The organism is Saccharopolyspora sp. 6V (genome assembly GCF_020176785.1).
GTDB classification, from domain to species: Bacteria; Actinomycetota; Actinomycetes; order Mycobacteriales; family Pseudonocardiaceae; genus Saccharopolyspora_C; species Saccharopolyspora_C gregorii.
Map to the genome: position 1 here is coordinate 1 of NZ_JAIUKB010000040.1, position 115343 is coordinate 115343.

Genomic DNA, 115343 nt, shown 5'->3' on the forward strand with positions numbered 1-115343 from the left:
GATGACGCCCTCGCGCCCCACGTCGCGCAGCCCGGCGTCGCGGGTGCGGGCCGCGTACTCGGCCCGCCGGGGCAGGGCCGCGTCCCGCGCGGGCCGCCGCCCGGGGTCCTCGGCGCGGGGGCGGGGCGCGCCGAAGAATACATGAACGCTTGCTCAGGTGTTCAGTCGTTCAGGTTTTCGGTCGTGCGGATACACTGCGCGCATGGGTCACGGTGTCGAAGACGCGGTCACGCCCGCGGCGAAGCTGGACGCCACCGCGGCGGCCTCCGTCGCCGAGACCCTCCAGGCGCTCGCCACCCCGTCCCGGCTGCTGATTCTCAGCGAACTGCGCCAAGGTGCCCGGCCCGTCGGGGAGCTCGCCGAAGCCGTCGGCATGGAGGCCTCCGCCGTCTCGCACCAGCTGCGGCTGCTGCGCTCGCTCGGGCTCGTCACCGGCAACCGCAGCGGGCGCAGCGTCGTCTACAGCCTCTACGACGACCACGTGGCGCAGCTGCTCGACGAGGCCGTCTACCACATCGAGCACCTGCGCCTGGGGCTGTCGGGCTGACCGCGCTCACCCGGCCATCTCGGGTTTGAGCACCACCTTCGTCCAGCCGTCCTCGCGGTTGTCGAAGCGCTCGTAGGCGTCCGCGGCGCGCTGCAGCGGCAGGTCGTGCGAGACGATGAACGACGGCGCCGCCCGGCCGTGGTGGATCAGGTCCCGCAGCCGCCGGTTGTAGGCCTTCACCGGCGCCTGCCCGGTGCCGATCCGCTGGCCCTGGAACCAGAACGAGCCCATCTCGAACGCCAGCTTCCCGTCCTGCTCCAGCCGGTCCGGCGAGCCGGGGTCCGACGGCAGGAAGATGCCGACCGCGCCGATCCCGCCGGTGAACCGCACCGAGTTCACCAGGCTGTTCATCGTCATCTCCGGGTGCTCGGCGCCCTGCGGGTCGTGCGCCTGGTAGCCGACGCACTCGCAGCCGCGGTCCGCGCCGCGCCCGTCGGTGAGGTCCAGCACCTGCCGGGCCGGATCACCGTCGGAGTCGTCCACCGCGATCGCGCCCATCTGCTCGGCGAGCCGCAGCCGGTCCCGGTGGCGGTCCACCACGAAGACCTGCGACGCGCCCTGCAGCAGCGCGGAGTACCCGGCCATCAGCCCGACCGGCCCGGCGCCGTAGACCACGCAGGACTCCCCGGGGCGCAACCCCGCGAGGCGGGTGGCGTGCCAGCCGGTGGGGAAGATGTCGGCCAGCATCACGTAGTCGTCCTCCTTGTCCGCGGCGTCCTCCGGCAGCCGCAGGCAGTTGAAGTCGCCGAACGGCACGCGCAGGTACTCGGCCTGCCCGCCGTGGTACGGGCCCATCCCGGCGAAGCCGAACGCCGCTCCCGCCATGTCCGGGTCGGGGTGCGCCGTCAGGCAGTACGAGGTCATGCCGTCCTCGCAGTTGCGGCAGAAGCCGCAGCCGATGTTGAACGGCAGGCACACCCGGTCGCCGACCTGGATGCGTTCGACGCCGCCGCCGATCTCCGCCACCACGCCGAGGTTCTCGTGGCCGAGCACCCGCCCTGGCTCCAGGTCGGTGCGCCCTTCGTACATGTGCAGGTCCGAGCCGCAGATGTTCGTGGTGGTGATCCGCACCAGCACGTCGGTGGGGCGTTCGATCCGCGCGTCCGGGACGTCCTTGACGGTCACCTGGCGCGGTCCTTCGTACACGAGCCCTCGCATGGCGTCCTCCTGCCGGGAGTTCTCGTTGCGGTGCAACGGGTTGTGCGGTCACCGGTCGTGACCTCTCTCCCGGTTAACCGCCGCCCGGCCGACGTGAAACTTCGCCGCGCGCCGCGAGGTCGATACGCTCGGCGCATGGCGGACTACGTGCAGGTCGTGACCACGACGGATTCCGAGCTTGCCGCGGCGGAACTGGCCCGCGGCGTCGTCGAGGCGCGGTTGGGCGCCTGCGTGCAGGTGGTGCCGATCCGCAGCTTCTACCGCTGGGACGGGGCGGTGCAGGACGATCCGGAGTGGCAGCTGCAGATCAAGACGCCGGCGGCGCGGCTGGACGCGCTGGTCGCGCACCTCCAGGAGCACCACGGCTACGAGGTGCCCGAGGTGATCGCGACGCCGATCGTCGGCGGCAACCCCGGCTACCTGTCCTGGTTGGACGCGGAGACCGCGGGCTGAGCCCGCGGGTGGACGGCCCCGCGGGTGGGCCGTCCCTCGCGTGATCAGTCCTCGCGGACCGCGATGGCGGCCGCGGGGCACAGCGCGGCCGCCTGGCGCGCGGCGTCCTGGTGCTCCGGGGCGGGGGAGGCGTCGAGCAGCACCACGACGCCGTCCTCGTCGCGCTGGTCGAACACGGCCTCGGCGGCCAGCACGCACTGGCCCGCGCCGATGCACCTGTCCTCGTCGATCTCGATCTTCACGGCGTCCTCCTCGGTGGTGGGGGTTCCGGCGCCCGCTGGGCAGTCAGCCGACTGAAGGCTACGCTAGCATTTAAGTCAGACGCCTTTCTTAAAGAGGATGCGATGCGAGCCGACGACACCACCTGCCCCGTCACCGGGCACGCCACCGACCCCCTGCCCTTCCCCTTCCCGCTGCCGACCGCCCTCGAACCCCCGCCGGAATGGCGCCGGTTGCAGCAGGAGTGCCCGGTGGCCCGGGTGCGCACCGTGATCGGGGAGGACGCGCTGCTGCTGACCCGCTACGAGGACGTGCGCGCGATCCTCGCCGACCCGCGGTTCACCCGCAGGCCCCTCGACGACGCCGAGGACAGCTCCTTCCCGAACACCATCGCCCAGGGCGAGGGGCACCTGCGGTGGCGGCGGCTGCTGAGCCGCTCCTTCACCGTCAAGCGGATGCGCGCCCTGCAACCGCGGATCGCCGGCATCGCCCACGAGCTGATCGACGAGATGCTCCGGCAGGGAGCCCCCGCCGACCTGCGCACCGCGCTCGGCTTCCCGCTGCCGGTGTACGTGATCTGCGAACTGCTCGGCGTGCCCGCCGCCGACCGCGCCAAGTTCGCCCACTGGTCCGACCACATGCTCAACCTCACCCGGTACACCGAGGACGAGGTCCGCGCCTCCGGCCAGGAGCTGTGGAACTACTTGGCCGAGCACGTCCGCGCCAAGCGCGCCGAACCCGGCGACGACCTGCTCTCCGAGCTCACCGCGATCAGCGACGCCGACGACGGCAGGCTCACCGAGACCGAGCTCATCGCCACCGGCCAAGCCCTGCTCATCGCCGGGCACGAGACCACCGCCAACATGATCGGCAAGATGGCCGCGATGCTGCTGTCCCGCCGGGAGCGCTGGGAGAGCCTGCTCGCCGACCCCGCGCTCGTCGACCCGGCCGTCGAAGAGGTGCTGCGCTTCGACGCGAACCTCGGCAGCACCGGCATGCACCGGCACATCACCGAACCCGTCGAGATCGGCGGCACCACCATCGAAGCGGGCAGCACCGTGCTCGCCCTCATGCAGGCGGCCAACCGGGACGAGGACGCGTTCACCGACGCCGCCGAGATGGACCTCGCCCGCACCCCGAACCCGCACCTGACCTTCGGCGCCGGACCGCACTCCTGCCTCGGGCAGTCGCTGGCCCGCGTCGAACTGCGCACCGTGCTCGGCGCGCTGCTGGAACGCGTGCCCGGCTTGGAACTGGCCGTCCCCGCCGACGACCTGCGCCGCCGGGAAGGGCTCCTGGTCGGCGGGCTCGAAGAAGTCCCGGTGCGGTGGTGAGAAGATGACCGCCGTGGACGCTCGACCCGCGCGGAACCGGACCGGCGCGCGCCCCGGTGCCCGCCGGGAACGCGCCGACGCCACCCGGGCACTGCTGCTGCGCACCGCGGAACGGCTGTTCGCCGAACGCGGGCTCTCCGAGGTGTCCAACCGGCAGATCGTCGACGCCGCCGGGCAGGCCAACAACTCCGCGCTGGCCTACCACGTCGGCACCCGCGACGACCTGCTGCGCGCCATCAGCGCCTCGCACAGCGAGCCCATCGTGCGGCACACCGGCGAGATGCTCGCCGCGGCGCGCGGATCCCGCGACCCGCGCGAGCACGTCGCCTGCATGGTGCTGCCGTACGTCCGGCACCTGGCGAGCCTCGGCAATCCCAGCTGGTGCGCCCGGTACACCGCGCAGGTCGCCACCGACCCGGTCGTGCGCAGCGGGCCGATGCACGCGCCCGAGATGGAACCGCTGCTGGCCGAGGCGAACGCGGCGCTCGCCGAGCACGCCCCCGAACTCCCGCCGGAGGTCGCCGCGATCCGCCGCGACACCGCCCGGCTCGCGGTCCTGCACACCTGCGCCGAGCAGGAGCGCGCGGCCGCGGCCACCGGCATCCCCGCCGACTGGGAACTGGTCGGCACCGCCCTCACCGACGGCCTCACCGGACTGCTGCTGGCGCCCACCGGCCCCGCGCCCCGCTGACCGCCGTCCGCTGACACCTCCCGCCACCACGGGCGCCGCGCGCTGCCCGGGAACAGGACTCCCCGTGAACGACCAGAACACCGACGCCCCGGCCCGCCCCGGGCTGCGCCGCCCGCTGCCCCCGGAACTCGTCCAGCGCGGCGACCTCCCGTTCGACCCGCCCGCCGGGCTCGCCCGGCTGCGCGCCGACGGGCCGGTCGCGCCGATCACCCTGCTCAACGGCGCCCGCGCGTGGATGGTCACCGGCTACCGCGAGGCCCGCGAAGCGCTCGGCGACACCCGGTTCAGCTCCGACCGGTTCCGCCACCGCGACGCGCTGCAGCTCACCCCGGAGGAGGTCGCCGCGGGCGGCTGCCCGCACGCCGCCGCGCAAGCCCCGGCCAAGCACGGGCTGTTCATCTTCATGGACCCGCCCGAGCACACCCGGCTGCGCCGGATGCTCATCGGCCAGTTCACCGTCCGCCGGATGCGCGCGCTGGAAGCACGGGTCACCGAACTGGCCGTGGACCTCGTCGAGGGGATGAGGGCGCGCGGGAACAGCGCCGACCTCGTCGCCGACTTCGCGCTGCCGCTGCCCTCGCTGGTCATCTGCGAGCTGCTCGGCGTCGACTACGCCGACCGCGACCGGTTCCAGCGGGACGCGGCGATCTCGTTGAACATCCAGGCGCCCGAGCAGGAGCGGACCGCGGCCTCGGGGCGGCTGCGCGAGTTCATGCGCGGCCTCGTCGCGGGCAAGCGCACCGCCCCCGGCGACGACCTGCTGTCCGGGCTGGTGCACGGCGACGCCGATCCGGCGCTGACCGACGACGAACTCGTCGACATCGCCACCACGCTGCTCACGGCGGGGCACGAGACGACCGCGAACATGCTCGCCCTCGGCACCTTCGCCCTGCTGGAGCACCCGGAGCAGCTCGCCGCGCTGCGCGCCGACCCGGCGCTGATCGACGGTGCCGTGGAGGAGCTGCTGCGCTACCTGTCGGTGCTGCACCTGGGCATCAGCCGGGTCGCCACCGAAGACCTGGAGCTCGGCGGCGTCCGCATCCGCGCGGGCGAGACGATCCTGGTGTCGGTGCCGGAGGCGAACCGGGACGCCGAGCAGTGGGACGACCCCGGCGAGCTCGACGTCACCCGCGGGCGCGGCGCGCACCTGTCGTTCGGGCACGGCGTCCACCAGTGCCTCGGTCAGCAGCTGGCGCGGGTGGAGATGCGCATCGGCTACGCCGAACTGCTCGACCGCCTGCCCGGGCTGCGCCTCGACGTCCCCGCCGCGGAGGTGCCGCTGCGCACCGACATGGTCATCTACGGGGTGCACCGGCTGCCGATCAGCTGGGACTGATGTGCGGCCCGCCCGGGACGGGCCACGCACCCGGGGGGGTTCCGCCCCGGGGGCGGGCCGCGGCGGCGGCGTCCGCGGCGGCCTCGTCGGCGGTGGCGAGGTCGGCGCCCGCGGCCTCGAGGTCGATGCGCACCAGCGCCGCGGCACCGCGCGCGGCCCCGGCGGCCAGCGCGGCGGCGGCGAGCGCGTTGCCGAGGTGCGCCGGTGCCGCCTCCGCCGCCACCTCGCCCGCCAGCGCCGCGACCTCGGCGGCGAGTTCGGCGAGCCGGGCAGGTGGACCGGCCGCGCCCGCCAGCGCCTCGGTGAGCGCCGTCGCCCGTCCCGGGTCGTCCGCCGACCGGCGCTGCGCCGCCAGCACGTCCTGGTAGGCGTCCGAATCGGCCCGCGCCAGTTCCACGGCCCGCTGCCGCAGCGCCTCGGCCCGCGAGGCCCGCGACGCGTCCCGCCGCAGCCGCGCGCACATCGCCAGCAGCCCGGCCGCCGCCGCCGTGGTCACCGCGCCGACCACCCCGCCGGTGGCGGACGGCGTCGGCGCGGCCACCTCGTCCAGGAACTCCCGCACGCTCGCGTCGAGATCGGTCAACTCAACCCCACGACCCGGCCGTGCTCGTCGATGTCGATCCGCTCCGCCGCCGGGTGCGAGCCCAGGCCGGGCATCGTGCGCACGTCCCCGCAGATCGGGTACACGAACCCGGCGCCCACCGAGGCCCGCACCTCCCGCACCGGCAACGTCCAGCCCGTCGGGGCGCCCAGCAGCTTCGGGTCCGAGCTCAGCGACAGGTGCGTCTTCGCGATGCACACCGGCAGCGAACCGAACCCGCTCGCCTCGTAGTCCCGCAGCGACCGCTCCGCCGCGGGCGCGTACGACACGCCGTCGGCGCCGTACACCCGCCGCGCCACCGTCTCGATCTTCGTGCGGAGGTCGGCGGAATCCGGGTACAGCAGCCGGAACCGGTTCGGTTCCGCGGCCGCCTCGACCACGGCCTCCGCCAGGTCCTTCGCGCCCTTGCCGCCGTCGAGGAAGTGGCTGCTCACCGCGACCCGCGCGCCCGCCGCCTCCGCCACCTCGCGGATCGCGGCGTGCTCCGACGGGTGGTCGGTGGGGAACGCGTTCACCGCCACCACCGGCGACACCCCGTGCAGCCGGATGTTCTCGATCTGCTTGCGCAGGTTGTCCGCGCCGGCGCGCACGTCGTCCGGGTTCTCCGCCAGCAGCTCCGGCGGCAGCGGCCTGCCCGCCACGATCTTGTGGTTGCCGGAGTGCGCCTTCAGCGCCCGCACCGTCGCCACCAGCACCGCGGCGTCCGGGCGCAGCCCCGAGCTGCGGCACTTGATGTTGAAGAACCGCTCGGCGCCCATGTCCGCGCCGAACCCGGCCTCGGTCACCACGTAGTCCGCGCAGCGCGCCGCGATCCGGTCGGCCACCACCGAGGAGTTGCCGTGCGCGATGTTGCCGAAGGGGCCCGCGTGCACGAACACCGGCGTGTTCTCGGTGGTCTGCATCAGGTTCGGCTTGATCGCCTCCCGCATCAGCACGGTCATCGCCCCCGCCGCGCGCAGCTGCTCCGCGCTGACCGGGGTGCCGTCGCCGGTGTACCCGACGACGATGCGGCCGAGCCTGCGCCGCATGTCGTGCAGCGAGTCCGACAGCGCCAGCACCGCCATCACCTCGCTGGCCGCGGTGATGTCGAAACCGGTCTGCCGCGGCGTGCCGTCGGAGGTGCCGCCGAGTCCGGTCACGATGGAGCGCAGGTCCCGGTCGTTGACGTCGAGCACCCGCCGCCAGGTGATCCGGTTCGGGTCCAGGCCCAGCTCGTTGCCCTGGTGCAGGTGGTTGTCCACCATCGCCGACAGCAGGTCGTGCGCCGCGGTCACCGCGTGCACGTCCCCGGTCAGGTGCAGGTTCAGCGCCTCCATCGGCACCACCTGGCTGTAGCCGCCGCCCGCGGCACCGCCCTTGATGCCGAAGGTCGGGCCCATCGAAGGCTGCCGGATCGCGACCGCAGAGCGGTGCCCCAGCTGCTTCAGGCCCTGGCCGAGGCCGACGGTCGTGGTGGTCTTGCCCTCGCCGAGCGGGGTCGGCGTCACCGCGGACACCAGCACGTACTTGGCGCGCGGCCGGTCGGCGAACTCCTCGACGGCGTCCAGGGACACCTTCGCCACCTGCCTGCCGTACGGCTCCAGCAGGTGCGGGCCGATGCCGAGCTGCGCGGCCACCTCCTCGATCGGGCGCAACGCGGTGGCCCGGGAGATGTCCAGGTCGGACGGGATGCTCATGCGGGGACCTCCTGGAGCCGGGCCACGGCGTCGTCGCGCCACCGAGCGGTCCGGCCGATCTCGTCGAACGTGAACAGGTGCCACCCGGCGATGCCCGGGGCGGGCTCGTCCAGGTGCGCCGACAGGCCGTCGACCAGCGCGTCCGGGGTGTACGGCACGAGCAGCCGGGTCACCACGCCGTGCTGCTTGCGCAGGAACCGCAGCGATTCGCCGAGCCCGATCTTCATCGACACCCGCAGCAGCTTCGTCACGTCCACCGCCCCGGGCAGCCCCACGTGCACCGGCAGCAGCACGCCGCGGTCGCGCAGCTCACCGAGCCAGCGGGCGATCCGCTGCGGGTCGTAGCAGATCTGCGAGACCGCGTAGTCGGCGTGCGGCGCCTTCGCCGCCAAAGCCCCGATCGTGACCGCGTCGGTGAGGAACGCGTGCCGTTCCGGGTAGGCGGTGATGCCGACCCGGCCGGGCCGCCGCCCCAGGTCCTCGATCGCCCGCAGCAGCGCGAGCGCGTCCGGGAATTCCCCGGCGGGCTCGGGGGAATCGCCGCCGACGACGAAGATCTCGTCGCTGCCCAGCGCCGCCGCCCGGTCGAGCAGCGCGGCGAGGCGGGCCCGGTCCGGGATGGACCGGGCCGCCAGGTGCGGCACCGCGTGCAGCCCCGCCGCCGCCAACCGCTCGGCCGTGTCCAGCGTCGCCTCGGGCCCCTTGGCGGGGGAGGCGGTGACGGTGACGGTGCTGCCCGCGGGCAGCACCCGCGCCCGCTCGGCGGCTCCGCGCACCGGCAGCACTTCGAACCTGCTGCGGAGCAACGTCTCCCGCAGCCGCTGCGTGCTGGTGTCCATCAGCTCGACCTCCGCCCGGTCACGCCGTCGCCGTGCGCTCGAAGTGCTTCGGAATCTCCTTGTTCGGGTCGTGGAACGGCTTCTCCACCACCAGCGCCTCCTGCGGGCCGTGCTGGGTGTGCACCACCAGTTCCGTGCCCGGCTCCTGGTAGGCGACCGGCACCATCGCGAACCCGATGTTGGCGTCCAGCCGCGGCGAGCGGCAGGCGGAGGTGACCTCGCCGATGCGCAGCCCGTGCGGGTCGTGCACGTCGAACGGTTCGATCATGCTGCCGTCGTTGAACGAACCGACCCCCGGCCCGCCGATGCGCACCCCGACGAGCTTGCGCGCCACCCCTTCGTCCTTGATGCGGGTCAACGCGTCCTTGCCGATGAAGTCGGCCTCCTGCGCCAGGTCCACCATCCACGTCTTCTCGAAGCCGTAGCCCGCCTCGAACGGGTTCGTCTCGTAGGTGATGTCGCAGCCCCAGGACAGGATTCCGGCCTCGATGCGGCGGATGTGGCACGGTCCGATCACCTGCATGCCGTGCGGGCGACCGGCCTCCCAGATCGTCTCCCACAGCTTCACGCCGTCCCGGGTGGCGTCGTGCAGGTAGATCTCGTAGCCGAGCTCCGCGGTGTAGCCGGTGCGGGAGACCACCACCCGCATCCCGTTCAGCTCGCGGTCCACCGCGTAGTAGTAGGGAACGTCCAAGATGGACTCGCCGAACAGGTCCACCATCACGTCCCGCGACTTCGGCCCCTGCACCTGCACCGGGCCCACGTCCGGTTCGCGGATCCGCACGTCCATGCCGAGGTTCTGCGCCAGGCCCTTCGCCCACAGCAGCACGTCGCTGTCGGCCAGGGACAGCCAGAAGTGGTTCTCGCCCAGCCGCAGCAGCACCGGATCGTTGATGATGCCGCCGTCCGCGGCGGTGACGAACACGTACTTGCACTGGCCGACCTTGCACTTGGTCAGGTCGCGCGGCACCAGCATGTTGGTGAACTCGAAGGCGTCCGGTCCGGTGATCTCCACCTGCCGCTCCACGCCGACGTCCCACAGCGTCACGCCCTCCAGCAGCGCCCAGTACTCGGCGATCGGGTCGCCGTAGTGGCGCGGGTGGTAGGTGTGGTTGTAGACGCTGTAGAGGCTCACCCCGTGCTGCCGGGAGGCGTGGAAGAACGGCGACTTGCGCAGCCTGGAGTACTGCAGGATTCCCGGGTTCGGATTCACGGTCATGAGCGGCGCTCCTTCTCGGTGGGTGGTGTCGAACGGCCCGGGTGGTGGCCCGGGTTGCGTCGTGCGGGTGGTGCTCAGGCGCGCATCCGCGCCATCTCGGGGTCGAAGACCGGATCGGCGACGACCTCGGCCGGATGTCGGCGGTCGAAGTACGCCACCCGCAGCCGGGTGCCCGCCTCGGCCAGCTCGGCGGGCAGCCACGCGTAGGCGAGGCTCATGCCGGTGCTGTGGCCGTAGCCCGCGCTGGTGGTGAAACCGACCGCGTCGCGCCCGGTCTCGGTGAACACCGGTTCGGCGCCCATCAGCACCTCGCCGTCGGTGACGTGCAGGCAGCACAACCGCCGCCGCACCGGCCGGTCGCGGCGCCGCAGCAGGGCGTCACGGCCGATGAACTCGCCCTTGCCGGGTTTGACGGCGAACCCGAGGCCGGCCTCGTCGGGGTCGTGCTCGCTCCACACGTCCGCGCCCCAGGCGCGGTAGCCCTTCTCCAGCCGCATCCCGTTGAACGCGGCCCGGCCCGCGGGGAAGATGCCGTGCTCGGCGCCCTGCGCGAGCAGCAGGTCCCACAGTCGCCTGCCGAACTCGGCGGAGGCATAGAGCTCCCACCCGAGTTCGCCCACGTAGGACAGCCGCAGCGCGGTCACCGGGACCTCGCCGACGAACAGCCGCTTCGCCCGGAAGAACCGGAAGGCCTCCGCGGAGACATCCACGTCGGCCAGCGGCGCCAGCACGTCCCGCGCCCGCGGGCCCCACAGGCCCAGGCAGCAGGTCCCGCCGGTGATGTCGCGGACGGAGGTGGTGTCGTCGGCGTGCGCGCGCAGCCACGCCACGTCCCGCGGCCCGTTGCAGCCGACCTGGAACTCGGTCTCGGACAGCCGGGCCACCGTGATGTCGCCGCGCACCCCGCCGTCGTGCTGGAGCAGCAGCGTGTAGGTCACGTAACCGGGGGCGCGGTCCAGCTGCCCGGTGGTGAGGCGTTGCAGCAGCGCGAGCGCGCCGCGCCCGCTCACCTCGGCCCGTGCCAGCGAGGTCATGTCGAACAGCGCGACCCGCTCGCGGGCGGCCTGGTGCTCGGCGGCGGCGATCGGCGACCGGTAGCGCCCCGCCCACTCGCCCGGGAGCACGATCTCCCGCCCCGCCACGAGGAATTCGTTGGACTCGTACCAGTGCGGGCGCTCCCAGCCGTTGGCCTCCAGGAACACCGCGCCGAGCCGCTCCTGCCGCTCGTGGAACGGGCCGGTGCGCAGCGGGCGGGGCCGCGCGGGCGGCTGCTGCGGGTGCACCACGTCGTAGACCTCGCGGAAGCTCTGCGCGCTGCGCTCGGCGACGTAGGCGGGGCTGTGCGCGAAGTCCTCGAAGCGGCGCAGGTCGGCGGCGCGCAGGTCGATGCCGGGCGCGCCGTCGCTCATCCACTCCGCCATCGCCCGGCCCACCCCGGCGGAGTGCGTGATCCACACGGCTTCGGCGACCCAGAACCCGGCGACCTCCCGCGACGGCCCCAGCACCGGCATCCCGTCGGCGGTGAACAGGAACAGCCCGTTCATGCCCTCGGCGAGTTCGGTGCGGCGCAGCACCGGCAGCAGCTCGCAGGCGTCGTCCCAGGACCGCTTGAAGTCCTGCGGGGTGAACGGGTGCACCGAGGACATGCCCGCCCAGCCACCGCCCCCGGACGGTGCCTCGGTGCCGTCGCCGGTGGTGGGCGCGATGTCCTCGGCGCGCACCGGGATCACCCGGTGCCGGTAGGTGCCGATGCCGTAGCGGTCGTGGACCTGCCGGAAGTACATCGAGGCGTCCTGGTGCCGCAGCATCGGCTGCGCCACCTCGGGTCCGGTCGCGGCACCGAGCCCGGCGACCGGGCCGGTCACGGCGTACTGGTGCGCCAGCGGCCGCACCGGGATGGACACCCCGGCCAGCGCGCCGACCTTCGGGCCCCAGATCCCCGCGCAGCACAGCACCGATTCGACCTCGAACTCGCCGCGGTCGGTGCGGACCGAGCGGACCCGGCCGCCGGTCACGTCGAAACCGGTCACCTCGGTGCGGCCCTGGAACCGCACGCCGAGGCGTTCGGCGGCGCGGGCCATCGCGGCCGCGGCCCGGACGGGTTTGGCGACGCCGTCGCCGGGGACGTGCAGCCCGCCGCGGATCCGGGACGCGTCCGCCTGCGGGATGCGGTCGGCGACCTCGCGCGGGCCGACGAGTTCGGCGGGCACGCCCCACGCGGCGGCCAGCCCGCGCTTGCGCTGGAGGTCGTTCCAGCGCTCCGCGGTGGTGGCGACCTCGATGCCGCCGACCTGGTGGAAGCAGGGTTCGCCGTCGAACTCCGCGGCGCCGAACCGCTCGACGGTGTACGCGGCCAGCCGGGTCAGCAGTTCGGAGGCGTTGGTCTGGAACACCAGCCCGGGGGCGTGCGAGGAGGAACCACCGGTCGCGAACAGCGGCCCCTGGTCCACGACGAGCACGTCGGTGATCCCGGTGCGCGCGAGGTGGTACGCCGCGGAGCAGCCGACGATGCCCGCTCCGACGATGAGCACTCGTGCCCTGCCGTCCATGTGCCGCCCCCTGGCTCATGACGCTGGTTCCGGGGCCCGAGGCGGACCGGTGGCCGGCTCGGTCCCGCTCGCGGCCGGTCGGGGTCGTCCCGGAACGATCCGGGGCGGTTGTTGCGCTGTTCACAACCGGCTGCGATTTACGCAACACTGCGCCCGGACGGCGGGGCGCGTCAAGCACACGGCAGGGCGAATTCCCTTGGTGTGATCGGGTTTTCCCGCGCGCCGCCGCGACGCGCCGAGGTTCGCCGCCGGCGTGCCGGAGCGGCGCGCGGCCGGTGTGCGCGGTCCGCGCGCGGCCGGCATTCCGAGGTGCCCCGGGTGGGGGTCCGCCGCGGCCGTCCGGTCCCGTAGCGTGGCCGCCGGCGGACGATCCGAACGGCCCCGGCCGGGTTGTTGCGCAATCAGCAACACCGTGTATCGTTCGAGACGGCAATTCTCCGGCAACGAATACGGGTTGAACCGTGGTCAACGCAGGACGATCCAGCAACGGTGAACGTTCCGGCGCCCTGGTGCAGTCGGTGGACCGGGCGGTGAGCGTGCTGGAACTGCTGGCCCGCCACGGCGAAGCGGGCATCACCGAGATCGCCGGCGAACTCGGCGTGCACAAGTCCACCGCCTCCCGGCTGGTCAGCGTCCTCGTCTCCCGCGGCCTCGTCGAACAGCTCGGGGAACGCGGCAAGTACGTCATCGGCTTCGGCATCGTCCGGCTCGCCGGCGCCGCCACCGACCGGATGGACCTGTCCCGGCTCGGCCGCCCCTTCTGCGAATCGCTGGCCGAAGAGCTCGGCGAGACCGTGAACATCGCCGTCCGCGACGACGAAGTGGCCATCAACATCAGCCAGGCCCGCGGCACCGCCTCCGTCACCGCGCACAACTGGGTCGGCCAGCGCACTCCGCTGCACGCCACCTCCAGCGGGAAGGTGCTGCTGGCGCACGCCCCCGCCGACGACCAGGACGCGCTGCTCGACGGCGAACTCGCCCAGTACACGCCGCGGACCGTCACCGACCCCGGTGAACTGCGCGGCGGCTTCGAACTGATCGTGCGCGACGGCTACGCCACCAGCTACGAGGAACTGGAGCTCGGGCTCAACGCCGCCGCCGTCGCCGTGCACCGGCACGACGGCGAGGTCGTCGCCGCGCTCAGCGCCTCCGGGCCGTCCTACCGGTTCTCCCGCAAGCGGATGCGCGAGGTGATCGGCGCGATGACGGTCGCCGCGAAGGAGCTCTCCGGCCAGCTCGGCTTCCTGGAGGAATGACCGGGACGCCTCGGCGAGGGCGTCATTCCCGCTGCAGCATCACGTCCTCCAGGTCCAGTTCGTGCAGCACCCGGCGCAGGACCACGTCGTCGATGCGGCCCTCGTCGCGGAACCGGACGAACACCTCGCGCTCCGCGGCGAGCATCTCGGCGCGCAACCGGCGGTACGCGGCGCCGGGGCTCTCCCCGACCTCCTCGGCGGAACGGCCCAGCCGTTCCCACGCCCGGTTGCTGCGCCGCTCCGCGGACCGCCGCAGGTGCTCGGCGACCTCGTCCGGCGGCGGATCGTCCGCCGAGAGCTCGTCCAGCCGCCGCCGCGCCGCCAGCGCCGCGTTGTGCGCCGCCTCCGCCTCGGCCAGCGCATCGGTGTAGCGCTCCCCGCCGCGAACGCCGAGCGCGCGGATCACCCACGGCAACGTCAGCCCGTGCAGCAGCAGCGTCCCCAACGTCACGAAGAACGCCAGGAATAGCACCTGCGGCCGCTGCGGGAACGGGGCGCCCGTCGAGGTGAACTGCGGGATCGCCGCCGCGGCGGCCAACGACACCACGCCGCGCATCCCCGCCCAGGACACCACCGCGCCGTAGCGCCACGGCGGCGCCGGACCGCGGCGCAGCAGCAGCTCCGGCAGCTGCAAGGTCGCGAACACCCACGCCGCCCGCACCAGCACCACCGTCGCCGTCAGCGCGGTCCCGACCAGCACCAGCGGCACCAGCTGCCCGGCCACGCCCTCGGTGACCGAGCGCAGCTGCAGGCCGATCAGCGCGAACACCAGCGCCTCCAGCAGGGTGTCCGCGGACAGCCACACCGCCCGGTCCTGCAACCGCACCGAGGCGCTGCCCGTCGGCGACCGCTGTCCCAGGTACAGCCCGGCGACGACCACGGCCAGCACCCCGGACGCGTTGATGCCCTCCGCCAGCAGGTACGCCGCGAACGGAACCAGCAGGCCCAGCGCGCTCTCCAGCACCCCGTCGGCCAGCGCCCGCCGCGCCCGGTGCACCGCCCAGCCCACCAGCCACCCGACGACGAGCCCGCCGATCGTCGCCAGCAGGAACACGCCCACCCCGGCGAGCAGCGTGTACCCGGTGCCCAGCACGGTGGCCACCGCGACCCGGTACGCGGTGAGCGCGGTGGCGTCGTTGACCAGGCTCTCGCCGCTGAGCACCGTCATCACCCGGCGCGGCAGCCCCAGCCTGCGGCCGATGGAGGTGGCCGCCACCGCGTCCGGCGGGGCCACCACGGCGCCCAGCACCAACGCCGCGCCCAGCGGCATCGCGGGCACCAGCCACCACGCCACCAGCCCGATCGCCAGCGTGGTGACCAGCACCGCGCCCAGCGCCAGCGAGCCGATCGGGCGGGCGTTCGCGCGCAGCCCGATCGTCGACGAGGTCAGCGCCGCCGAGTACAGCAGCGGCGGCAGCACCAGCACCAGGATCAGCTCGGGGTCGATCGCGTAGTCCGGTACGCCCGGCACGAACGAGAGCGCCAGCCCGGCCAGCACCAGGACCAGCGGCTCGGACAGCTCCCACCGCCGGGCGAGCGCGGTGATCACCAGCGCCACCGCGAGCAGCATCATCAGGTCCGGGAACTGGTGCATGGGGCTGCGTCTCCGTCCTGGCGGGCCTCGCGGTCGACGGAAGTGTAGGGATGATCGACGGGTGCTGCGCCTCGTCGCGTTCCCGGCACTGCCGGGTCCGGGGCGCTGGCGGGGCCGGGGCGCGACCGGGCATGGTGGGGTCGTCGGACGCGGAACCCGGGAGGCGGCGATGGCCGGTTGCGAGCACCTGGAAACGGCGGCGGACCGGCGGCCCGAGCCCGGTTCCCGCTCCGGCTGCGAGGACTGCGCGCGGCTGGGACTGCACGAATGGGCGCACCTGCGGATGTGCACCGAGTGCGGGCACGTCGGCTGCTGCGACTCCAGCCCGCGGCAGCACGCCACCGAGCACCACCGCGGCACCGGCCACCCGGTGATCCGCTCGTTCGAGCCGGGCGAAGCCTGGGCGTGGTGCTACGTGGACGAACGCCTCGGCTGAGCGGGCACCTGCCCGTCCTCGGCGTTGCCGAACCGGTGCCGGATGGCCGCCGCGAACTCGGCCTGCCCGGCCGCGTCGAACAAGGTGGCCAGCCGCCCCGCGAGCCGGTCCCGGTCGGCGTCCTCGTCGTCCGAGCTGAGTTCGTCGAGCAGCCCGCGCACGTGGTCGATGGCGGTGTGCTCGGCGTCCGCGGGCAGCTCGGCCCCCGCGGACAGCTGCCCGTAGGAGAAGAAGCGCCCCGAGTCGAGCGTGCCGCCGAACGACAGCGAATCCCCGGGGAACGGCAGCCCGTTCGGGAACGGCGCCTGCCGCGACGACGGCACCAGGTGCCGGAACCGCTCGTCGATCTCGGTGCCGTTGGCGGCGGCGGACAGCTGCGCGAGGGTGCCGATGAGCTCGGCGGCGCGCTCCACGTCGTTCTCGTTGCGCGCCAGCCACCACACCACGGCGCTGCCGGTGTCCTGCAGCACCTCGTCGGCCAGGTAGGCGCGCTTGCTGCGCTCGTGGTCGCGCTCCCGGTGCCAGAGCTGCTCGTCCTTGCGGACCTCCGCGAGCCGGTGCAGCCGGTCCACGTCCTGCTCCGGCAGCACGAGCGTCACGTCCGCGGCCCACACCTCCACGTGCCCGTGCGGGTCGCGCTGTACCGCGCCGAGCGCGCCCGCCAGCTTGTGCGCCACCACCTCGGCGCCGCCGGGGTGCTCGGTCGCGGCGATCTCCCTGGCGCGGGTGAGCAGCACGTCTACCGCCAGGCCGGCCGGGTTCTCGTGCGCGACCCCGACCGCGTCGGCGGGGCGCCGCCACCATGCGGTCGCGCCGAACACGAACCGGTAGTCGGGTTCGGAACTGGGCAGCGGCACGTCCCGCAGCAGCCGCTGCCGCGGCGGTTCCGGTTCGGGTTCGGCGGGGACCGCGGGCCGCTGCTGCTGCACGACCAGCGCCTCCCGCAGCTGCTCCTGCTGGTGCAGCCGCACCAGCCGCCGGGCGTAGGCCGCGACGCCCGCCAGCAGCGCCGCGCTGCCGAGCAGCCACGCCCACCACGGCCACCGCAGCGCGAGCACCACCACCGCGGGCACCAGGACGGCGCCGCAGGCGAGCGCGGCCAGCAAGATCTTGTTGTCGCGGCTCATCGCTCCGGCCATTCCGCATCGATCGCTAACGGGCGCCGACAACTGTATGGCGCGCGATCTTCGCGGCGGTACCCGGCGACCGGGGGAAGCGCGCCGCCCGGTGTAACCGGATCGGTCAGCGGGTAGCCGCAGAGCGTGACGACGGGCTCCGGGGGGTGGGCGATGAAGCACGCGACGAAACCCGCGCCGCATCCGGTGCACACGGTCCACCGGATCGGTGCCGTGCTGCTGGGACTGGTGCTGTGGGCGTTCGGAGTGCTGGGGCTGCTGCGCGGCCTGGACTTCTTCACGACCAGCGGGCAGCCGGTGCTGGGGCTGTCCAGCAACGGGCTGCTGGCGGTGATCTCGCTGGTGGCGGGCGCGGTGCTGATCGGCTGCGCGGCGTGGGGCGGCAGGCAGGCCTCGACGGTGACCACGTTCATCGGGGTGCTGTTCCTGCTGTCCGGGCTCGTGCACCTGGCGGTCCTCAACTCGCCGTGGAACCTGCTGGCGTTCCGGCTGCCGAACGTGTTCTTCAGCCTCGTCGCCGGGCTGGTCCTGCTGTGCACCGGGCTCTACGGCCGCCTGTCCGGCGGGCTGCCGCCGGACAACCCGTACCGGCGGGAGCATCCGATGCGCACCCGCCGCCCCGACCCGGAGGAGCAGCTGGCCGACGCCCGCGGCGGCGACCCGGACGAGGACGAGCAGCGCTACCGGGAGGCGGAGATCGCGATGGGCGAAGGCCACCCCACACCGGAGCAGACCCAGATCGTGCTGCGCGACCAGGCGCGACGCCGCGCCGTCGAACGCGCCCGCGCCCGCCGCCGCACCGAGGGCGGCCGCGCGTGATCCTGCCGTGGCTGTGGCGCTGGCCGCCGGGACTGCTGCTGGCGGCGGTGCGCGAGCTGACCAGCGACGTGCCGGTGCACCTGGTGGACCGGGTCGAAGCGGTGCGCCCACCGCCCGCTCCCGCCGACCGCACCGGCCTGCAGCTGCCGGAGGACGGCGTCGGCCCGCTGTTCCACCGCCGCTACTCCGCGGAGATCCAGCTGCACCTGTGCACCGCCGCCGACGTGATGGCGCTGTTCGTCGCCGCGCCCGACCGGATGGTGCCCGGCGAGGTGGCCCGCTTCGAACCCGAGGGCGACCACGCGGACCTGCGCCCCGGGGACGACCTGGTGGTCCGGATGCCCGGCCCGTGGGACGGCCCGGTGCGGGTGCTGGACGTGACGCCGACGTCGTTCCGGCTCGCCACCCGGCCCGGCCACCTGGAGGCGGGGCAGATCGAGTTCCGCGCGGGCGACCGCGGAATGCGGATGCTGTTCGAGATCGAGTCCTGGGCGCGCAGCAGCAGCCGCGCCGCCGACCTGCTCTACGACCGGCTGCGGTTGTCGCGGCGGTTGCAGGCGTACCTGTGGGTGCGGTGTTGCGCGCGGGTGTGCGCGGTCGCGGGCGGGCGGCTGGTGGACGGCGTGGAGATCTACACCGGGCGCGACGAATCGGTGGTGGGGGAGCGGGTGTGACCGGACTGCGCTGCGACGACGACCCGCGGTTGCTCCGGGAGCTGGCGCGGTTCCGGGACCTGCCGGTGAACTTCGACGTGGCCGCGGTGGACCCGCTGGACCCCGGTCCGGAGTGGACGGTGGACGACCAGCGGCGGGAGCTGCCCGCGGAACCACCGGGACCGCCGCTGGTCGGTGGCCCGTGGGAACGGGCCTGCGCGCTGGTGCGGGACTACAAGTTCGCCGACCCGACGCTGGTCTCGCGCGCGTGCCGCTCCACCCGGGAGCTGGAGCCCGGCGCCGATCTGCTGCTCGAAACCTCCTTCCACGGCTTGGTGTTCCGGCTGCCGTGCCGGGTCGGCGGCATCACCGACACCGCCCGGGACGGGGTGCGGGTGTGGGGCTGGAACTACCGCACGCTGCGCGGGCACCTGGAGCAGGGGCAGATGGACTTCCTGGTGCGCAAGGACATCGCCACCGGCACCGTCGAGTTCCAGGTGCGCGCGTTCTCCCGGCACGCCCACATCCCGAACCCGGTGGTGCGCCTCGGGTTCGCCGTGTTCGGCCGCAGCACCCAGCTGCGGTTCATCCGCGGCGCTGGTCACCGGATGGTCGAGCTGACCGAGCCAGTAGCGCGGCGAGCCGATCGCAATCCGCGACCGTGACCGTCACCGCCGGATGCCGCAGCAGCCCCAGCGGCTCGATGCCCGGCACGGGTTCGACGAAGCGCACGCACAACCCGCGTTCCCCGTTCGTCGCGCAGGTCAGGCCGCCGTCGGCCAGCGATACCCGCGCCGGGCCCGCCGTCCGCCACGTCCAGAACGGGCCGGTGACCGCGGTCCCCGCCACGTTGGCCCGCTCGGTGCGCACGCACCACGGCCCGAACCGCACGGTGAGCTCGCGGTCGCCGACCCGGACCCACGTCGTCACCGGGGTGATGCCGAACGGCAGCGCCGGGATCCGGTGCGCCCGGTCGAACCGGAACGGGAAGCACTCCACGGTCTGCGACTCCACACCCGCCGGATACCCCGCCCCGCCCGCCTCCACTCCAGGTCAGCGCGGCGTCAGGGCTTGCGGGCGACGGCGGCGGCGAGGCAGCGGGCCACCGGCGGCAGCGGCGTGCGGCGCGGGCCGTCCGGCCACCAGTCGTCGGCCACCACGAGACCGGGGGCCAGCGGTTCCAGCCCGGCCAGCATCGCGCCGATCTCCGCGCGGGTGCGGAAGAACCCGGTGCCGAGCCCGGCGCGCAGCATCTCCTCCACCAGCCGCGCCGGCTCCCCGTCCGCGTCCTCCGGGTCGAGGAAGTGGCTGAACGCCACGAAGGATCCGGCGGGCAGCGCCTCGACGTACTCGCCCACCAGGTCGGCGGCCGACCTGCCGCCCCGTTCCTCGTCGTAGTGGTGCAGCGTGCCGACGTGCAGCAGCGCCAGCGGCCGGGTGAGGTCCAGCTCGTCCCGGACGATGCGGGACCCGAGCACCTCGGCCGGCCGGTGGATGTCCGCGTCGAGGAAGTGGCTGCCTTCCTGGTCGGCCAGCAGCGCCCTGCTGTGCGCGGCGACCGTCGGATCGTTGTCCACGTAGACCACTTGCGCTTCCGGGGCGATGCGCTGGGCGACCTGGTGGGTGTTCTCCGCGGTCGGCAACCCGGATCCGCAGTCGAGGTACTGGTCGATGCCCGCTTCCCGGGCGAGGAAGCGGACGGCGCGCACCAGGAACCGGCGGTTCGCGACGGCGAGGCTGCTCGCCTCGGGCACCGCGTCGTTGATCCGGCGGGTCAGTTCGCGGTCGACCTCGAAGTGGTCCTTGCCGCCGATCGCGCAGTCGTAGACGCGCGCCGCGCTCGGCCTGCTGGTGTCGATGGTGCCCGAGGGTTCGACCGGAACAGGCATGGTCTCCTCGCAGCGGCGTCGACTCGATGATCAACGCCACTGTAGTGGCAACCACCCCTGCCGGAAGTATTCCGGCGAACGGACCTGCCCGGAGCTCCGTTCAGCGCAGCGGGCTGCTCCGGCGGAGCGAGCGCACGAAGCGGGACCACTGCGCGGAGCTGGTGGCGAGGTGCCCGCCCGCCCGGTCCTTGGTGTCGCGCACCGCGGCCCCGCCCCCGGGCAGTCGCCCGACCTCCACGCAGTTCGTCTCCTGGCTGCTGTGCGAGGACTTCCGCCAGCCGCGCGGTGCCGAGCTCACGCCGGGACCTGCTCGCGGGCGGCGATCTCGGCGATGAGCTTGCGGGAGTCCTCCCGGCTCAGCGCGATCCGCTCCAGCTCGTCGCGGGCGGCGCGGAACGCGCCCACCGAATCGTCGTCCTGCAGGAACGCCGAGGAGCGGTGGTGTTCGAGGTGCACCACCGGGTCCGCTTTGGCGAATTCGAGCAGCACGAACGGTCCGGCGTGCGCGGGCGTCCAGCCCGCCGCCGACGGGATGATGCGGAGTTCGACGTTGTCCCGCTCGGAGATCTCGTCCAGGAAGCGCAGCTGGTCGTGCAGCCCGCCGGTGCGCCCGATGGGCTGGTGCAGCACCGATTCGAGGATCAGCGCGGTGTACTTCGCGGGCGAGCGCTTGCGGGTGATGGTGTCGCGGCGGCCCTGGCGCATCGCGACCCGCTTGTTGGCCTCCTGCTCGGGGACGCCGGTGGCCATGATCGCCCGGGTGTACTCGGCGGACTGGAGCAGGCCGGGCATGAGCAGCGGTGCCACGTCGGTGATCTTCGTGGCGGTGCGTTCGAATTCGAGCAGGGTGGCGAGCTGGTCGACGCCGCCCGCGGCCCCGGGGGTCTGCGAGGGCGCCGGTTCGGCGGCGGCTTCGCGGGCGAGCTTGAGCATCCGGGACCGCGCGGTGCTGCTGACGCCGAGCACCACGCACACGGCTGAGATGGATTCGGCGGACGGCACCCGGTCGCCGTGCTCCCAGCGGACCAGGACGGAGTGCGAGACGTCCAGGATCGAGGCGAGCCCGCGCAAGGTGTGCCCGCTCTTGCGGCGGGCGTCGCGCAGTTCCGCGCCGAGCACGTAGGCCCGCGGTCGTGGTGGAGTTGCGGTCATGTCGCTGAATGCTAATCCATTGTCCGCGACAACGGCGATCATCCGAATGAGTCATTGCTGCCAGGTCTCGGTACCTGGCATTCTGCTTTTCCTCCTGATCGGGAACGGGCCGAATTCGCCGCCGGCCCGGCGGGTCCGGTTCCCGCCGGTTCCGCGAGTCCCGTCGCAGCAGTTCGGAGCGCCTGCGCGTGCTGCGGGGAATGCCGTCCTGAAAGGACTTCCGGCGCTCTCCGGCCGTGCCGTGGCCGCGGTCCGGCGAGATGCGGGTGCGGCCGATCCGCGGAATCCGATGCGTCCGCTCCGTCGCGGCGGCCGACCGGGGTGGTGCAAGTATTCCCACTGAATTCCGCACTGTTGCGGAATTCAGCGGGAACGTTGCATTGCCTTCCGCCTCATTTCCGGTGCCGCGAACTCACCCGCGCGGTCGTGGAATGCGCGGGGGCAGCCGGCTGCCGAGGTCGGCGAACACCTCGGTGTTGAGGTGGTAGGCGAGCCGCACCTCGGCGATGATCCGCCGCTGCTCGCGCTCGTCCCAGCCCGCGGTGTCCAGCAGCAGCCGGTAGGCGTTGCGCACCCCGGCGCTGCTGGGCACGTCGTCGAAGGTGAGGAACGCGAACCCCTTCCCGTCCGGCGGGTCCAGGCTGCGCCGCATCGCCGAGCGGATCAGCTTGCCGCCGGAGAGGTCGGCCAGGCACCGCGTGTAGTGGTGCGCCACGAACCCGCCCGGCCAGTCGAAGCACACCTCCCGCAGCCGCGCGCAGTACCGCTCGGTGGCCGCGCTGGGCGCGATGACCTCCCGCCAGTCCGGCCCGAGGTAGTAGTGCAGGTCGGTCTCCAGGTGCGGCAGCCTGCGCAGCCGTTCGCTGACGAACGGCCCCGCGACCACGTCGCTGCGCATGGCGTCGGCGGCCTGCTCCAGCACGGAGTAGGCGAAGTAGTGCTGGCCGAGCATCACGGCGTAGGCGTCGGCTTCGAGCTCCCCGGCGAGCAGGGTCCGCAGGAACGGCAGGGACTGGACGTGGTCGTGGTCGGCGCGGGTGCTGGACCGGAGTCTGGCGGCGAAGTCACTGCGTACCGGTTGCTGTGCGGGCGAGGACACTCGAACCTCCGGGCAGTTAGGTAAGGCTTACTTAATCTCAGGGATCGTGGCACGCCGCGGGCCCCGATGCCAAGAGGCGGTCGCCACTCCGCCCGGAGCGGTGTCAGCTGCGGCCCTCGCGCCAATAGCCCATGAACGCCACGCAGCTGCGCGGCACCTGGTGGTCCTGCACCAGCACCCGGCGCAGCCGCTTGATCACCGCCGCCTCCCCGGCCAGCCAGCCGTAGACCTCGCCGCCTGCGGTGTCCGGTTCGGGCACCTCCCAGAGCGTCGTCGTGTCCACGTCCACGTCGTCCAGGCCGGCCTCGGAACCGCCGCGCGAGCCGAGTTCGCCGAGCGCGCCGGTCACCGATTCCTCCAGCAGCGACCCGATCGGCGCGGTCCCCTCCGGCCGCTGCCGGATCAGCCAGCGGACCTCGACGCCGCTCGGCGCGCGCCAGGTCTGGACGTCCTCGGCCGTCGGTACCTCCGCGCACACCACGCCGCGCGAGTCCGCGGGCAGCGCTTCGACGATCGCGGCCATCGCGGGGACCGCCGTCTCGTCCCCGGCCAGCACCAGCTGCCGCGCCGTCTCCGGCGGGGACCACTCGCAGCCCCACATCCGGCCGCTGCCCGGCCGGTCCGGGCCGAGCAGCAGCGCCTCGTCGCCGGGGGCGGCCGCCGCGGCCCAGGCGGAGGCGGGGCCGCTGTGGCCGGAGTCGACGCCGTGCAGCACGAAATCGATGTCCAGCTCGAACGGGTCCTCCCGGTAGGCGCGCACGGTGTAGGTGCGCAGCGTCGGGCGGATCTCGTCGGGCAGCGCCTGCCAGCGCGGGTACCAGCCGTCGCCGCCGGGCATGTCGCTCAGCGGCCTGCCGGGCTGGGGGAGGATGAGCTTCACCCGCTGGTCGTCGCCGCCGATGCCGAAGCGGTGCAGGTCCTCGCCGGTGAAGGTGATCCGCACGAAGCTGGGGCCGAGCCGTTGGGCGCGCGCCACCCGGGTCCGGAACATCACGTACTGGGGGCGGCGCACTTCGGTCCGCTCGGCCATCTCGCACCTCTTCTGCCCATCGACTCGACTGATCCGTAGGCTAGCCTAACCTCATACTGAGGGGAGATTCGCTGATGGTGAGCAGGACGCGCGCAGCCGGGTTGCTCGTGGCGGTGGCCGCGCTGGCGGGGTGCTCGGCGCCCGCGCCGCAGGACGCGGCGGGCGGCTGGAGCTTCGTCGACGACCGCGGAGTGCAGGTGCGGCGCGACGAGGCGCCGGAACGGATCATCGCGCAGGTCTCGGCCGCGGGCGCGTTGCACGACTTCGGGGTGCCGGTGGTCGGCACCTTCGGCCCGCTGGTCCGCGACGACGGCAGCACCGAACCGGAAGCGGGCAGCGTCGACCCGGCGGCGGTCACCGACGTCACCGGCCCCGGGTACGGGGAGCTGAACCTGGAATCCGCGGCCGGGCTGCGCCCCGACCTGCTGGTCAGCGGCAAGTACGCCGAGTTCGACGGGCTCTGGCACCTGACCGCCGAGCAAGAGGAGAAGGTGCGGGCGTTCGTGCCCACCGTCGGCGTCGAGCAGTCCGGGCGCTCGCTGCCGGAGACCATCGGCGCCTACAAGGAGCTCGCCCGCGCGCTCGGGTCCGACGTGGACTCGGAGCGGATCCGGGCGGACCAGGCGCGGTTCGACGCCGCCGCCGACCGGCTGCGCGGTATCGGCGCCCGGATGCGCGCGGAGGGGCGCAGCATCCTGGTGGTCGGCGGTACGAAGCAGGAGTTCTTCGTCGTGGTGCCGGGCCGCAACCCGGACCTGGACTACTACGTGCGGGAACTGGGCCTGCCGATCCGGACCCCGGCGCACCCGGACACCGCGGGCGGCGGCTACTTCGAGCGGCTCGCCTGGGAGAACGCCGGTGCCTACACCGGGGACGTGCTGATGTGGGACACCCGCGAGGCCTCGCTGCCGCCGGAGCAGCTCAAGCGCAACCCGGTGTTCGCGGCGCAGGAATCCGCGCGGGCGAACCGGTTCGTCGAGTGGGACGCGGTCGCCCCGTTCAGCTACGCGAGCTACGCGGACATCATGACCCGGCTCGCCGACCACCTCGAAGAGCAGTCGCCCGCCGCGAACTGACGCCCGGCCGCGGTCGACGAGACCGGCTACCGCCGGGACATCAAAGCGCAGGCCAACCTCCAGGAAGGCCGCCATGCGCTGGCCCGGCGGATCTTCCACGGTCAGCGCGGCGAACTGCGGCAGCGCTCCTACGAAGGCATGAAAGATCAGCTCGGCGCCCTCGGCCTTGTGCTCTACGCGATCGTGCTGTTCAACACCCGATACCTCGACGCCGCCATCACCGAACTCCGTGTCGGCGGCTACGAAGTCCGCGACGAGGACGCCGCCCGGCTCGCGGAATAGCCCCGCTCAGTCGAGGTAGTTGCTCAGCTTGATCAGGTTTTTGTCGGGGTCGCGCAGATGGAGGCTGTAGATCGGGCCGAGTGCACCGGTACGGCCGACCGGGCCCGCCTCGATGTCCATCCCCGCCTGCTCTCTGAGCTCGTCGATCAGGAGCAGCACCGGGGTGTCCACGACGAAGCACAGCTCGGCGGTACCCGGAGCGGGGTGGACGGCCGAAAACACCTCGGTATCCTCTCCGGCCACGCGTAGGTCGATCTTGCTGTGGCCGAAGGTCAGCGCCGTGCGACCGTTGTCGGAGGTAGCCACCTCCATGCCCAGCACCCGGGTGTAGAAATCGATCGTGGCGTCCTGGTCGGCGACGGTCAGCACCAGGTGGTCGAGTCGGTCGATGCGCATGAGGCGCGGCCACGTGTCGGCTGCGGTCACCTGGTGGAGCGGTGCAGCGTCGGGGCGAGTATGAGGTGCCGGCTCGGTGTCCTGGTATCCCTGTTCGTGGATGACATCGTGGGTTTTCCATCGGTTGAAGGCATCTCGAGCGCTTGCTACCAGGGCACCGAAGCTGGGGTACGGCGAAGGATAGGAGCCGTCGCCAGTCGCCCACTCGTACGCGGTCCATTCCCCGTTCGGCCCGATCGTGGTCGGGTCCAGCAGCCAGTAGACAGCGCAGTCGGACCAGTCTGACACCATCAAGCACGGCTTGACCTGCTCCACGAGACCCTCGAGCCCCGCCTCGGTCCAGGCGGTCAGCAGTTCGGGATCTTTCTCAGCGAACCAACCGATCTCGTCGATCCGGAACAGCTCGCTCAACTCGGGGTCGATGTCGCGCCAGCCGTTGCTGGCGAGCAGGAAGTTGCGGTAGCTCGGCGGCAGCCGCACATCCAGGCGTTTCTCGGCGCCACGGAGGGCCTCCTCACTGGCCGGTTCGTAGCCCAGCCACCGATTCTCCCGCTGGACGTCGTCGAGGCGTGCCGCCTCCTCATCCGTGGCCATCCGCAGATAGTCATCGCTATAGCCGCGGAGGAACTGCTGCCACTCGGGCAACGTCACCGGCACACTCTGGCTCATGTTCCTCATCATGACAGTGCTGCGGCGGCATCCCGCCTACGTCACCCACCACGCGCTGCTGGCGGACAGCGGTGTCCGGTTCCTCCCGCCGGAGGAGGTGCTGCACCGCGATCCCGACGGCGTCGTCACCTTCGACCTGACCGCCCTCCGCGCCGCCCTGCCGAGCTGATCTGCCGAGCTGATCTGCCGACCAATGGCCCGTTCGACCACGAAGAACGGGCGGGTGGGCCATTCACCTGGGGCCGGGTTCAGTCGCGGCGGGCGACGAGGACGACACCGGGGCCGGTGTGCTCGTCGGCGGGCAGGCGGAGTTCGGCGGTGGGGTGCAGGCCCGCCTGCTCGACGAGCGCGGTGAGCTGCTCGGGCCGCCACTGGTACGTCGTCCAGCGGACCGGGACGCCGTAGTAGGCCTCGGTGCGCTGCACGTCGTCGTCGCCGACGTGCGTCGCGATGATCAGCTGACCGCCCGGGACGAGCGCGCTCGCGAACGACGACAGCACGCCCGGCAGCACCTCGCGCGGCAGGTTGAACAGCGACCACCAGCCGAGCAGCCCGCCGAAGGACGACTCCGGCAAGCCGAGTTCGGTGGCCGATCCGACGCGGAACGAGCACCCCGGATGCAGCCGCCGCGCGTGCTCGACCATCCGGGGCGACAGGTCCACGCCCGACACGTCGAGCCCGCGTTCGGCCAGGTAGCCGGTGACCGTGCCCGGCCCGCAACCGACGTCGAGCACGGGGCCGAGCTCGGCGACCTGATCGGCGAACACGTCCATCGCGGCGCGCAGCCACGGGTGGGCGCGGACGTCGCCGATGCCCGTCGTGGTCACCATGTCCACGTAGTTGTCGGCCACGCGGTCGTAGGACTCCCGGACGACGTCGAGATCAGCGGGAACAGGAACACCCATCCCGGCACCCTATGCCGCGGCGACGGCCCGGCGGGGCGGAACCCGCGGGCCGCCCGCCGAGTCCCCGGCGGGCGGCCCGATCCGTCAGTCCCAGGTGAGGGAGGAGCCGGACTGGTATTCGGTGACGCGGGTCTCGAAGAAGTTCTTCTCCTTCTTCAGGTCCATCGCCTCCGACATCCACGGGAACGGGTTCTCGACCTCGGCGAACACCGGGGTGAGGCCCAGCTGCGCGCAGCGGCGGTTGGTGATGAAGTGCATGTACTGCTCGCACAGCTCGGCGTTGATGCCGAGGATGCCGCGGGGCATGGTGTCCCGGCCGTAGGCGACCTCCAGGCGGCACGCGTCGGCGAGCATGCCGCGCACCTCCTCCTGGAACTCGGCGCTCCACAGGTGCGGGTTCTCCAGCTTGATCTGGTTGATGCAGTCGATGCCGAAGTTCAGGTGGATCGACTCGTCGCGCAGGATGTACTGGTACTGCTCGGCGATGCCGACCATCTTGTTCCGCCTGCCCAGCGACAGGATCTGGGCGAAACCGGTGTAGAACCACATGCCCTCGAAGATCACGTAGAAGGCGATGAGGTCGCGCAGGAACGCCTGGTCGCGCTCCGGTCCGCCGGTGGCGAACTCGGGGTTCTCCAGGTTCTGGGTGTGCCGCAGCGCCCACTCGTCCTTCTCCGAGATGGACGGGATCTCGCGGTAGGCGTTGAACAGCTCGCCCTCGTCGAGGCCCAGGCTCTCGCAGATGTACTGGAAGGTGTGCGTGTGCACGGCCTCCTCGAACGCCTGGCGCAGCAGGTACTGGCGGCACTCGGGGTTGGTGATGTGCCGGTACACGGCGAGCACGATGTTGTTGGCCACCAACGACTCCGCCGTGGCGAAGAACCCGAGGTTGCGCTTGAGCATCAGCCGCTCGTCCTCGGTGAGCCCGTCGCGGGAGCGCCACAGGGCGATGTCGGCGTGCATGGACACCTCGGTGGGCATCCAGTGGTTGTTGCAGCCGGCGAGGTACTTCTCCCACGCCCAGCCGTACTTCAGCGGCAGCAGCTGGTTCACGTCCGCCTGCGCGTTGATCATCGCCTTGTCGTCGACGTTGATCCGGCCCGCGCCGCGGTCGATCTCGCCGAGCCCGGTGGCGTCGGGGGTGTGCACGGAAGTCATGAGTCCTCCAGGGGGAACGGGGCGGTCACTGGCAGGCTTCGCAGTCCGGGTCGTCGATCGCGCACGCCTGCGGCTGCGGCGACGGGGCCGGGGCCGGTGCGGCGGCGGGGGAGACCGCGTTGAGCTTGCCGTCGGTGCCGCGCAGCGTGGACTTCTCCACGTGCGTCGCACTGCTGGACCGCAGGTAGTAGGTGGTCTTGAGGCCCTTGCGCCACGCCAGCCGGTACAGCTCGTCGAGCTTGCGGCCGCTCGGCGCCGCCATGTACAGGTTCAGCGACTGCGCCTGGTCGATCCACTTCTGGCGGCGGGACGCGGCCTCCACCAGCCAGCGCGGCTCGATCTCGAACGCGGTGGCGTACAACGACTTCAGCTCCGCGGGCACCCGGTCGATCGGGGCCAGGTCGCCGTCGAAGTACTTCAGGTCCTGCACCATCGCCTCGTCCCACACCCCGGCGGCCTTGAGGTCCCGCACCAGGTCGGCGTTGAGCACGGTGAAGTCGCCCGACATGTTCGACTTCACGTACAGGTTCCGGTACAGCGGCTCGATGGACTGGCCGACGCCGCAGATGTTCGAGATCGTCGCCGTCGGGGCGATGGCCAGCACGTTCGAGTTGCGCATGCCGTTCGCGCGCACCCGCTCCCGCAGCCCGTCCCAGTCCAGTGTGGACGAACGATCCAGGTCGACGCCGGTCTCGCGGGCCTGCGCCAGCAGCTCCAGCGAGTCGATCGGCAGCACGCCCCGGCTCCACAGCGAACCCTCGAACGACTCGTAGCGCCCGCGCTCGGCGGCCAGCTCGGAGGACGCGGCGATCGCGTGGAAGCTGATGTGCTCCATGCTCAGGTCCGCGAACTCCACCGCCGCCTGCGAGGACATCGGGATGCGCTGCGCGAACAGCGCGTCCGAGAAGCCCATCAGGCCCAGGCCCACCGGGCGGTGCCGCAGGTTCGAGGCCCGCGCCTCCGGGATCGTGTAGAAGTTCACGTCGATGACGTTGTCCAGCATCCGCACCGCCGTGCGGGTGGTGCGCCGCAGCCGCTCCACGTCCAGGCCCTCGGCCGTGACGTGCCGCGCCAGGTTGATCGAACCGAGGTTGCAGACCGCGACCTCGTCCTTGCTCGTGTTCAGCGTGATCTCGGTGCACAGGTTCGAGGAGTGCACCACGCCCGCGTGCTGCTGCGGCGACCGCAGGTTGCACGGGTCCTTGAAGGTGATCCACGGATGCCCGGTCTCGAACAGCATCGTCAGCATCCGGCGCCACAGGTCCACCGCGCGGACCTGGCGGAACACCTTCAGCTCACCGCGCTCGGCGGCCGCCTCGTACTCCCGGTAGCGCTGCGCGAACGCGGTGCCGTACAGGTCGTGCAGGTCCGGCACCTCGTCCGGGGAGAACAGGGTCCACGGCTCGTCGGCCTCCACCCGGCGCAGGAACTCGTCCGGCACCCAGTTCGCCGTGTTCATGTCGTGCGTGCGCCGCCGGTCGTCCCCGGTGTTCTTGCGCAGGTCGAGGAATTCCTCGACGTCCACGTGCCAGGTCTCCAGGTACGCGCACACCGCGCCCTTGCGCTTGCCGCCCTGGTTCACCGCGACCGCCGTGTCGTTGGCGATCTTCAGGAACGGCACCACGCCCTGCGAGGAACCGTTGGTCCCCTTGATGTGCGCGCCCGTGCCCCGCACCGGGGTCCAGTCGTTGCCGAGCCCGCCCGCGTACTTCGACAGCAGCGCGTTGTTGCTGATGCCGTGGAAGATCCCGTGCAGGTCGTCGTCCACAGTGGTCAGGAAGCAGGACGACAGCTGCGGGCGGGTGGTGCCCGCGTTGAACAGCGTCGGCGTCGAGCACATGAAGTCGAACGAGGAGATCAGGTCGTAGAACTCGATCGCCCGCGCCTCCCGGTCGTCCTCGCGCAGCGCCACGCCCATCGCGACCCGCATGAAGAACGCCTGCGGCAGCTCGAACCGCACCCCGTCCTCGTGCAGCAGGTACCGGTCGTAGAGCGTCTGCAGGCCGAGGAAGCCGAACGCGATGTCCCGGTCCGCGTCCAGCGCCGCGCCCAGCCGCTCCAGGTCGAAGCGGGCCAGCTCCGGGTCCAGCTGCTCCAGCTCGATGCCGCGGCGCACGTAGTCGGCGAAGTAACCGGCGTAGCGGTCCCGCATCTGCACCTGGTCGGCCTCGGCCGGCTCGCCCGCGACGAAGCTCAGCGCCTCCCGACGCAGCTTGTCCAGCAGCAGCCGCGAGGTCACCAGCGAGTAGTTCGGCTCCGCCTCCACGAAGGTGCGCGCCGCCATCGTCAGCGACTCGGCCAGCTCCGCGGAGCTGATGCCGTCGTAGACGTTGCGCCGCACCTCGCGCAGCACCTGGTCGGCGTGCACGTCGTCGAGGTCCGAGCAGGCCTGCTCGACGACGGTCGACACCCGCTCCCAGTCCAGCGGCACCCGGGTGCCGTCCGGCGCGGTCATCTCCAGGCGGGGAGCGGCGTCCTCGACGGGAGCCACCTCGGCCTCGCGGGCCTGCGCGTGCTCCTCCCGGTAGAGCACGTAGGCGCGGGCGACACCGTGGTGCCCGCCGCGCATCAGCGCCAGCTCCACCATGTCCTGGATCTGCTCGATGTGCACCAGGCCTTCGGTACCCGCGTGGCGCAGCACGCCCTGCGCCGCCTGCTCCGTCAACTCCGCGACGATCTGGTGCAACCGCGACGACGATGCGGCCGAATCCCCCTCGGCCGCCAGGAACGCCTTGGTCAACGCCACGGAGATCTTCGTTTCGTCCCAACCGGAAACGGTCCCGTCGCGCCGCAGCACCCGCACTCCTGCCGGTACCACCGCGGTCGCTGCTGACGGCCGGGTCGTGGACTCGGTCACTGGCTCTCTCCTCGCAAGCTCGGACACCTGCCCGGAACTCCTCGGAACGCGCCAGGACCCGCGGCGCGCACGGCACCGCTCGTCCCACGACCCTCCCGCGAGGTCCCGGACGGCGCGCACCCCTCGTGCGCGCACCGATGGCAGGTCTTCGGACTCACGGGCGACCGGTGCTCGGCACCGGGCCTACTGGCCGTCGCTTCCCGGACGCCGAGCGTCCAGTGCTGCACCACCGGGAGGTGGTGACGGCGGTCGTTCCCGTTCACCGCTGCGGGGCAGTCCCGGATTCGCACCGGGTTCCCTGTTGTCACGCCGGGCGGACCGGCGAACCATCAGCGGGCGCCACACTACATCTTGGGTTCGGCGGTGATCCGGACCCCATCATCATCGGCGTGGCGGTGCCGGTGCGGAGGCGCTCGGTAGCCGTCCGCGCACTCCTCGGCCGCATCCTGCCCGGCCGCGGGCGGCTCCGCACGACCGCGAGGTGTGACGCGGAATCGGTGGTGGTCGGCAGCGGGTCCGGGCAGACTGCCTCCCGAGATCACCACCTGGGAGGAAGACCGAACCATGCGTGCCCACCGCGTGCGACGCGGACTCGCCGTCGCCGCCACCGCACTGGCCACCGCGGCCACGGCCACCGGGGCCACCGCCGGCGCCGCGCCGCAGGACCCGCCCGCGACCACCGACGTCCGGCTGATCACCTTCAACGACCTGCACGGCAACCTCGAACCGCCCACCGGGTCCTCCGGGCAGATCGAGCTCGACGACGGCCGGACCGTCGACGCCGGCGGCGCCGCCTACCTCGCCACCCACCTGCAGCGGCTGCGCGACGAGGTGCCGAACTCGCTGGTCTTCTCGACCGGCGACAGCGTCGGCGCCTCGCCGGTGAACTCCGCGCTGTTCCACGACGAACCCACCGTCGACTTCCTCAACTCGCAGGACGTGCGCGGCCACGTCGTCGGCAACCACGAGTTCGACGAGGGCTACCAGGAACTCCAACGGCTGCAGACCGGCGGCTGCCACCCGCAGGACGGTTGCGAGTTCCGGGATTCCTTCGCCGGCGCGGACTTCCCGTACCTCGGCGCCAACGTCACCTTCGAGGACGGCGGTGCCCCCGCGCTGCTGCCGTTCACCGTGCAGGTCTCCGGCGGGGTGCCGATCGGCGTGATCGGCGCGACCCTGCAGGACCTGCCCGACGTGGTCAGCCCCGAAGCGGTGCGCGGACTCCGGTTCGGCGACGAGGTCGAAGCCATCGACCGCACCTCCGACGCGCTGGAGCGCTTCGGCGTCAAGGCGCAGGTCGTGCTGCTGCACCAGGGCGACGAAGCCGACGGCGGCGGCCCGAACTCCTGCCAGGTCACCCCCGGCGGCCCCGCGAGCCGCATCGCGGAACAGGTCTCCCCGCAGGTCGACGCCGTGTTCAGCGCGCACAGCCACCAGCAGTACACCTGCACCGCCACCGACCCGGCGGGCGACCCGCGTCCCCTCGTGCAAGGCGCCTCCTACGGCAGGCTGCTGTCGGTGCTGGACCTGCGCGTCGACCGCGACACCCGCGAAGTGGTGCGGGAGAGCAGCACCGCGCGCAACGAGGTCGTCACCCGCGACGTCGAACCCGACGCCGAGACGGCCGCGCTCGTCGAGGAAGCCCGCGCGAAGGCGGCGCCGATCGCGAACCGCGCCGTCGGCACCGCCACCGGCGACCTGCTGAAGACCCCGGCGCCGTCCGGGGAATCCGGCCTCGGCAGCGTCATCGCCGACGCGCAGCTCGCCGCCACCCGCGACACGGGGGCGCAGCTCGCGCTGACCAACCCCGGCGGGGTGCGCGCCGACCTGCCGCACGCCTCTTCCCCGGCGGGCGAAGGCGACGGCGTCATCACCTACGGCGAAGCGTTCGCGGTGCAGCCCTTCGGCAACACCATGCAGACCATGACCCTCACCGGCGCGCAGCTGCGGGACGTGCTGGAGCAGCAGTGGAGCCCGGAGGGCGAGAACGTGCTGCAGGTGTCGGCGGACCTGCACTACGAGTACTCGCGGTCCGCGCCCATCGGGTCGAAGGTCTCCGGGCTCACCCTCGACGGCGCACCGGTGGACCCGGCCGCGCCGTACCGGGTGGCGGTGAACAACTTCCTCGCCGGCGGCGGGGACGGGTTCAGCGGCTTCACCGAGGGCACCGACGTCGCGGGCGGGCCGGTGGACCTGGACGCGCTGCTGGGCTACCTGGCGGAGCACCCCGACGTGGTGCCGCCGGCGCCGGACCGCATCACCGCGAAGGACTGAGCCGGGGTCCCGGCGGCGCACCCCGTGCCGCCGGGATCTCCTTTCGCACGGCCACTTCCTCCCGCCGCGCCCGGCCGCGCCGACGGAGGTCCGCCGCACCGTCAGCGGGGGACCGGCCGGGGTGCGATGACACCGTCGATGCCGAGCGCCAGCTCCTCCGCGCAGTCGCGCCAGGCGTGGCGCGAGCCCACCAGCTCCGCGCAGCGGCGGCGCAGCCCGGCGAGCCTGCCGCGCAGCCGGGCGCTGCGCACCCCGCCGGCCAGCAGCACCGCCCGGCGCCCGTGCCGCACCGCCGACGCGTGGTCGCCGAGCGCGAACTTCGCCTCCGCCAGGCTCGCCAGCTCGAACACCGCGGACCGCACCTCCCCGGGCGCGCGGGCGGCCACCGCGCGGGACAGGTGCAGCGCCGCGGATTCGTGCTCGCCCACCACCAGCTGCACCGAGCCGGTCAAGCCCAGCACGTCCGCTTCCCCGAACCAGCGGAACATCGGGTAGTCGGCCTCGATCTCGGCGGTGGCGTGCAGCGCGCGCCCCTGGTCGAGCATCCGCCGCACCGAGCCGCGGCGTTCGCCGCGCGCCGCGGCCCACGCCGAGTTCAGCTGCAGCACCGAGCTCACCAGCGGCGAGGCCTCGGCCCGGATCGACCCCAGCTGGAACAGCTTCAGCGCCGAGTTCGGATCGCCGAAGTCCAGTTCGGCGCGCCCCGCCGCGTACAGCGTCCGCGCGATCGCCAGCGGATCCGCCCCGTCCCGGCCGAAGTCCAGCGCCCGCCCGTAGTGCGCGTTCCCGCTGGCGAGCAGCCCGTTCTCCACCGCCGTCCAGCCCGCGGTGGCGTGCAGCTTGCACAGCGCGCCCAGCAGGTCGCTGCGCACCGCCTCGCTCATCGAGGCCTCCAGCATCCGCTCGGCGCGCCGGGCGGCGGCCGCGACGGTGCCGTACTGGCCGACCCCGCCGTAGCGCTGGTCTATCTGCCGCAGCGAACCCATCAACACGTCGAGCGCCGCGACGTCGGAGCTGCCGACCCGGCCCGGCGGGGTCGGCGGCAGCTCGGCGAACCGGCGCAGCTCGGCGGCGAACAGGTCGGCGGAGCCGGACACGTCGACCTCCGCGCCCAGCACCAGCGAACCGGCGTAGGACAGGAAGCGGCGGCGCTTCGCCTTCTCGTCCTCCTCGACGGGCGGATCGGTGCCCTCCGCGGCCGGGTCCGGTTCCCCGGCCATGCCCATCCAGCCGCGCGGTATCCCGAGCCCGGTGGCTATCCGGGCCAGCAACTCGTAGCTGCGCACGGCGCGGCCGTTGAGCACGTCGCTGACCTCGCTCTGGGCCTGCCCGGTGAGCTGGGCGATGCGGCTCTGCGAGACGCCGTGCTCGCGCAGCACCCGGTAGACCGTGCCGATGTCGCGCACCGCCAGGGCGTCGCGGACTTCCGCGCTCCGCCAGACCGCCGGCGGAATGTCCTCTGTTGACACCAGGCCACCGTATACTGAAAGTGATCAATTGAGTGCGGAGAGTGAAAAGATCACCGGATCGGAGCGCCGGTGGACGGCAACCGGCGGTCGTTCCGCCGAATGCCACTCGAAGCAACACGAAACAACATCCCGCCATTGTGCCGCGCTGATCGTCGCCGGTAGCCTCGCCGGGCGGGGACTTCACGGGGGCGGGAAGCGAGACGCGGATGTACGCCGAGGAACGGCACTGGGCGATCTTGGAGCTGGCGCGGAAGGAAGGCCGGGTCGACGTGGCGGCGCTCGCATCGCGCTTCGACATGACCACGGAGACCGTGCGCCGCGACCTGACCGTGCTGGAGCGCCGCGGCGTGCTGCGCAGGGTGCACGGCGGCGCGATCCCCGTGGAGCGGCTGGGATTCGAGCCGAACGTGCCCGCCAGGGACTCGGTGATGACCGCCGAGAAGAACCGCATCGCGAAAGCGGCGCTGGAACTGGTGCCGGACGAGGGCGCGATCCTGCTCGACGCCGGCACCACGGTCGCGCGGATGGCGAACATCCTCCCCGTCGACCGGGAACTGACCGTGGTCACGCACTCGCCGACGACGGCGCTCACCCTCTCCGGCCGCGGCAACATCACCCTGATGCTGGTCGGCGGCAGGCTGCGCGGCCGCACGCTGGCGGCGGTGGACGGCTGGGCGCTGCACGCGCTCGGCGACATCTACGTGGACGTCGCGTTCATGGCGACCAACGGGCTGTCCCTGGAACGCGGCCTCACGACACCGGATTCGGCCGAGTCGATGGTGAAGCGGGCGGCGATCTCGGCGGCGCGGCGCACCATCGTGCTCGCCGACCACACCAAGATCGGCAACGACCACTTCGCGCGGTTCGGCGACCTCGCCGACGTGGACACGCTGATCACCGATGACGGCATCGACGAGCAGGTGGCGGAGGAGATCCGGCGCGCCCCCCCGCAGCATTCGGCATTCCGTACGCCGGGGGGCGGACCGGGAGGAACCCCGCATGGTGGCTGACCAAGGCGTGCAGAGCGGCCCGCCGGGGCGGCTGGTCGGACGTGAGCCCGAGCTCGCGCGGATCGCCGACGCTGCCCGGGCCGCGCGGGGCGGTTCGGGCCGGGCCGTCCTGCTGCGCGGGCCGGCGGGCATCGGCAAGACCGAGGTGCTGTGCAGCGCCCTGGCCGAACTCGACGGCCGCGCCACCCGCACCCTGTTCGCGCACTGCCCGGAGACCGGCACCGGTGCCTACGCGGCCGTGCGCGCGCTGCTGGCGCCGGTGCACGACCCGGAGCCGACCGGCAGCGCCCGCCTCGCACTGCCCGCCCTCTCCCCGGAGCGCACCGGGGACGGCGCCGCGACCGGCACCTACGCCGTGCTGCACGGGCTGCACTGGCTGGTCGCGGACCTCACCGGCGACGGGCCGCTGGTGCTGGCCGTCGACGACGTGCAGTGGTGCGACGAGAACTCCCTGCGGTTCCTGGCCTTCCTGCTGCGCCGCGCCGAGGAACTGCCGCTGCTGGTGCTGCTGGCCCAGCGCACCGGGGGGACCGCGCCGGGCGAGGCGCTGGGGGAGATCGCGGCGATGCCGTGGTGCGACACCGTGGACCTGCCCGCGCTGGGCGAGGGGTCGGTAGCCGAACTCCTCGACGCCGAGCTGCCCGCGCCGCCCGGCCCGGAGTTGGCCGCTCGTTGCGCCCAGGTCACCGGCGGCAACCCGTTCCTGCTCGGCAGGGTGCTGCGCCGGTTGCGGGAGGCGCCCGCGGAGGACGCCGCGGAACGGCTGGACGAGCTGCACCGCACCGTCGTGCTGCGCTCGCTGCTGGACCGGTTGTCGGAGTGCGGCGTGGCGGTGGCCCGCGCGGTCGCGACCCTGCCCGGCGAGCGGCTGGAGCTGATCGCGGCGCTGGCCGGGATCCACCAGCGGATGGCCGTCGTCGCGTTGCGCGAACTGCGGGATCGGGACCTGGTGGGGACCGGCGGCGGCATCGGGTTCGTGCACGACTTCGTCCGGCAGGCGGTGCTGGACCGCACCCCGCCCGCCGAGCTGGAACGGCTCCGGGAACGGGCCGCGATGCTGCTCAACGACGCGGGCCGACCGGCGGAGGAGGTCGCGGTGCTGCTGCTGCAGCTGCCGGGCGCGCCGCAGCCCTGGATGGCGGGGGTGCTGCGCGACGCGGCCACCCGGGCCGAGCAGCGCGGCGCGCCCGGCACGGCGGCCCGCTGCCTGGAACGGGTGCTGGTGGTGCAGGGCACCGACGTGGCGGTGCTGGCGCAGGCCGCGCGGGTGGCGGACCCGGTGACGGGGTTGCGCTACCTGGAGCGGGCGCTGGAGCTCGTCGACGATCCGCGGGCGCGGCTCCCGATCGCGGTGCAGTACGCGGTGGCGTCGCTGTCGGCGCAGAACTCGACGCGCGCCTTCGAGGTGGTCTCGGCCGCGCTGGACGAGCTGGACGCCGCGCTGGGGCCGGACCTCGGGGACGCGGACCGGACGTTGCGCACGCTGGCCGAATCGGTGCTGCTGGCCTCCGGCATGGACGAGAAGTCGACGCTGCCGCGGGTGGGGGCCCGGTTCCGCGACGTGGCGCCGCCCGCGGGCGACACCGCGGAGGAGCGCCAGCTGCTGGGGATGCTGGCTTCGCTGGGCGCGCTGCTGAACCGGCCCGCCGCGGAGGTCGCCGCGCAGGCCCGGTCGGTGCTGCGGATCAACGACGTGGAGGGCGACGGCTTCGCGCTGCTGGGGGCGTCGCTGCCGCTGTACCTGGCCGACGACAACGAGTCGGCGCTGGCGGCGCTGGACCTGCTGGTCGGGCACGCCCAGCGCTCGGGGCAGGCGTGGACGTACTGCCTGGCCACCAGCACCCGCGCGCTGGTGCACCACTGGACGGGCAACCTGGTGGAGGCGCTGGCGGACGCGCAGAGCTGCTACGACGTGCTGGAGCAGGAGTCCTGGAACGGCTCGATGACGATGCCGCAGATCGCGCTGGCGACCTCGCTGACCAGCCAGGGCGAGCCGGAGCGGGCGACGGCGGTGCTGGCGGAGATCTCCCGCGCCCGCTTCGAGGACTTCGCCTTGGAGTACCACCAGTTCCTGATGGCCCGGGCCCGCGCGCTGGAGGCCGCGGGAGATCCGGACGGCGCGCTGGAGCAGCTGTTCCGCTGCGCGCAGAGCCTGCGGGAGGCGGGCATCGACAACCCGGTGTTCGCGCCGTGGTGGTTCGACGCGGCCTGCCTGCTCGGCGACCTGGGCCGGGCGGAGGAGGGGGCGCGCGCCGCCGAGCACGGCGCGGTGCTGGCGCGGAAGTGGGGAACGCGGCGGGCGCGGGGCATGGCGCTGGCGGCGCGCGGCGCGGCGGCGGCGCGCCGCGCGGCGGTGCCGGTGCTGTCGGAGGCGGTGCGGGTGCTGTCGGCTTCGCCGGCGAAGCGGGAGCAGGCGAAGGCGGAGCACCTGCTGGGGCGGGCCCTGCTGCGCGCGGGCGAGCCGGAGGGCGCGCGCGAGCACCTGCGGTCGGCGCTGGACCTGTCGGTGCTGCACCGCGATCACCGGCAGGTGTCGGCGTCCTCGGCGGCACTGCTGGAGGCGGGCGGCCGGTTGCGGCACGGGACGGACTCGCCAGTGCACACCTTGAGCGGCAGCGAGCGGCGGGTGGCGGTCCGGGCGGCGGCGGGGGCGACGAACCGGGAGATCGCGGAGTCGTTGTTCCTCACGGTCCGGACGGTGGAGCTGCACCTGACCAGCGCCTACCGGAAGCTCGGCGTGCGGGGGCGCGCGGAGCTCCCGGCGGCGCTGGCGGTGGATCCGGAAGCCCCGGTTCCGTGAGTTCCCGTCCCGCTCCGCGGGGGGCGCGGGCAGGGCTCTTTCCCTGAATCGATCGTTCCCGACACGATCGGCCCGATCATGTCGTCTCGTGTGGAATTGTTTTGCTTTGTTTGCGAGAGAATGAGGTTGCTCACACCTTTGGGTGATACGCTCAGTGTCGTTCCGGCCCTAGCTTCATCTTTTCGAGTTAAGGGAGGTTGGTATGAGCGATCTCCTTCCTGTTGCGGTGAACGCGGCACTGCGCCGCAGACCTGCGCGGATTCGGAAAGGGGCTTCGACGCTAGTGATGATGACGGTGCGTGATGGCGAACGGGTCGACCGGCACCTGCGCTTTGGTCCGAATACTTTTCATGTTCGCCGGATTCCCATCCCGGACCCGGTGAACGGTGCGCTCGCACCATTCGGAGCGTGCTGATGGTCGCGGTCCACGACGCCCCCGGCCGAAGTTCCGCGGCGCCGCGACAGCACGAGCTGGTCGGGCGCGACGACGAGTTGCGGGTGGTCGGCGGACTCGTCGCCGACCTCGCCCGCGGCCGCTCCGGTCTGCTCACCATCAACGGCGCCCCCGGTTCCGGCCGCAGCGCCCTGCTGGAAGCGATGCTCGCCGACGCGCGCGCCGCCGGGCTCAACACGGCCGCCGCGCAGAGCTCACCGCTGGAGACCGACGTCCCCTACAGCACCGCCGCCCAGCAGATCGCCCTGCTCTGCCCGCCCGAGCAGCTCACCCGGATCAGCTCCGCGTGGGCCGAGGGCGCCGCCACCAACGCACCGATCCCGTTCCTGCGCAAGCAGATCCTGGACGTGGCGGCGCGGCGGCCGCTGCTGCTCGCCGTGGACGACCACCAGTGGATCGACCCCTGGTCGCTGGCCTGGTGCCACGCCATGCTGCGGCACCTGGACCGGGCGCCGGTCCTCATGGTGCGGACGGTGCGCGACACCGCCCCCGAGACCGACGGCGGCGCCCGCTGGGACGAGACGGTGCCGGTGCCGCCGCGACGAGTCCGGCTCGGCCCGCTCACCGTCCCGGACGTCGCCGAACTGCTGTCCCGGTACGGCCCCGCCGACCGGGACTTCGCCGCCGCCACCACGACCGAGACCGAGGGCAACCCGGCGGTGCTGCGGCTCGTGCTGGAGGAGTTCCACCGCGCGGGACTCGGCTTCGAATCCCGCCACGTCCCCCGGCTGCGGGTGCACGCCGCCGAAGCCGTCGCGCACCTGGTGGGCCGCACGCTGCGCGGACTGCCCGCCGACCACGTGGAGCTGCTGCGCGCGATCACCTTCTGCGGTGGGGAGTTCGACTTCGAGCTGGCCTGCGCGCTCGCCGGCCTGCACGGCCACGCCGCGGCCCGGGCCCGCACCTCGCTGCGGCACCTCGGGCTCATCTGCGAGTCCACCGAGGACGGCGTGCCGCGCGCGTCCAGCCCCGCCGTGGCGACCGGTGTGCTGGCCGAGATGGAACCGGCCGAGCGGGAGGAGCTGCACGGCCGCGCCGCCGAGATCGGCCACCGCGCCGCCGTCGAACCCTGCGCGCTGGCCGACATGCTGCTCAACGCACCGCAGATGCGCCGCCGCTGGGCGGTGGAGACGCTCGTCGAAGCCGCCGAGCGGCACCGCCAGGAGGGCAGGCACGAGCGCGCCACCGAACTGCTGCGCCGCGCCCTGCGCGAACCCGTGCCCGGCGACTGCAGGCAGCGGCTGCTGACCCGGCTCGCCGCGATCGAAGTGGCGCACGCCCCCGCCGCCAGCGACGGGCGGTTGCGCCAGGTGCTCACCGACGCGGTCGGCGCCGGCGACACGGCGCTGCTCGTCCAGGCCGCGGACCTGCTCGTCGCCCGCGGGGACTCGGAGACCGCGCGCCGCGAGCTCGCGACCGTCTGCGCCCGGGTGCGCAGTCCCGCGCTGGACGCGCTCGGCCTGCTGGCCGACGAACTGTGCGCGCCCGCCCCGGAACCGCTCGCCGTCCGGCTGCCGCCGGTGCCGGAGGAAGCCGCCGACCCGGCGCAGGCGGGTCTGCTGGCGTGGCGCTGCGCCCGGCTCGGCCGCCGCCCCGACCTGGTGCGCACCCTCGCGCGGGAGGCGCTCGCCGACCGCGGCCCCGAACTGCCGCTGGCCACCCGGATCGCGGCCTGCCACGCGCTGGCCTGCCGGGACGACGCGGCCGAGGCCGCGGCCGGGCTCACCGCTGTGATCTTCGACGCGGGCCGCCGCGGGGCGCGTGCCGCCGCCGCGTACGCGCTGGTGCAGCGGGCCGTGCTCGCCGCCAAGGACGACCGCTGCCCGGCGGCGGGCGCCGACCTGGCCGCGGCCGTGCGGCAGCTGCCGTTGCACTGCTGGCACCCGGCGCTGCTGCCGCACTACCTGGCCGCGCGGATCGGTGCGCTGCTGCGGCTGGAGGACGTAGCCGGCGCCGAGCGGGTGGCCGCCGCGGAGCTGCCGCTGGGTGCGGAGCGCGGCATGGGCTTCGCCTACCTGCTGCACGCCCGCGGCGAATTGCGCCTCGCGACGGGAGATCCGGCGACCGCGCTCGGCTACTTCCAGGAGTGCGGCCGGATGCTGCGCGCCAAGGAGTGGCTGAACCCGGCGGTGCTGTCCTGGCGGATGCCCGCCGCGATCGCGCAGGGCCGCCTCGGCGCGGCCCGCGCGGCGACCCGGCTCATCGGGGAGGAACTGGAGCTGGCCGAGCGCTGGGGCATGCCGGGGCTGCTGGAACCGGTGCACCGCAAGGCGTTGTCCGCCCTGGCGCTGGCCGGTTCGGGCCCGGCCGGCCCGGGAACCGCGGGTATCCCGCGGATGGGGGCGGCGCTGCGCGCCGCGCTGTCGGTGCCCGAGCGCCGGGCCGCGAGCCTCGCCGCGCGGGGTCTGTCCAACAAGGACATCGCGCAGGAACTGGGCGTGACGGTGCGGACCGTCGAGCTCCGGCTGACCAAGTCCTACCGCAAGCTCGGCATCGAAGGCCGCGCGCAGCTCCCCCCAGACCTGGCCGAGTGAGGCACGCCGGATGCTGGTCGAACGCGAGTGGGAGCTCGCCGTGCTGGAGTCCGCCGTCCGCCAGGTGGGCCGCGGGACCGGTTCGCTCGTGCTCATCAGCGGGATGCCCGGCAGCGGCCGCAGCGCGCTGCTGAGCAGGTTGCGCGAGCTCGCCACCGCGAGCGGGGCCCGGGTGCTCGGCGCGGGCGGCGCGGCCAGCGAGCGCTCGTTCCGGTTCGGGCTCGTGCGGCGGCTGCTGCACGACGTCACCGCCCCGGCCCAGGGACGGTCGCTCGCCGAGGCGCTGCCACCCGCCGACGAGGCGCGCGTCGAGGACCCGGGCGCGGTTCCGGTCGGCGTGCTGCACGCGCTGCACGCCCTGCTGGTCGGGGCGAGCGCGCGGTGCCCGCTGGTGCTGGCCGTGGACGACCTCCGGTGGGCCGACGAGGCCTCGTTGCGCTGCCTGGCCTACCTCGTCGGCCGGTTGCGGGGGATGCGGGTGCTGGTCGCGGTGGTGCTGGACCCGGATTCGGGCCGGGATCGGGGCGCGCTGGTCCGCGAGATCACCGCAGCCGCCGCGCACCGGGTGCGGCCCGGCCGGTTGTCGGTGGCCGCGACCGCGGAACTCGTCCGCGACCGGTTGTGCGCCGAGCCGGGCCCGGACGCCGACCCGGACGGGTTCGCCGCGGTGTGCCACGAGCTGACCGGCGGGCACCCGGGCGACCTGGTGAGCCTGCTGGACCAGGCCGCCGAGCAGGGGCTGCGCCCGGTGCCCGCGTCGCTGCCGATGCTGCGCGCGCTCGCCGAGGGTGATCGCAGGCGGCGGCTGGTGCGGGCCCTGTCCGGCGAGGAGTTCGCCGCCGACGTCGCCCGCGCCGTCGTCGTCCTCGGCGAGCACGCGGACCCCACGCTGGTGCAGCGGCTGTCCGGGCTGACGCCGAGCCGCTACGAGCGGGCGCTGCGGTCGCTGGAACCGTGGTTCCGGGTCCACCCGGGCCGGATCGAGGTGGCGGTGCCCGGTCAACGCGGCGAGCTGGCCGTGGAGCTGCTGGTGGACGACGTGATCGCCGCGGTCGAGGAATCCACCGCCGAGCACGACAGCACCCGGCTGCACCTGCGGGCGGCGGCCCTGCTGCACGGCCACGGCTATCCCCCGGAACCGGTGGGCGACCAGTTGCTGCTGGTGAACTCGACGCTGTCCAGCTGGGGCGTGCAGCGGTTGCGGGAAGCGGCCCACGCCGTGCTGCCGCGGTCCCCGGAGCTCGCGGCCCGCTACCTGCGGCGCGCCCTGCTGGACCTGGAATCCGGCGGGATGGGCCGGGTGCGGTTGCTCGCCGAGCTCGGCTCGGTGGAGCTGGCGTTCGACCTGCCCGCCGCGGTGCGCCACATCGGCCAGTCGGTGCCGCAGCTGCGCGAGGCGCGCGACCGCGCCCGCGTGCTGGGGCGGTTGCCGCTGACCGTGACCGGCGCGGACCCGCGGGTGGCCGAGCTGATCCGCGAGGTGGCGGCCGAGCACGGTCCCGCCGACCAGCTGGAGGGCACGGACCGGGAGCTGGCGCTGCGGCTGGAGGCGCGGACCCGCTACCTGGCGCTGGAGGACCCGGCGGCGCACGCGGCGGTCCCGGGGCGGATGGCCGAGCTCGACGCCCGCCAGTGCGCGCCCGGCCCCGCCGAGCGGGAACTGCGCGTGGTGCTGCTGGCCTCGATGGCGCTGACCGGCACGCCGCGGGCGGCGGAGGTCGCGTCGATGGCGCGGGAGCTGCTGGCCCAGGAACCGGCGAACGTCACCTCGGAGACGCACTCGGTGCTGCGCTACCTGCCGCCGATCCTGCTGGCGGCCGGCGCCCCGGAAGGCCTGGACTCGTGGCTGGCGCTGGCGGCCGACCACGCGCGCAGGCAGGGCGCCACCGCGGCGGAGGCGCTGGTCGCCGCGCAGCACAGCCTCGTGCACCTGGACTCCGGTCAGCTCGTGCAGGCCCGGCGCAGCGCGACGGCCGCCCTGGACCTGGTCGAGCCGGACACGCCGGAGTCGATGGCCGCGCCGGTGTTCGCGATGGGTGCGGTGGCCCGCAGGCTGCGGGACCGGGAACTGGCCGAGCGGGTGCTGCTGCTGCCGCATTCGCCGGACGACCTGCAGGTGGTGGCGCTGCGGCGGTTGGTGCAGAGCAACCTCGCGATGCAGGACGGCGATCCGGTGACGGCGCTGACGCACCTGCTGGACTGCGGCAGGCGCCTGGAGCAGGCCGGCTGGTTCGGCCCGGCGGCCTGCTCGTGGCGGCCCACCGCGGCGCTGCTGCGGCATCGGCTCGGCGACGTCCGGGCGGCGGTGGAGCTCGCGGAGGAGGAGTACCAGCGCGCCCGCGACTGGGGCGCCCCGACGCCGCTGGGCCGGGCGCTGCGGGTGCGCGCGGTGGTCACCGGGGGCGGTCGCCGGGTGGAGCTGCTGCGGGAAGCGGTGCAGGTGCTGCGGCCCGCGGCGGACCGGCTGGAGCTGGCGGGCGCGCTGGCCGCGCTCGGCGAGGCGCTGCGGGACCGGGCTCCGGCGGAGGCCGAGCTGGTGCTGGCCGAGAGCGCCCAGGTCGCGGCCCGCAGCGGCGCACCGCCGCACGCGACCGGCGCCCCGGGGCCCGGAGGCGGGCGCGGGAACGGCCCGTCGGAACCGGCCGCGGTGTTGACCCGGGCGGAAGAAGCGGTCGCGGAATCGGCGGCGCTGGGCCGCACCAACCAGGAGATCGCCGACGAGCTCCGGGTGAGCAGGCGAGCGGTCGAGAAGCACCTCACCGCGGCCTACCGAAAATTGGGGATCGACGGCAGGGCGGATCTCGCGAATTCACTTCTTCCGCGCGGGGCGGGCGGCTGAACGCGATTCGGCGCTGCGCCGCGTTCGCGCAGGGTGATCACGACGGTCACGCTTGGTCGCGGACCGCTACCTGCGGCAGGGCGGAATGTGGTGGGGGATTCACGTGATGTTGGTTCGTGCCCGTCCCTGTGGTGGCGGGTGGGGGCCTGAGCCGTACCCGAACCCACCCCCGCGATGTGGTTCGGTGCGGTCGTCCTGTCGTGAAATCCCTGGTGGATCGGCACCGAACCGAATCGGGCCGAACCGAACCGAACCAGCGGGCGGCTTGACCGCAGGCTTAAGGACGGCGCTGGCCCGCTGTTGACTTGGTTGGTTTTGAATCCATAGCCTTGTGGTGTCGTTGAATTCCGGTAATGCCTCCAACCGATGCCGGATCTGCGTTTCTCGCGAGCCAGAGAGGAATGGTCGAATTCTGATGACATCCAGCGGCACGATGCGAGCGCGACCCACGCCTGCCGGGGCGTCCGAAGAATCCGGTGAAGATTATCGGGACATTTACAGATCGTTGTTCGAGCAGTCCGGGATGTGCATGGCGAACCTCGATTCGAGCATGCGCGTGCTGGAGGCGAACAAGTACTTCTTCAAGCAGTTCGGGCGCGGTGCCGCCGACGTGCGGGGGCGCAGCTTCTACGACTTCCTGCACCCCAGCGTGCGCGGGAAGTTCCAATACCAGTTCGCCCGCCTCACCGAGGGCCGCAACCCGCGGTTCGTGGAGCACGCGGTCGCCGTCGGCGCGAAGGAAGCGCTGTTCGGCGGGGAGCTGACCGGCATCGCGGTGCCCGGCCGCTCCGGCCGCGTGGAGGGCGTCATGGTCGTGCTGCAGCCGGACGAGGGGCAGCGGGCCGCGATGGTCGGCGGCAAGGAGAAGCTGCTCAGCGAGGTCGACGCCCGGATCCTGGAGGGCGTCGCGGCCGGGGAGTCCACCGTGCAGCTGGCCGCGAAGCTCTACCTCAGCCGGGGCGGCGTCGAGTACCACGTGACGACGCTGCTGCGGAAGCTCAAGGTCACCAACCGCCCGGCGCTGGTCTCGAAGGGCTACTCGATGGGAATCCTCGGCGTCGGCCAGTGGCCGCCGCGGGTGCTGCCCGAGTACGTGAAGTGAGCGGCGGCCCTCCGCCGGGGTGCCGGCCCGGTGGTGGTCCGAGCTCGTTCCCGTCGATCGGCCCGCATAGCGGAGATCTTCCGGGAAAACCTTGAACTCACCGTGCGATGGTTGCCACCGGGGCGACCCCCGTGCAAGATCGATTTTTCTCCGGTGCCGGGCTCCGCGCGGAGCCGCCGACCCGGCGACCGCCTGGACCAGGGGAGGGCTGTGCGCGTGATCGTCACCGTCACGGCGAACCCCAGCCTCGACCGCACCGTGCAGGTGCGCAAACTGGTGCGCGGCGGCCTGAACCGCGCCTCCTCGATCCGCGTCGACCCGGGCGGCAAGGGCATCAACGTGGCCCGCGCTCTCGCCCAGCACGGCGTCGACGTCCGCGCGGTCGTGGCGGCGGGCGGCATCGAGGGCCAGCAGCTCGTGGCGTTGCTGGCCGGCTTGAGCATCGACGTGCTGCGGGTGCCCGCGGTGGGCCCGGTCCGCATCAACATGAGCGTCGTCGAACCCGACGCGACCGTCACCAAGTTCAACGAGCCAGGGGCGCTGCTGGACGCGGGCGACGCCCGTGCCCTGTGCGAGGCGGTGCTGCGCAGCGCGGACGGCGCGAACTGGGTGGTGATCGCGGGCAGCCTGCCGCCGGGGGTGAGCAGCGCCTACTACGCGGGGCTGATCCGGATGATCGGCTCGCTGGGCGTCCCGGTGGTGGTGGACACGAGCGGGCCCGCGCTGCACGAGGCCGTGCAGGCCCGGCCGGCGTTGGTGAAGCCCAATCTCCGGGAACTGGAGGAGACGGTAGGTCACTCGATTACAACGATCGGTGGCGTCGTCGATGCCGCCGACGAGATCCTCGAACTCGGGGCGGACACCGTGCTGGCCAGCCTCGGGGCTGATGGAGCCCTGCTGCGCGGGCACGATGGCTGCGGTTACGCCGAGGCGCCGGTGACCGCGCAGAACGCTGTCGGCGCGGGGGACGCTTTACTCGCCGGATATCTTTCCGAAGGCTGCGGAGGTCTGCCCGCCCTGGTCACCGCGGTGGCCTGGGGCGCGGCAGCGGCCTCGCTGCCGGGTAGCGCCATGCCACAACCGCACGACCTGCGCCCGGACCTGGTGCGCGTCGAGTCCCGGGTGCCCTGGGACCGGCGGCTGCACCGGGACCCCTGACGCGGGGAGGCGGTCGGCGAGGCAGAGGGACAACGGCGTCGGCGAGGTACGGAGTGACAACCATGTCAGGGACGGCCACGGAGGAATCGAGTTCTCGAGCACAGGCGCAGCGCGCCCGCGTCGTGGTGCAGCGGTTCGGCGGGCAGCTGGCCGGCATGGTCATGCCCAACATCGGCGCGTTCATCGCCTGGGGCCTGATCAGCGCGCTGTTCATCCCGGAGGGCTGGTGGCCCAACGCCCAGCTGGCGCAGCTGAAAGAACCGATGATCACGCTGCTGCTGCCGGTGCTGATCGGGTACACCGGCGGCAGGCAGGTGCACGGGCAGCGCGGCGCGGTCGTCGGCGCGGTCGCCACCATCGGCATCGCGATCGGGGCCGAGATCCCGATGTTCCTGGGCGCGATGATCGTCGGCCCGCTCGCGGGCTGGGTGCTGAGATGGTTCGACCGCTCGGTGGGCAAACGGGTGCCTCCGGCGTTCAAGATGCTGGTGGACAACTTCGCGGCCGGGATCATCGGCGGGCTCTTCGCCATCGCCGGGCTGCTGGCGATCGGTCCCGCCATCGAGAGCGTGACCATCGCGCTCGGCCACGGCGTGCAGGCGCTGCTGGACCTGCACCTGCTGCCGCTGGTGGCGATCATCGTGGAACCGGCGAAGGTGCTGTTCCTCAACAACGCCGTCAACCACGGCGTGCTCGGGCCGCTGGGCGTGTCCGAGTCGCTGGACCACGGCAAGGCCATCGAGTTCCTGGTCGAGCCGAACCCGGGACCGGGCTTCGGGGTGCTGCTGGCGATCACCGTGTTCGGGCCGCCCGCGATGCGCGCGACCGCGCCCGGCGCGCTGGTCATCCAGTTCCTCGGCGGCATCCACGAGATCTACTTCCCGTACGTGCTGGCCGCGCCGCGGCTGCTGCTGGCGACGATCTCCGGCAGCGCGGCGGGGCTGTTCGTCTTCAGCATCACCGGTGCGGGCCTGGTCGCCACGCCGTCGCCGGGCAGCGTGGTCGCGCTGCTGGCGGTGACCCCGAAGGGCGGCTACGTCGGCGTGATCGCCGGGATCGCCGCGTCGGCGGTGGTGGCGTTCGTGGTCGCCTCGCTGGTGCTGAAGCTGTGGCGACGACCCGACGAGGTCGAGACCGGTGGAGCGGTCCGATGAGCCGCGGGTCGGCGGCCTCCCGCTGGTGGCGCGCGATCGGCTTCGCCCAGCGCCGGGTGCTCGGATCGCACGACGAACTGCGGGAGGAACCGGTGCCGCCGAGCGAGGTCGAGAGCGCGCGGCAGGCAGGAGAGGAGCGCTCGATGGGCACGATCAACGGGTCGGCGGTGCGCAAGGTCGTCATCGCCTGCGACGCGGGCATGGGCAGCAGCGCCATGGTCGCCGCCCAGCTGGCGGGCAGGCTCAAGCCGTACGACGTGAAGGTCTCGCACGCCTCGGTCACCGAGATCCCGCCGGACGCGGATCTGGTGCTGTGCCAGGAAACGCTGCTGGAGCGGGCGCGGCGGGAGGACACCGGTTCGGCGGTGATCCTCGGGTTCCGCAGCTTCCTCGGCGACCCGGTGTTCGACGAGGTCGAGCAGGCCGTCCGGGAAGGTGAACCCCTTGGTGGTTGAGGCGGGCCCGCCCCGGCCGCTGGCGGTGCGGCTCGCCCCCCCCGCCGCGGGATTCGCGGACGCCATCGACCAGTGCGGCCGCCTGCTGGTGGAGACCGGCGCGGTCGAGGAACCCTACGTCGCCGCGATGCACGAGCGGGAGCGGTCGCTGACGACCCACCTCGGCGAGGGCGTCGCGATCCCGCACGGCACCACCGAATCGCGCCGCGTCGTGCGGCGCAGCGCCCTGGTGGTGGTGCAGTTCCCCGGCGGGGTGCGGTGGAGCGACGGCGGCGAGGTGAGCCTGTGCGTGGCGATCGCCGCGGGAGCCCGGCGCGCCGACGGTTCGCCGGACGCGGCGGGCGCGCAGCACTTGGGCGTGCTGTCGGCCCTGGCCACGGTCCTGATGGATCCGGTGCGGGCGCGTGAGCTGCGCGAAGCACCGGACGAGGCGACGGTCGACCGGCTGTTGCGGTCCGTTGAGGAGGACAGGTGAAGGTCGCACGTTTCTACGCCCCGGGTGACATCCGCATCGAGCAGGCCCCGGAACCGGAACCCGGCCCGGGCGAACTGAAGCTGCGGGTCCGCAACTGCTCCACCTGCGGAACCGATCTGAAGATCATGCGGCACGGGCACCACCACATCGACCCGCCACGGGTCATCGGCCACGAGATCGCCGGGGAGGTGGTCGGCATCGGCGACGGCGCCAGTGGTTTCGCCGAGGGCGACCGGGTGCAGGTGATCGCGGCGATTCCCTGCGGCGAGTGCGGCTACTGCGAGCGCGGCAGGCAGACGGTGTGCCCGAACCAGCGCTCGATGGGCTACCACTTCGACGGCGGTTTCGCCGAATTCCTCACCGTCCCCGAGCAGGTGCTGCGGGTGGACGGGGTGAACCTGCTGCCCGGCGGGGTCGACTTCGCGGCCGCGTCGGTCGCCGAACCGCTCGCCTGCGTCCTCAACGGCCAGGAGCTCGCCCGGGTCGGCCCGGGGGACGTGGTCGTGGTCGTCGGCTCCGGCCCGATCGGCTGCCTGCACACCCGGCTGGCGCGGGCCCGCGGCGCGGCCGCGGTGTACCTGGTGGAGCTCAACGCCGCCCGGCTGGAGCAGGCGGCCGAGCTGGTGGGCCCGGATGCCGCGATCCTCGCCTCCGCCACCGATCCGGTCGCGGAGGTGCTGCGCCGCACCGGCGGTGTCGGCGCCGACGTGGTGATCACCGCGGCCGCTTCCGGCGAAGCGCAGGAGCAGGCGCTGCGGATGGCCGCGCGCGGCGGCCGGATCAGTTTTTTCGGCGGTTTGCCCAAGGATTCGCCGATCATCGACTGCGATTCGAACGCGGTGCACTACCGTGAGTTGACCATCGTCGGTGCCAACGGCTCCACCCCGGAGCACAACCGGCGGGCGCTGCGGCTGATCGCCTCCGGTGACGTCCCGGTGCACGACCTGATCACCCACCGGTTGCCGCTGGACGGGGTGCTGGAAGCGATCCGCACGGTCAGCACGGGCGACGCGATCAAGGTGACCATCGAGCAGTGACGGTGCCGGAACCCGCCTCGCGACGTGCGGCGGGCCCCGGGGCGCAACGGAGGAGTGCCGCGTGGTGCTGCGGGAACGGGAGAACGAGACCGAGCTGCTGAGCGCCGCGCTGGACCGGGCGAGCGAGGGCGGCGGTGCCCTGCTGGCGTTCTCCGGACCCTTCGGCATCGGCCGCTCCGCGGTGCTGGCGGGGGCGGGGGGCCCCCCCCCCGCCCGCGGGCGCCGGGGGGGGGGGGGGGGGGGGGGCCCCCCCCGCCCCCGGCCCCCCCGCCGGCGGGGGGGGGGCGGGGGCGGGGGGGGGGGGGGGGGGGTGGGGGGGGGGGGGCGGCGCGGGGGGGGCCCCCCCCCCCGGGCCCCCCCGGGGGGGGGGGGGGGGGGGGGGGGGGGGCGCCCCCCGCCCGGGACCGGGGCGCCCGGGTGCTGCGGGCGCTGGCGACCACCGCGGAGCGCGACATCCCGTTCGGCGTGCTGAGCCAGTTCTCCTGCTGCGCCACCGATTCCGAGACCGGGCCGGACTTCGGCACGATGCGCGGCGGGCTGCTCGCCTCGCCCGACCCGGTGCTGCTGGTGGTGGACGACCTGCAGCGCGCGGACGTGGAATCGCTGCGCTGGCTGGACCGGTTGTGCGCCGCCGTCGCGGATTCCGCGGTGCTGGTGGTCGTCGCGCACCGGGACGGGGAGCAGGCCGCCGATCCGGAGACATTCCAGCGGTTGCTGGGCCGCGCCGCGCGGCGCGGTGAACTCCGGCCGCTGAGCCCCGGCGGGGTGGCCGCCGTGGTGCGGGACGTGTTCGGCGTGCCCGGCGACGAGCGGTTCACCGCCGCCTGCCACCGGGCGTCGCACGGCAGGCCGTTCCTGCTCAACGCGATCGCGCACGGCCTGCGCGACAGCGGCAGGCGCCCGCAGGAGTCCGATGTGGACGCCGTGTGGTCGTTGCGGCCCTCCGTGGTGGCCGAGCGGGCCGGCGCGGTGCTGCGCCCGCAGCCGGAACCGGTGCTGGCCGCCGCCCGAGCGGTGGCGCTGCTCGACTGTGCCGAGCCGGACCAGCTCGCCGACCTGGCCGGGCTGGCCCCCGCCGAGTGCGCCGCGGCGCTCGCCGCCCTCGCCGCGCTCGGCGTCCTCGTCGAACCGGCGCGGCCCCGCTTCGCGCACCCGGTGATCCGCGAGGTCGTGGAGAACACCCTGGAACCACCGGAACTCGCCGAGTGGCACCGCAGAGCGGCGCGGCTGCTGCAGCGGGCCGACCGGCCCGCCGAAGCGGTCGCCGAACACCTGCTGGCCTCGGACGCGACCCAGGGCGAGTGGACCACCGGGGTGCTGCACGCCGCGGGCCGGCGGGCCCTGGACCGCGGCGACGTGGCCACCGCCATCCGCTGCCTGCGCCGCGCGCTGCTGGCCTGCCCCACCGCGGGCACCGAGCGGTCCGTGCTGCTCGCCGACCTCGCCGAGGCGGAGCGCTCCGGGGCACCGGTCGCCTCGATGCGGCACCTGTCGCAGGCGCTGCCCAAGTTCGACTCGGACCGGCGGCGAGCCGAGGCGCTCGCCGACGTGCCGCCGATGCTGCTGGCGGTGGCACCGCTGTCGCTGCTCGCCGAACTGGAGGACTTCCGCGCGCGGGAGGAGCTGGATCCGGCCGTGCTGCGGGCCATCGACACCCGCATCCGCCTCGCCCGGCTCGGCGATCCCGCCTGGTGCGCCGACACCCGCGAGCTGTTCGACTCCCTCGTCCCCGGCGAGCACGTCGACCCGGAGCGGATCTCGGTGCTGCTGTACTCGGCGACGCTCACCGGCGGCGACGCCGAATCGGTGCTGCCGTGGGCGAAGCGGGCCGTCGCCGGGGAGCACGGGCCGGGCGCCGCGTTCGGCGCGGTGGCGCTGGCGGCGCGGACCCTCGCGGCCTGCGACGAGGTGCGGGCCGCGGAGCAGTGGCTGGCGGAGGTGACCGCGGCGCTCGGCGCGCGCGGCGACCGCGCCGCGGAACGCCTCATCGTCGACGCCGAACGGGCGTTCACCGTGGTCCGCTCCTGCCGCTACCCGGAGGCGGTGGCGCTGGCGGAGAGCGCGCTGCGCCGTTGCGACCCGGGGCTGATCCCGGTGGTGGAGCGGTGCTTCGAGGTGCTGTCCGTCGCCGTGCTCGACTCGGCCGACACCGGTTCCGCGGCGCGGGCGCTGGGGCGCCACCACGAGTGGGACCACGCGGTGCAGCCGTGGGTGCGGGAGCTGCGCGACGCCGCGCTCGCCGTCAGCGTGCGCGACACCGTCGGCGGGCTCGAACACCTGCTGGAGTGCGGGCGGGAGCGGGACCGGCTCGGCTGGTCCAACCCGTGCCTGCTGCCGTGGCGCGGCTGGGCGGCGCTGCTGTACCACCGCGTGCAGCGGCCCGGCCCGGCCGCCGAGCTGATCGCCGAGGAGTACCGGCGGGCGGTGGCCTGGGGCGCGCCCAGCGGGGTCGGTCGCGCGCTGCGCGTGTGGGGCGCGATCACCGAGGGGGAGCCGGGCGTGGAGCTGCTGCGCCGGGCCGTCGAAGCGCTCGACGGCCGCGGTCCGGCCGGCACGGTGGAACTCGCCAAGGCGCACCTGATGCTGGGGCGCAGGCTGCTGTGCTCCGACCGGGCGGAGGCCGCCGCCCGGTTGAACGAGGGCGACGAGCTCGCCGCCGCCTGCGGGGTCCCGCGGCTGCGCGCCGCCGAGGAGATCGCGGCCGAAGGCGGTGGGGCGCAGGCGGAACTGACCCGCGCCGAACTGCGCATCGCGCGGCTGGTGGCGGGCGGGCTCGGCAACCAGCAGGTGGCCACCGAGCTGGGGGTGAGCTCCCGGGCCGTCGAGAAGCACCTCACCAAGGTCTACCGCAAGCTCGGCGTCACCGGCAGAGCAGGACTGGCCGACCTGGCCGACTCCCTGGACCCGGCCTGATTCCTCCTGGTCCTCTTGCGCGGGTGGCGGAACCTCAGCGGGATTCTCGCTGCGGGATCGTGGTCACCGGTGGCTCCGCCACGGGCGACGACGCCGTCCTCGCGAGAATCCCGCTGAGAACCCGCGGCGGTGCCGGTGCCTCAGGTGGTCGCCGCTCAGCGGCTTCGCCGCTGACAGGACAACGGCGTGGACGCGGGTGAGAGCGTGGATCTGCGGTCCGGCGAGTGGCGGGTTCGTCCGGGCACGTCGGGCGGGTCACTCGCCTGGTGGGATTCGCAGGGTGAGTTCCGCTGCGAGTTCTGCGTTGACCTGGGCTGCGTGCTCGACGAGGTAGAAGTGGCCGCCGCGGAAGCCGCGCAGCCGGAACGCGCCGGAGGTGTGCTCCTTCCAGCGCAACGATTCGTCTACCGTGGACTTCGGGTCGTCGTCGCCGATGAGCACCGAGATCGGGCAGGACACCACCCGGTCCGGCCGCGGCGGGTAGGTCTCCACCGCGCGGTAGTCGTTGCGGATCGCGGGCAGCGACATGCGCACCACGTCCTCGTCGTCCAGCGCCGACTCCGCCCCGTTCAACGCGCGCACGTCCGCCAGCAGGCCCTCGTCGTCGAGCAGGTGCACCCGCTCGTCCCGCACCGTGCCCGGGGCGCGGCGCCCCGAGACGACCAGCGACCGCGGCGGCCGGCCCGCGCCGCGCTCCAGCCGGTGCGCCACCTCGAAGCCGAGCAGCGCGCCCATGCTGTGCCCGAAGAACACCGTCGGCAGCTCCGGTTCCGCCGCCAGCACCGCCGTGATCGCCTCCGCGTACTCGTCGATGCCGCCGAGCAGCGGTTCGCGGTGCCGGTCCTGCCTGCCCGGGTACTGCAGCACGACGACGTCGGCGCCGGGGGAGTGGGCGGCCGAGACCGGCCGGTAGAAGCTGGCCGAGCCGCCCGCGTGCGGGAAGCACGCCAGCCGGACCGGTGCGGCCGGTGCGGGGTGGTAGCGGCGCAGCCACTTGCCGGGGTCGAGATCGGTCACGGCTCCTCCTCCGAGCGCTGGACCTCCGCGGCGGGCGGCGCCCGCGCGGCCAGTACAGCACCGCGCGGTGCGGAGAACCCCTAGTCCGGATTCCGCGCCACGACCGAGAACTCGGCGAATCCCTAGGGTGTGCCGCTTTCCTTTGACACCGCCGACGATCGGCTGCCAGCGTCGGATCCGGCCCGATCCGGGGGCTCCCGGCAGGCGCCGATCCGACCTCTGCCGGTGCCCGGTGCGCCACCGCGCGCGTTCCCGTGCCGCCCACGCGGTCGGCACGGGCGCTGTCGGCATCAGGTGGTGGAAGGGGAAGCACATGTCCAGGCGAGCGCTGATCACCGGGATCACCGGGCAGGACGGTTCCTACCTGGCCGAGCACCTGCTCGCGCAGGGGTACCAGGTGTGGGGCCTGATCCGGGGGCAGGCGAACCCGCGCAAGTCCCGGCTGAGCAGGCTGGCCACCGATCTGTCCTTCGTGGACGGTGATCTGATGGACCAGGGCAGTCTGGTCTCGGCGGTGGACCTGGTGCAACCGCACGAGGTCTACAACCTGGGCGCCATCTCGTTCGTGCCGATGTCCTGGCAGCAGGCGGAACTCGTCACCGAGGTGAACGGGATGGGCGTGCTGCGGATGCTGGAGGCGATCCGCATCGTCAGCGGCCTGCACGGTTCCGGCGGTTCCGGCGGGGAACGCATCCGGTTCTACCAGGCGTCGTCCTCCGAGATGTTCGGCAAGGTCGCCGAGACGCCGCAGAGCGAGCGCACCACCTTCCACCCGCGCAGCCCGTACGGCGTCGCCAAGACCTATGGGCACTACATCACGCAGAACTACCGCGAGTCCTACGGCGTGTGGGGCGTGTCCGGCATCCTGTTCAACCACGAATCCCCGCGCCGCGGCGCGGAATTCGTCACCCGCAAGATCTCGCTGGCCGTCGCGCAGATCAAACTCGGCCTGCAGGACAAGCTCTACCTCGGCAACCTGGACGCGGTGCGGGACTGGGGTTTCGCCGGGGACTACGTGCGCGCGATGCACCTGATGCTCCAGCAGGACGAGCCCTCCGACTACGTGGTCGGTACCGGTCGGATGCACTCGGTGCGGGACGCGGTGCGCATCGCGTTCGACGCGGCGGGACTGCACTGGGAGGACCACGTCGAGATCGATCCGACGCTGGTGCGCCCCGCCGAGGTCGAGACGCTGTGCGCCGATTCCGGGCGGGCGCGCCGGGAACTGGACTGGGAACCGAGCGTCGACTTCACCGAGCTGATGACGATGATGGTCGAGGCCGACCTGCGGCAGGCCTCCCGCGAGCGCGACTACGCCGAGGTGCTCTCCGCGTCCAGCTGGTGACGCCCTCCGGGCGGACGGTGGCCGTTCGCCCTTCCAGGACTGGGGAATTCCCGGGCGGGTGCTGGTGAGACTGAGCTCCGTCCGGTCGACGCAGGTGGGGTGGAGATGGACAACGAGCAGAAGCTCCGGGACTACCTGAAGCGCGCGAGCGCGGACCTGAAGCGGTCCCGGGCGCGCGTGCAGGAGCTGGAGGACGCGGCCCGCGAGCCCATCGCCATCGTCGGCATGAGCTGCCGCTACCCCGGCGACGTGACCGGTCCCGAGGACCTGTGGCGGCTGGTCGCCGAGGGCCGCGACGGCATCACCGGGTTCCCCGCCGACCGGGGCTGGGAGCTCGCCGACGCCGACACGGCCACCCGCTCCGGCGGATTCCTGCACGACGCGGCCGAATTCGACGCGGACTTCTTCGGCATCTCCCCGCGCGAGGCGCTGGCGATGGACCCGCAGCAGCGGGTGCTGCTGGAAGCCACCTGGGAGGCGTTCGAGCACGCGGGCGTCGACCCGGCGGCGGTGCGGGGCAGCCGCACCGGCGTGTTCATGGGTGCGATGGCGCAGGACTACCGGGTCGGCGCGGCCGACGACGTGGACGGGTTCCGGCTGACCGGCAACAGCGGCAGCGTGCTCTCCGGCAGGCTCGCCTACACCTTCGGCGCGGTGGGGCCGGCCGTCACGGTGGACACCGCCTGCTCGTCCTCGCTGGTGGCGCTGCACCTGGCGGCGCACTCGCTGCGCGCGGGGGAGTGCTCGCTGGCGCTGGCGGGCGGGGTCACCGTGATGTCCGGACCGGCGACGTTCCTGGAGTTCTCCCGGCAGGGCGGGTTGTCCGCGGACGGCCGCTGCCGCTCGTTCGCCGATGCGGCGGACGGGACCGGCTGGGGCGAGGGCGTCGGCGTGCTGGTCCTGGAGCGGCTCTCCGACGCGCGGCGCCACGGGCACGAAGTGCTCGCGGTGGTGCGCGGCAGCGCGGTGAACCAGGACGGCGCGTCCAACGGGCTGACCGCGCCGAACGGGCCTTCGCAGCAGCGCGTCATCCAGCAGGCGCTGGTGAACGCGCGGCTGTCCCCGTCCGAAGTGGACGTCGTGGAGGCGCACGGCACCGGTACCGCGCTCGGTGACCCGGTCGAGGCGCAGGCGCTGCTGGCGACCTACGGGCAGGACCGGGAGCACCCGCTGCTGCTGGGTTCGATCAAGTCGAACCTCGGGCACACCCAGGCCGCGGCCGGGGTCGCCGGGGTCATCAAGGTGGTGCAGGCGATGCGGCACGGCCTGCTGCCGCGGACCCTGCACGTGGACGAGCCGTCCACGCACGTCGACTGGAACTCCGGGCAGGTGCGGCTGCTCACCGGCGCCGAACCCTGGCCGGTCGCCGACCGGCCGCGCCGCGCGGGCGTGTCCTCGTTCGGCATCAGCGGCACCAACGCGCACACCATCATCGAGCAGGCGCCCGAACCGGAGCCGGTGGCCGAGCCGGTGGAACCCGGGACGATCCCGGTGCTGCTGTCGGCGAAGACGGCGGCGGGACTGCGCGAGCAGGCCACCCGCCTGCTGTCCACCGTGGACACCGACGGGCCGCGGCCGCTGGACGTCGGCTTCACCACCGCCGCCCGCGGCGGACTGGAGCACCGCGCGGTGCTCACCGCGACCGACGAGGAGGAGCTGCGCGCGGGCCTGCGCGCCCTCGCCGCCGACGAGGACGCCCCGGCGCTCGTGCGCGGATCCTCCCGTGCCGCGGGGAAGACGGCGTTCCTGTTCACCGGGCAGGGCGGGCAGCGGCTCGGCGCGGGCCGCGAACTGCACGCGCGGTTCCCGGCGTTCGCCACCGCCTTCGACGAGGTGGTGACCGCCCTCGACCGGCACCTGGACCGGCCGCTGCGGGAGGTGCTGTTCGCCGAACCCGACAGCCCCGAGGCCGCGCTGCTGGACGAGACCGGCTACGCCCAGCCCGCGCTGTTCGCCGTCGAAGTGGCGCTGCACCGGCTCGCCGAGTCGTGGGGGCTGCGGCCCGACCACCTCGCCGGGCACTCCGTCGGCGAGATCGCCGCCGCGCACGTGGCGGGCGTGTTCACGCTCGACGACGCGGCCGCGCTGGTGTGCGCGCGGGGCCGGTTGATGCAGGCGCTGCCCGCCGGTGGCGCGATGATCTCGGTGCGGGCCACCGAGGACGAAGTGCTCCCGCTGCTCACCGGACGGGTGTCGCTGGCCGCGATCAACGGGCCCGAGTCGGTGGTCGTCTCCGGGGACGCCGCCGAAGCCGAGGCGATCGCCGCGCACTTCGCCGAGCTGGGGCGCCGCACCACGCGGTTGCCGGTGAGCCACGCGTTCCACTCGCCGCTGGTGGAGCCGATGCTCGAGGAGTTCCGCGCCGTCGTCGCCGGGCTCTCGCCGCGCGAACCGCTGCTGCCGCTGGTGTCCACCGCCACCGGCGAGTCCGCGACCGCCCGCGACCTCGCCTCCCCCGACCACTGGGTGGAGCACGCGCGCCGCCCGGTGCGGTTCGGCGCCGCCGTCCGCCGCCTCGGCGAACTCGGGGTGCGGACCTTCGCCGAACTCGGCCCGGACGCGGTGCTCAGCGCGCTCGTTCCGGCGAACCTCGACCACGAGGCGCTGGTGGTCCCGCTGCTGCGCGGTGACCGGTCCGAGACCACCGCCGTCGCGCAGGCGCTCGCCGCCCTGCACGCCCACGGTGCCTCCCCGGACTGGCCCGAGTTCTTCGCCGGCACCGGCGCCCGCCGCGTCGCGCTGCCCGGCTACCCGTTCCAGCGCCGCCGGTTCTGGCCGAGGAGCACCGGCGACGGTGACGTGCGCGCGGCCGGACTCGGCGCCGCGCACCACCCGCTGCTGGCGGCGGCGGTGTCGCTGGCGAACTCGGACGGGGTGCTGCTCACCGGCAGGTTGTCGGTGCGCTCGCACCCGTGGCTGGCCGAGCACGCGGTCGGCGGCGAGATCCTGCTGCCCGGCACCGCGTTCGTCGAGCTGGCGCTGCGCGCCGGGGACGAAGCGGGCTGCGACCGGGTGCGGGAGCTGACGCTGGCCGCGCCGCTGGTGCTGCCCGAGCAGGGCGCGGTGCAGGTGCAGGTGTGGCTCGGCGGCCCCGACGACACCGGGAGCCGGGAGCTGAGCCTCTATTCCCGCCCCGACGGCACCGAGGAGCAGCCGTGGACGCGGCACGCCACCGGCGTGCTCGACACCGCGCGCGGCACCCCGGCGGACTTCGGCCCGGAGTGGCCGCCCGCCGGGTCGCGACCCGTGGACCTCGACGGGCTCTACGAGCGGTTCGCCGCGGCCGGATTGGACTACGGTCCCGCCTTCCGCGGCCTGCGCGCGGCCTGGCGGCGCGGCGACGAGGTGTTCGCCGAGGTGGAGCTGCCCGTGGCCGCCGCCGAAGCCGAGGCGTTCGGGGTGCACCCGGCGCTGCTGGACGCCGCGCTGCACGCCGCCGCCGGGGCCGGTGACGCCGCGGAACCGGCGCTGCCGTTCGCCTGGGAGGGCGTCACCCTGCACGCCACCGGCGCGACCGCGGCCCGGGTGCGGCTGGCACCCGCCGGGCCGGACGCGGTCGCGGTGTCGGTGGCCGACCCGGCCGGGGAACCGGTGGCCGAGGTGGAATCGCTGGTGCTGCGCCCGCTCGGAGCCCGCAGGCCCGCCGCCGCCCGGGACGCGCTGTTCCGGCTGGACTGGACGCCGATCGCGGCCACCGCCGATCCGGGCTCGGTGGCGGTGCTCCCGCCCGTCGGCGAGGTGCCCTGGGGCGCGCCGCCGGTCGGCGCGGTCGAGGTGGCGGGCCTGGACGCGGTGCCCGCGGGCACCGAGGTCGTCGTGCTGCCGGTGCGCTCGCCCGCGGCGGCACCCGAGCAGGTGCACGCGTGCACCGCCCGCGTGCTCGAACAGGCCCAGCGGGTGCTCGACGCCGACGTCGCGGCCCGGCTGGTGGTCGTCACCCGCGGCGTCCGCGACGGCGCCGACCTGGCCGCCGCCGCGGTGTGGGGCCTGGTCCGCACCGCGCAGACCGAGCACCCCGGCCGGTTCGGGCTGGTCGACCTCGACACCGCCGCCGCGGCGCAGCTGCCCGCGGCGCTCGCGCTCGCCGACGAACCCCAGCTGTCCATCGTGGACGGACGGCTGCACGCGGCGCGGCTGGCCCGCGCCCCGATCTCCGCCGACGCCGCACCGGAACGCGACCCGGACGGCACCGTGCTCATCACCGGCGGCACCGGCGGGCTCGGCGCCCTGTTCGCCCGCCACCTCGTCGCCGAGCACGGCGTGCGGCACCTGCTGCTGACCAGCCGCCGCGGCCCGGACGCCGACGGCGTGGACCGGCTCGTCGCCGACCTCGCCGAGCACGGCGCCCAGGTGCGCGTCGCCGCCTGCGACGCCGCCGACCGGGACGCCCTCGCCGCGCTGCTCGCCGAGATCCCCGCCGCGCACCCGCTGACCTCGGTGCTGCACGCCGCCGGGGTGCTCGACGACGCGTTGCTCGACGCGCTCACCCCGGAACGGCTCGCGGCCGTGCTGCGGCCGAAGGTCGACGCCGCCTGGAACCTGCACGAGCTGACCCGGGACCACCCGCTCGCCGAGTTCACCACCTTCTCCTCGCTGGCCGGCGTCGTCGGCGCCGCGGGGCAGGCGAACTACTCGGCCGCCAACGCCTACCTGGACGCGCTCGCCGCGCACCGCCGCGCCGCCGGGCTCCCGGCGACCTCGCTGGCCTGGGGCCCGTGGGCGTCCACCGGGGGCATGACCGGGGAGCTGGCCGAGGCCGAGCTGCGCCGGCTCACCGCCACCGGCACCCCGCCGCTGGAACCCGCGCAGGGGATCGCGCTGTTCGACGCGGCCACCGCCAGCGGGGAAGCGGTGCTCGCCCCGGTGCGGCTGGACCTCGCGGTGCTGCGTTCCCGCGGTGAGGTCCCCGCCTTCCTGCGCGGCCTGATCCGCACCCCGGCCCGGCGGGCCGCCACCGGCTCCGCCGAGTCGGCCGGGCTCGCGCGGCGGCTCGGCGCGCTGGGAGCGGCCGACCGCGCCGCGGCGGTGCTGGAGCTGGTGCGCAACCAGGTCGCCGCCGTGCTCGGGCACACCGCGGCGTCCGATGTGGACCCGGACCGCGCGTTCCAGGAACTCGGGTTCGACTCGCTGACCGCCGTGGAGCTGCGCAACCGGCTGGCCACCGCCACCGGGCTGCGCACCTCGGCGACCGCCGTGTTCGACCACCCGACGGCGCGGGCGCTGGCCGCGCACGTGCGCACCGAACTGCTCGGCGAGGACGACGCCGCCACCGGCGAGGCCGACGCGGTCGCGGTGTCCGGCGATCCCATCGCGATCGTCGGCATGGCCTGCCGCTACCCGGGCGGGGTGACCTCGCCGGACGAGCTGTGGCGGCTGGTGTCCGAGGGCACCGACGCGATCAGCGGGCTCCCGGTGGACCGCGGCTGGGACCTGGACGCTCTCTACGACCCGGACCCGGACCACTCCGGTACCTCCTACGCCCGCTCCGGCGGGTTCCTGCACGACGCGGCCGAATTCGACCCGGGTTTCTTCGGGATGAGCCCGCGCGAGGCGATCTCCACCGACCCGCAGCAGCGGCTGCTGCTGGAGACCTCCTGGTCCGCGATCGAACAGGCCGGGATCGACCCGGCCGCGCTGCGCGGCAGCCGGACCGGTGTGTTCGCCGGGGTGATGTACAACGACTACGGCGCGGTGCTCGCCGGCGGCGACTTCGAAGGGCACCAGGGCAGCGGGACCTCGCCGAGCGTCGCCTCCGGGCGGGTGTCCTACGCGCTGGGCCTGGAAGGACCGGCGGTCACGGTGGACACCGCCTGCTCGTCCTCGCTGGTGGCGATGCACTGGGCGATGCAGGCGCTGCGGGCGGGGGAGTGCTCGCTGGCGCTGGCGGGCGGCGTGACGGTGATGTCCACCCCGGCGGCGCTGATCGAGTTCTCCCGGCAGCGCGGACTGTCCCCGGACGGGCGGTGCAAGGCGTTCTCCGCCGACGCGGACGGCGTCGGCTGGGCGGAGGGCGTCGGCATCGTCGTGCTGGAGCGGCTCTCCGACGCGCGGCGCCACGGGCACGAGGTGCTCGCGGTGGTGCGCGGCAGCGCCGTCAACCAGGACGGCGCCTCGAACGGGCTGACCGCACCGAACGGGCCCGCGCAGCAGCGGGTGATCCGGCAGGCCCTCGCCGCGGCCGATCTGTCCACTTCGGACATCGATCTCGTCGAGGCGCACGGCACCGGCACCTCGCTCGGCGACCCGATCGAAGCGCAGGCGCTGCTGGCCACCTACGGGCAGGACCGCGCGGAGCCGCTGCGGCTCGGGTCGATCAAGTCGAACCTCGGGCACACCCAGGCCGCCGCCGGTGTCGCGGGCGTGATCAAGGTGGTGCAGGCCATGCGGCACGGCGTGCTGCCCCGCACCCTGCACGCCGAGACGCCTTCCACCCACGTGGACTGGGCGGACGGCGCGGTGGAACTGCTCACCGCCGACGTCCCCTGGCCGGAGACCGGGCGGCCCCGCCGCGCCGCCGTGTCCGCGTTCGGCATCAGCGGCACCAACGCGCACCTCGTGCTGGAACGGCCCGAGCCCGCGGCCGACCCGGAACCCGGGGCCGCTTCGGGACCCGGGGTCGCTCCGGAACCCGACGGCGCCCCGGAAGTCGCGGGCACCCCGGAACTCGCGGACGGGACCGAGGTGCCGGTGGCCTGGCCGCTGTCCGGCAAGACCCGCGCCGCGCTGCGCTCCCAGGCCGCCCGGCTCGTCACCTTCCTCGACGAGCACCCCGGCCACCGGCCCGCCGACGTCGCGCGCTCGCTGGCCACCACCCGCACCGCGTTCCCGCAGCGCGCCGTCGTGCTCGGCACCGGCCGGGATGCGCTGCTCGACTCGCTGCGCGCCCTCGCCGCCGACCGCCCCGACCCCGGGATCGTGACCGGGGAGGCCGGGGAGCCGGGCGGGCTCACCGCGCTGTTCACCGGCCAGGGCAGCCAGCGCGCCGGGATGGGCGCCGAACTGCACGGGCGGTACCCCGAGTTCGCCACCGCGCTCGACGAGGTGCTCGGGCACTTCGACCCCGCGGTGCGCGAGCTGCTGCTGGCCCGCGCCGCCGACCTGGACGACACCGCCGACCTGGACGACACCGGCTACGCCCAGCCCGCGCTGTTCGCCCTCGAAGTGGCGCTGTACCGGCTCGTCGAGGCCCGCGGCGCGGTGCCCGACCGGCTCGCCGGGCACTCCGTCGGCGAGCTCGCCGCCGCCCACGTCGCCGGGGTGCTGTCGCTGCCCGACGCGTGCGCCCTGGTCGCCGCCCGCGCCCGCCTGATGGCGGCGCTGCCGCCCGGCGGCGCGATGATCTCGTTGCGCGCCACCGAGGACGAGGTGGCGCCGCTGCTCACCGAGCGGATCGCGATCGCCGCCGTGAACGGCCCGGCCTCCGTGGTCATCTCCGGCGACGAGGCCGAAGCGGTGGCGCTCGCCGAGCGGTTCGCCGACCGCGGCACCAAGCGGCTCAGCGTCAGCCACGCGTTCCACTCGCCGCTGGTCGACCCGATGCTCGACGAATTCCGGCAGGTCGCCGAAGGACTCGACTACCGGGCCGCGCGGATCCCGCTGATCTCCGGCGTCACCGGCGAGCTCGCCGGGGACGAGGTGCGCACCCCCGAGCACTGGGTGCGGCACGCCCGCGCCACCGTCCGGTTCGCCGACGCGGTCCGCACCGCCGCCGACGCGGGCACCCGCACCTACCTGGAACTGGGCCCGGACGGGGTGCTGTCCGCGATGGCGCAGGACGTGCTCGGCGACGACGCCGAGTTCGTGCCCGCGCTGCGTGCCGACCGCGGCGAGGACCTGTCGGTGACCACCGCGCTGGCCCGGCTGCACGTCCGCGGCACCCCGGTCGACCTGGCCGCCGCGCACCCCGGCGCGCGCCGCGTCGCCCTGCCCACCTACGCGTTCCAGCGCGAGCGGTACTGGCCGGAGACCACCGCCGCGGTCCCCGCCACGGACCCGGCCGACGAGCGGCTGTGGACGGCGGTGGACCGCGGCGCGGGCGAGGAGCTCGCCGACCTGCTGGGCCTCGCCGACTCGCAGCACGCCGCGCTGTACGCGCTGCTGCCCGCGCTCGCGTCCTGGCGGCAGCGCAGGCACGAGCGGGAACTGCTGGACTCCTGGCGCTACCGGGTGGACTGGCACCCGCTGAGCACGCCCGCCCCGGCGGTGCTCACCGGGACCTGGCTGCTCGTCGGCACCGGGGCTACCGGTACGGGTCCGGTCGCGGCCGCGCTGCGCGCGCACGGCGCGGACGTCGACGAACTGCTGCTGGAGCCCGGTGCCGACCGGGAGACCATCGCCGAACTCCTCGGCGAGCCGTCGCGCACCGGCGTCGTGTCGGTGCTGGCCGCCGACGAACGCCCGCACCCGGTGCACCCGGCGCTGAGCACCGGGCTGGTGCTCAACGCCGCGCTCGCGCAGGCCCTCGGCGACGCCGGGTACGAGGCTCCACTGTGGATGATCACGTCGCGTGCGGTGTCCACCGGCGTCGACGACCCGATCGCGAGCCCGGTTCAGGCCGCCACCTGGGGGCTCGGCCGCGTCGTCGCGCTGGAGCACCCGCAGCGCTGGGGCGGGCTCGTCGACCTGCCCGCCGACCCGGACCGGCAGGCCGGTGCCCGGCTCGCCCGCGTGCTCGGCGGACTCGACGGCGAGGACCAGGTCGCGGTGCGCGCCACCGGCCTCGCCGGGCGCAGGCTGCTGCACCACCCGATCTCCGCCGCGGCCACCGGGTTCACGACGCGCGGCACCGTGCTCATCACCGGCGGCACCGGCGCGCTCGGCGCCCGCATCGCCCGCTCGCTGGCCGAAGCCGGCGCGGAACGGCTGGTCCTCACCGGACGCCGCGGACCCGACGCGCCCGGCGCCGCCGAACTCGCCGACGACCTGCGCGGGCTCGGCGCCGAGGTGCGGATCGCGGCCTGCGACGTGACCGACCGGGACGCCCTCGCCGCGCTGCTCGCCGAGCTTCCCGAGCTCACCGGAGTGGTGCACGCCGCCGGAACCGGGCAGGCCACCCCGCTGCAGGACACCGCGCCCGCCGAGTTCGCGGCCGTCGCCGCCGCGAAGATCGCCGGGGCCGTGCACCTGGACGCCCTGCTCGGCGACCGCGAGCTCGACTTCTTCCTGCTGCTGTCGTCCATCGCCGGCACCTGGGGCAGCGGCGGGCAGAGCGCCTACGCGGCGGCGAACGCCCAGCTCGACGCGCTCGCCGAGGACCGCCGCGCCCGCGGCCTGCCCGCCACCGCGCTCGCCTTCGGGCCGTGGGCCGAGGCGGGCATGGCCACCGACGAGGCCGTCGCCGACCAGCTGCGCCGCAGCGGCCTCGGCGCGCTCGACCCGGACACCGCCGTCGCCGAGGTGCACCGCGCCCTCGCCCACGACGACACCACCGCCACCGTCGCCGACGTGGACTGGGCGCGCTACCACCCGATCTTCACGGCGGCCCGGCCCAGCCCGCTGCTGTCCGAGCTGCCCGAGGTCCGCGCGCTCGGGCGGGCGGGCACCGAGCAAGCCGAGCCGGACGGGGAGCTGGCCGCGCGGCTGCGCGGGCTCGACCCGGACGCCCAGCGGGACCTGCTGCTGGAACTGGTGCGCGCCGAATCCGCCGCCGTGCTCGGCCACTCCGGCGCCGGGGCGGTCCCGCAGCGCCGCGCGTTCCGCGAACTCGGCTTCGACTCGCTCACCGCCGTCGAACTACGCACCCGGCTCGCCGCCGCCACCGGGCTCGCGCTGCCCAGCACCCTCGCCTTCGACCACCCGAACGCGGCGGCGCTCGCCGAGCACCTGCGCGCCGAACTGGTCGGCGCCGGGGCGAGCACCACGACCGCGGCGGCGGCCGGCGACACCGGCGAGCCGATCGCCATCATCGGCATGGCCTGCCGCTTCCCCGGCGGCGCCGACACGCCCGAGCGGTTCTGGGAGCTGCTCACCGACGGGGCCGACGCCATCACCGAGTTCCCCACCGATCGCGGCTGGGACGCCGACCGGCTCTACGACCCCGACCCCGACCGCGCCGGAACCACCTACGCCACGCAGGGCGGATTCCTGCACGACGCGGGCGAATTCGACCCGGCGTTCTTCGGCATCTCCCCGCGCGAAGCCCTCGCGATGGACCCGCAGCAGCGGCTGCTGCTGGAGACCGCGTGGGAATCCTTCGAGCGCGCGGGCATCGACCCCGGGGCGCTGCGCGGCAGCCGCACCGGCACCTACATCGGCTCCAGCTTCCAGGACTACGGCAGCGGCTCCGCCGACGGTTCCGAAGGCCACGCCGTCACCGGCACCAGCCCCAGCGTGCTGTCCGGCCGGCTGTCCTACCTGTTCGGGCTGGAAGGCCCCGCCGTCACCGTGGACACCGCCTGCTCGTCCTCGCTGGTCGCGCTGCACCTGGCCTGCCAGTCGCTGCGCACCGGGGAGAGCGACCTGGCGCTGGCCGGCGGAGCCACCGTGATGGCCGACCCGGCCGCGTTCGTCGCGTTCAGCCGCCAGCGCGCGCTGGCCCGCGACGGGCGCTGCAAGGCGTTCGGCGACGGGGCCGACGGCATGGCGCTGTCCGAAGGCGTCGGCGTGCTGCTGGTCGAACGGCTCTCCGACGCGCGGCGCCGGGGGCACCCGGTGCTGGCCGTGGTGCGCGGCAGCGCCGTCAACCAGGACGGCGCCTCCAACGGGCTCAGCGCACCCAACGGGCCCGCGCAGCAGCGCGTCATCCGGCAGGCCCTCGCCAACGCCGGACTGTCCACATCGGACGTGCAGGCGGTGGAGGCGCACGGCACCGGCACCGCCCTCGGCGACCCCATCGAAGCCCAAGCGCTGCAACGGACCTACGGCCACGACCGCGATCCGGACGCGCCGCTGCTGCTCGGCTCCGCCAAGTCCAACCTCGGGCACGCCCAGTCCGCGGCGGGCGTCGTCGGCGTGATCAAGGTGGTGCTGGCGATGCGGCACGGCCTGCTGCCGCGCACCCTGCACGCCGACCGGCCGTCCACGCACGTCGATTGGACCGCGGGCGGCGTGGAACTGCTGCACGAGAACACCGGCTGGCCGGAGACCGGCGGGCCGCGCCGCGCCGCCGTGTCCTCCTTCGGGATCAGCGGCACCAACGCGCACGCCGTCCTGGAGCACGAACCCGAACCCGAACCCGCGACCGAGCAGGCGCCCGCCGGGCCGGTGCCGTGGGTGCTGTCCGCCCGCACCGAACCGGCGCTGCGCGCCCAGGCCGCCCGGCTCGCCGCGATCGAGCACCCGGCCGCCGATGTCGCGCACTCGCTGCTCGGCACCCGCGCCCGGTTCGAGCACCGCGCCGTCCTCGTCGGCGACGACTCCGCCGCGCTGCGGGCCGCGCTCGCCGAGTTCGCCGCCGGCCGCCCCGCCACCGGGCTCGTGCAGGGCACCGCCACCGCCGCCGGGCGCACCGTGTTCGTGTTCCCCGGGCAGGGCTCGCAGTGGGCCGGGATGGGCGCCCGGCTGCTCGACGAATCGCCCGTGTTCGCCGCGCGGATCGCCGACTGCGCCGCCGCGCTCGCCCCGCACGTGGACTGGTCGCTGCTCGACGTGCTGCGCGCGGCACCCGACGCGCCGTCGCTGGACCGGGTGGACGTGGTGCAGCCCGCGTCGTTCGCCGTGATGGTGTCGCTCGCCGCGCTGTGGCGGCACCACGGGGTGCGGCCGGACGCGGTGCTCGGGCACTCCCAGGGCGAGATCGCCGCCGCCTGCGTCTCCGGGGCGCTCGACCTGGACGACGCGGCGCGGGTGGTCGCGCTGCGCAGCCGCGCCATCGCCGCCGGGCTCGCCGGGGCGGGCGGCATGCTGTCCGTCGCGCTCGGCGCCGACCAGGTGCGGGAGCGGATCGTCGATGGGGTGTCCATCGCCGCGATCAACGGGCCGGGCTCCACCGTCGTCTCCGGCGACCCGGACGCGCTCGACGCGCTGCACGAACGCCTCACCGCCGAGGAGGTGCGGGCCCGCCGGGTGGCCGTCGACTACGCCTCGCACTCCGCGCACGTCGAAGCCCTCGAAGCGGAACTGCTCGACGTGCTCGCCCCGATCCGCCCCGCCGCCGCCGAGGTCCCGTTCTTCTCCACCGTCACCGGGGACTGGCTGGACACCACCGGGATGGACGCGGCGTACTGGTATCGGAACCTGCGCGGCACCGTCGGCTTCGAACCCGCCGTGCGCGCCCTCGCCGAGCAGGGCCACGGCGTGTTCGTCGAGATCAGCCCGCACCCGGTGCTCACCGCCGCCGTGCAGGAGACCGCCGAGCAGGCCGCGACCGACGTGATCACCGGCGGCACGCTGCGCCGCGACCACGGCGGCCTGGACCGGTTCCTGCTCTCCGCAGGCGAGCTGCTGGCCCGCGGCGTCGAGGTCGACTTCACCCCGCTGCTCGGCGGGGCGCGCCGCGTCGAGCTGCCCACCTACGCGTTCCAGCACGAACACCTGTGGGCGCTGTCCGCCGCGCCGCGGACCGCCGCCGGTGAGGTCGGCGTCGCCGAAGCCGGGTTCTGGGCCGACGTCGAGCAGCAGGACCTCGCCGCGCTCACCGACCGGCTCGACGTGGACGCCGACTCGCTCGCCGCGGTGCTGCCCGCGCTGTCCAGCTGGCACCGCGGCCGCGCCGAAGCGTCCACAGCGGACTCCTGGCGGTACCGCGCCACGTGGACCCCGTTGCGCGGCGGCGGGAACGCCGAGCTGACCGGTACCTGGCTGGTGTGCGGCACCGGCGGTGCCGCCGACGCCGAGGTCGCCGCCGTGCTCACCGCGCACGGCGCCACCGCGCAGCGCGTCGAGCTGGACGACGGGCACCTCGACCGGGAACGCCTCGCCGCGCTGCTCGCCGAGACCGAGGCGGCTGGCGTCGTCTCGCTGCTGGCGCTGGACGAGACGCCCTGCCCCGGGCACCCCGAGCTCGCCCGCGGCCTCGCGCTGAGCCTCGTGCTCGTGCAGGCCCTCGGCGACGCCGGGATCGACGCCCCGCTGTGGGCGCTGACCCGCGGCGCCGTCGCCACCGGCCGCGCCGACCAGGTCACCCGCCCCGCGCAGGCGCAGGTGCACGGCCTCGGCTGGACCACCGCGCTGGAGCACCCGCAGCGCTGGGGCGGCGTCGTGGACCTGCCCGCGGAGCTCGACGAGCGCGCCGGGCAGCGGCTCGCCGCGGTGCTCGCCGGGACGACGGGGGAGGACCAGCTCGCGATCCGCGCCTCCGGCGTGCACGCGCGTCGCATCGTGCCCGCGCCCGTCGGCGACCGCGCCCCGGCCCGGAGCTGGCGGCCGCGCGGCACCACCCTGATCACCGGCGGCACCGGCACCCTCGCCCCGCACCTGGCGCGCTGGCTGGCGCGGCAGGGCGCCGAGCACGTGGTGCTCACCAGCCGCCGCGGCGCCGACGCGCCCGGGGCGGCCGAGCTGGTCGCCGAACTCGCCGAGCTCGGCACCGACGCCGAGGTGCTGCCCTGCGACCTCGCCGACCGGGACTCGGTGCGCGGCCTGCTGTGCGGGCTCGCCGCCGACGGCCGCACCGTGCGCACCGTGCTGCACACCGCCGCGTTCATCGGCCTGGAGCCCGTCGACGAGGCCACCCCCGAGTCCTTCGCCGACGTGCTGCGCGCCAAGGTCGTCGGCGCGCGGCTGCTGGACGAACTGCTCGACCCGGACCACCCCGACCAGCCCGCCGAACTCGACGCGTTCGTGCTGTTCTCCTCGACAGCGGGCATGTGGGGCAGCGGGCAGCACGCCGCTTACGTCGCGGGCAACGCCCACCTGGCCGCGCTCGCCGAGCACCGCCGCGCCCGCGGCCTGCCCGCCACCTCCGTGTCCTGGGGGATCTGGGCCGACGACCAGAAGCTCGGCCGCGTCGACCCGGAGGCGATCCGCCGCAGCGGCCTCGTGTTCATGCCGCCGGAGACCGCGCTGACCGGGCTGCGCGCCGCCCTGGACCACGACGACACCGCGCTCGCCGTCGCCGACGTGGACTGGGCGCGCTACCACCCGGTGTTCGCCGCGGCCCGGCCCACCGCGCTGTTCGACGAGATCCCCGCCGTGCGCGAGATCCGGCGGCAGCAGGCCGAGCGGACCGGCGCGGGCGGCGAGTTCGCGGCCCGGCTGCACGCGCTGCCCGCCGCCGAGCAGCGGCGGCTGCTGCTGGACCTGGTGCGCGCCGAGGCCGCCACCGCGCTCGGGCACACCTCCGCCGACGCGCTCGACGAGCAGCGCGCCTTCCGCGACATCGGCTTCGACTCGGTCACCGCCGTCGACCTGCGCAACCGGATCGCCGCCGCCACCGGGCTCGTGCTGCCCGCCACGATGGTCTTCGACCACCCGAACCCGCGGGCGCTGGTGGAGTTCCTGCGCGGCGAGCTCGCCGGTTCCGCGGGCACCGGCGGCCCGGCCGAGGTGCGGCCGGTGGACGACGAACCGATCGCCATCATCGGCATGAGCTGCCGCTACCCGGGCGGTGCGGCCACCCCGGAACAGCTGTGGGACCTGGTGCTGCGCGGCGAGGACGTGATCTCCGAGTTCCCCGCCGACCGCGGCTGGGACGCCGACGGGCTCTACGACCCGGACCCGGACCGGGCGGGCAAGACCTACTCCACGCGGGGCGGGTTCCTGCACGACGTCGCCGACTTCGACGCGGGCTTCTTCGGGATCTCGCCGCGCGAAGCGCTCGCGATGGACCCGCAGCAGCGGCTGCTGCTGGAGACCGCGTGGGAGGCGTTCGAGCGGGCCGGGATCGACCCGGCGGCGCTGCGCGGCAGCAGCACCGGGGCGTTCATCGGCGCCAGCTACCAGGACTACCAGGCGCACACCGCCGACGGCTCCGAAGGCCACCTGATCACCGGTGCGCTGTCCAGCATCCTGTCCGGCCGGTTGTCCTACCTGTTCGGACTGGAGGGCCCCGCGGTCACGCTGGACACCGCCTGCTCGTCCTCGCTGGTGGCGCTGCACCTGGCCTGCCGGTCGCTGCGCAGCGGGGAGAGCTCGCTGGCGCTGGCCGGCGGCGTGTCGGTGATGTCCACGCCGAGCGCGTTCGTCGGGTTCAGCCGCCAGCGGGCGATGGCCGCCGACGGCCGCTGCAAGGCCTACTCGGACGACGCCGACGGGATGAGCCTCGCCGAGGGCATCGGGCTGGTGCTGGTGGAGCGGCTGTCCGACGCGCGTCGCAACGGGCACGAGGTGCTGGCCGTGGTGCGCGGCTCCGCGATCAACCAGGACGGCGCCTCCAACGGCCTGACCGCGCCGAACGGCCCGGCGCAGCAGCGGGTCATCCGCGCCGCGCTGGCCGACGCGGGACTCGCACCGTCCGAAGTGGACGTGGTGGAGGGGCACGGCACCGGTACCGCGCTCGGCGATCCGATCGAGGCGCAGGCGCTGCTGGCGACCTACGGCCAGGAGCGGGAGCATCCGCTGCTGCTGGGCTCGATCAAGTCGAACATCGGGCACGCCCAGATGGCCTCCGGTGTCGCCGGCGTGATCAAGGTGGTGCAGGCGCTGCGGCACGGCCTCGTCCCGCGGACCCTGCACGTCGCCGAACCGTCCTCGCACGTGGACTGGACGTCCGGGGCGATCGAGCTGCCCGTCGACCAGGTCCCGTGGCCCGACAGCGGTCGCCCGCGCCGGGCCGCGGTGTCCTCGTTCGGGCTCAGCGGCACCAACGCGCACACCGTCCTCGAACAGGCTCCGCCCGTCGAGGTCGAGGCCCGCGAGCCGCGCCGCGGCGTGGTGCCGGTGCTGCTGTCCGGCCGGGGGGAGGCGGCACTGCGCGCCCAGGCGGACCAGGCCCTGTCCGTTGTGGACGGTGCGGAACCGCTGGACCTGGCCTACTCGCTGGCCACCGGGCGCGGCCGGTTCGAGCAGCGGGCCGCCGTGCTCGCGGCCGACCGGGACGAGCTGCGGCGCGGCCTCACCGCGCTGCGCGACGGCGCACCGGCCGCGAACCTGCTGCGCGGCGCGGATGCCGGAGCGGGGCGCACCGCGTTCCTGTTCACCGGTCAGGGCAGCCAGCGCCCGGGCACCGGCCGCGAGCTGCACGCGCGGTTCCCGGTGTTCGCCGACGCCTTCGACGAGGTGCTGGCGCACTTCGACGCCGTGCTGGACCGGCCGCTGCGCGACATCGCGTTCGCCGAGCCCGGCAGCCCGGAGGCGGAGCTGCTGGACCGCACCGACTGCACCCAGCCCGCGCTGTTCGCGCTGGAGGTGGCGCTGCACCGGCTCGTCGAGTCCTGCGGGATCGTGCCGGACCACGTCACCGGGCACTCCGTCGGCGAGATCGTGGCCGCGCACGTGGCCGGGGTGCTGTCGCTGCCGGACGCGTGCGCGCTGGTGGCCGCCCGCGGCCGGTTGATGCAGGCGCTGCCCGCCGGTGGCGCGATGATCTCGGTGCGGGCGGCGGAAGAAGAGGTCCTCCCGCTGCTGACCGCGCAGGTGTCGCTGGCCGCGATCAACGGCCCCGAGTCGGTCGTGGTCTCGGGCGCCGCCGCCGAGGCCGAGCGGGTCGCCGCGCACTTCGCCGAGCTGGGGCGCCGCACCACGCGGCTGCCGGTGAGCCACGCGTTCCACTCGCCGCTGATGGAGCCGATGCTCGCGGAGTTCCGCGCCGTCGCCGAGTCCCTCACCCACCACGCCCCGACGATCCCGGTCGTGTCCAACCTGACCGGCGCGCCCGCGCGGATCGACGCCGAGCACTGGGTGGCGCACGTGCGCGAAGCGGTGCGCTTCGCCGACGGCGCCCGGTGGCTCGCCGACGCGGGCGTGCGGACCTTCCTGGAGCTCGGGCCGGACGGGGTGCTCACCGCGCTGGCCCGGGAGGTGGTTCCCGCCGAGGCGGTGCTGCAACCGCTGCTGCGCCGGGACCGCGACGAGGTGGCCGCGGTCAGCACCGCGCTGGCCCGGCTGCACGTCACCGGCACCCCCGTGGAGTGGGGCGGGTGCTTCGCGGGCACCGGCGCGCGCCGGATCGACCTGCCCACCTACCCGTTCCAGCACGAGCGTTACTGGCCCGAACCGGCCGCCGCACCGGTGACCGCCGCCGACCCGGTGGACGCCGAGTTCTGGTCCGCCGTCGACCGCGCCGACACCCGGGCGCTGCGCGCGCAGCTCGACCTGGACGACGACACCGCGGCCGCGGTGGTGCCCGCGCTCGCCGAGTGGCGGCGCAAGCGGCGGGAGACCACGGCCGTCGACGGCTGGCGCTACCGCACCGAATGGCGTCCGGTCCGCGGCGACGGCACCGCACCGGCCGGGCCGTGGCTGGTGCTCACCGCGCAGGACGCCGACGCCGCCGCCACGGCCGGCGTGCTGGCCGCGCTCGGCGCGGACGCGGTGCGCGTCGAGGTGCACCGCGCGGACCGCGCCGAACTGGCGTGGCGGCTGCGCGCCGAAGCCGAGGACGCCGGATTCCCGGAGCGCGGCGCCGGATTCGCCGGAGTCGTCTCGCTGCTGTCCTGGGACGCGCCACCGCACCCGGACGCCCCCGAGGTGCCCGGCGGACTGCCGCTCACCACCGCCGCGGTGCACGCCCTCGCCGACGCCGACATCGACGCTCCGCTGTGGATCGTGACCCGGGGTGCGGTGCGGGTCGGCCGCGCCGACCCGGCCCCCGATCCGGCGCAGGCCGCGCTGTCCGGGCTCGGCCGCGTCCTCGCGCTGGAACAGCCCGCCCGCTGGGGTGGCCTGGTCGACCTGCCCGCCGACGGCGCGGGCGCCGACCGGCTCCGCGCCGCGCTCGGCGGACCCGAGGACCAGCTGGCGCTGCGCTCGGCGGGCACGTTCGCCCGCCGCCTGGTGCCCGCACCCGCCACCGGGGAGGCGGCACCGCCGATCGGTGCCGGGACCGTGCTCATCACCGGCGGCACCGGCGGGCTCGGCGGGCACGTCGCCCGCTCCTTCGCCGCCGCGGGCGCCGGGCACCTGCTGCTGCTCAGCCGCCGCGGCGCCGACGCGCCCGGCGCCGCCGAGCTGCGCGCCGAACTCGCCGGGCACGGCGCCCGGGTCACCATCGCCGCCTGCGACGTGGCCGACCGGGATGCGCTGGCCGCCGTCCTCGCCGAGATCCCCGCCGAGCTGCCGCTGCGCACCGTGGTGCACACCGCCGGGGTCGTCGCCGACGGCGTCCTCGACTCGCTCACCCCCGACCGGTTCGCGCAGGTCTGGGGCGCGAAGGTCCGCGCCGCCCAGCACCTCGACGAGCTCACCGCGGACGTCGAGCCCGACGCGTTCGTGCTGTTCTCCTCCACCGCGGGCACCTTCGGCGCCGCGGGCCAGGGCAACTACGCGGCCGCGAACGCCGCCCTCGACGCGCTCGCCGAAGCCCGCCGCGCCACCGGCCGCCCCGCGACCTCGCTCGCCTGGGGGCCGTGGGCCGAAGCGGGCATGGCCGCCGACGCGGACGGCGTGCGGCAGCGGGTGCGCCGTGGCGGGTTCACCCCGATGGAGCCGCGGCGAGCGGTCGCCGCGCTGCACCGGGCGCTGGAGCAGCAGGACACCGCGCTCGCCGTCGCCGACATGGACTGGGAGCGGTTCACCGCCGCGTTCCCCGCCTCCCGCGCGCTCGTCACCGAGATCCCCGCGGTGCGGCAGCTGGACCGGCCCGAACCGGCGACCGCGCCGGACGCACCGGGATTGCGGGCCACCCTCGCCGCGCTGCCCGAAGCCGACCGCGGGCAGGCCGTGCTGGACCTGCTGCTCGCGCAGGTCGCCGCGGTGCTCGGCCACGCCACCGCCGCCGACGTCCCCGCCGACCGGGCGTTCCAGGACCTCGGTTTCGACTCGCTGACCACCGTCGAGCTGCGCAACGCGCTCAGCGCGGCGACCGGCCTGGCGCTGCCGGCCACGCTCGTCTACGACCACCCGAACCCGGTGGCGCTGCGGGACTTCCTGCTCGCCGAACTGCTCGGCTCGTTGCCCGCGTCCGCGCCGGTACCGGTCGCGCGGGCCGCCGCGGACGATCCGGTCGTCGTGGTCGGCATCGGCTGCCGCTTCCCCGGCGGGGTCCGCGGACCCGAAGACCTGTGGACGCTGCTGGCGGACGGGACCGACGCGATCGGGCCGTTCCCCACCGACCGCGGCTGGGACCTGGCCGCCCTCGCCGCCGGGGACTCCGCCACCCGGGAAGGCGGCTTCCTGGACGGGGTCGCCGACTTCGACGCGCCGTTCTTCGGGATCTCGCCGCGCGAAGCTCTGGCGATGGACCCGCAGCAGCGGCTGCTGCTGGAGACCACCTGGGAATCGCTGGAGCGCGCCGGGATCGCCCCGGACGGGCTGCGCGGCAGCGCCACCGGCGTGTTCATCGGCACCAACGGGCAGGACTACCCGCAGCTGCTGCGCGCCGCCGGGGCCGACGTGCGCGGGCACGTGGCCACCGGCAACACCGCCAGCGTGCTCTCCGGCAGGTTGTCCTACTCGCTCGGGCTGGAAGGACCGGCGGTCACCGTCGACACGGCCTGCTCGTCCTCGCTGGTGGCGCTGCACTGGGCGGTGCGGGCGCTGCGTTCCGGGGAGTGCTCGCTGGCGCTGGCCGGGGGCGTCTCGGTGATGTCCGGGCCGGACTCGTTCGTCGAGTTCAGCGCGCAGAGCGGGCTCGCCCCGGACGGGCGTTGCAAGGCGTTCGGCGCGAACGCCGACGGCACCGCCTGGTCGGAAGGCGTCGGCGTGCTCGTGCTGGAACGGCTCTCCGACGCGCGGCGGCACGGCCACGAGGTGTGGGGCGTGGTGCGCGGCGGCGCGGTCAACCAGGACGGCGCGTCGAACGGGCTCACCGCCCCGAACGGGCCGTCCCAGCAGCGGGTGATCCGGCAGGCCCTCGCCGACGCCGGGCTCACCGCCGCCGACGTGGACGCGGTCGAGGCGCACGGCACCGGCACCGCCCTCGGCGACCCGATCGAAGCCGGGGCGTTGCAGGCCACCTACGGCCGCGACCGGACCGAACCGCTGCACCTCGGCGCGATCAAGTCGAACCTGGGCCACACCCAGGCCGCCGCCGGTGTCGCCGGAGTGGTGAAGGTGCTGCTGGCCATGCGGCACGGGGTGCTGCCGAAGACGCTGCACGCCGAGCGGCCCAGCCCGCACGTGGACTGGGACGCCGCCGGGATGGCGCTGCTCGCCGAACCGCGGCCGTGGCCGGAGACCGGCCGGCCGCGCCGCGCCGGGGTCTCCGCGTTCGGCGTGAGCGGCACCAACGCGCACGTTCTCCTCGAACAGGCACCCGAGCCCGAACCCGGACCGGAGGTGCTGGTGCGGCCGCGGATCGTGCCGTGGCCGGTGTCTGCCCGCACCCGGGAGGCGCTGGACGAACAGCTCGCGCGGCTCACCGGCCGCACCAGCGGAACCGATGCCTCCGCTGTGGACGTCGGCTTCTCGCTGGCCACCGGGCGCGCCGCGTTGCGGCACCGGGCGGTGCTGCTGGCCGGGCCGGACGGCGCGGTGGAGGTCGCGCGCGGCACCGACACCGGACCCGGCAAGCTCGCGTTCCTGTTCTCCGGTCAGGGCGCGCAGCGGGCCGGGATGGGACGTGAGTTGTCGGGCCGGTTCTCGGTGTTCGCGGCCGCGCTGGACGAGGTGTGCGCGCACTTGGACCTCGAACTGGACCGGCCGCTGCGCGAGATCATGTTCGCCGAGCCGGGCAGCGCCGACGCCGCATTGCTCGACGAGACCGGGTTCACCCAGCCCGCGCTGTTCGCGTTCGAGGTCGCGCTCTACCGGCTCCTCGAATCCTGGGACCTGCGGCCCGACCTGCTCACCGGGCACTCCATCGGCGAACTGGCCGCCGCGCACGTCGCGGGCGTGTTCTCGCTGCCGGACGCCGCGAAGCTCGTCGGTGCTCGCGCCCGGCTGATGCAGGCGCTGCCCGCCGGCGGCGCGATGATCTCGGTGCAGGCCTCCGAGGACGAGGTGACCGCGCAGCTCACCGAGCGGGTCGCGATCGCCGCCGTCAACGGGCCCGACTCCGTCGTCGTCTCCGGCGACACCGCCGAAGCGCAGCGCATCGCCGCGCACTTCGGCGACCTCGGCCGCCGCACCCGCGGGCTCACCGTCAGCCACGCCTTCCACTCGCCGCTGATGGACCCGGTGCTCGACGAGTTCCGCCGCACCGCCGCCGGGATCGAGTTCCACGCCCCAGAGATCCCGGTGGTCTCCGACCTGACCGGCACCGTCGCCGACCCGGCCGAACTGGGCAGCGCGCAGTACTGGGTGCGGCACCTGCGCGAGGCCGTGCGGTTCGCCGACGCCGCCCGCACCCTGCACGAGGCGGGCACCACCCGGTTCGTGGAACTCGGGCCGGACGGGGTGCTCGCCGCGCTCGCCCGGCAGTCGCTGCCCGCGGACGGGCCGCTGGTCGTGGCCACCCAGCGCGCCGACCGCGACGAGGAGACCGCGCTCGGCACCGCCGTGGCCCGGCTGCACGTCCACGGCCGCAGCCCGGACTGGGCGGAGCACTTCGCGGGCACCGGGGCGCGCCGGATCGCGCTGCCCACCTACCCGTTCCAGCGGGAGCGCTACTGGCCCGAACCGGGCGCCGCCACCGCCACCGACCCGGTTGACGCCGAGTTCTGGGCCGCCGTCGAGCGGGAGGACCTGGCCGCGCTGGCCGGTTCCCTCGACGTCGACGACGCGTCGCTGTCCGCGGTGGTGCCCGCGCTGTCGGCCTGGCGCCGCCACCGCCGCGAGCACGCCGCCGTGGACGGCTGGCGCTACGCGATCGGCTGGAAGCCGATCACCACCACCCGCCGGTCCACCGGCCCTTGGCTGGTGCTCGTCCCCGCGGCGGAGCGGGACACCGATTGGACCACCGCGGTGCTGGAGGCCCTGCCCGGTGCCGACGTCCGCGACCCCGCCGCCACCGGCGGGCTCGGCGACGACTACGCGGCGGTCGTCGCCCTGCCCGGCACCGATCCGCTGGCCCTGCTGCCCGCGCTGCGCGAAGCCGGGATCACCGCACCGCTGTGGTGCCTCACCCGCGGCGCCGTCGCCGTCGGCCGCGCCGAGCTGCCCGACGTCGAGGCCGCCGCGCTGTGGGGCCGCGGCCGCGTGCTCGCGCTGGACGAACCCGAAGCCTGGGGCGGGCTCGTGGACCTGCCCGCGACCGCCGACCGGCGCGCCGCGGACCGGCTGCCCGCCGTCCTCGGCGGCACCGAGGACCAGGTCGCGCTGCGCGCCGCGGGCGCCTACGGGCGCAGGCTTCAACCCGCGTCCGCGCCCGCCGACCCGTGGCGACCGCACGGCACCGTCCTCGTCGTCGGCGACGACGACTCCGCCGAGCACCTGAGCCGCCGGTTCGCCGCCGACGGCGCCGAGCACGTGCTGCGCGCGGGCACCGCCGACCTCCGCGAAGTCCTCGACGCCGCGCCCGGCCCGATCACCACCGTCGTGCAAGCCGCCGCCGGGGACGACCCGGTCGCGGACGCCGAAGAGCTCGCCGCGCTGCTCGCCGGACAGCCCCTCGACGCGTTCGTGCTCATGACCTCCATCGCCGCGGTGTGGGGCGTGCGCGGGCAGCAGCAGGCGGCCGCCGACGGCGCCCGGCTCGACGCGCTGGTGCACCGCCTGACCGCCGACGGCATCCCCGCCCGGCTGCTCGCCTGGAGCGCCTGGGAGTCCACATCGGACGGATCGGCGGCGCACCGCCGGGCCAACGGGCTCCCCGCGCTGGACCCGGACCTGGCCGCCACCGCGCTCGGCCGCGCCCTGGGCGGACCGGAGCGCTCGCTCGTGCTCGCCGACGTGCGGTGGGAGACCTTCGCACCCGCGTTCACCGCGACGCGGCGCAGCGCGCTGTTCGACGACATCCCCGCGGCCGCGCTCGGTGACACCGCGACCGAGGACGGCGGCTCGCTGCGCGAGGAGCTCGCCGCGCTCGGCGAACCGGAGCGCGCCGAGCGGCTGCTCGCCCTGGTGCGCACCGCCGCCGCGGACGTCCTCGGGCACGGCGGCGCCGACGCCGTCGAACCGGACCTGCCGTTCCGCGACCTCGGCTTCGACTCGCTCACCGCCGTGGACCTGCGCGGCGCCCTCGGCGCGGCCACCGGCCTCGCCCTGCCCGCCACGCTGGTGTTCGACCACCCGACGCCGGACGCGCTCGCCGCGCACCTGCTCGCCGAGCTCACCGGCACCCGTCCCGGCACCGAGCCCGTCGCGGCCGTCGCGGCACCGGACGACGACCCGATCGCCATCGTCGGCATGAGCTGCCGCTACCCGGGCGGCGTCCGCTCGCCGGAGGACCTGTGGCGGCTGCTGCTCGACGAGACCGACGCCATCGGTCCCGCGCCCACCGACCGCGGCTGGGACCTGACCGCGCTGGGCACCAAGGAAGGCGGATTCCTCCACGACGTCGCCGACTTCGACCCCGGCTTCTTCGGCATCTCGCCGCGCGAAGCGATGGTGATGGACCCGCAGCAGCGCATCGTGCTCGAAGCCGCGTGGGAGGCGTGGGAACGCGCCGGGATCGACCCGGCGCAGCTGCGCGGCACCGACGCCGGCGTGTTCGTCGGCGGCGGCTCCGGCGACTACCGGCCACCGGCGGGTCAGGTCGGGCACGCCCAGACCGCGCAGTCCGCCAGCCTCATCTCCGGGCGGCTCGCCTACACCTTCGGGCTGGAAGGCCCCGCCGTCACCGTGGACACCGCCTGCTCGTCCTCGCTGGTCGCCCTGCACCAGGCGGTGCAGGCGCTGCGCACCGGGGAGTGCTCGGTCGCGCTCGCCGGCGGCGTGACGGTGATGTCCACCCCGGTCGGCTTCGTCGAGTTCGGCGAGTTGGGCGCGTTGTCCCCGGACGGGCGCTGCCGCGCCTTCGCCGACACCGCCGACGGCACCGGCTGGTCCGAAGGCGTCGGGATGCTCGTCGTGGAACGGCTCTCCGACGCGCGGCGGCACGGGCACCAGGTGCTGGCGGTGCTGCGCGGGTCCGCGGTCAACTCGGACGGGGCCTCGAACGGGCTCACCGCGCCGAACGGGCTGTCCCAGCAGCGGGTGATCCGCAAGGCGCTCGCCGCCGCGGGCCTCGAACCGTCCGATGTGGACGCCGTCGAGGCGCACGGCACCGGCACCTCGCTCGGCGATCCGATCGAGGCGCAGGCGCTGCTGGCCACCTACGGCCAGGACCGGGACGCCCCGCTGCTGCTCGGCTCGATCAAGTCGAACATCGGGCACACCCAGGCCGCTTCCGGCGTCGCGGGCGTCATCAAGTCGGTGCTGGCGATGCGGCACGGCGAACTGCCGAGGACGCTGCACGTGGACCGGCCCTCCACGCACGTCGACTGGTCCTCGGGAGCGGTGGAACTGCTCACCGGACGCACCGGGTGGCCGAGCACCGGTCGCCCGCGCCGCGCCGCCGTGTCCTCCTTCGGCGCCAGCGGCACCAACGCGCACGTGGTCCTCGAACAGGCCCCGGACGCCGAGGCGCCGCCGGAACCGGTCGCGGACCCCGGCCCGCTGCCCGTCGTCGTCTCCGCGCGCACCCCGGAAGCCCTGCGGGCGCAGGCGGAACTGCTGCTGGGCACCGAGTCCGACCTGGCCGACCTGGCGTGCTCGCTGGCCACCACCCGCGCGCACTTCGAACACCGGGCCGCCGTGCTCGCCACCGACCGCACCGAGCTGCGCGCCGGGCTCACCGCGCTCGCCGGCGGCGGCACCGCGCCGAACCTGCTGCGCGGCGGCGGCGCCAAACCGGGCAAGCTCGCGTTCCTGTTCTCCGGTCAGGGCGCGCAGCGGGCCGGGATGGGACGTGAGTTGTCGGGCCGGTTCCCGGTGTTCGCGGCCGCGCTGGACGAGGTGTGCGCGCACTTGGACCTCGAACTGGAGCGGCCGCTGCGCGAGATCATGTTCGCCGAGCCGGGCAGCGCTGATGCGGCGTTGCTCGACGAGACCGGGTTCACCCAGCCCGCGCTGTTCGCGTTCGAGGTCGCGCTCTACCGGCTGTTCGAATCCTGGGGCGTGCGACCGGACTTCCTCACCGGGCACTCCATCGGGGAACTCGTCGCCGCGCACCTCGCCGGGGTGTTCTCGCTGCCGGACGCGGTGCGGCTCGTCGCGGCCCGCGCCCGGCTGATGCAGGCGCTGCCCGCCGGCGGCGCCATGATCTCGGTGCAGGCCACCGAAGAGGAGGTCGCGCCGCTGCTCACCGAGCGGGTCGCGATCGCCGCCATCAACGGCCCGGCCGCGCTGGTGCTCGCCGGGGACGAGCCGGACGTGCGCGAGCTCGCCGAACGGTTCGCGGCGAACGGGCGAAAGACTAGGCGTTTGCGGGTCAGCCATGCGTTTCACTCACCTCTGATGGACACCATGCTGGAGGAATTCGGCCGCACCGCGCGGGAAGTCGGCTACGCCGCCCCGGCGATCCCCGTCGTGTCGAACCTGACCGGTGGGGTCGCCACCGCCGAGCAGCTGTGCGACCCCGGCTACTGGGTGGACCACGTGCGCCACGCCGTGCGGTTCGCCGACGGCGTCCGCACCCTCGCCGACCGCGGCGTCGGCACCTGGTGCGAAGTGGGGCCGGACGCGGTGCTCTCCGCGCTGGTCACCGGAACCCTCGACGGCGAGGGCGACGTGGTCCCCGCGCAGCGCGCCGGGTGGGACGAGGCGCAGACCGCGATCACCGCGCTGGCCCGGCTGCACACCAGCGGGACCACGCCGCGGTGGACCGAGTTCTTCGCGGGCAGCGGCGCCCGCCGCGCCGACCTGCCGACCTACCCGTTCCAGCACGAGCGCTTCTGGCCGGAGACCACGGCTCCCGCGCCGGAGAACCCCGCTGCCGCGGCGGAATCCGATACCGCGTTCTGGAGCGCGGTCGCCGACGCCGACTACGACGAGCTCGCCGCCGAACTCGACGTGCCCGGCACCGCGCTGTCCGCGGTGCTGCCCGCGCTGTCCGGCTGGCGGGAACGGCAGCAGGAGCAGTCGATCGTCGACTCCTGGCGGCACCGCTTCGGCTGGAAGGCGCTCACCGCATCGACGGCACGGCCCACCGGGACCTGGCTGCTGGTGCTGCCCGCGGGCGGCGCCGAGCAGGTCGCCGACGTGCTCGGCGCGTTCGACGACGCGGTGCGCGTCGAACTCGACGACCCCGACCGGGCCGCCTGGACCGGCCTGCTCCGCGAGGCGACCGGCGGACGCGCCATCGACGGCGTGGTCTCGCTGCTCGCCACCACCGACACCGGGCGCGCCGCGCCGGTCGGGCCCGCGCGCACCGCGACCCTGCTGCAAGCGCTCGGCGACGCCGGACTCGACGCGCCACTGTGGACGGTCACCCGGGGTGCCGTCGCCACCGGGCGCGGCGAACCCGTGCCGCACCCGGCCCAGGCCGCCGCGTGGGGGCTCGGCCGCGTCGCCGCGCTCGAACACCCCGACCGCTGGGGCGGGCTGATCGACCTGCCCGCGGAGCTCGACGCGGACACCGCCGGACGGTTCGCGGCGGTGCTCGCCGGGCTCGACGGCGAGGACCAGGTCGCGGTGCGGCCAGGTGCCACCCTCGGCCGCCGGCTGCTGCCCGCGCCCGAACGGCCCGCGCAGCGGTGGAACCCCACCGGCACCGTGCTCGTCACCGGCGGCACCGGCGCCCTCGGCGCCCAGGTCGCCCGGCACCTCGCCGCGGCCGGCGCGCAGCACCTTGTGCTGCTCAGCCGCAGCGGTGCGGCCGCGCCCGGGGCCGTGAAACTCCGTGCCGAACTCGCCGAATTCGGCGCCTCCGCCGCCGTCGAAGCCTGCGACGTCGCCGACCGGGACGCGCTGGCCGCCGTGCTCGACGGCATCCCCGCCGCGCACCCGCTGACCGGCGTGGTGCACGCGGCCGGGGTGCTCGACGACGGGGTGCTCGACGGGCTCACCCCCGACCGGTTCGACGCGGTGCTGCGCACCAAGGTGACCGGCGCGCTGCTGCTCGACGAGCTCACCCGCGAGCACGAGCCGACCGCGTTCGTGCTGTTCTCCTCCGCCTCGGCCGCCGTCGGCAACGCCGGGCAGGCCGGGTACGCCGCCGCGAACGCGGTGCTCGACGCGCTCGCCGAGCAGCGGCACGCCGCCGGGCTGCCCGCCACCTCCATCGCCTGGGGCGCCTGGGCCGGTGCGGGGATGGCCGCCGGGCAGGACGCGGCGGACGGCGCGCAGCGCGGTGGCGTGGACGCCATGCGGCCCGACCTGGCGCTGCGGGCGCTCGACGAACTCGCCACCGGGCCGGAACCGGCACCGCTGGTCGCCGCGGTCGGCGAGCGGTTCGCCCGCGCGTTCACCGCGACCCGGCCCAGCCCGCTGCTGCGCGAACTGCCCGGCCACGCCGAGCACGCCGCACCGGCACCCGCCGACCGCGGCTCGCTGCGCGCCGAGCTCGCCGAACTGCCCGCTGGGCGCCGCCGGGACGTGCTGCTGGACCTGGTCCGCGAGCACAGCGCCGACATCCTCGGGCACCCCGGCCCGGACTCCGTCGGCCCCGACCGGGCGTTCCGGGAACTCGGCTTCGACTCGCTGGCCGCCGTGGAGCTGCGCAACCGGCTCGGTGCCGCGAGCGGCCTGCGGCTCGGCACGACGATGGTCTTCGACCACCCGACGCCCGCCGACCTGGCCGAGCACCTGCTCGCCGAGCTCGGCATCGGCGGCGACCCGGCCGCGGACGACGCGGAGGAGGCGCGGATCCGGCGGCTGCTGGCCACCGCACCGCTGTCCGCGCTGCGCGCCGCCGGCGTCCTGGAGGCGCTGGACGGGCTGGACGGGCCGGACGGCGAGCACGCCGACGGCACCCAGACCGGATCCGACGAGTCGATCGACGCGATGGCACTCGACGACCTCGTGCAGGCGGCGCTCGACGGTGCCGTCGAGACCGACTGATGTCGAGACCGACCCACGGAGTTGATGATGACCTCTGGCGAGCACGCCCCGGTGGACCGGCAGGCGCAGGTCGAAAAGGCACTCCGCGCGTCGATGAAGGAGACCGAGCGGCTGCGCAGGCAGAACCAGCGGCTCCTCGCGCAGCGGTCCGAGCCGATCGCGATCGTGTCGATGGGCTGCCGCTACCCGGGCGGGATCCGCTCCCCGGAGCAGCTGTGGGAACTGGTCGACTCGGGCGGTGACGCCATCGGCGAGTTCCCCGCGGACCGCGGCTGGGACCTGGCGGAGCTGCGGGACGCGGGCACCGACGCGCGCGGCAACGAGGTGACCCGACGCGGCGGTTTCCTCGACGGCGTCGCCGACTTCGACCCCGGCTTCTTCGGCATCTCGCCCCGCGAGGCGCTGTCCATGGACCCGCAGCAGCGGCTGCTGCTGGAGGTGTCCTGGGAGGCCGTCGAACGCGCCGGGATCGACCCGGCCGTGTTGCGCGGCACCCGCACCGGCGCGTTCATCGGCACCAACGGGCAGGACTACGCCTACCTGGTGGTGCGCTCGCTGGCCGACGCCGACGGCGACGTGGGCACCGGCATCGCGGCAGGTGCCGTGTCCGGCCGGTTGTCCTACGAGCTGGGGCTGGAAGGCCCGGCGGTCACCGTGGACACCGCCTGCTCGTCCTCGCTGGTGGCCGTGCACCAGGCGGTGCACGCGCTGCGGGCCGAGGAGTGCTCGCTGGCGCTGGCCGGGGGCGTGAACGTGATGTGCACGCCGGGCGCGCTGCTGGAGTTCAGCAGGCAGGGCGGGCTCGCCACCGACGGCCGGTGCAAGGCGTTCTCCGACGCCGCGGACGGCACCGGCTGGGCCGAGGGCGTCGGGGTGCTGGTGCTGGAGCGGCTCTCCGACGCGCGCCGCAACGGGCACCCGGTGCTGGCGCTGGTGCGCGGCTCCGCGGTGAACTCCGACGGCGCCTCGAACGGGTTCACCGCCCCGAGCGGGCGTGCCCAGCAGCGCGTGATCCGGCAGGCCCTCTCCGCCGCCGAACTGTCCACTTCGGACGTCGATCTGGTGGAGGCGCACGGCACCGGCACCTCGCTGGGCGATCCGATCGAGGCGAGCAGCCTGCTGGCGACCTACGGGCAGGATAGAGCCGAACCGCTGCGACTGGGGTCGATCAAGTCCAACCTCGGGCACGCGCAGGCCGCCGCGGGCGTCGCCGGGGTGATCAAGGTGGTGCAGGCGATGCGGCACGGCGTGCTGCCCCGCACGCTGCACTGCGATCCGCCGTCCTCGCACGTGGACTGGTCGTCCGGCGCCGTCGAACTGCTCGCGGCCGCCGAACCGTGGCCGGAGACCGGCAGGCCGCGCCGCGCGGCGGTGTCCTCGTTCGGGGTCAGCGGGACCAACGCCCACACGATCCTGGAGCAGGCACCGGAGGAGACCGCGGACGCCGCCGAAACGCCGCCGGACGACGCCCCGTCCGGGGACGGCCGAGCCGGTGCGCTCTCGGACGCCGGTTCCGCCGTCGCCGCGTCCGCTGGTGGTCCCGCCGCTGCCCCGCCCGGCCCGGTGCCGTGGCTGGTCTCCGGCCGCACCGAGCAGGCGCTGCGCGACCAGGTGGGCGCGCTGCTCGCGCACCTCGACGCGCACCCGGGCGCCCGCGCCGAGGACGTGGCGTTCTCGCTGGCCACCACCCGCACCGCCTGCGAGCACCGGCTGGTCGCGGTCGGTGCCGACCGGACCGAGCTGCGGGACGCGCTCGCCGGGTGGCTCGACGGCACCGCGGCCAGCGCGCACCGCGGGCTGGTGGAGCGACCGGCGAAGCTCGCCGTGCTGTTCTCCGGGCAGGGCGCCCAGCGCGCCGGCGCCGGGCGGGAGCTCGCCGCGCGGTTCCCCGCGTTCGCCGACGCGCTGGCGGAAGTGCTCGCCGAACTCGACCCGCACGTGGACCGGCCGCTGCGCGAGCTGCTGTTCGCCGAGCCCGGCAGCGCCGACGCCGCGCTGCTGGACCGCACCGGATACGCCCAGCCCGCGCTGTTCGCCGTCGAGGTGGCGTTGCACCGGCTGCTCGAATCCTGGGGCGTCACCCCCGGTTTCGCGGCCGGGCACTCCCTCGGCGAGATCACCGCGGCGCACGTCGCCGGGGTGCTGTCGCTGCCGGACGCCGCCGCACTCGTCGCCGTCCGCGGCCGCCTGATGCAGGCGTTGCCCGACGGCGGCGCGATGCTCGCGGTCCGCGCCACCGAGGACGAGGTGGCGCCGCTGCTGACCGACCGGGTCGCGGTGGCCGCGGTGAACGCCCCCGGCTCGGTGGTGCTCTCCGGCGCCGCGGACGAGCTGGACGCGGTGCGGCAGCGGCTCGACGCGGACGGCCGCACGACCACCCGGCTCGCGGTCAGCCACGCGTTCCACTCGCCGCTGGTGGACCCGGTGCTCGACGAGTTCCGGGCCGTGGTGCGGCGCTGCACCTTCGGTCGGCCGCGGCTGCCGCTGGTGTCGAACCTGACCGGCCGGACCGCCACCGCCGAGGAGCTCGCCGACCCGGAGCACTGGGTCCGGCACGTGCGCGAACCGGTGCGGTTCGCGGACGGGGTGCGCGCGCTCGCCGCCGACGGCGCCTCGGTGTTCCTGGAGGTGGGGCCGGACAGCGCGCTGTGCTCGATGGCGCAGGAGACCCTGGACCCGGGCACCCCGGTGATCCCGGTGCTGCGCCGCGACCGCGACGACCGCACCGCCGCGGTGACCGCGCTGGCCCGGCTGCACGTGGCGGGGGTTCCGGTCGACTGGGCGGAGTTCTTCGCCGGTGGCGCCGAGCGCGTCGCGCTGCCGACCTACGCGTTCCAGCACGAGCGGTACTGGCCGGACGCCGCGCCGCGGGCCGGGGACGCCGCCGGGCTGGGGCTGGCCGAGGCCGAGCACCCGCTGCTGGGGGCCGCGGTGGACGAGGCCGACGGCGGCGGAGTGCTGTTCACCGGCAGGCTGTCGCTGGCCACCCACCCGTGGCTGGCCGACCACGCGGTCGGCGGGCAGGTGTTCTTCCCCGGCACCGGTTTCCTGGAGCTCGCGGTGCGCGCCGCCGACCAGGTGGGCTGCGCCCAGGTCGAGGACCTGACGCTGGCCGCGCCGCTGGTGCTGCCGGCGCGCGGAGCGGTGCAGGTGCAGTTGCGGGTGGACGCGGCCGACGACGCCGGCCGCCGCGAGCTGCGGCTGCACTCCCGGCCCGCCGACGACCCGGGCGCGCCGTGGATCCGGCACGCGACCGGGCTGCTCACCGAGCCGGAGCACGTGCTCGACTTCGACGCCTCCGCCTGGCCGCCGCCCGGCTCGTCCGAGGTGGACATCGCGTCGCTGTACGACGACTACGCCGCGACCGGGCTCGACTACGGGCCGGTGTTCCGCGGGCTGCGCGCGGTGTGGCAGCGCGGCGCGGAGCACTTCGCGGAGGTGCGGCTGCCCGCGGAGGTCCGCGACGCCGAGTCCTACGGCCTGCACCCGGCGCTGCTGGACGCGGTGCTGCACGCCACGGTGTTCGCCGCCGCCGAGCACGACGGCCGCGGGCTGCTGCCGTTCTCCTGGAGCGGTGCCTCGCTGCACGCCTCCGGTGCCGCGGTGCTGCGGGTGCGGATCGCCCGCAGCGGCCGGGATTCCGTGCGGCTGGTCGCCGCCGACCCGCAGGGCATCCCGGTGCTGTCGGTGGACTCCCTGGTGCTGCGCGAGGCCGGTCCGGCCGCGGCGGCATCCGCCGGGCAGGACGAGCTGAACTCGCTGTTCCACGTCGACTGGGTGCCGCACCGCGGCGCCGCCGCGACCTCGCCCGCCGCGCGCTGGGCGGTGCTGGGCCCGGACGAGTTCGGTCTCGGCGTCCCGGAGGTGGTCGCCTCCCTCGCCGAGCTGCCGGACCCGGTGCCGGACTTCGTGGCGGTCCCGCTGCGCGGTGCGCGGACGAGCCCGGACGAGGTGCGCGCGTTGAACGGACGGGTGCTGGAGCTGGTCCGGCAGTGGCTCGCGGAGGACCGGTTCGCGGCCGCCCGGCTGGTGTTCGTCACCCGCGGCGCGGTGGCCGACGGCCCCGGCGCGGACCTCGCGGCGGCTTCCGCGTGGGGCCTGGTGCGGTCCGCGCAGGCCGAGCACCCGGGCCGGTTCCTGCTGCTCGACCTGGACGACCAGGGCGGCTCCGGCGGCGCGGGCGACCTGAACGGCTCGGGCGAGCTGGGCGGCTCGGGCGAGCTGGGCGGCTCGGACGACCTGGGCACCGCGAGTGGCGCGGCGCGCAGCGGTGCCGGGCCGGACGGCGCGGTGCCCGGCGGTTCCGCCGCCGCGGTGCCCGCGGTGGTACCGGGGCTGGTCGCCGCCGACGAACCGCAAGCCGTGCTCCGCGGCGGCGAACCGCACGTGGCGCGGCTGGCGCCGCTGGCCACCGCGGGCTCGCTCGTCCCGCCCGCCGGGACGCCCTGGCACCTGGACAGCGCGGCCGGGGGCAGCCTGGACGACCTCGAACTCGTCCCGTTCCCGCAGGCCGCGGAACCGCTGACCGGTCGGGACGTGCGGGTGCGGATCGAAGCCGCCGGGGTGAACTTCCGGGACGTGCTCAACGCGCTCGGCATGTACCCGGGCGAGGCGGGTCCGTTCGGCTCGGAGGCGGCCGGGGTCGTGGTGGACACCGGCCCCGAAGTCGTCGACCTGCGGCCCGGAGATCGGGTGCTGGGCATGGTCTTCGGCGGTTTCGGTCCACTGGGGACGGTCGACGAGCGGTTCCTGGCGCGGATACCCGCGGCGTGGTCCTGGCCGACCGCCGCTTCGGTGCCGCTGGTCTTCCTCACCGCCTACCACGGCCTGGTGGATCTGGCGGGCTTGCGCGCCGGCGAGAAGGTGCTCGTGCACGCGGGAGCGGGCGGCGTGGGCATGGCGGCGATCCAGCTGGCCCACCACCTCGGGGCGGAGGTGTTCGCCACCGCCAGCGAGGGCAAGCAGCACGTGCTGCGGTCGCTGGGCGTCGCGGACGACCACATCGCCTCCTCCCGCGACACCGCCTTCGAGGCGGCGTTCGCGCGGGTCGCCGGGGACGGCGGCATCGACGTGGTGCTCAACGCGCTGTCCGGGGAGTTCATCGACGCCTCGCTGCGGTTGCAGCCCAGCGGCGGCCGGTTCATCGAGATGGGCAAGACGGACCTGCGCGCGGACGTGCCCGGGGTGCGGTACCGCTCGTTCGACCTCGGGCTGGTCGACCCGGACCGCATCCAGGAGATGCTGCGCGCGGTGCTCGGCCTGTTCGACTCCGGCGCGCTGCGGCCGCTGCCGGTGCGGACCTGGGACGTGCGGCGGGCGCCGGAGGCGTTCCGGCACATGAGCCTCGCCCGGCACACCGGCAAGATCGTGCTCACCGTCCCGCGCGGCTGGGACCCGGACGGCACCGTGCTGATCACCGGAGGCACCGGCGGGCTCGGGGCGGAACTCGCCCGGCACCTCGTCGCCGAACGCGGCGTCCGGCACCTGCTGCTGGCGAGCCGCCGCGGCCCGGAGGCGCCCGGTGCGGCGGAGCTGCGCGCCGAACTCGCCGAGCACGGCGCCGAGGTCGTCCTCGCCGCCTGCGACGTGGCGGACCGGGACGCCGCCCGCGAGCTGGTGGGCGCGGTGCCCGCCGCGCACCCGCTGACCGCCGTGGTGCACACCGCGGGCGTCCTTGACGACGGGATCGTCGACGCGTTGACCCCGCAGCGGCTGGACGCGGTGCTGCGACCGAAGGTGGACGGGGCGTGGCACCTGCACGAGCTCACCGCCGACCTGGACCTGGCGGCGTTCGTCGTCTACTCCTCGGTGTCCGGGGTGCTGGGTAGCGCCGGGCAGGCCAACTACGCGGCGGGCAACGTGTTCCTGGACGCCCTCGCTCGGTACCGCCGGTCGCGCGGGCTGCCCGCGACGTCCCTCGCGTGGGGGGCGTGGGAGCAGGGCGTCGGCATGACCGCGGGGCTCGACGAGCGGGACCTGCGCCGCATCGGCGACAACGGGATGCCGCCGCTGCCGGTCGAGCGCGGGCTGGCCCTGTTCGACACCGCGATCGGCGCGGACGAACCGCTGGTGGTGCCGCTGGGCATCGGCTCGGCCGCGCCCCGCGCCCAGGGAGAGGTGCCCGCACTGCTGCGCGGACTGGTGCGCTCGACGCGCCGGTCGGCGGCGGCCGCGGACCCCGCCGCGGAGCGGGCCGGGCTCGCCGAGCGCCTCGCCGGACTGCGCGGCCCGGAGCGCGAGCAGGAGCTGGTGCTGCTGGTCCGCGATGCGGCCGCCGCAGTGCTCGGCCACGGCTCGGCGGCGGAGATCGGTGCGGAGCGGGAGTTCCGCCGCATCGGGTTCGACTCGCTCACCGCCGTGGAACTGCGCAACCGGCTCGCCGCGACGACCGGGGTGCGGCTGCCCTCCACGCTGGTCTTCGACCACCCGACGCCGCTCGCGGTGGCGGGAGTGCTCGCCGCCGCGCTCGGCGGCGCGGACGACGCCGACCACGCGGGCGGACCCGCCGGACCCGGCGGCCCGAACCGCTCCGCCGGACTGGGCGGGACGGCGCTGCTCGCCGAGCTGGACCACTTGGAGCACGCCCTCGCCGCCGCCGAGTCCGGCGCCGAGTTCCGCCGCGAGGTCACCACCCGGTTGCACGGCCTGCTGGAGCGCTACGGCGACGCCGCGCGGCACGGCGACGAGGAGACCGCGGAACCCGCGGTGGGCGAGCGCATCCAAGGGGCGAGCGCCGACGACCTGCTGACGTTCATCGACAACGAGCTCGGCAGGCGCACCCAGCCCTGACCGCAGCCCGCCGACACCGAACCGGACCCGTGCCGTGGCGCCGCGCGCGCCACCGCGGTCGTTCGCAGAGAGGAACCGACGATGCCGGACGAAAGCACTCTCGTCGATTACCTGAAGTGGGTCACCGCTGATCTGCACGAGACGCGCCAACGCCTGCACGAGGCGGAGACCGGCAGGCACGAGCCGGTGGCGATCGTCGGCATGGCCTGCCGGTTCCCCGGCGCCGACTCGCCGGAGCGGCTGTGGGAGCTGCTGTCGGCGGGCGAGGACGCGATCTCCGGGTTCCCCGCAGACCGCGGCTGGGACCTGGCGGCGCTCGGCGAGGGGCGCAGCGCCACCGGCCGCGGCGGGTTCCTGCCCGGTGCCGCCGACTTCGACCCGGGCTTCTTCGACATCTCCCCGCGCGAGGCGCTCGCGATGGACCCGCAGCAGCGGCACGCGCTGGAGGTGTCCTGGGAGGCGCTGGAGCGGGCCGGGATCGACCCGAAGTCGTTGCGGGGCAGCCGGACCGGGGTGTTCGTCGGCACCACCGGGCAGGACTACATCCACCTGGTGCTCGCCTCCGGCGAGGACCTGGAGGGGCACGCGTCGACCGGGATGGCGGCCAGCGTGCTCTCCGGCCGGGTGGCGTTCGCGCTGGGGCTGGAGGGCCCGGCGCTGACCGTGGACACCGCCTGCTCCTCCTCGCTGGTGGCGCTGCACCTGGCCGCGCAGGCGGTGCGCACCGGGGAGTGCTCGCTGGCGCTGGCCGGCGGCGTCACGATCATGACGACCTCGGCGAACTTCTCCTCGTTCAGCAGGCAGGGCGGGCTGGCGCCGGACGGGTTGTGCAAGGCGTTCTCCACCGACGCGGACGGCACCGCCTGGTCCGAGGGCGTCGGGATGCTCGCGGTCGAAACCCTCTCCGAAGCCCGGCGGCACGGGCACCGGGTGCTGGCGGTGCTGCGGGGCAGCGCGGTGAACCAGGACGGCGCGTCGAACGGCCTGACCGCGCCGAACGGACCCGCGCAGCAGCGGGTGATCCGCCAGGCCCTCGCCGGCGCCGATCTGTCCACTTCGGACGTGGACGTGGTGGAGGCGCACGGCACCGGGACCCGGCTGGGCGACCCGATCGAGGCGCAGGCGCTGCTGGCCACCTACGGGCGGGACCGGGAGCGGCCGCTGCTGCTGGGATCGGTCAAGTCGAACCTGGGGCACACCCAGGCCGCCGCGGGCGTCGCGGGCGTGATCAAGGTGGTGCAGGCGATGCGGCACGGCGAGCTGCCGCCGACGCTGCACGTGCGCAGCCCGTCCGAGCACGTGGACTGGGACACCGGTGCCGTCGAGCTGGCGACCGGCCGCACCGCGTGGCCCGCCACCGGGCATCCGCGCCGCGCCGGGGTGTCCTCGTTCGGGATCAGCGGCACCAACGCGCACGTGGTCCTGGAGCAGGCACCGGAGCCGCCGGAACCGGAACCCGAGCAGGTGCCGCGCCCGGCCGCGGTGCCGTGGCCGGTGTCCGGCCGCACCCCGGCCGCGTTGCGGGCCCAGCTGGACCGGCTCGCCGACTTCCGGGCCGAGCACCCGGGGTGCGACCGCCTCGACGTGGCGCGGTCGCTGGCGACCGGCCGGTCCGCCTTCGAACACCGGGCGGTGCTGCTGGCCACCGACGACGGCGTCGAGGAGGTGGCGCGCGGGGCGGTGGCCGCCGATCCGGGCAAGCTGGCGGTGCTGTTCTCCGGGCAGGGTTCGCAGCGGCTCGGCATGGGCCGCGAGCTGCACGCCCGGTTCCCGGTGTTCGCCGCGGCGCTGGACGCCGTGCTGGCGGAGCTGGACCGGCACCGCGACGACCCCCTGCGCGAGGTGATCTGGGGCGACGACCCGGCGGCGCTGGCGGACACCGGCAACACCCAGCCCGCGCTGTTCGCCGTCGAGGTGGCGCTGTACCGGCTGGCCGAGTCCTTCGGCGTGCGGGCCGACCTGCTCGGCGGCCACTCGGTGGGGGAGATCGCGGCCGCGCACGTCGCTGGCGTGTTCGCGCTCCCGGACGCCGCGAAGCTGGTGTCCGCCCGAGCCCGGCTGATGAGCCGGTTGCCCGCCGGGGGCGCGATGGTCGCGGTGCAGGCGAGCGAGACCGAAGTCGCGCCGTGGTGCACCGGCGCCACCGCGATCGCCGCGATCAACGGACCGCGGTCGACCGTGGTGTCCGGTGACGAGCGGGGCGTGCAGCACGTGATCGACCGGGCGCGGGCCGACGGGCGCGCGGCGAAGCGGCTCCGCGTCAGCCACGCGTTCCACTCGCCGCTGGTGGACCCGGTGCTGGCCGAGTTCCGCGCGGTGGTGCGGGAGTTGTCGTTCGCCCCGGCGGAGATCCCGGTCGTGTCCAACCTGACCGGGGAGCGGGCCACCGCGGAGCTGAGCACCCCGGAGTACTGGGTGCGCCACGTCCGGGAGGCGGTGCGCTTCGCCGACGGGGTGCGGGCGCTGTCCGAGGCGGGCGCGCAGACCTTCCTGGAACTGGGGCCGGACGGCTCGCTGTGCGCGATGGCCCAGGAGTCGCTGCCCACGACCGCGGTGGAAGTGCCCGCGCTGCGCCGGGGCCGCCCGGAGGAGGCGGCGTTCATGACCGCGCTCTCCCGGTTGCACGTGCGCGGACTGCGGGTGGATTGGGCGGAGCTGTTCGCCGGAACCGGGGCGCGCCGCGTCGACCTGCCCACCTACGCCTTCCAGCACGAGCGGTTCTGGCCCGCGCCGTCGGCCGGAGCCGCGGACGCGGCCGGGCTGGGGTTGCGCGCGGTGCACCACCCGGTGCTCGGCGCCGCGGTGGGGCTGGCCGGTTCCGGCGCGGTGGTGCTGACCGGCCGGATCGCGGCGGACGCGGCGCGCGGCGTCGTGCCGGCGGCCGCGTTCGCGGAGCTGGCGCTGCGGGCGGCCGACGAGGTGGGCTGCGACCAGGTGGCGGAGCTGGTGCTGGGCGCCGAACCGGTGTCCGCGGCGGAACCGGTCGCGGTGCAGCTGCGGATCGAGGAGGCCGACGGGTCCGGCCACCGGGAGTTCGCGGTGCACACCCGGCCCGCGGCGGCCGAGGACGCCGAGTGGGTCGAGCGCGGCACCGGCGTGCTGGCCGCCGCGGCCGCACCGGAGGTCGACTTCGACGGGGAGCCGCCCGCCGGGGCCGAACCGCTGTCGCGGGACGAGCCGTTCGAGGTGCTGCACCGGGACGGAGCCGTGTTCGCCGAGGTCGCGCTGCCCGCGGGAGTGCCCGCCGCGGGCCACGACCTGCACCCCGCGCTGCTGGACGCGGTGGCCCGCGTCGCCGCGGCCGTGCCCGGTGCGGGCGGCGCGCGCGCCACCCGCTGGAGCGGGATGTCCTTGCACGCCACCGGTGCCGAGGTGTTGCGCGTGCGGGCGCGCCCCGGCGCGGACGGGGCCGAGGTCGTCGCCGTCGACGGCCGGGGGAACCCGGTGCTGGTGGTGGCCTCGCTGCACCACGACGGGGAAACCCCGGCCGCTCCCCGGGAACCGGACACCGCCGCGGCCGCCGCGGACGTGGACGTGTCCCGCTCGCTGTTCGGGCTGAACTGGGTTCCCGGCCCCGCGCCGAAGCCGGTCGGCGGGCGGCGCTGGGCGATCGTCGGCGGCGACGAGTTCGACCTGGCGTACGCGCTGCACCGCGCGGACGAGGCGGTGGTGGGCTACGGCGAGTCGCTGTCGGACCTGACGCGCGGCGGCACCGCACCGGACGTGTTCCTGGTCCCGGTGACCGGCGGTGCCGCGGCGGAACCGGACGCGGTGCACGAGCTGGCCCGCCGTGCGCTCGCCCTGCTCCAGGAGTGGCAGTCCGACCAGCGGCTCACCGGTTCGCACCTGGTGTTCGTCACCCGGGGCGCGGTGTCGGTGTCCGGCGAGGCGCTTGCGGACGTGGCCGCGGCGGCGGTGTGGGGCCTGGTGCGGTCCGCGCAGGCCGAGGAGCCCGCGGGGCGGTTGCTGCTGATCGATCTGGACGACGCGTTCACCTCGGCGGCGGTGCTGCCCGGGTTGCTGGGCGCCGAGGAACCGCAGCTCGCGGTGCGCCAGCGGGAGGTCCGGGTGGCACGCCTGGTGCCGCTGCCCGCGGCCGGGCACGCTGTGGAGTCCACAGTGGACGATTCTGGTGGCGGTGCGGGCGCGGTGAACGGCGGTGGCTCGACGGCCGCGCGGCGTCGCGACCCGGCGGCACCCGCGAACTGGCATCCCGAGGGCACCGTGCTCATCACCGGCGGCACCGGTGGGCTCGGCGCCGAACTGGCCCGGCACCTGGTCGCCGAGCACGGCATCCGGCACCTGGTGCTGGCGAGCCGCCGCGGTCCGGCGGCACCGGGCGCGCTGGAGCTGCGCGCGGAGCTCACCGCGCACGGCGCCGAGGTGCGGATCGCCGCCTGCGACGCGGCGGACGCGGCGGCGGTGGCCGGGCTGCTGGCCGAGATCCCCGCCGCGCACCCGCTCACCGCCGTGGTGCACACCGCGGGCGTGCTCGACGACGGCGCGATCGGCTCGCTCACCGCCGACCGGCTGGACCGGGTGCTGCGGCCGAAGGTGGACGCCGCGTGGCGGCTGCACGAGGCGACCCGGGACCGGGACCTGGCCGCGTTCCTGCTGTACTCCTCGGTCTCCGGCGTGATGGGCGGCCCCGGCCAGGGGAACTACGCGGCCGCCAACGCCTTCCTGGACGCCCTGGCGCAGCACCGCCGCGCGCAGGGCCTGCCCGCGCAGTCGCTCGCCTGGGGGCCGTGGGCGCCGGCGAGCGGGATGACCGCCGCGCTCACCGAGGCAGACCGGGAGCGGATGGCCGGGTCCGGGCTGCCGCCGCTGTCCGCGGCGCAGGGCCTGGCGCTGTTCGACGCCGCGCGCACCCGGGACGAGGCCCTGGTGGTGCCGATCCGCACGAACGCCACGGGCATGCGCGGGCAGGGGCACGTGCCGCCGGTGCTGCGGGAGCTGATCCCCGCGTCCCGCCGCCCCGCCGCGGCGGCGCGCGGTTCCGCGGGCTCGCGGGGCGAGCGGATCGCCGCGGCCGACGGCGCGGACCGGCACCGGCTGCTCACCGAGCTGGTGGTGGAGCACGCCGCCGCCGTGCTCGGGCACCGGGACGCGGCCGCGGTCGACCAGGAACGGGACTTCCTGGAACTGGGCTTCGATTCGCTGATCGCCGTCGAGCTGCGCAACCGGGTGGGGGAGGAGCTGGACCTGCGGCTGGCGGCTTCGGTCGTGTTCGATGCCAGGACCCCGGACGCGCTGGCCCGGTGGCTGGGCGGCGAACTCGACGCGCGGGTCGCGCCCGCCGCGGGCGGGGCCCGGTCCCAGGGCGGGCCGAACGACACCCTGGTGAACCTGTTCCTGTCCGGCGTGCACTGCGGCAAGCGCAAGGAGTCGATGCGGATGCTGGGCGCGGTCGCCGCGACCCGCCCGACCTTCGAGACGCCCGCCGAGCTGGCCGAGCTGCCCGAGCCGGTGACGCTGGCCGACGGCCCGACCGATCCGCGGCTGATCTGCGTGAGCTCGCCGGGCGCGACCGGCGGGGTGCACCAGTACGCGCGGATCGCCGCGCACTTCCGCGGGATCCGGCACGTCTCGGCGCTGCCGCTGGTCGGTTTCGGGTCGGGGGAGGCGCTGCCGGAGCACGGCGCGGCGGCGGTCCGCTCGGTCGCGGAGAGCGCGCTGCACGGCAGCGACGGCGATCCGTTCGTGCTGATCGGGCACTCCACCGGCGGCACCATCGCCTACCACGCGGCGGGCCTGCTGGAGGACACCTGGGGCGTGCGTCCCGAGGCGGTGGTCCTGCTGGACACGCTGAGCCTGCGCTACGACGACAACGACGACATCGACTACGACGAGGTGGCGAACTACTACCTGGCCGACATCGATTCCCCGTCGGTGAACCTCAACAGCGCCCGGCTCTCGGCGATGGTGCACTGGTACAACAAGGTCGCCGCGTTCGCGGACGCCCCGGTGACCACCGCGCCGACCTTGCTGGTGCGCTGCTCGGTGCCCGTCCCGGGCAGCCGCGGCACGAAGGCGCCGCCGGTGATCGACACCGATGCGGTGCGGACCATCGAGGCCGACCACCTCTCGCTGGCCAAGGAGCACTCGGAGCTGACCGCGCAGGTGGTGCGCGACTGGCTCGCCGAGCTGGTGCCCGCCCGAACCTGATCCCCTCGCCGGTCCGCCGCTCCCCGCGCGGCGCCCCGCAGGTTGTCCGCGCAGTCGATCCGTACAGCGGAGGAATCGCCCATGAGTCAATCCCTCGACCTGCCGAAGCTGGGCACCGGTCCCTCGGCCATGCTCCGCCCGCCGAAGGAGCTGCGGGACCTGCAGGAACAGGCTCCGGTCTGCAAGGTGCGCACGCCCGCCGGGGACGAGGCGTGGCTGGTGACCCGGCACGAAGAGGTCAAGCAGCTGCTCAAGGACGAGCGGATCAACCGCTCGCACCCCGATCCGCCCTCGGCGCCCCGCTACGTGGACACCCCGTTCTTCAACTTGCTGATCACCGATTCCGACCCGGCGGAGGCGACCCGGCTGCACCGGGAGATGCGGTCGCTGCTGACACCGAGCTTCTCCGCCCGCAGGCTGGCCCGGCTGCGCCCGAAGGTGGTGGAGCTGGCCGAGGAGATGGTGCAGGCGCTGGTGGACAAGGGTCCGCCGGTCGACCTGCACGCCGAGTTCTCCCAGCCGTTCGCGCTGCAGGTGCTCTACGAGCTGATCGGCGTGCCGCCGGAGGACCGGATGCACATCGTGCGGATGCTGGGCCGGATGGCGGTGCTCGGCGACCCCGCGGCCGCGGAGGAGGGCGCCGCCGAGCTGTTCGGCTACATCTCCGAGCTGGTGGGCCGCAAGCGCGGCGACCCGGGCGAGGACGTGATCTCCCGGCTCTGCGAGGCGGGCCTGGACGACGAGCGGATCGGCACCCTCGCCGCCGGCGTGCTGTTCGCCGGATTGGACAGCGTGATCAGCCACATCGACGTCGGCGTGCTGGTGCTGGCGGGCAACCCGGACAAGCGGGACGCCGCGATGCGCGACGCCGGCACGATGGCGATCGCGGTGGAGGAGGTGCTGCGCGCGGCGAAGGCGGGCAGCTCGATGCTGCCGCGCTGGGCGGCCGAGGACGTGGAGATCGGTGGGGTGACGATCCGGACCGGCGAGCTGGTGCTGCTGGACTTCACGCTGTCCAACTTCGACGAGCGCGCCTTCGAGGACCCGGAGCGCTTCGACGTGGGCCGGGTGCCGAACCCGCACCTGACCTTCGGGCACGGGGTGTGGCACTGCATCGGGGCCCCGCTGGCGCGCGTGGAGCTGCAGACGGCGTTCAGCACGCTGTTCGGCCGCATCCCGAACCTGCAGGTCGCGGTCGCGCCGGAGGACCTGAAGCTGGAGAGCGGCCAGCTCTCCGGCGGCGTCCTGGAACTGCCGATCACCTGGTGAGCGGGCGGGTGCCGCGGCGGAACGCCCCGCCGCGGCGCCCCCGGGCCGGCGCGGTGGCGCCGCGCGGCCGATGCGGACGCGGCCGCTGGATGCCCGGTCGGCGAGTGCCCAACCGACGGGTGCCCAGCCGACGGGTGCCCAGCCGGCGGGTGCGCGGCCGAAGAGTTCGCGGCCGACGGGTGCCCGGCCGAGGGCGGCAGGGCCGACGAGGGTGCGGGCGAAGGCGCGGACGAGGTGCCGCGCGGCGAGTGCGGTGCTCCGGAGATCCATACCTCCGATGCTGCCCGCGTCGAACACGGGTTCGCATCGCTGGATCGGGCGTGACTCGGACGGGGGACAACCCACCCGCCGCAACGGGTGGGCCGCCCACCTGCGGTGGAGCCTCAGGCCTCTTCGACGGTGATCGCCTGCGACGGGCAGATCAGGGCCGCCTGGCGCACGTCGTCCGCGTGCTCCGCGCCGGGCGTCTCGTCGAGCAGCGTCACGACGCCGTCGTCGTCCTGGTCGAACACGTCGGGCGCGGACAGCACGCACTGTCCGGCACCGACGCAGCGGTCCTTGTCCGCGGTGATCTTGAGCATGGCTGTCTCCTTCGGGAACGGTGCGTGGTCACCAGCGGACCGGCAGTGAGTGCAGCCCGAACAGCACGCCGTCGTACTTGAAGGGCAACTCCTCCACCGGTACCGCCGGTTCCAGCTTAGGGATGCGCTCGAACAGGACCCGGTACGCGAGGTCCATCTCCCCGCGCACCAGGTTCTGCCCGAGGCACTGGTGCACCCCGTAGCCGAAGGCCACGTGGTGCCGCGCGGCGCGCGTCGGGTCGAAGCGGTGCGGGCAGCCGAAGGCGGCCTCGTCGTGGTTGGCGGCGGCGACCAGCGGGACGATGCCCTCGCCCTTCGCGATGCGCTGGCCGCTGATCTCCAGGTCGTCGACGGCGACCCGCAGCGCCACCAGGTCGGCCACCGAGTGCAGCCGCAGCAGCTCCTCGACGATGCCGTCGGCGCGGATCCACTCGGGGTGCAGCAGCAGCGTCAGCACGCCCAGCGAGATGTTGTTCGCGGTCGTCTCGTGCCCGGCGATGAGCAGCAGCATCGCGACGCCGGACAGCTCGGCGGCGGACATGGTGCCCACCGCGAGCAGCCGGCTGATCAGGTCGTCGCCCGGCCGCTTCTCCTTGATCGAGATGAGCCTGCCGAGGTAGCGCAGCAGCTCCGTGGTGGCGGCCTCGCGCTCCTGGTCGGTGGCGGTGGTGCTGACCAGCGTCCGGGTCTTGGCCTCGAAGAAGTCCCGGTCCGCCTTCGGCACCCCGAGCAGGCTGGAGATCACCAGCGACGGCACCGGCAGCGCGAAGTCCGCCACCAGGTCCGCGGTATCGCCCGCGGCGAGCATGGCGTCCACCCGGTCCTGCACGACCTGCTCGATGGCGGGGCGCATGTCCCGGATGCGGCGCACCGAGAACTCGGAGATCAGCGTCTTGCGGAACCGGTCGTGGTCGGGCGGGTCGAGCGCCACGAACCAGCCGGGCATGGTGTCGGGGGAGGGCACGCCACCGGTCTTGCCGAGCAGGCTGGGGAACCCCTCGTGCGTCGGGTTGGAGCTGACGCGCGGGTCGGTGAGCACGGTGCGCACGTCCTCGTGCCGCGTCACCAGCCACACGACGGCGCCGGTGGGCAGCCGGGCGCGCACCAGCCCGGGCCGCGCGCGGAAGTCGGCGTACTCGGCGGGCGGGAACGACGCGCCGGGGCGGCGCATCGGGAAGTCGACCACGTCGGACATGATCCGCACTCCATCGTCGTCTGCTGGTGGTCAGTTCCGGCCGTAGAACTCGCGGATGCGGGCCACGACGTGCTCCTGGTCGGCGGCGGTGAGCCCGGTGTAGGTGGGCAGGTAGAGCCCGTCCGCGCTGAGCCGGGCGGCGTTGAGCTCGGGCCAGGCGGCGTCGAAGTAGCCGGGCTGGCGGCTCATCGGCTTGAAGAACAGCCGGGTCTCGATGCCGTGCTCGGCGAGGTGGGCGCGCAGCCCCTCGCGGTCGCGGGCGCGCAGGTCGTACATCCACAGCACGTCGCGCGGCGGCATCAGCCCGATGCCGTCGACGTCGCGCAACCCCTCGTCGTAGCGCTGCTCGATCTCCTTCCGCAGTGCGAGGATCTCGTCGAGCCGTTCGGTCTGGGCGAGGGCGACGGCGGCCTGCATCGCGGTCATCCGGAAGTTGTAGGCCAGCTTCTTGTGCAGGAAGCCGTGATCCGCGGTGAAGGCCATGCCGCGCAGGTGCGCGAGCTGCCCGGCCAGCCACGGGTCGCCGGTGAGGCAGATCCCGCCCTCCCCGGCCGTAATGATCTTGTTGGCGAACAGCGAGAAGCAGGCGATGTCGGCGACCGGCGGTACCCCGTGCGCTTCCGCGGAGTCCTCCACGACGCGCAGGCCGTACTGGTGCGCCAGCTCCATGATCGGGTCCATCGCGCAGCGCCTGCCGTACACGTGCACGGGCATGATCACCTTGGTGCGCGGGGTGATCTTCTCCTCGATGCGGTCCACGTCGATGTTCAGGTCGTCGCCGCAGTCCACGAACACCGGGGTCGCGCCGTGGTAGGTGACCGCCCAGGCGGAGGCGATCATGGTGAACTCGGGGACGATGACCTCGTCGCCGGGCCCGACCCCGAGCGCGCGCAGCGCCAGCGTCAGCGCCGTGGTGCCCGAGGAGCAGGCCACGCCGTGCGCGGACCCGTGCCTGCGGGCGAACTCCTCCTCGAAGCGCGGCACGAACGGGCCCTGCGAGGAGATCCAGCCCCCGGCGACGGCCTCGGTGACGTACTCCTGCTCGCGGCCCCGCAACCAGGGCTGGGAGACCGGAACGCGCATCACAGCCCCGCCTTCTGCGCGGCGAGCGCGGGCAGGCCGGTCAGCAGGTCCGCGGCCGCCTCCCGGCCACCCGCGTCGCGCAGCAGCTGCCCGAACACCTCGGCGCGGTCCCGGAACGACTGCTCGTCGAGCACCCGGGTGAGCTTGTCCAGCACGTCCGCGACGTCGATCGTCTCCGGCCGGTCCAGAGTGAGGCTCACCCCGAAGTCGCGGCCGCGCACCGCCTGGTCGTCGCAGTCCACCCACAGCGGCCGGACCACCAGCGGCTTGCCGAAGTGCAGGCCTTCGTGGAAGCCGTTGCCGCCCGCGTGGGTGAAGAACAGCCGCACCGAGGGGTGCGCGAGCACGTCCAGCTGCGAGGGCACCCAGGCCTCCACCCGCAGGTTCGCGGGCAGCTCGTCCGCCGGGGGCAGCAGGTGCTGCTGCTCGGCGGGCAGCTTCCACAGCACGTCGGTGCCGCGCTCGCCGAGCCTGCGGGTGACCTCCAGCAGCGAGCGCACCTGCTCGGCGGTGAGCCGCGTGATGGTGCCGAAACCCATGTACACCACGGAGTCACGCGCGGACAGCCAGGCGGCGAGCCCGTCGTCCTCGGGCGCCTGCGGCAGCGGCGGCACCATCGTGCCGACCAGCCGCAGGTGCTCGGGGGCGGAGAACGGGTAGTCCAGTTCGGGGACGGAGTAGCACAGCACCAGCTCCGCGTGCTCGATGCGGGACATGAACCCGCCCGCCTCCGGCGCGATGCCCAGCTCGTCGCGGATCCGCTGGTCCCGGGCGGCGCGTTCGCGCAGCTCCTTGGTGAGGAACATGCCGAGCGTGCGGAACTTGAACACCCGGTTCGCGAGCCGCTGCCACGGCGACATCTCGTAGGGCAACCCGGAGTGCGGGACGGGGAAGTCCGGTCCGGTGTAGGACTTCGCGAACGGGATGTGCGAGGTGAGCACGTTGCTCGGCATGAACGGCACGCCCAGCACGAACGGGATGCCCTTGGTGATGGCCAGTTCGCAGCCGTAGGAGCACATGCTCTCCACGACCAGCAGCGCCGGGCGGATCTCCTCGACGGCGGCCTCCAGCGCGCGGTACTTGTCGATGCGCGCCTCGGGGGAGAAGGTGTGCCGGATGACCGCGCGGTGCGCCTTGAAGCGGGACCGCTGCGTGACCTCCCGGTACACCTCGTCGTCCCAGGTGACCGCGGACATCTCCGGGACGACCGGGCCGAGCGGGACGAAGTGCACCGGGCTGTCCACCTGCTGCGCGGCCACCTCGTCGCGCCGGTTGTCGTCGGTGGCGAAGTGCAGGTCGGCGACACCGCGCCGGGACAGCTCCTGCGCCAGCACGAGCAGCGGGTTGAGCAGCCCGCTCTCCGGGTAGCTGACGAACAGGATCGGCCGCCGGGTCGATTCCATGGGCACACCCTCCAGAGTCGGCGTCCCGGCCGGGACGGGGAACTTTCTCCCACAGCGGGGTGCGGGGAATCCTTAGTCCTGCGCCCGCTTCCAGCCCCGCGACCTGCGGCTCTAGGGAAAAGTACAGCGAATCGGCACCTACGCTGCGCACTCGAATGGTGCAGTCCCGCCCGACTTCTCCTGAGGTGGTGCAGCGCATGACGATCCGGCGCACGACGAGCCCGACCGGTGCCGATCCCGGTGGCGCGGCCGATCCGATCGCGGTGGTGTCGATGGCGTGCCGGTTCCCCGGTGGGGTGCGGTCCCCGGAGGACCTGTGGGAGCTGGTGGGCTCCGATTCCGGTGCGGCGTCGGCGTTTCCGCTCGACCGGGGCTGGGACGTGGACGCGCTGCGCGCGGCCTGTGCGGTGGAGACCGGGGGTTTCCTGCCGGACGCGGCCGGGTTCGACGCGGAGTTCTTCGGGATCTCGCCGCGGGAGGCGCTGGCGATGGATCCGCAGCAGCGGGTGCTGCTGGAGGTCGTCTGGGAGGCGCTGGAGCGCGCCGGGATCGACCCGGAGTCGTTGCGTGGCAGCCGGACCGGCGTGTTCGCGGGCCTGCACGGCCAGGACTACGCGGTGGCCGCGGAAGGCGCGGCGGAGGACGTGAGCGGGCACGCGGTGACCGGGTTCTCGCCCGCGGTCGCCGCCGGCCGGGTGGCGTACCTGCTGGGGTTGTCCGGTCCGGCGCTGGCGGTGGACACGGCGTCCTCGTCGTCGCTGGTGGCGGTGCACGTGGCGGCGCGGTCGCTGGCGGCGGGCGAGTGCGAACTGGCGCTGGTGGCGGGGGTGTCGGTGATGTCCACGCCCGCCGCGTTCGTCGGCTACTCGCGGCAGGGCGGGCTGGCCGCCGACGGTCGCTGCAAGCCGTTCTCCGCCGACGCGGACGGCACGGCCTGGTCGGAGGGCGCCGGGGTGGTGCTGCTGGAACCGCTGTCGCGGGCGCGCGAGCACGGACACGAGGTGCTGGCGCTGCTGCGCGGGTCGGCGGTGAACTCCGACGGCGCCTCGACCGGTCTGACCGCGCCGAGCGGGGCGGCGCAGCGCGCGGTGATCCGGGACGCGCTCGCCGCCGCCGGACTCGAACCGTCCGATGTGGACGTGGTGGAGGCGCACGGCACCGGGACCCCCGTGGGCGATCCGGTGGAGGCCGAGGCACTGCTGGCGACCTACGGGCAGGACCGGGAGGTGCCGCTGCTGCTGGGATCGCTGAAGGGCCACCTGGGACACGCGCAGGCCGCCGCCGGCATGGCCGGGTTGATCAAATCGGTGCTGGCGCTGAGCCGGGACCGGCTGCCGGGCATCCGGAACCTGCGCGCCCCGACCACCGAGGTGGACTGGACCGCGGGTGCGGTGGAGGTGCTGGCCGGGCCCGCGCCGTGGCCGCGCACCGACCGGGTGCGCCGCGCCGGGGTGTCCTCGTTCGGCATCAGCGGGACGAACGCGCACGTCATCGTGGAACGACCGGAGCCGGTCGAGCAGGCGGAGCCGGCTGCCGAGATCGAGCCGGCGGCGGTGCCGCTGCCGGTGTCGGCGCGCTCGGCCGGGGCGTTGGAGGAGCTGGTCGCCCAGGTCGCGGACCTGGCCGACGGGAGCTCGGGCCCCCCGGTGGACCTGGGCTGGTCGCTGGCGACGCGGCGGCACCTCTTCGAGCGGCGCGCGGTGCGGCTGAGCACCGCGGACGGCACGGCCGAGGTGGCGCGCGGGACCGCCGAGGACGGGCCGCTGGCGGTGCTGTTCTCCGGGCAGGGTTCGCAGCGGCTCGGCATGGGCCGCGAGCTGCACGCCCGGTTCCCGGTGTTCGCCGCGGCCTTCGACGAGGTCCTCGCCGAGCTGGACCCGCACCTGGAGCGGCCGCTGCGCGAGGTGGTGTGGGGCGCCGACCAGGCCGCGCTGGACGGGACGGGGTGCGCGCAGCCCGCGCTGTTCGCGGTCGAGGTCGCGCTGTTCCGCCTCGCCGAGTCGCACGGCATCCGCCCCGGCCACGTGGGTGGCCATTCGGTCGGCGAGGTGACCGCCGCGCACGTCTCCGGTGCGCTGCCGCTGCCGGACGCGGCGGCGCTGATCGCGGCCCGGGGCCGGTTGATGCAGGCGCTGCCGCCCGGCGGCGCGATGGCCGCGGTGCAGGCGGCGGAGGCGGAGGTGGCCCCGCTGCTCACGGACCGGCTGGGTGTGGCCGCGGTGAACGCGCCGGACGCGGTGGTCGTCTCCGGTGACGCCGAGCAGGTGGCCGCGCTGGCCGAGCATTTCACCGAGCTGGGCCGCAAGGCGAACCGGCTGCGGGTGTCGCACGCCTTCCACTCGCCGTTGGTGGAACCGGTGCTGGCGGAGTTCCGCGAGGTCGTCGCGGGCCTGTCGTTCGCCGAGCCGTCGATCCCGGTGGTGTCCAACCGCACCGGTGCCCTCGCCGGGCCGGGCGAGCTGTCCGATCCGGAGCACTGGGTGCGGCACGTGCGGGAACCGGTGCGGTTCGCCGACGGTGTCGCCGCGCTGCACGCGGCGGGGGTGCGGCGGTTCCTGGAGCTGGGGCCGGACGGCGTGCTGTCCGGGCTGGTGCCGGAGTCGGTGCCGGACGGCCGCGCGGTCGTCGTGCCCGCGTTGCGCCGGGATCGGGACGAGGAGGCGGCGTGGGTGACCGCGCTGGCCCGGCTGCACGTCACCGGCGTCCCGGTGGACTGGTCCGCGGTGTTCGCCGGTACCGGGCCGCGTCCGGTGGCGCTGCCGACCTACCCGTTCCAGCACGAGCGGTTCTGGCCGACGAGGACGACCGCGGGCCCGGTCGCGGCGAGCGCTGCGGGAACCACGGCGCCGCAACGGGTTCCGGAGGTGCCGGACCGGTTCGCCGAGCTGCCGGAGCGCAAGCGGGTGCCGTTCCTGCTGGACCTGGTGCGCGCCGAGGCCGCCGCGGTCCTCGGGCACCGCGACCTCGACCGGGTGGGCGCGGACCGGGTGTTCAAGGAGGCGGGCTTCGAGTCGCTGACCGGCGTGGAGCTGCGGGACAGGCTGGGCGCCGCGACGGGCCTGCGGCTGCCGACCTCGCTGGCGTTCGACCGCCCCACCCCGCGCGCGGTGGCCGAGCACCTCGCCGGGCTGCTCGCCGCCGATCTCCCGACGACGGACCTGACCGCCGAGCTGGCCGACTGGGAACGCCGCCTGGCCGACGTTCCCGCGGACCCGGCGGAGCGGGAACGACTGGCGGCCCACCTGGACCGCCTCGCCGCGCGCCTCCGCGGGGCCCCGCCGAACGACACCGCCGACGACGACGTAGCCGAAGCCTCCCTGGACCGCCTCCTCGACCTCATCGACGAGGAGTTCGTCGCCTGACCCCTTCCTCTCCGTCGTCCCGTCAGCGGCGCAGCCGCTGAGCAGCCGACCACCGCAGCAACAGGACCACCAGCGGGTTCTCAGCGGTGTCCTCGTGAGGACAGCGTTTTCACACGTGGCGGAGCCACCGGTGAGAACGATCCCGCAGCGAGGGCGCCGCTGAGGTTCCGCCACCGGACCCGCGAAGCACGACGAGTTCGGAGATCGCCGAGCAAAGGACTGACCGGTGCAGGATGACCAGCAGGACAAAGTCGTCGACTACTTGCGGCGGCTCACCGTCGACCTGCGCCACGCGCGCAGGCGCATCGAGGAGCTGGAGGACCGCGAGCGGGAACCGATCGCGGTGGTCGGCATGGCGTGCCGCTACCCGGGCGGGGTCCGTTCGCCGGAGGACCTGTGGGAGCTGGTGGCGGCGGGCGCGGACGCGGTGTCGGACTTCCCCGCGGACCGCGGCTGGGACCTGGCGGCGCTGCGCCGCGACAGCACCACCACGACCGGCGGTTTCCTGGACGACGCGGCGGGGTTCGACGCGGAGTTCTTCGGGATCTCCCCGCGCGAGGCGCAGGCGATGGACCCGCAGCAGCGGTTGCTGCTGGAGGTGTGCTGGGAGGCGGTGGAGCGCGCCGGGGTGGTGCCGGCGGCGTTGCGCGGCACCCGGGCCGGGGTGTTCGTCGGCTCCTACCACTGGGGCCGGTCGCAGGCGGTGGCCGCGGACCTGGGCGGACACACGATGACGGGCACGGCGGCGAGCGTGCTGTCCGGCAGGCTCGCGTACGCGCTGGGCCTGGAGGGCCCGGCGCTGACGGTGGACACGGCGTGCTCGTCGTCGCTGGTGGCGCTGCACCTGGCGGCGCGGTCGCTGCGCGCGGAGGAGTCGTCGCTGGCGATCGTCGGCGGGGTGACGGTGCTGTCGGACCCATCGTTGTTCGTGGAGTTCAGCAGGCAGGGCGGATTGTCGGCGGACGGGCGCTGCAAGGCGTTCTCGGCGGACGCGGACGGCACGGGCTGGGCGGAGGGCGCCGGGGTGCTGGTGCTGCAACGGCTCGCCGACGCGCGTCGGGAGGGGCGCGAGGTGCTGGCGGTGCTGCGCGGCAGCGCGGTGAACCAGGACGGCGCGTCGAACGGGCTGACGGCGCCGAACGGCCCGGCGCAGCGGCGGGTGATCGAGCGGGCGCTGGCGAGCGCCGGGCTCGAACCGTCCGATGTGGACGCCGTCGAGGCGCACGGCACGGGTACTCCGCTGGGTGATCCGATCGAGGCGCAGGCGCTGCTGGAGGCCTACGGGACCGGCCGGGACCGGCCGCTGTGGCTGGGTTCGTTGAAGTCGAACATCGGGCACGCGCAGGCCGCCGCCGGCGTCGGTGGCGTGATCAAGGTGGTGCAGGCGATGCGGCACGGCGTGCTGCCGCGCACCTTGCACGCGGCGGAACCGTCACCGCACGTGGACTGGAACTCCGGTTCGCTGCGCCTGCTGACCGAGCAGGTGGACTGGCCGGGCACCGATCGGCCGCGGCGGGCCGCGGTGTCCTCGTTCGGGGTGAGCGGCACCAACGCGCACGCCGTGCTGGAGCAGGCGCCGCCGGTGGCGGCCGGCGAGCCCGGCGACGCGGCACCGGAGTCCGGTGGCACCGTCCCGTGGGTGCTCTCCGCCCGCACCGAGCGGGCGTTGCGCGCGCAGGCCGAGCGGCTGGCCGACCACCTCGGCTCCGCCGAGCCGGATCCGGTGGACGTCGGGCATGCGCTGCTGCGCACCCGCTCGTCGTTCGAGCACCGCGCCACCGTGCTCGGCGCGGACCGGGAGCGGCTGCTGTCCGGGTTGCGCTCGCTCGCCGCGGACACCCCGGACCCGTCGGTCGTGCGGGGCGTCGCGGACGTCGGCGCCGACGGCGGGATCGTGTTCGTCTTCCCCGGCCAGGGCGCCGCGTGGGCCGGGATGGGTCGCGCGCTGCTGGTCGAGTCGCCGGTGTTCGCGGCGCGCATCGCCGAGTGCGAGCAGGTGTTCGCCGAGTTCGTGGACTGGTCGCTGGTGGCGGTGCTGCGCGGCGAGGACGGCGCCCCGTCGCTGGAGCGCGACGACGTGCAGCAGCCGGCGACGTTCGCGGTGATGGTGGCGCTGGCCGAGCTGTGGCGGTCCCGCGGCGTCGAACCCGATGCGGTGGTTGGCCATTCGCAGGGCGAGATCGCGGCCGCGGTGGTGGCCGGGGCGCTGTCGTTGCGGGACGGCGCGCAGCTGGTCGCGCGGCGCGGGAAGGTCATCGGCGAACGGCTCGCGGGGACCGGCGGCCTGCTCTCGGTGGCGCTGCCGCGCGACGACGCGCAGCGCCGGATCGAGGGCCGGGAGCTGTCGCTGGCCGCGGTGAACGGCCCGGCGTCGGTGGCGGTCTCCGGTTCGGAGGCCGAGCTGGACGCGCTGGCCGCGGAGCTCGTCGCGGAGGACGTGCGGGTCCGCCGGGTCCCGATGGACTACCCGTCGCACTCCGCGCACGTCGAACCGCTGCGGGCGGAACTGCTCGCCGGGTTCGCCGGGATCACCCCGCTGGTGCCGCGGGTCCCGTTCCGCTCCACCGTCACCGGCGAGTGGTGCACCGCGGCGGACACCGGCCCCGAGCACTGGTTCCGGAACATGCGCGGCACCGTGCTGTTCGCCCCGGCCGTGGACGCCCTGCTGGCGGACGGTTTCCGGGTGTTCCTGGAGATCGGGGCACACCCGGTGCTGACCGCGGCCGTGCAGGACCTGATCGAGCGGCACGAGGTGCCCGCCGTCGCCCCCGGCACGCTGCGCCGCGACGACGGCGGGCTCGACCGGTTCCTGACCGCGGCGGCCGAGGTGTTCGTCCGCGGCGCCGGGGTGGACTGGTCCCGCGACCTGTCCGGTGGCCGGGTGGTGGACCTGCCGACCTACGCCTTCCAGCACCAGCGGTTCTGGACCGGGCCGTCGCGGGCGGGCGATGCGGTGGACGCGGAGTTCTGGGCGGCGGTGGAGCAGCGGGACGCGCGGGCGCTGACCGCGAACCTGGACGTGGACGAGCGGGCGCTGGCCGCGGTGCTGCCCGCGCTCTCGGCGTGGCGGGAGCAGCGCCGCGCGGCCTCGGCGGCCGACGCGTGGCGCTACGAGGTGGGCTGGACACCGGTGGACGACCTGGGCGGGGTCCCGCCGGGCCGCTGGCTGCTGGTCGGCACCGGCGAAGACGACGAGGTGGCGGACGCGCTCGCCGCGTGCGGCGTCCAGGTCGAGCGGCTGGTGCTCGACGAGTCCCACCTGGACCGGGACGTGCTCGCCGCCGGGCTGGCCGATGCGGGCGGGGTCGCGGGCGTCGTCTCCACGCTCGCCGGCCACGAGGAGCCGGGGGAGCGGTACCCGGACCTGCCGCTGGGCTTGGCGTTGACCGTCTCCCTGGTGCAGGCGCTCGGCGACGCGGGTCTCGACGCTCCGATGTGGACGGTCACCCGGGACGCGGTGGCCGCGGCCGCGGACGACGCGGTGGCGAACCCGGTGCAGGCGCAGGTGCAGGGCGTGTCCTGGACGGCGGCGCTGGAACATCCGCTGCGCTGGGGCGGGACCGTGGACCTGCCCGCACGACCGGGCGAGCGGGACGCGTCGCTGCTGGCGGCGGTGCTCGCCGACCCGCGCGGTGAGGACCAGCTGGCCGTCCGGGACGGCGCGGTGCTGGCCCGCCGCGTGGTGCGCGCCGCCGCACCGCGCCCGGTGCGCAGCTGGGAACCGCGCGGCACGGTGCTGATCACCGGCGGCACCGGCGCGATCGGGCCAGACCTGGCGCGCTGGCTCGCCGAGCGGGGTGCGGGGCGCATCGTGCTCACCTCGCGGCGCGGCCCGGATGCCGAGGGCGTGCCGGAGCTGGTCGCGGAACTGGCCGAGCTCGGCACCGAGGTCACCGTCGAGTCCTGCGACGTCGCCGACCGGGACGCGCTCGCCGCGCTGCTGGACCGGCTCGCCGCCGCGGGCCACGAGATCCGCACCGCGGTGCACGCGGCCGTCACCATCGAGCTGGGCGCGCTCGACGAGCTCGACCTGGACTCGGTGCAGCGGGTGGTGCGCGCCAAGGTCGCCGGGGCGCGGCACCTGGACGCGCTGCTCGGCGCCGAGCTGGACGCGTTCGTGCTGTACTCCTCGATCGCCGGGATGTGGGGCAGCGGGTCGCACGCCGCCTACGCGGCCGGGAACGCCTACCTGGCGGCGCTGGCGCAGCAGCGGCGCGCCCGCGGGCTGACCGCCACCTCGCTGCACTGGGGGAAGTGGCCGGACTCCCCGGAGCTGGCCGCCGCCGACCGGCACGGGGCGCGCCGCAGCGGGCTGCGCATCCTCGACCCGGCCACCGCGTTCACCGCGCTGCACCGGGCGCTGGACGAGGACGCCGCGGTGCTCGCGCTGACCGACGTGGACTGGGCCGAGTACCACCAGGTGTTCAGCGCCGCCCGGCCCACCACCCTGTTCGACGACCTGCCCGAGGTGCGGGACCGGGCGGACGCCCCGGCCGAGACCGGCGGGTTCGCCGAGCGGCTGCGCGCGCTGCCCGCCGAGGAGCGGGCCGCGCTGCTGCTGGACCTGGTGCGCGCCGAGGCGAGCGCCGCGCTCGGCGGCTCCGGTGCGCTCGCCGACCACCGCGCGTTCCGCGAGGTCGGCTTCGACTCGGTGACCACCGTGGAGCTGCGGAACCGGCTGGTGCGCGCCACCGGACTCGCGCTGCCCAGCACCGTCGTGTTCGACCACCCGTCGCCCGCGGCGCTCGCCGACCACCTCGGGACCTGGTTCGACGGGGCCGGGCAGGCCCGCGTCGAGGTCCGCGGGCCTGCGGACGAACCGATCGCGATCATCGGCACCGGCTGCCGGCTGCCCGGTGGCGTCACCGGTCCCGACGAGCTGTGGCGGCTGGTGCGCGACGGCGTCGACGCGATCGGGCGGGCGCCGCGGGACCGCGGCTGGGACCTGGCCGAGCGCTACGACCCGGACCCGCAGCGGGCCGGGCGCACCTACTCGCTGCTCGGCGGTTTCCTGGACGACGCGGCGGGGTTCGATGCGGAGTTCTTCGGGATCTCCCCGCGCGAGGCGCAGGCGATGGACCCGCAGCAGCGGCTGCTGCTGGAGACCGGCTGGGAAGCGCTGGAACGCGCCGGGATCGACCCGGCGTCGCTGCGCGGCACTTCCACCGGCACCTTCGTCGGCGCCACCCACCAGGGCTACAGCGCGAGCACCTTCGGCATCGACGACGGCACCGAGGGCCAGTACATCACCGGTGCCGCGGCGAGCGTGCTCTCCGGCAGGCTCGCCTACCTGCTCGGCCTGGAGGGCCCGGCGCTGACCGTGGACACCGCGTGCTCGGCGTCGCTGGTGGCGCTGCACCTGGCGTGCCGCTCGCTGCGCTCCGGGGAGAGCTCGCTGGCGCTGGCCGCCGGATCGACCGTGATGGCCGGGCCGCAGGACTTCCTCGGGTTCAGCAGGCTGGGCGCGCTGGCCGCGGACGGGCGCTGCAAGGCGTTCGCGGCGGGCGCCGACGGGATGAGCCTCGCCGAAGGCGTCGGCGTCCTCGTGCTGGAACGGCTCTCCGACGCGCGCCGGAACGGGCACCCGGTGCTGGCGGTGGTGCGCGGCTCGGCCACGAACCAGGACGGCGCCTCGAACGGGCTGACCGCGCCGAACGGGCCCGCGCAGCAGCGGGTCATCCGCGCCGCCCTCGCCGACGCCGGACTCGAACCGTCCGAAGTGGACGCGGTCGAGGCGCACGGCACCGGCACCGCCCTCGGCGATCCGATCGAGGCGCAGGCGCTGCTGGCCACCTACGGCGCGGCCGAGCGGACCTCGCCGCTGTGGCTGGGGTCGCTGAAGACGAACATCGGGCACTCGCAGGCCACCGCGGGCATCGCGGGCGTGCTCAAGGTGGTGGAGGCGATGCGGCACGGCGTGCTGCCGCGCACCCTGCACGCCGTCGAACCGACCGGGCACGTCGACTGGTCCGCGGGACGGGTGCGGCTGCTCACCGACGAGGTCGAGTGGAACCCGGGACGGCCGCGGCGGGCGGGCGTGTCCGCGTTCGGCATCAGCGGCACCAACGCGCACGTCGTCCTGGAGCAGGCCCCGGCGGAACCCGCCGCCGAGCAGGAACCGCCCGGCAGCCGCGACGGGATCGTGCCGTGGGTGCTGTCGGCGAAGTCCGAGGCCGCGCTGCGCGAGCAGGCCGCCCGGCTCGCCCCGGTCGCGCCCGACACCGACCCGGCGGAGCTCGCGTGGTCGCTGCTGACGACCCGCGCCCGGTTCGAGCACCGCGCGGTGGTGCTCGGTGCGGACACCGGCGAACTGGCCGCCGGACTGGACGCGCTCGCCACCGGCGGCGCCGGGGACGCGGTGCGCGGCAGCGACGTCGGCGGGCCCGGCCCGGTGTTCGTCTACCCGGGTCAGGGTTCGCAGTGGCGCGGCATGGGGCGCGCGCTGCTCGCCACCTCCGCGGTGTTCGCGGACGCGGTCGACGAGTGCGAGCGCGCGCTGGCGCCGCACGTGGACTGGTCGCTGCGCGAAGTGCTCGACGGGACCGCCGACCCGGAGCTGGCCGAGCGGGTCGACGTGGTGCAGCCCGCGCTGTTCGCCACCATGATCGCGCTCACCGAGCTGTGGCGGGCGCACGGCTGCACGCCGTCCGCGGTGATCGGGCACTCGCAGGGCGAGATCGCCGCGGCCTGCGCGGCGGGCGCGCTGTCCCTGCCGGACGCGGCGCGGGTCGTGGCGCTGCGCAGCAAGGCGCTGCTGGCGCTGGCCGGGCAGGGCGGCATGGTGTCGCTCGCCCTGTCCGCGGAACGTGCCACCGAACTGCTCGAACCGTGGGCGGGGCGGGTGTCGCTGGCCGTGGTCAACGGGCCGTCCTCGGTGGTGGTGTCCGGCGAACCCGGCGCGCTGGAGGAGCTGCTCGCCGAGTGCGGGCGCCGCGAGGTCCGCGCCCGGAAGGTCAACGTGGACTACGCCTCGCATGGCCCGCACGTCGAGCAGGTGCGGGCGGAGCTGGCCGAGGTGCTGGCCCCGATCACCCCGCGCCCGGCGGCGATCCCGTTCTACTCGACCGTCACCGGGCAGCGGCTGGACACCACCGGCCTGGACGCCGGCTACTGGTTCGCGAACCTGCGCCGAACGGTGCGGATGGCCGAGGCGACGCGCGCGCTGCTGGCCGACGGCCGCCGCGCGTTCGTCGAGATCAGCCCGCACCCGGTGCTGGCCGCGGCAGTCGAGGAGACGATCGAGGACGCCTGCCCGGATCCGGCGGTCGTGCTCGGCACGCTGCGCCGCGACGACGGCGGCCCGCGCCGGTTCCTGCGCTCGCTGGCGGAGGCGCACGCGCACGGCGTCGAGGTGGACTGGACGCGCACCCTCACCGGCGCGCCCGCCCGGGCCGTGCCGCTGCCGACCTACCCGTTCCAGCACCGGCAGTACTGGTGGGCACGGCGCGCGGAGCGCGGCGGCGCACCCGATTCCGCGTTCTGGGAGCTGGTCGACCGCGGCGATCCGGCGGCGCTGTCCGCGGAACTCGGCGTGGACGGCGCGGCGGTGCTGCCCGCGCTGGCCCGCTGGCGGGATCGGTCCCGGCACCGCGCCGAGGTCGAGGAGCTGCGCTACCGGATCGGCTGGACCCGGCTGCCCGCGGCCGAGCGCGCGGGCACCCGGCTGGTGGTGGTGCCCGATTCCGCGGACGAGTGGACGTCGGCGGTGCTCGACGCGCTCGGGCCGGACGTCGACGTGCTCCGCACCAGCGCCGCGGACCGCGCCGAGCTCGCCGCCGAACTGCGCGCGGCCACCGCGGACCGCGAGTTCCGCTCGGTGCTCTCGCTGCTCGCCGCGGCCGCGGACGACCCGGTGCGCGCCGCGCTGGTGCAGGTGCAGGCGTTCGCCGACGCCGGTCCGGCCGCGCCGCTGTGGTGCGCGACCCGCGCCGCGGTGTCCGTGGCCGGTGAGGACGTGCGCCCCGAGCAGACCGCCGCGTGGGGCCTGGGCCGCGTCGCCGCGCTGGAGCTCCCGGACCGGTGGGGTGGCCTGCTGGACCTGCCGGCGGAGCTGGACGAGGCGACCGCGCGGCTGCTGCCCGGCGCCGCGTCCGGGGCGGAGGACCAGGTGGCGCTGCGCGGTGGACTCGCGCACGGCCGCAGGTTGCTGCGCCCCGCCCCCGCGTCCGGCGACGGGTTCCGCACCGGCGGGACCGCGCTGATCACCGGTGGCACCGGTGGCGTCGGCTCGTTCGTCGCGAAGTGGGTCGTGGAGCGCGGCGCCGAGCACGTGGTGCTCGCCGGTCGGCGCGGCCCGGCCGCGCCCGGTGCGGACCGGCTCGCCGCCGAGCTGCGGGAACTGGGCGCGCGGGTCACCGTCGCCGCCTGCGACGTGGCCGACCGGGACGCGCTGGGGAAGCTGCTGGCCGAGGTCGGCGAGCTGCGCTCGGTGTTCCACGCCGCCGGTGTCGCCGACGGTGACGCCCCGGTGCTCGAACTCACCGGGCAGCGGCTGGACGCGTTGCTGCGCGCCAAGCGGGACGCGGCGCGGCACCTACACGAGCTCACCGCCGGGCACCCGCTGGACGCGTTCGTGCTGTTCTCCTCCGGCGCCGCGGCCTGGGGCAGCGGCGGGCAGCCGGGGTACGCGGCGGCGAACGCCTTCCTCGACGGCCTGGCCGAGCACCGCCGCGCGCGCGGGCTGCCCGCCACGTCGGTGGCCTGGGGCACCTGGGGCGAGGCCGGGATGGCGGCCGACGACGCGACGGGCGACCGGTTGCGCAGGCAGGGGGTCCCCGCGATGCGGCCGGACGTCGCGCTCGGCGGACTCGACAGGTCCATCGTGGACGGTGCGGCGACGGCGGTGGTCTCCGCGCTGGACTGGGAGAAGTTCGCCCCCGGCTTCACCGCCGCCCGGCCGAGCCCGCTGCTGGCCGAGCTCCCCGAGGCCCGCGCGGTGCTGGACGCCGCACCCGCGGCCGCCGACTCCGGCGGGCTGCGGGACCGGTTGCGAAGCCTGCCCGCCACCGAACGGGCCAAGGCGCTGCTGGAGGTGGTGCGCGGGGAAGCCGCCGCCACCCTCGGTCACGACGGCGCGCACGCCGTCCCCGCGTCCCGCGCGTTCAAGGACGTCGGCTTCGACTCGGTGACCGCGGTCGAACTGCGCAACCGGCTGCGCACCACCACCGGGCTGCCGCTGCCCGCGGCGCTCGTGTTCGACCACCCGACCCCGTCGGCGCTGGCCGCGCACCTGGCCGCCGAGCTGTTCGGCGACGCCGCGGACCGGCCGGCCGATCCGGACGACCACATCCGCGAGGTCCTCAGCACCATCCCGCTCGGCAGGCTGCGCCAGGCGGGCCTGCTGGACGTGGTGCTGCGGCTGGCCGAGGACGACCCGGAGCCCGCCGCGGCCGAACCCGCCGCGGCCGCGGACTCCATCGACGACATGGACGCCGAGAGCCTGCTGCGGCTGGCGACCGGCACCAGCGAGTGAACCGGGGGAACGGGATGACCGACTCCAACGCCCAGTACGTCGAAGCGCTGCGCTCCTCGCTGAAGGAGGTCGAGCGGCTGCGCGAGCAGAACCAGCGGCTGGTGTCCGCGGCGGCCGAGCCGATCGCCGTCGTCGGCATCGGCTGCCGGTTCCCCGGCGGCGTCGGTACGCCCGAGCAGCTGTGGGACCTCGTCGCGGCCGAACGCGACGCGATCGGGCCGTTCCCCACCGACCGCGGCTGGGACCTGGAGCGGCTGCGCGGCGAGGGGCCCGGTTCCAGCCTCGCGCTCGAAGGCGGATTCCTGGACGGCATGGCGGAGTTCGACGCCGAGTTCTTCGGCATCGCCCCGCGCGAGGCGGTCGCGATGGACCCGCAGCAGCGGCTGCTGCTGGAGACCGCGTGGGAGGCGCTGGAACGCGCCGGGATCGACCCGGCGGCGCTGCGCGGCTCGGCGACGGGCGTGTTCGCCGGCACCACCGGGCAGGACTACGGCAAGGTCCTGGACGCCTCCGACGAGGACGTGGAGGTGTACTCGACGACCGGGCACGCGGCCTGCGTGCTGTCCGGGCGGTTGTCCTACCTGCTGGGTCTGGAGGGCCCGGCGATCACGGTGGACACCGGCTGCTCGTCCTCCCTGGTGGCGCTGCACCAGGCGGTGCAGGCGCTGCGGTCGGGGGAGTGCTCGCTGGCGCTGACCGGCGGTGCCTCGGTGATGGCGACTCCGGGCCCGTTCACCTCGTTCACCGCGCAGCACGGGCTGGCCGCCGACGGCCGGTGCAAGCCGTTCGCGGCGGGTGCCGACGGGACCGGCTGGGGCGAGGGCGCCGGGGTGCTGGTGCTGGAGCGGCTGTCCGACGCGCGCAGGAACGGCCGCGAGGTGCTGGCGGTGGTGCGCGGCAGCGCGGTCAACCAGGACGGCGGTTCGAACGGGCTGACCGCGCCGAACGGCCCGGCGCAGCAGCGCGTCATCCGCGCGGCGCTGGAGAACGCCCGCCTCGCACCGTCCGATGTGGACGTGGTGGAGGCGCACGGGACCGGGACCTCGCTGGGCGATCCGATCGAGGCGCAGGCGCTGCTGGCGGCCTACGGGCAGGACCGGGACGAACCGCTGTGGCTGG

56 protein-coding genes, 3 pseudogenes and 1 riboswitch (1 of these 60 running past the window's edge) are annotated in these 115343 nt (G+C 74.8%); of the genes and pseudogenes, 34 read left to right on the plus strand and 25 right to left on the minus strand.

Going from position 1 to position 115343, the window contains the following annotated elements:
• Nucleotides 1-202 precede the first annotated feature (202 nt).
• Entirely contained in the window at nt 203-547 is a 345-nt protein-coding gene (locus LCD35_RS09275; protein WP_224966399.1) for a metalloregulator ArsR/SmtB family transcription factor, read from the plus strand.
• Between the two features lie 6 nt (nt 548-553).
• Here LCD35_RS09275 and LCD35_RS09280 read toward each other — a convergent pair whose 3' ends face one another.
• A complete protein-coding gene (locus LCD35_RS09280; protein ID WP_224963141.1) occupies nt 554-1705 on the minus strand; it encodes a glutathione-independent formaldehyde dehydrogenase in 1152 nt (383 codons plus the stop codon).
• Between the two features lie 135 nt (nt 1706-1840).
• Between LCD35_RS09280 and cutA the strand changes: the two genes are divergently transcribed.
• On the plus strand, nt 1841-2158 hold the full coding sequence (gene cutA / locus LCD35_RS09285; protein ID WP_224963139.1) for a divalent-cation tolerance protein CutA: 318 nt from the start codon (nt 1841-1843) through the stop codon (nt 2156-2158).
• A 44-nt stretch (nt 2159-2202) separates the two neighbouring features.
• Here the strand turns inward: cutA and LCD35_RS09290 are convergent, their stop codons facing one another.
• Nucleotides 2203-2400, minus strand: coding sequence for a ferredoxin (locus tag LCD35_RS09290; protein ID WP_224963137.1), 198 nt, complete (start codon nt 2398-2400; stop codon nt 2203-2205).
• 102 nt (nt 2401-2502) lie between these two features.
• On the opposite strand from LCD35_RS09290, the gene LCD35_RS09295 reads away from it, so the two are divergent.
• From LCD35_RS09295 to LCD35_RS09305, 3 genes are all read left to right on the plus strand, one after another.
• Nucleotides 2503-3711: a cytochrome P450 gene (locus LCD35_RS09295; protein WP_224963135.1), complete on the plus strand. Its 1209-nt coding sequence runs from the start codon at nt 2503-2505 to the stop codon at nt 3709-3711.
• 4 nt (nt 3712-3715) lie between these two features.
• Entirely contained in the window at nt 3716-4402 is a 687-nt protein-coding gene (locus LCD35_RS09300; RefSeq protein ID WP_224966400.1) for a TetR/AcrR family transcriptional regulator, read from the plus strand.
• A 64-nt stretch (nt 4403-4466) separates the two neighbouring features.
• On the plus strand, nt 4467-5738 hold the full coding sequence (locus tag LCD35_RS09305; RefSeq protein ID WP_225044040.1) for a cytochrome P450: 1272 nt from the start codon (nt 4467-4469) through the stop codon (nt 5736-5738).
• Here LCD35_RS09305 and LCD35_RS09310 read toward each other — a convergent pair.
• From LCD35_RS09310 to LCD35_RS09330, 5 genes are all read right to left on the minus strand, one after another.
• Entirely contained in the window at nt 5725-6321 is a 597-nt protein-coding gene (locus LCD35_RS09310; protein WP_225044041.1) for a cyclodeaminase/cyclohydrolase family protein, read from the minus strand. The genes LCD35_RS09305 and LCD35_RS09310 overlap by 14 nt on opposite strands.
• The gene (locus LCD35_RS09315) at nt 6318-8015 is read right to left on the minus strand and encodes a formate--tetrahydrofolate ligase (protein ID WP_224962800.1); all 1698 of its coding nucleotides are present in this window, start codon (nt 8013-8015) and stop codon (nt 6318-6320) included. Before LCD35_RS09315 ends, LCD35_RS09310 begins: the two co-directional genes overlap by 4 nt.
• Nucleotides 8012-8854 carry a methylenetetrahydrofolate reductase gene (locus LCD35_RS09320; protein WP_224966403.1) on the minus strand — a complete coding sequence of 281 codons (843 nt, stop codon included), beginning with the start codon at nt 8852-8854 and terminating at the stop codon, nt 8012-8014. Before LCD35_RS09320 ends, LCD35_RS09315 begins: the two co-directional genes overlap by 4 nt.
• A gap of 19 nt (nt 8855-8873) precedes the next feature.
• Nucleotides 8874-10073 (minus strand): glycine cleavage T C-terminal barrel domain-containing protein, encoded by a 1200-nt coding sequence (locus tag LCD35_RS09325; RefSeq protein ID WP_224962804.1) that lies wholly within the window; start codon nt 10071-10073, stop codon nt 8874-8876.
• A 74-nt stretch (nt 10074-10147) separates the two neighbouring features.
• Nucleotides 10148-12622, minus strand: coding sequence for an FAD-dependent oxidoreductase (locus LCD35_RS09330; protein WP_224966404.1), 2475 nt, complete (start codon nt 12620-12622; stop codon nt 10148-10150).
• A gap of 509 nt (nt 12623-13131) precedes the next feature.
• Here LCD35_RS09330 and LCD35_RS09335 point away from each other — a divergent pair.
• Nucleotides 13132-13878 (plus strand): IclR family transcriptional regulator, encoded by a 747-nt coding sequence (locus tag LCD35_RS09335; protein ID WP_224959712.1) that lies wholly within the window; start codon nt 13132-13134, stop codon nt 13876-13878.
• Between the two features lie 22 nt (nt 13879-13900).
• On the opposite strand, the gene LCD35_RS09340 is transcribed toward LCD35_RS09335, so the two are convergent.
• Entirely contained in the window at nt 13901-15472 is a 1572-nt protein-coding gene (locus LCD35_RS09340; protein WP_224959672.1) for a Na+/H+ antiporter, read from the minus strand.
• Between the two features lie 169 nt (nt 15473-15641).
• Here LCD35_RS09340 and LCD35_RS09345 point away from each other — a divergent pair, with 169 nt between their 5' ends.
• Entirely contained in the window at nt 15642-15908 is a 267-nt protein-coding gene (locus LCD35_RS09345) for a UBP-type zinc finger domain-containing protein (RefSeq protein WP_224959673.1), read from the plus strand.
• Here LCD35_RS09345 and LCD35_RS09350 read toward each other — a convergent pair.
• Nucleotides 15884-17047 (minus strand): hypothetical protein, encoded by a 1164-nt coding sequence (locus tag LCD35_RS09350; protein WP_224959674.1) that lies wholly within the window; start codon nt 17045-17047, stop codon nt 15884-15886. The genes LCD35_RS09345 and LCD35_RS09350 overlap by 25 nt on opposite strands.
• 150 nt (nt 17048-17197) lie before the next feature.
• Between LCD35_RS09350 and LCD35_RS09355 the strand changes: the two genes are divergently transcribed.
• The 3 genes from LCD35_RS09355 to LCD35_RS09365 are packed head-to-tail and all read left to right on the plus strand — an operon-like array spanning nt 17198 to nt 19181.
• Nucleotides 17198-17863: a DUF4383 domain-containing protein gene (locus LCD35_RS09355; RefSeq protein WP_224959676.1), complete on the plus strand. Its 666-nt coding sequence runs from the start codon at nt 17198-17200 to the stop codon at nt 17861-17863.
• On the plus strand, nt 17860-18537 hold the full coding sequence (locus LCD35_RS09360; RefSeq protein WP_224959678.1) for a DUF1990 family protein: 678 nt from the start codon (nt 17860-17862) through the stop codon (nt 18535-18537). Before LCD35_RS09355 ends, LCD35_RS09360 begins: the two co-directional genes overlap by 4 nt.
• Nucleotides 18534-19181, plus strand: a complete 648-nt coding sequence (locus LCD35_RS09365) for a DUF1990 family protein (protein ID WP_224959680.1) — start codon at nt 18534-18536, stop codon at nt 19179-19181. The genes LCD35_RS09360 and LCD35_RS09365 overlap by 4 nt, the downstream gene beginning before the upstream one ends.
• Here LCD35_RS09365 and LCD35_RS09370 read toward each other — a convergent pair.
• The 6 genes from LCD35_RS09370 to LCD35_RS09395 form a co-directional block, all read right to left on the minus strand.
• Complete coding sequence (locus LCD35_RS09370; protein ID WP_224959682.1) at nt 19102-19530, minus strand: hypothetical protein; 429 nt, start codon at nt 19528-19530, stop codon at nt 19102-19104. The genes LCD35_RS09365 and LCD35_RS09370 overlap by 80 nt on opposite strands.
• A gap of 50 nt (nt 19531-19580) precedes the next feature.
• Nucleotides 19581-20405, minus strand: a complete 825-nt coding sequence (locus LCD35_RS09375; RefSeq protein WP_224959684.1) for an SAM-dependent methyltransferase — start codon at nt 20403-20405, stop codon at nt 19581-19583.
• A gap of 100 nt (nt 20406-20505) precedes the next feature.
• Nucleotides 20506-20703, minus strand: a complete 198-nt coding sequence (locus tag LCD35_RS09380; protein WP_224959685.1) for a DUF397 domain-containing protein — start codon at nt 20701-20703, stop codon at nt 20506-20508.
• Nucleotides 20700-21557: a helix-turn-helix transcriptional regulator gene (locus LCD35_RS09385; protein ID WP_224959687.1), complete on the minus strand. Its 858-nt coding sequence runs from the start codon at nt 21555-21557 to the stop codon at nt 20700-20702. Before LCD35_RS09385 ends, LCD35_RS09380 begins: the two co-directional genes overlap by 4 nt.
• Before the next feature lie 412 nt (nt 21558-21969).
• Complete coding sequence (locus LCD35_RS09390) at nt 21970-22656, minus strand: heme oxygenase (biliverdin-producing) (RefSeq protein WP_224959689.1); 687 nt, start codon at nt 22654-22656, stop codon at nt 21970-21972.
• Nucleotides 22657-22759: 103 nt separating this feature from the next.
• Nucleotides 22760-23686 carry a siderophore-interacting protein gene (locus tag LCD35_RS09395; protein ID WP_224959691.1) on the minus strand — a complete coding sequence of 309 codons (927 nt, stop codon included), beginning with the start codon at nt 23684-23686 and terminating at the stop codon, nt 22760-22762.
• Nucleotides 23687-23760: 74 nt separating this feature from the next.
• On the opposite strand from LCD35_RS09395, the gene LCD35_RS09400 reads away from it, so the two are divergent.
• Nucleotides 23761-24762, plus strand: coding sequence for an ABC transporter substrate-binding protein (locus LCD35_RS09400; protein WP_224959693.1), 1002 nt, complete (start codon nt 23761-23763; stop codon nt 24760-24762).
• Nucleotides 24763-24777: 15 nt separating this feature from the next.
• Nucleotides 24778-25032, plus strand: a pseudogene (locus tag LCD35_RS09405) (Tn3 family transposase); the annotation flags it as partial.
• An 18-nt stretch (nt 25033-25050) separates the two neighbouring features.
• Here the strand turns inward: LCD35_RS09405 and LCD35_RS09410 are convergent.
• Nucleotides 25051-26109 (minus strand): SMI1/KNR4 family protein, encoded by a 1059-nt coding sequence (locus LCD35_RS09410; RefSeq protein ID WP_225044042.1) that lies wholly within the window; start codon nt 26107-26109, stop codon nt 25051-25053.
• Here LCD35_RS09410 and LCD35_RS09415 point away from each other — a divergent pair.
• Nucleotides 26108-26278 carry a hypothetical protein gene (locus LCD35_RS09415; protein WP_225044043.1) on the plus strand — a complete coding sequence of 57 codons (171 nt, stop codon included), beginning with the start codon at nt 26108-26110 and terminating at the stop codon, nt 26276-26278. The two genes, LCD35_RS09410 and LCD35_RS09415, sit on opposite strands and share 2 nt — an antisense overlap.
• A gap of 79 nt (nt 26279-26357) precedes the next feature.
• On the opposite strand, the gene LCD35_RS09420 is transcribed toward LCD35_RS09415, so the two are convergent.
• The 3 genes from LCD35_RS09420 to LCD35_RS09430 form a co-directional block, all read right to left on the minus strand.
• Nucleotides 26358-27014, minus strand: coding sequence for a class I SAM-dependent methyltransferase (locus LCD35_RS09420; protein ID WP_224959703.1), 657 nt, complete (start codon nt 27012-27014; stop codon nt 26358-26360).
• Nucleotides 27015-27098: 84 nt separating this feature from the next.
• Nucleotides 27099-28172: a ribonucleotide-diphosphate reductase subunit beta gene (locus LCD35_RS09425; protein ID WP_224959704.1), complete on the minus strand. Its 1074-nt coding sequence runs from the start codon at nt 28170-28172 to the stop codon at nt 27099-27101.
• Between the two features lie 25 nt (nt 28173-28197).
• Nucleotides 28198-31029 (minus strand): ribonucleoside-diphosphate reductase subunit alpha, encoded by a 2832-nt coding sequence (locus LCD35_RS09430; protein ID WP_224959705.1) that lies wholly within the window; start codon nt 31027-31029, stop codon nt 28198-28200.
• A gap of 121 nt (nt 31030-31150) precedes the next feature.
• Nucleotides 31151-31375, minus strand: a riboswitch (cobalamin riboswitch).
• 218 nt (nt 31376-31593) lie between these two features.
• Between LCD35_RS09430 and LCD35_RS09435 the strand changes: the two genes are divergently transcribed.
• Nucleotides 31594-33303 (plus strand): bifunctional UDP-sugar hydrolase/5'-nucleotidase, encoded by a 1710-nt coding sequence (locus LCD35_RS09435; protein WP_224959706.1) that lies wholly within the window; start codon nt 31594-31596, stop codon nt 33301-33303.
• A gap of 101 nt (nt 33304-33404) precedes the next feature.
• Here LCD35_RS09435 and LCD35_RS09440 read toward each other — a convergent pair whose 3' ends face one another.
• Nucleotides 33405-34772, minus strand: a complete 1368-nt coding sequence (locus tag LCD35_RS09440) for a helix-turn-helix transcriptional regulator (RefSeq protein WP_224959708.1) — start codon at nt 34770-34772, stop codon at nt 33405-33407.
• A 206-nt stretch (nt 34773-34978) separates the two neighbouring features.
• On the opposite strand from LCD35_RS09440, the gene LCD35_RS09445 reads away from it, so the two are divergent.
• From LCD35_RS09445 to LCD35_RS09500, 12 genes are all read left to right on the plus strand, one after another.
• Entirely contained in the window at nt 34979-35782 is an 804-nt protein-coding gene (locus tag LCD35_RS09445; protein WP_225044044.1) for a DeoR/GlpR family DNA-binding transcription regulator, read from the plus strand.
• Nucleotides 35772-38582: an AAA family ATPase gene (locus tag LCD35_RS09450; protein WP_224977753.1), complete on the plus strand. Its 2811-nt coding sequence runs from the start codon at nt 35772-35774 to the stop codon at nt 38580-38582. The genes LCD35_RS09445 and LCD35_RS09450 overlap by 11 nt, the downstream gene beginning before the upstream one ends.
• Nucleotides 38583-38784: 202 nt before the next feature.
• On the plus strand, nt 38785-38997 hold the full coding sequence (locus tag LCD35_RS09455) for a hypothetical protein (protein ID WP_224959710.1): 213 nt from the start codon (nt 38785-38787) through the stop codon (nt 38995-38997).
• A complete protein-coding gene (locus LCD35_RS09460) occupies nt 38997-41570 on the plus strand; it encodes an AAA family ATPase (protein ID WP_224977754.1) in 2574 nt (857 codons plus the stop codon). The genes LCD35_RS09455 and LCD35_RS09460 overlap by 1 nt, the downstream gene beginning before the upstream one ends.
• A 10-nt stretch (nt 41571-41580) precedes the next feature.
• Nucleotides 41581-44409, plus strand: coding sequence for an AAA family ATPase (locus LCD35_RS09465; RefSeq protein WP_224977752.1), 2829 nt, complete (start codon nt 41581-41583; stop codon nt 44407-44409).
• A 433-nt stretch (nt 44410-44842) separates the two neighbouring features.
• Complete coding sequence (locus LCD35_RS09470; RefSeq protein WP_224963153.1) at nt 44843-45511, plus strand: helix-turn-helix transcriptional regulator; 669 nt, start codon at nt 44843-44845, stop codon at nt 45509-45511.
• Nucleotides 45512-45727: 216 nt separating this feature from the next.
• Nucleotides 45728-46669 carry a 1-phosphofructokinase family hexose kinase gene (locus LCD35_RS09475; RefSeq protein ID WP_224963156.1) on the plus strand — a complete coding sequence of 314 codons (942 nt, stop codon included), beginning with the start codon at nt 45728-45730 and terminating at the stop codon, nt 46667-46669.
• Between the two features lie 62 nt (nt 46670-46731).
• Nucleotides 46732-47823 carry a PTS mannitol transporter subunit IICB gene (locus tag LCD35_RS09480; RefSeq protein ID WP_224963158.1) on the plus strand — a complete coding sequence of 364 codons (1092 nt, stop codon included), beginning with the start codon at nt 46732-46734 and terminating at the stop codon, nt 47821-47823.
• On the plus strand, nt 47820-48278 hold the full coding sequence (locus LCD35_RS09485; protein ID WP_224963160.1) for a hypothetical protein: 459 nt from the start codon (nt 47820-47822) through the stop codon (nt 48276-48278). The genes LCD35_RS09480 and LCD35_RS09485 overlap by 4 nt, the downstream gene beginning before the upstream one ends.
• Complete coding sequence (locus tag LCD35_RS09490; protein WP_225044045.1) at nt 48271-48753, plus strand: PTS sugar transporter subunit IIA; 483 nt, start codon at nt 48271-48273, stop codon at nt 48751-48753. Before LCD35_RS09485 ends, LCD35_RS09490 begins: the two co-directional genes overlap by 8 nt.
• Nucleotides 48750-49790, plus strand: a complete 1041-nt coding sequence (locus LCD35_RS09495; RefSeq protein WP_224959382.1) for an alcohol dehydrogenase catalytic domain-containing protein — start codon at nt 48750-48752, stop codon at nt 49788-49790. The genes LCD35_RS09490 and LCD35_RS09495 overlap by 4 nt, the downstream gene beginning before the upstream one ends.
• Before the next feature lie 417 nt (nt 49791-50207).
• A complete protein-coding gene (locus LCD35_RS09500) occupies nt 50208-52703 on the plus strand; it encodes a LuxR C-terminal-related transcriptional regulator (RefSeq protein ID WP_225044046.1) in 2496 nt (831 codons plus the stop codon).
• Nucleotides 52704-52958: 255 nt separating this feature from the next.
• Here LCD35_RS09500 and LCD35_RS09505 read toward each other — a convergent pair whose 3' ends face one another.
• The gene (locus LCD35_RS09505; protein ID WP_224959385.1) at nt 52959-53720 is read right to left on the minus strand and encodes a thioesterase II family protein; all 762 of its coding nucleotides are present in this window, start codon (nt 53718-53720) and stop codon (nt 52959-52961) included.
• Between the two features lie 313 nt (nt 53721-54033).
• Between LCD35_RS09505 and LCD35_RS09510 the strand changes: the two genes are divergently transcribed.
• The 5 genes and pseudogenes from LCD35_RS09510 (at nt 54034) to LCD35_RS09530 (ending at nt 97128) form a co-directional block, all read left to right on the plus strand.
• Nucleotides 54034-55065 carry a GDP-mannose 4,6-dehydratase gene (locus LCD35_RS09510; RefSeq protein ID WP_224959386.1) on the plus strand — a complete coding sequence of 344 codons (1032 nt, stop codon included), beginning with the start codon at nt 54034-54036 and terminating at the stop codon, nt 55063-55065.
• 105 nt (nt 55066-55170) lie between these two features.
• Entirely contained in the window at nt 55171-82902 is a 27732-nt protein-coding gene (locus LCD35_RS09515) for a type I polyketide synthase (protein WP_225044047.1), read from the plus strand.
• Between the two features lie 81 nt (nt 82903-82983).
• Nucleotides 82984-89691 (plus strand): annotated as a pseudogene (locus LCD35_RS09520) (SDR family NAD(P)-dependent oxidoreductase); the annotation flags it as partial.
• A 123-nt stretch (nt 89692-89814) separates the two neighbouring features.
• Nucleotides 89815-95859 (plus strand): annotated as a pseudogene (locus LCD35_RS09525) (SDR family NAD(P)-dependent oxidoreductase); the annotation flags it as partial.
• An 81-nt stretch (nt 95860-95940) separates the two neighbouring features.
• Nucleotides 95941-97128 carry a cytochrome P450 gene (locus LCD35_RS09530; RefSeq protein WP_224959397.1) on the plus strand — a complete coding sequence of 396 codons (1188 nt, stop codon included), beginning with the start codon at nt 95941-95943 and terminating at the stop codon, nt 97126-97128.
• A 383-nt stretch (nt 97129-97511) separates the two neighbouring features.
• On the opposite strand, the gene LCD35_RS09535 is transcribed toward LCD35_RS09530, so the two are convergent.
• Genes LCD35_RS09535 through LCD35_RS09550 form a run of 4 tightly spaced genes read right to left on the minus strand, consistent with a single transcriptional unit; the run spans nt 97512 to nt 101390 of the window.
• The gene (locus LCD35_RS09535) at nt 97512-97709 is read right to left on the minus strand and encodes a ferredoxin (RefSeq protein WP_224959396.1); all 198 of its coding nucleotides are present in this window, start codon (nt 97707-97709) and stop codon (nt 97512-97514) included.
• 28 nt (nt 97710-97737) lie between these two features.
• Nucleotides 97738-98904: a cytochrome P450 gene (locus LCD35_RS09540; RefSeq protein ID WP_224959395.1), complete on the minus strand. Its 1167-nt coding sequence runs from the start codon at nt 98902-98904 to the stop codon at nt 97738-97740.
• 30 nt (nt 98905-98934) lie between these two features.
• Nucleotides 98935-99987, minus strand: a complete 1053-nt coding sequence (locus LCD35_RS09545; protein WP_224959394.1) for a DegT/DnrJ/EryC1/StrS aminotransferase family protein — start codon at nt 99985-99987, stop codon at nt 98935-98937.
• Complete coding sequence (locus LCD35_RS09550; RefSeq protein ID WP_224959393.1) at nt 99987-101390, minus strand: glycosyltransferase; 1404 nt, start codon at nt 101388-101390, stop codon at nt 99987-99989. The genes LCD35_RS09545 and LCD35_RS09550 overlap by 1 nt, the downstream gene beginning before the upstream one ends.
• A 197-nt stretch (nt 101391-101587) precedes the next feature.
• Between LCD35_RS09550 and LCD35_RS09555 the strand changes: the two genes are divergently transcribed.
• From LCD35_RS09555 to LCD35_RS09565, 3 genes are all read left to right on the plus strand, one after another.
• Nucleotides 101588-104752 carry a type I polyketide synthase gene (locus LCD35_RS09555; RefSeq protein ID WP_225044050.1) on the plus strand — a complete coding sequence of 1055 codons (3165 nt, stop codon included), beginning with the start codon at nt 101588-101590 and terminating at the stop codon, nt 104750-104752.
• 226 nt (nt 104753-104978) lie between these two features.
• Nucleotides 104979-114224, plus strand: a complete 9246-nt coding sequence (locus LCD35_RS09560) for a type I polyketide synthase (protein WP_225044051.1) — start codon at nt 104979-104981, stop codon at nt 114222-114224.
• A 14-nt stretch (nt 114225-114238) separates the two neighbouring features.
• Nucleotides 114239-115343, plus strand: part of the annotated coding region (locus tag LCD35_RS09565; protein WP_225044052.1) for a type I polyketide synthase (this coding region is incomplete at its 3' end). 7316 nt of the annotated region lie beyond the right edge of the window; 1105 of its 8421 annotated nt are in view.

What these genes read in the sequence shown, in the direction of transcription:
- LCD35_RS09275 (WP_224966399.1), top strand. Translation starts at nt 203, where the DNA reads ATGGGTCACGGTGTCGAAGACGCGGTCACGCCCGCGGCGAAGCTGGAC.
- LCD35_RS09280 (WP_224963141.1), bottom strand. Translation starts at nt 1,705, where the DNA reads ATGCGAGGGCTCGTGTACGAAGGACCGCGCCAGGTGACCGTCAAGGAC.
- cutA (WP_224963139.1), top strand. Translation starts at nt 1,841, where the DNA reads ATGGCGGACTACGTGCAGGTCGTGACCACGACGGATTCCGAGCTTGCC.
- LCD35_RS09295 (WP_224963135.1), top strand. Translation starts at nt 2,503, where the DNA reads ATGCGAGCCGACGACACCACCTGCCCCGTCACCGGGCACGCCACCGAC.
- LCD35_RS09300 (WP_224966400.1), top strand. Translation starts at nt 3,716, where the DNA reads ATGACCGCCGTGGACGCTCGACCCGCGCGGAACCGGACCGGCGCGCGC.
- LCD35_RS09315 (WP_224962800.1), bottom strand. Translation starts at nt 8,015, where the DNA reads ATGAGCATCCCGTCCGACCTGGACATCTCCCGGGCCACCGCGTTGCGC.
- LCD35_RS09320 (WP_224966403.1), bottom strand. Translation starts at nt 8,854, where the DNA reads ATGGACACCAGCACGCAGCGGCTGCGGGAGACGTTGCTCCGCAGCAGG.
- LCD35_RS09325 (WP_224962804.1), bottom strand. Translation starts at nt 10,073, where the DNA reads ATGACCGTGAATCCGAACCCGGGAATCCTGCAGTACTCCAGGCTGCGC.
- LCD35_RS09330 (WP_224966404.1), bottom strand. Translation starts at nt 12,622, where the DNA reads ATGGACGGCAGGGCACGAGTGCTCATCGTCGGAGCGGGCATCGTCGGC.
- LCD35_RS09340 (WP_224959672.1), bottom strand. Translation starts at nt 15,472, where the DNA reads ATGCACCAGTTCCCGGACCTGATGATGCTGCTCGCGGTGGCGCTGGTG.
- LCD35_RS09345 (WP_224959673.1), top strand. Translation starts at nt 15,642, where the DNA reads ATGGCCGGTTGCGAGCACCTGGAAACGGCGGCGGACCGGCGGCCCGAG.
- LCD35_RS09350 (WP_224959674.1), bottom strand. Translation starts at nt 17,047, where the DNA reads ATGGCCGGAGCGATGAGCCGCGACAACAAGATCTTGCTGGCCGCGCTC.
- LCD35_RS09355 (WP_224959676.1), top strand. Translation starts at nt 17,198, where the DNA reads ATGAAGCACGCGACGAAACCCGCGCCGCATCCGGTGCACACGGTCCAC.
- LCD35_RS09375 (WP_224959684.1), bottom strand. Translation starts at nt 20,405, where the DNA reads ATGCCTGTTCCGGTCGAACCCTCGGGCACCATCGACACCAGCAGGCCG.
- LCD35_RS09385 (WP_224959687.1), bottom strand. Translation starts at nt 21,557, where the DNA reads ATGACCGCAACTCCACCACGACCGCGGGCCTACGTGCTCGGCGCGGAA.
- LCD35_RS09395 (WP_224959691.1), bottom strand. Translation starts at nt 23,686, where the DNA reads ATGGCCGAGCGGACCGAAGTGCGCCGCCCCCAGTACGTGATGTTCCGG.
- LCD35_RS09400 (WP_224959693.1), top strand. Translation starts at nt 23,761, where the DNA reads ATGGTGAGCAGGACGCGCGCAGCCGGGTTGCTCGTGGCGGTGGCCGCG.
- LCD35_RS09415 (WP_225044043.1), top strand. Translation starts at nt 26,108, where the DNA reads ATGTTCCTCATCATGACAGTGCTGCGGCGGCATCCCGCCTACGTCACC.
- LCD35_RS09410 (WP_225044042.1), bottom strand. Translation starts at nt 26,109, where the DNA reads ATGAGCCAGAGTGTGCCGGTGACGTTGCCCGAGTGGCAGCAGTTCCTC.
- LCD35_RS09420 (WP_224959703.1), bottom strand. Translation starts at nt 27,014, where the DNA reads ATGGGTGTTCCTGTTCCCGCTGATCTCGACGTCGTCCGGGAGTCCTAC.
- LCD35_RS09425 (WP_224959704.1), bottom strand. Translation starts at nt 28,172, where the DNA reads ATGACTTCCGTGCACACCCCCGACGCCACCGGGCTCGGCGAGATCGAC.
- LCD35_RS09435 (WP_224959706.1), top strand. Translation starts at nt 31,594, where the DNA reads ATGCGTGCCCACCGCGTGCGACGCGGACTCGCCGTCGCCGCCACCGCA.
- LCD35_RS09445 (WP_225044044.1), top strand. Translation starts at nt 34,979, where the DNA reads ATGTACGCCGAGGAACGGCACTGGGCGATCTTGGAGCTGGCGCGGAAG.
- LCD35_RS09450 (WP_224977753.1), top strand. Translation starts at nt 35,772, where the DNA reads ATGGTGGCTGACCAAGGCGTGCAGAGCGGCCCGCCGGGGCGGCTGGTC.
- LCD35_RS09455 (WP_224959710.1), top strand. Translation starts at nt 38,785, where the DNA reads ATGAGCGATCTCCTTCCTGTTGCGGTGAACGCGGCACTGCGCCGCAGA.
- LCD35_RS09460 (WP_224977754.1), top strand. Translation starts at nt 38,997, where the DNA reads ATGGTCGCGGTCCACGACGCCCCCGGCCGAAGTTCCGCGGCGCCGCGA.
- LCD35_RS09465 (WP_224977752.1), top strand. Translation starts at nt 41,581, where the DNA reads ATGCTGGTCGAACGCGAGTGGGAGCTCGCCGTGCTGGAGTCCGCCGTC.
- LCD35_RS09470 (WP_224963153.1), top strand. Translation starts at nt 44,843, where the DNA reads ATGCGAGCGCGACCCACGCCTGCCGGGGCGTCCGAAGAATCCGGTGAA.
- LCD35_RS09480 (WP_224963158.1), top strand. Translation starts at nt 46,732, where the DNA reads ATGTCAGGGACGGCCACGGAGGAATCGAGTTCTCGAGCACAGGCGCAG.
- LCD35_RS09485 (WP_224963160.1), top strand. Translation starts at nt 47,820, where the DNA reads ATGAGCCGCGGGTCGGCGGCCTCCCGCTGGTGGCGCGCGATCGGCTTC.
- LCD35_RS09510 (WP_224959386.1), top strand. Translation starts at nt 54,034, where the DNA reads ATGTCCAGGCGAGCGCTGATCACCGGGATCACCGGGCAGGACGGTTCC.
- LCD35_RS09515 (WP_225044047.1), top strand. Translation starts at nt 55,171, where the DNA reads ATGGACAACGAGCAGAAGCTCCGGGACTACCTGAAGCGCGCGAGCGCG.
- LCD35_RS09530 (WP_224959397.1), top strand. Translation starts at nt 95,941, where the DNA reads ATGAGTCAATCCCTCGACCTGCCGAAGCTGGGCACCGGTCCCTCGGCC.
- LCD35_RS09535 (WP_224959396.1), bottom strand. Translation starts at nt 97,709, where the DNA reads ATGCTCAAGATCACCGCGGACAAGGACCGCTGCGTCGGTGCCGGACAG.
- LCD35_RS09540 (WP_224959395.1), bottom strand. Translation starts at nt 98,904, where the DNA reads ATGTCCGACGTGGTCGACTTCCCGATGCGCCGCCCCGGCGCGTCGTTC.
- LCD35_RS09545 (WP_224959394.1), bottom strand. Translation starts at nt 99,987, where the DNA reads ATGCGCGTTCCGGTCTCCCAGCCCTGGTTGCGGGGCCGCGAGCAGGAG.
- LCD35_RS09550 (WP_224959393.1), bottom strand. Translation starts at nt 101,390, where the DNA reads ATGGAATCGACCCGGCGGCCGATCCTGTTCGTCAGCTACCCGGAGAGC.
- LCD35_RS09555 (WP_225044050.1), top strand. Translation starts at nt 101,588, where the DNA reads ATGACGATCCGGCGCACGACGAGCCCGACCGGTGCCGATCCCGGTGGC.